The sequence below is a fragment of the Bradyrhizobium sp. AUGA SZCCT0169 genome, assembly GCF_018130085.1.
Lineage (GTDB): Bacteria > Pseudomonadota > Alphaproteobacteria > Rhizobiales > Xanthobacteraceae > Bradyrhizobium.
This window is the reverse complement of sequence record NZ_JAFCMC010000006.1, coordinates 221,484-310,135: the sequence shown is the minus strand read 5'-3', so window position 1 is coordinate 310,135 and position 88,652 is coordinate 221,484. Positions and strand designations below refer to the sequence as shown.

The window sequence follows — 88,652 nt, the reverse complement described above, 5'->3', positions numbered from 1 at the left end:
GGCGCAGCCGCCGGGGGCGGCGCGGGAGGAGGTGTCGGCCGCGGCGGCGGCGCGGCAGCGGGTGGTGCCGGCGGCGGTGCGGGACGCGGCGGAGGCGCCGCAGCAGGTGGGGGAGCCGGCGGAGGTGCCGGGCGCGGAGGCGGAGCCGCAGCTGGTGGCGGCGCGGGCGGAGTCGGTGGCTTCGCAGCTGGCGGCGGCGCGGCCTTTGGCGGCGCCTTGGGCTTTCCGTCGGGACCGAGTTCTTCCCTGGCCTGTGCGACGACCAGCGGCGCATTTTGCGCATGCGACGCGGATGTCGCGATCTGCGTCACCGTCAGAGCGGTCGTGGCAAGCAGCACGATGCGAAGGTTTGTCATGATGTTCTTGGTCCCTGGAAAGGTTCTGGCAGCAGAGGAATCGTTTGGCGGGTCGATCAACGGCTAATCGTTAGGCCGGATTGTGGCGGGCTGGAAAGCGCGAATGCCTTTTATTTCGAGGGCGCAACGGGTTGCATGCGCAATTGTTCATTGCGTATTCAGGCGGCGCTTTCAGATCAAAGTCAAATTCCTCCCTGTGGCCGATCTGTGGCCGGATTGGGCGTCGAGGGCCCGTTCGGCCCGCGCACAGGCAGTTCATCCGGCGTCTTGCCCGGCAACTCCTGCGGCGGCGGCGGCGCGCCGGGCTCGCGCATCGGTGGCGGCACCTCCGGACGGGGATTGCCCGGAGGATCTTCGCGCGGTGGCTCGGTTGGTTTTCCCGGCGTAGGCGGCGGGATTTCGGGAGGTTCGATCGGCATCCTCGATAACGGAACGGACGCCGTGAGGTTCCCGAAGGGAGCCTGACGGAACCGATCATCCCGGTGCGTCAGTCACCCCGGTGCGTCACACCCCGGTGCGTCAGTCACCCGCCGTGTGGCAGACCGCCTCGATGTTGTGGCCGTCGGGGTCGAGCACGAAGGCGCCGTAATAGTTCGGGTGATAATGCGCGCGAATTCCAGGCGCGCCGTTGTCGCGCCCGCCGGCAGCAATGGCGGCCGTGTAGAAAGCATCGACGGTGGCGCGGTCCTTGGCGAGGATCGCGACATGCAGCGGCTTGTTCAAGCCGCCTTCGCCGCCGATCCAGAAATCCGGCTTGCCGCCAACGCCGAAGCCGGCGGCGGGATCATGGCCGGTCTGCTCCTGTGTTACTTCCATGACCAGCACATAGTCGAGCGGCGCCAGCGCCTTCACATAGAACGCCTTGGCGCGCTCATAATCCGAAACCGGAAAACCGATATGGTCGATCATCGAACTCTCCCTTGGTTAGAAGATGGTCGGTTCAGCCGCGCACCAGCAGCGTATTGCTGCGGGTCTTGCCGGTTTCGGCATAGCCACGCGCGCGCATGTCGGCGATACAGTCATTCTGCCATTCATTCGATGACAAATGTTCGATCACCACCGCGCGCGGCCATAGCGATTGCGGCGCGTCCCTGAAGAAGCCGGTCAATACGCGGTCTTCAAAGCCTTCAACGTCGATCTTCAGCGCATCGGCATGCGAGACGCCGGCTTCATCGAGGATGCGTTGCAGCCGCAGCGACGGCACCTTGATCGCCTTGGCTGAGGCCTGCCCCGACACGATATGGCTGGCGCCGAGATTGTCGCCATCGGTCTCGATCATCAGGTCGCCATCGGCGGGACCGGCGGCGGCGGCGACCAGTCTGGTTTGGGTAAAACCCGAGGCGGCGTTGTTGAAGGCGAGCCTTGCATGCGTGACCGGATGCGGCTCGATCGCGACCACCTTGCCGCTGGCGCCGACATGGCGCGCCAGCGCAAGCGCATAGGTGCCGACATTGGCGCCAACATCGACGAACACGCCGCCAACAGGCGTATGCGCGCGCAAGAAATCCAGCTCCTCGATGTTGTAGTCCGGATTGAACAGCGCGCCGCGCTCGGTGGCGCTGGCCTGATGATAGAAACGAAACGATGCGCCCTGATAGCGCACGTCCACCGGCCCCGCGCGAAAAAGATTGGCCAGTCGCGACAGCATCGGCCGGAACGCGCCGCGCTTCAGCCGCGAGCGGTGCGCCAGCGCAATGATCGCGGCCTGCGCAGCATTCGGTGCGAACGCGCCGAACGGCGCGGGCGTGGGGTCGTTGTCGGGCTTCAAACGGATATCCTCGGTGGAAAGCGGCGCATGCATAGCCGGTTTTGCTGGCAAGGCCAACGACGCTTCTCTTCCCCTCTCCCCTTGTGGGAGAGGGTGGCTTCGCGCAGCGAAGACGGGTGAGGGGTTCTCTCCTCACGGTAAGATTTCGATGTGAGGATAGAGACCCCTCATCCGGCGCTACGCGCCACCTTCTCCCACAAGGGGAGAAGGGAAGAAATATCACGCCGCCTTTTTCGGCGGCTTGCGTTGGCGCAGGAAGCGGCCGAGCAGGCGGCGTTTGCCCTTGCGCGGGATCAGGTCGACGTCGCTGACGAGCTTGGCGCCGCCCTTGCGCCGCTCCAGCACGATCTTGCGGCTATGAAATGCTTCCAGCTCGGCGCGATGGGCGACGCTGACGATGGTTGCTTTCGGCAGCTCCTTGATGACGATCTCCATCATCTTGTCCTGGCTCTTTTCGTCCAGCGCCGAGGTCGCCTCGTCCAGCACCACGATGTCGGGGTTGTGCAGCAACAGCCGCGCGAACGCCAGCCGCTGCTTTTCACCGCCCGACAATGTCTGGTCCCACGGCGCCTCTTCCTCGATCTTCTCCTTCAGATGGTCGAGGCCGACCTTGTGCAGGGCTTCGCAGAACTGTTCGGATCTCCAGTCCTCGGCGGCGCCGGGATAGGCGATCGCGCGGCGCAGCGTGCCGGTGGGAATGTACGGCCTCTGCGGCAGCATGAAGAGCCGGCGGTCGGGATGGAAGTTGACGCTGCCGCCGCCCCATGGCCACAAGCCTGCAATCGCGCGTACCAGCGTGCTCTTGCCGGTGCCGGATTCGCCGGCCACCAGCAGGCGCTCGCCGGGCTCGATCACGACTTCGGTCTCGCCGACAACAGCGGTGCCGTCGTCTAACGTCACCGAGAAATCGTTGAGGCTGAGCATGGCCTCGCCCTCGGTCTCGCCGCGCTTGATGCGGCCGAATCCGTCGCCGCGTTCGGCCCGCTCCAGCCCGTCGAGCGACATCATCAGCGAGGCGATCCGGCGCGCGCAGGCGTTCCAGTCGGCAAGGCGCGGATAATTGTCGACCAGCCAGCCGAACGCGGTCTGCACGATGGTGAAGGCGGAGGCCGCCTGCATCACCTGTCCGAGCGTCATGCTGCCGTCGAGGTATTTCGGCGCGCACAGCAACAGCGGCACCACGGGCGCAATCAGTCCCGACCCCTGCGACACCAGGGTAGTGCGCATGTGCTGGCGGGCTAGCTGCGACCATTGCCGCAGCACGTTGGAGAAGTTCTTGTCGAGGCCGTCGCGCTCTTCCTCCTCGCCGCCGAGCAGCGCGATGCTCTCGCCGTTCTCGCGCACCCGGGTCAGCGTGTAGCGGAATTCGGCCTCGGCCTGGTTCTTGTCTTCGGACACCTGCACGAAGCGGCGGCCGATGGCCATGATCGAGCCGGAGGCGATCGCGGCGTAGACCACCGCCGCAATGACGAGAAAGCCGGGTATCGTCACCGTTGATCCACCGAGCGTCACCGTCAGCGCGCCGCCGATGGTCCAGAGCACCACGATGAAGGTCGCGGCGGATAAAAACGCCGAGGTGACGCCGGCGACGAAATCCACCGGCGAGTCGGTCGAGATCCGAAGATCCTCGGCGATGCGGTGTTCCGGATTCTTGTGGTCGCCGCCGACGAGGTTGAGCTGGTAATAGCGGCCGCTGGTCAGCCAGCGCGTCATGACAGAGCTGGTCAGCCAACCCCGCCAGCGCCGCTGGATACCCATCCGCGCGAACACCTGCGCGACGCCGAGCAGCACGCTGCCGATCGCAAGCGGGAAGAACACCGCGGAGAGATAGAAGACGGTGGCGGATTCGCGCTTCTCGATGGCGTCGAAGATCGCCCGGTTCCAGACATTGATGCCGTATTGGAATCCGACATTGACGACGATCAGGATCAAGAGCCCGATCGAAAAAAACCACGCCAGCCGGTCGCCGCTTTTGCCCCAATAGCCGCGCGCGCTGATCCAGAAGCGCGTCAGCAGATAATCTTTACGCGCCTGCTCGGCCTCCTCCGGCGACAATTCCGGGTCGGGCTCGACCACCTCCGGCGGCGGCGGGTCGACGCGATCGCCGTCCTCGGCGACGACATCGATAATTTCGGCCTTTTCGGCCGCTGACTCTTCGGCAGCGGCTTGTTTCGCGGCAGCGGATTTCTTCGAGGAATCGGATTTCTTCGAGGAAGGCTCGGACTTTACGGCGGGCTTCGCATCGGACTTACTATCAGTCTTGGCCATGGCCCGGTAACGCGAAGAAAATCAGAAGGTTCCCTGACGGTGCTTCCCCACGTCATGGCCGGGCTTAGCCGTCCTTCAGACGGCTATGCCCGGGGCATGACGAAGAGTGAAATCGCATTTCCTAAGGCACGGACCTTGCTCAGGACGCCCGCGTCGTGGTGGCGCGTTTCATCATGCGCCAGCGGGCGACCGCGTGCAGCACGCGCGAAAGCTGCTCGATCGAGTAGGGCTTTTGCAGCAGCTCCAGACCGTCGCTGCCGCTTTCGGACAGGCCGTGGCTGTAGCCGCTGGTCAGCACGACCGGCAGATCGGCATGGTAACGGCGAATTTCCTGCGCCAGCTCGATGCCGGTCATGCCCGGCATCACGACGTCGGTGAACACCACGTCGTAGCGGTCGGCGCCAGTAGCCAGTTCTTCCAGCGCGTGCGTGGCGTTGTCGACCAGGGTTGTGCCGTAGCCGAGTTCGGCCAGCGCGTCGGTGGCGAATTTCCCGACCTCGATATTGTCTTCGACCACGAGCACCGACATACCCCTGCCGTCGAGCGGCGGAGCATCTTCCACTGTCATCTGCTGCGGCTTGCCGTCACCGGTGGCGCGCGGCAGGTACAGCGTGAAAATGCTGCCCTTTCCCACTTCGCTGGCCACCACTACTTCGCCGCCGGATTGCCTGGCGAAACCGAACACCTGGGACAGGCCGAGCCCGGTGCCCTGGCCGACCTCCTTGGTGGTGAAGAACGGTTCGAAGATGCGACCGTACTGCTCCTGGGGAATGCCGACGCCGGTATCCTCGACGGAGACGGCGACATAGCCGGTGGGTTTTTGGTCGGCGCGGTTCTGGCCGATGGAATCCTGCTTGCGGGGATTTGGCGAACCTATGGCGGCGCTGGGCAATTCAGTTGCCGTGTGCACCGTGATGGTCAGCCTGCCGCGGCTGTCCATGGCGTCGCGGGCGTTGACCGCCATGTTGATCATCGCGGTTTCGAACTGCCCGGCATCGGCATTGACGACGCACGGTTCGGCCGGCCCATGGATCTCGATCTCGACCCGCGATCCGATCAGCGTCTTGATCATCTCGCTCAGCATCTGAACGTTCTGGCCGACGTCGAACAGTTCCGGTTTGAGTGTCTGACGGCGCGCGAACGCCAGAAGCTGGGTCGTCAGTCGTGCCGCGCGCGTGACCGTGTCCGAGATCGCGTCGATGTAGCGCAGCCGGCGTGGCTCCGGCAGGTCCGGCCGCCGCAACAGATCGACGGAGGCGCGGATCACGGTGAGCAGATTGTTGAAGTCATGCGCGACGCCGCCGGTGAGTTGCCCCAGCGCCTCGAGCCGCTGGCCATGCTTCAGCGCTTCCTCGGCCTCCTGCCGCTTGGCAGCCTCGGCATAAAGATGCCGCGTTCGACGCAGGGCGAAAGCGAGCAGGAAAAACAACAGGGCGGTGGCCGGCGCGCCGAAGATGAGGTGCTGGCTGATGGTGGAGAACCAGCGCGCCCGGATTGCCGACGTCTCAAGGCCGGCGCTGATATAGATCGGATATTCGGCGAGCCGCTGGTAGCCGAGGCGGCGCTCGATGCCGTCGGTCGGCGACGTCACGGTGATGAGGCCGGCCTTGGGGTTCGCCGCGATCTGCTGTCCGACCGGTCCTGAGAGGTCGAGCCGCGCTTCCTGATCGACGGTCGGAAAGCGCGCCAGCACCGCGCCGTTGGTCAGGGCGAGCGCAAAGAAGCTGCCGGGCTCACGGCCGATCCGGGCGTAGAATTTCTCGAAATATTCCGGCAGTACCGACGCCTGGATCACACCGGCAAAGCTGCCGTCCTCGGTTTGCCGCCGCCGGCTGAAGCCGAAAAACGGCGCGCCCTGATAGGGCGGCCGCGGCGTCAGCGCCTCGCCAATATAGGTTCCGATGTCGCCGGCGACATGCGCGTTGAAATAATCCCGGTCCGAGAAGTCGATCTCGGGCGGGGGCATCACGAGGCTGTTGACGAGCGCGCGGCCCCTGGCGTCGAAGATCCAGGTCGATTTCACCTGCGGCAGCGACCCGACAAGCTGCTTCAGCCGCTGATGCAGCGCTTCCTCGCGGGAAGTAATGCCGGCGTCCGGAATGCCGCGGATCACCTCGGCGATTTCAGAGATGCTGCGGTCGATGGTCTCGAACACTTTCAGCGCGTGCTCGTGCACGACATCGAGCGAGCGTTCGATTTCCCGGTCGGCCGTCTCGTTGATCGAGATCCAGGAAATCGCGGATGCAAAGATGAACAGCGCCAGCGGGAGGGCCAGCGAGGCCGCCATCATCCATTGCAGCAATCTCAGCGAATTGCGTTGTGCGGTCTGCACGGGCGCTCCTGCTCCGGAGCGAATGTTACGTCAAACCTGTAACGGAACAAAGCGGCGCAGAAGCTGAAACTTTGCCCGGTGCCGACCCGGCCGTTTACCGGGATACTCGGCACAAATTAGCTAAATTTGCCGCTCGACCAGCTTCAGCTTGAGCTCGGCGATGGCTTCCGACGGGTTGAGACCTTTCGGGCAGGCCTTGGCGCAGTTCATGATGGTGTGGCAGCGGTAGAGCCGGAACGGGTCTTCGAGATTGTCGAGCCGCTCGCCGGTGGCTTCATCGCGGGAATCGGTAACCCAGCGCGTCGCCTGCAGCAGCGCGGCGGGGCCCAGGAATCGGTCGCTGTTCCACCAGTAGCTCGGGCACGAGGTCGAGCAGCAGGCGCACAGGATGCATTCGTAGAGGCCGTCGAGCTTTTCGCGGTCCTCGTGGCTCTGCTTCCATTCCTTCTGCGGCGTCGGCGTGGTGGTCTTCAGCCACGGCTCGATCGAGGCATATTGCGCATAGAAATTGGTCAGGTCAGGCACCAGGTCCTTGACGACAGGCTGGTGCGGCAGCGGGTTGACCTTGACCGCGCCGTCTTTGACGTCGTGCATCGACTTGGTGCAGGCCAGCGTGTTCTGGCCGTCGATGTTCATGGCGCAGGAACCGCAGACGCCTTCGCGGCAGGAGCGGCGGAAGGTCAGCGTCGGATCGATGTGGTTCTTGATCCAGATCAGGCCGTCGAGCACCATCGGACCGCATTCGCTGGTGTCGATATGATAGGTGTCGACGCTCGGATTCTTGCCGTCGTCAGGATTCCAGCGATACACCCGAAACTCGCGCGTCTCGGTCGCGCCCGCCGGCTTCGGCCAGGTCTTGCCGCCGGTGATCTTGGAGTTCTTCGGAAGCGCGAATTCAACCATTCCTCTAACCTTTCGTCATTCCGGGGCGATGCGTCAGCATCGAACCCGGAATCTCGAGATTCCAGGTCTGGTCCTTCGGACCATCCCGGAATGACGGCTGCTTTTGTTCTGATCAATACACCCGCGCCTTCGGCGGGATGTACTGCACGTCGTTGGTCATCGTGTAGTCGTGCACCGGGCGGTAATCGATCGTGGTCTTGCCACGCCCGTCGATCCACGCCAGCGTGTGCTTCATCCAGTTCTTGTCGTCGCGTTCGGCGAAATCCTCGCGGGCGTGGGCGCCGCGGCTCTCGGTGCGGTTGGCCGCCGAGTCCATCGTCACCACCGCCTGCACGATCAGATTGTCGAATTCGAGGGTTTCGACCAGGTCGGAGTTCCAGACCAGCGAGCGGTCCGTGGTCGCGACGTCGCCGATGCCGCCATGCACCTTGTGGATCAGGTTCTGGCCTTCGCTCAGGACTTCGCCGGTCCGGAACACGGCGCAATTGCTCTGCATCACATGCTGCATGCTGTCGCGCAGTTTTGCGGTCGGCGTGCCGCCGGAGGCGTAGCGATAATGATCGAGCCGGCCGAGCGCCAGTTCGGCGGAGTCCGCCGGCAGCTCCGGCTGCTTGCCGTTCGCGGTCAGTTTCTCGGCGCAACGCAGCGCCGCGGAGCGGCCGAACACGACGAGGTCGATCAGCGAGTTGGAGCCGAGCCGGTTGGCGCCGTGCACGGAGACGCAGGCGGCTTCACCGAGCGCCATCAGGCCGGGCACGGTCGCGTTGTCGTCGCCGTCCCGCTTGGTCAGCACTTCGCCGTGATAATTGGTGGGGATGCCGCCCATATTGTAGTGCACGGTCGGCGTGATCGGGATCGGCTCGCGGGTGACGTCGACATTGGCGAAGATCTTCGCCGATTCGGAGATGCCCGGCAGTCTTTCCTGCAGCACCTTGGGATCGAGATGATCGAGGTGCAGATAGATGTGGTCCTTTTTCTTGCCGACGCCGCGGCCTTCGCGCATTTCGATGGTCATCGCGCGCGAGACCACGTCGCGCGAGGCGAGGTCCTTGGCTGATGGAGCATAGCGCTCCATGAAGCGCTCGCCCTCGGAATTGACGAGATAGCCGCCTTCACCGCGCGCACCTTCGGTAACGAGGCAGCCCGAACCATAGATGCCGGTCGGGTGGAACTGGATGAACTCCATGTCCTGCAGCGGCAGACCGGCGCGCAGCGCCATCGCGCCGCCGTCACCGGTGCAGGTATGCGCCGAGGTGCAGGAGGCGTAGGCGCGGCCGTAGCCGCCGGTGGCGAGGATCGTGGTCTGGGCGCGGAACCGATGCAGCGTGCCGTCATCGAGCTTGAGCGCGATCACGCCGCGGCAGACGCCCTGGTCGTCCATGATGAGGTCGATGGCGAAGAACTCGATGTAGAATTCGGCCGCGTGGCGCAGCGCCTGGCCGTACATCGTGTGCAGCATGGCGTGACCGGTGCGGTCGGCGGCGGCGCAGGTACGCTGGGCCTGGCCCTTGCCGAAATCCATCGTCATGCCGCCGAACGGGCGCTGGTAGATCTTGCCGTCTTCGGTGCGCGAGAACGGCACGCCCCAATGTTCGAGCTCGTAGACCGCCTCGGGCGCGTTGCGCACCATGTATTCGATGGCGTCCTGGTCGCCGAGCCAGTCCGACCCCTTGACGGTGTCGTACATGTGCCAGCGCCAATCGTCCTTGTGCATGTTGCCGAGCGCCGCCGAAATGCCGCCCTGCGCGGCGACCGTGTGCGAGCGGGTCGGGAATACTTTTGTGATGCAGGCGGTGCGCAGGCCCGCCTCGGAGCAGCCGACCACGGCGCGCAAGCCGGCGCCGCCGGCGCCGACCACCACCACATCATAGGTGTGGTCTTCGATCGGATAGGCTTTTCCGTTGGTCGCAGGACCACTGCCGTTGGTGGCCTTGCCGTTACCTTCAGAGGCCATGGGCTAAACTCCCGATGACATTTTGAGGATCGCGTAAATCGAGGCGAGCGCCACCGCGATACAGAAGAAATTATTGGCCATCACGCTGGCGAGCTTGATCTTCTCATTGTGCACATAGTCTTCGATCACGACCTGCATGCCGATCTTCATGTGCCAGGCACTGGCGAGGATGAAGAGCAGCATGATGATCGCGATGGGCACCGAGCTGAAGATTTGCTTGGCGCCTGCCTGGTTGCTGCCGAGCAGCATCAAGACCACCACGATGACGGGGACGATCAGCAGCGTCATCGCCACCGCAGTGAGGCGCTGACGCCAGAAATCGGAAGTGCCGGAATGCGAGGAGCCGAGGGCGCGGACGCGCGCGAGCGGCGTGCGCATGGAAGGCGATTTGGGCGCGTTCATCGTCCGCCTCCGATGGTCATGTAGGCGATGATCCAGACCAGGATGGTCAGCGAAATGCCGCCGATCAGCGCGCCCCAGGTCAGGGCCTCGCGCTCATTGGCCTTGAAGCCGTAGCCGAGGTCCCAGACCAGGTGCCGGAGCCCGGACAGCAAATGATGCATCAGCGCCCAAGTGTAACCGAACACGATCAGCTTGCCGATGAAGCTGCCGGTAAAAGCCTGCACATTGGCGTAGGCGCCGGGGCCCGAAGCGGCGGCGATCAGCCACCAGGCCAGCAGCAGGGTTCCAAAATACAGCGCCACGCCGGTGGCGCGGTGGACGATGGACAGCGCCATCGTCAGCGTCCAGCGGTAGGTCTGCAGATGGGGAGAAAGCGGTCGTTCGATCCTGGCGGTCATCGGCGGCTTTGAAGTTGGCGGGACGTGGTGCGGCCCATCGGAGATCGCGTTAAAGCAATTCTATTTACGTAGTCGAACCAGCGAGCGCAACGATCAAATGCCACGAAATCGAACGGTCGTTCATTACTAGATCAAGGATGAAACGAGGGCGATCAGCGGCTTGGTATACCACGCCTGCGCTCGCTCACAGAAAGAACGAATCATCGTTCGTTTGTTGTGGTGAGCTGTCGCTGCCTGCGCGTATAAAGGGGTCGGCGGTGGCGTGACCGGCGGCCCGAGGTCGTGGCGCGGACGGCGTCCCTTCGCGGCCGTTCCCGAGCGCGTTCAGGCTATTCCCGCAGAGCCGACCGGATATGCGAATCCAGCGCACGCCCTGGCCGCGCGTCCCGGTCCGACGCTGCATTTCAAGCCCTGCATTTGATCGCAAGAGCTGCCGCCAGCGCGGCAATGGTCGCGCCCCGATTCGTCGGGTAACGCTGCGGTGTTCCTCAACGTGCAGGCGGGATTGTGATGGCCGGACTTAATCTCGTCGAGCTTGTCGAACTGGCGCTGATGCTGGTTGCGGTTGGCGCGGTGTCGGGGTTTTTTGCCGGCATCTTCGGGATCGGCGGCGGGGCGATCCTGGTGCCGGTGTTCTATGAGTGCTTCCGCCTTGCCGGCGTGCCGCTTGATGTGCGGATGCCGCTCTGCATCGGCACTTCGCTCGCGATCATCATCCCGACCTCGATCCGTTCGTTTCGCGCCCATCACGCCCGCGGCGCGGTTGATCTCGGCGTGCTCAAATTGTGGTGGCTGCCGATCATCATCGGCGTCATCGCCGGCAGCATCACCGCGCGTTATGCGCCGGAGCGGCTGTTCAAGATCGTCTTCGTCGGCGTGGCATGGTCGGCCGCCGCGCGGCTGCTGCTGGCGCGCGACAACTGGAAATTCGGCGACGACATCCCCAAGGGACCGCTGATGCGGCTCTATGGTTTCTGCATCGGTCTGCTGTCGACGTTGATGGGGGTCGGCGGCGGCCTGTTCGCCAATCTTCTGATGACGTTCTATGGCCGTCCCATTCATCAGGCGGTCGCGACCTCCTCGGCGCTGGCGGTGCTGATCTCGATCCCCGGCGCACTCGGTTACATCTACGCCGGCTGGCCCGCGGCGGCGCGCTACCCGGACGTCACCGCGCTGCAGCTGCCGTTCGCGATCGGCTTCGTGTCGCTGATCGGCGCCCTGCTTGTGATGCCGACCAGCCTTCTCACCGCGCCGCTCGGCGTGCGCGCGGCGCATGCGATGTCAAAGCGCAACCTGGAGATCGCGTTCGGCTGCTACCTCTTCATTGTCGGCACCCGGTTTGTGATCAGCCTGCTGTAGGAAACATCATCGACATCGGCGCGCGTTCGCGCGCCCTCAGCGGTTCAAGGCGACTTCCCTGAACGCCTTGACGAGCGGGGCTTCCAGCTTGCCGTGCATGGAGCCCAGAATTTCATAGGCGCAGGCGCCGCCTCACCCGGACAGGCGACGGCTACTATTTTGCGTAAATCTTTGCGTAAGTATCCCGCAGAATATTCTTCTGCACCTTGCCCATCGCGTTGCGCGGCAGTTCGTCGACGACGAAGACGCGCTTCGGCATCTTGAATTTTGCAAGACGCCCGTCGAGCGCTTGCAGCACCGAGGCTTCGCTGATGTCGGCGCCCTTGTTGCAGACCACGACCGCGGTGACGCCTTCGCCGAAGTCCGCATGCGGCACGCCGATCACGGCGGATTCGATCACGCCCGGCATGGCGTCGATCTCACTCTCGATTTCCTTCGGGTAGACGTTGAAGCCGCCGGAGATCACCAGATCCTTGCCGCGGCCGAGAATGTGTACATAGCCCTTGTCGTCGATCTTGCCGAGATCGCCGGTGATGAAGAAGCCGTCGTCGCGGAACTCGGCCTTTGTCTTTTCCGGCATCCGCCAATAGCCCTTGAAGACGTTCGGGCCCTTGACCTCGATCATCCCAATAGTGTGGCGCGCAATCTCCTTGCCGGTTTCCGGGTCGGTGACACGCACGGAAACGCCGGGCAGGGGAAGGCCGACGGCGCCGGGCACGCGGTCGCCGTCATAGGGGTTGGAGGTGTTCATGTTGGTTTCGGTCATGCCGTAGCGCTCGAGGATGGCAAAACCTGTTCGCGCCGACCATTCGCGGTGGGTGTCGGCGAGCAGCGGCGCCGAGCCCGAAATGAACAGCCGCATGTGCTTCGTGGACTCTTTGGTCAGCGCCGGACTCTGCAGCAGCCGCGTGTAGAACGTCGGCACGCCCATCAGGACGGTTGCGCGCGCCATCAGCTTGATCATCAGTTCAGGGTCGAGCTTCGGCAGGAAGATCATCGAGGCGCGCGCGAACAGCGTCACGTTGCTCGCTACGAACAGGCCGTGGGTGTGATAGATCGGCAGCGCGTGGATCAGCACATCGTCCCTGGTGAAGCGCCAATAATCGACCAGCGAGAGCGAGTTCGAGGCGAGATTGTCGTGGGTCAGCATCGCGCCCTTGGAACGCCCCGTGGTGCCCGACGTGTAGAGGATCGCGGCGAGGTCGTCGCTGGCGCGGGCGACGGTTGCGAACGAAGCGTCCGCCCTGGCGGCGGCGTCCGTCAGCGTTCCCTTGCCGTTGGCATCGAGCGTTTCGACCCTGGCGTTGACCTTGGCCGCGATCACGCCGATGCCCTCAGCCTTGGAGGGGTCGCACACCACCAGCGACGGCTCCGCGTCGGTGATGAAATATTCCAGCTCGTTCAGCGTATAGGCGGTGTTGAGCGGCAGATACACCGCGCCTGATCGTACCGTGGCGAGATAGAGCACCAGCGCCGGCACGGATTTTTCGGTCTGCGCCGCCACGCGGTCGCCCGGCTTGACGCCCCTCGCGACCAGCACATTCGCCATCTGGCCGGCGCGGGCGATCAGATCGGCATAGCTGATGCGCGTGCCGTCGAACATCTCGATCGCGAGCCGGGCGGGATCGTCGAGCTTGTCGAACAGGCGGGAAAACAGGTTGGCGCTGGCGGTGGTGTTCATGCAACATTCCCTGAGGGGCAATGGCCGGAGTTTTCGCCGGCTGGATTAGCAAAAACGCCCCTCACAAAGCAACGGAGACAGTTTGCATGTCAAATAATGGGAAACGCGTGGCCTGGGTGACGGGCGGTGGCACGGGAATCGGTGAATCCGGCGCGGAGCATCTCGCGGCGGACGGCTGGACCGTCGTGGTTTCGGGACGCCGCCAGGCCGAGCTGGACCGGGTCGTGGCCAACATCACCAAAAAGGGCGGCGAGGCCGAGGCGATCGCGCTCGATGTCAGCAACAGGGCCGACGTCAACAAGGTCGCCGACCAGATCCTCGCCAAGCACGGCCGGATCGACCTCCTGGTCAACAGTGCCGGCGTCAACGTACCGAAGCGGAGCTGGGCGGATGTGGAACCGGAGGGCTGGGACAAGGTCGTCAATATCAACCTCAACGGCGTCATGTTCTGCATGCACGCCGTGCTGCCGGCGATGCGCAAGCAGCAGGATGGCTGCATCATCAACGTCGCGTCCTGGGCCGGTCGTCATGTCTCGAAGATGACGGGCCCGGCTTACACCACCACCAAGCATGCGGTGCTGGCGCTGACCCATTCCTTCAACATGGACGAATGCGTCAACGGGCTGCGCGCCTGCTGCCTGTCGCCCGGCGAGGTCGCAACCCCGATCCTGAAATCGCGCCCGGTGCCGCCGAACGAAACCGAGCTGGCGAAGATGCTGCAGCCCGAGGATTGCGGCCGCACCATCGCGTTCGTCGCCAGCCTGCCGCCGCGCGTCTGCGTCAACGAGATCCTGATCAGCCCGACACATAATCGCGGCTTCATCCAGACGCCGGCGAGCAATGATTAGCTCTTGGTAGGGTGGGCAGAGCGCAGCGTGCCCACCATCTTTTTATGACGCCAAACTGTGGTGGGCACGGCGCAAACGCGCCTTTGCCCACCCTACAAGTTTTCGGCTTACACTTGAGCCCCGACCGTTGCGCCCGTATACTCACACTCTCGCGCGACTGGCGATCGCAGATGGGGCACCATCGGGAAGCGCGAGGTATTCAGCCGCGCGCCTGGGCAATCGGAAAAAATCCGATCCACCTTCAGATGAAGGAGCGCCCATGCTGACGACCATCCAGATATCAGGATTGCAGACCTTCGGGTACCACGGCCTGTTCGAGGAAGAACGCCGCCTCGGCCAGAAATTCACCTTCGACATCGACGCGACGCTGAAGGCGGCGCCGACGCACCGGGACGACAGGCTGGATGCCTCGATCCGCTATGACGCTGTGGTGGATGCCGCCGTGAGTCTTGCCGGCGCGACGAAATACCAAACGCTGGAAGCGCTCGGGGAAGCCGTTGCGATCGGCCTGCTGCGGCGCTTCGCCTTGATCGACAGCATTACCGTTGGCGTCGCCAAATTCAGCCCGCCGATCCCGCATACGCTCGGCAAGGTCGGAATCACGGTGCGCCTGGCGCGCGCCGAGCTGGCGGATCGGCCGGTGGAGGAGGTGCTGGAAGAATCGGCCTAGATGTTTGTGTGAGCTGCTCTCTCGTTCTCTCCCCCCTTGCGGGGGAGGGAGCCGACCGTTCGCGCGGTTCGCCTCTGCACGTGAACGCAGAAGCTGCGACAAAGTAACACGACGGGCAAATCACTTCCGATTTACGGAAATCATGTCAAGTCCCAAATTTCTGTAAATCAAAAATATTTTGCTTTCCTTCGACCCAAATCACCGGCACATTCCCGTCACCCCGTCCCACTCAGAGGGCGTTGGCCGTCGTCACAACGAGGGGCGGGTCGCGGTGGACGCTGATGTTGCGATGGACGGTCGCGGCTGATGCGTACGGCGAAAGCGTGTGGTCCTGGCGCCCGTAACGGCGTCAAGTCTTTCGGGAGCTAGCGCTTCCGAGGGGCGACGGTGGCAATAGAGGCCGTCTCACCGGGGAGAGCGCGTCATAAGCCGTAAAGCCATTGCGCAGGGAATGTCGGATGTTCTCCGCTGCCCTGTATGCTCGTGTGCAGCTTCTTTAGCACAATCGCACACGAGACCGCGGGTGCAGCGCGCATCCGGCATTCCCTGCGCCCTCTGGATATTCTTAGAGGGCGGAACGAAATTGAAAACCTCGGGTGCAATGCGTCGCGAGATCGCGGCCGCATATTCAGTGTCATCGCCCGGCTTGACCGGGCGACCCAGTATTCCAGAGACGCCAATGATTGAATCGAGAAGCCGCGGCGTACTGGATCACCCGCCTTCGCGGGTGACGACAGTTGTGTGTGGAGTGGCAAGGCGGGATATTCGCTGCGCTCGCAATGACGGCTTCATGAGAATACCCCCACGGACAGCCCTCCCGAAAGTTTCAGCCATCACGATAAATTATCCGTCGAAACTGCCGGAAAAACCTCCCGTAGCTCGGCCAACGACGACGAAAACGGTCAACCGACCAACGTCGTTGTTCTCAGCACCGGCGGCCCCCGCCGGAGACCTCAATCATCGGGAGAAGATCCATGTCGAACCGAATCGCTTATCTGACCGCCGCCGCCTTCAGCGTGCTCGCGCTCACCGCCACCGTGTCAGCGCCGGCAAGCGCGGAAGAAAAGACCGTGATGGTCGGCGGCGCCGCGATGTTCCCCTCGAAGAACATCGTCCAGAACGCCGTCAACTCCAAGGACCACACCACGCTGGTCGCCGCCGTGAAGGCCGCCGGTCTGGTTGCCACGCTGGAAGGCAAGGGCCCGTTCACGGTGTTCGCACCGACCAACGCCGCCTTCGGCAAGCTGCCGGCCGGCACCGTCGACACGCTGGTGAAGCCTGAGAACAAGGCGACCCTGACCAAGATCCTGACCTACCATGTCGTGCCCGGCAAGCTCGCCGCAGCCGACCTCAAGGACGGCATGAAGCTCAAGACCGCCGAAGGCGAACAGCTGACGGTGAAGCTTGACGGCAGCAAGGTCTGGATCGTCGACGCCAAGGGCGGAACCTCGATGGTCACGATCTCGAACGTCAACCAGTCCAACGGCGTGATCCATGTGGTCGATACCGTGCTGATGCCGGCTTCGTGATCTCCGCGCACGCCTGATTAGTCCCAACAGGATGCGTGGTAGGCGAGCCGGGGCGACCCGGCTCGCTTTTTTGTGACCTCGATACGCCCCCTGCATCGATCTGATAGCATCTGCGCAGTAACGAAAACCCGGTTCCCGGCGTATAAACCGGTAACCCATTGCAACGACGGAACAGGCCATGTCGAGCATCACCGCCAGCGACCAAGCCAGCGCCAAAGCGACGCCCAAGGCAGCCACCAGGGCCAAAGTCATTCAGCCGGCCTGGGTGCGGGCCCTGCACTGGACCAACGCCTTTGCGATGGTCCTGATGATCATGTCGGGATGGAAGATCTACAACGCCTCTCCGCTGTTCGACTTCACCTTTTCGGACAGCATCACGCTGGGCGGCTGGCTCGGCGGCGCGCTGCTCTGGCACTTTGCCGCGATGTGGCTGTTGATGGTCAACGGCCTGATCTACCTCGCTTTGGGGCTCGCCACCGGCCGCTTCCGCAAGAAGCTGCTGCCGATCACACCGGAGGGTGTGCTTGCCGATACCAAGGCGGCGCTGACCGGCAAGCTGTCGCATGAGGATCTGACCAAATACAATTACGTCCAGAAGCTGCTCTATGCCGGCATCATCGTGGTTGGCATCCTGATCGTGCTGTCGGGGCTGGCGATCTGGAAGCCGGTGCAGCTGCAATATCTGACGGCCATGTTCGGCGGCTATGAGGCCGCCCGTTACGTCCACTTCTTCTGCATGGCCGCGATCGTCGCCTTCATGGTGGTTCACGTCGTGCTTGCACTGCTGGTGCCGAAGAGTCTTCGCGCGATGATTATCGGCCGCTGAGCATACTAGGAGGATATTATGGGCCGCTTGCGTAACCTTCTGATCCCCGGCGTCGACAAGACGCTGCTGCTCCGGGACGCCGTCAAGACGATGCCGGACCTGACGCGCCGGCGCTTCATCTCCGGCGGCGCCAGCCTCGGCGCGTTGACGCTGCTCACCGGCTGCGACGTGACGGACCAGTTTTCGGCCGAGGAAATGCTGAAGCAGGTTTCGAAATTCAACGACGGCGTGCAGGCCTGGATGTTCAATCCGGATGCGATGGCGCCGACCTTCCCGGAAAGCGCGATCACCAAGCCGTTCCCGTTCAACGCCTATTACAGCCTTGACGAGGCCCCGGAGATCGAGGCCAAGGACTGGAAGCTCGAGGTGCGCGGTCTCGTCGAGAACAAGAAGTCGTGGACGCTGGAGGAGCTCTACAAGCTGCCGCAGGTCAAGCAGGTCACGCGCCACATCTGCGTCGAGGGCTGGAGCGCGATCGGCAGCTGGACCGGCACGCCGCTACGCGATTTCCTGCAAATCGTCGGCGCCGACACGCGCGCCAAATATGTCTGGTTCCAGTGCGCCGACAAGGACGGCTACAATTCGCCGCTCGACATGCGCAGCGCGCTGCACGCGCAGACCCAGATGACGTTCAAATTCGGCGACGAAATCCTGCCGCGTGCCTATGGTTTCCCGATGAAGATTCGCGTGCCGACAAAGCTCGGCTTCAAGAATCCGAAATACGTGCTCTCGATGGAAGTCACCAACGACTACAAGGGCGGCTTCTGGGAAGACCAGGGATACAATTCGTTCAGCGGGAGTTGAAGGGGGCGAATGGGGGTAGCGAATGGCGAATAGGGAAAGTATTCGCGCTGACCACTTACCATTCGCCACTCGCTATTCGCTATTTCGCCAACTTCCTCTGAAACGCGCACAGCACCGCCCCCGTCGCCAGCATCGCCGCGGAAACGTTGAGCGCAAACGAAAGACTGCCCACCGCGTCGGTGATCGCGCCGACCACGATCGGCCCCAGCGTCTGGCCGATGCCGAACGAAATGGTCATCGCCGCGATCCCCATCGGCCAGGCGGACGGCGGATAGTTGAAGCGCACGAAGGCGGTGGTCGATCCCACCACCGCGAAGAACGCGACACCGAACACCAGCGCCGAGATCGCCAGCAACAGCGGCGAGTGCCCGAAGATCGGCAGCGCCGCGCCGATCGCGTTGACGCCCAGAATGATCGCGGTGGTGAGGCCGCCGCGATCCAGCGCCAGCACCCGCCGCCACACCCAGGGCGTCGCGAACGCGCTGATCCCGATCAGGCTCCAGAACAGGCTCTGCGCCGCCGCGCCGCCGCCGCCATCGCGGACATAGGCGATCATGAAGGTCATGTAGGCGATGTAGCCGGCGCCGAACAGGAAGTAGCCGAGCAGATAGGCCAGCACCGGTCCGACCGAGAATCTGGCGGGTGCCGCGCTGTCGATATCAGCGCCACCGCCGAGCGGCGCGAGCAGCAGCGGCGCGATCAACACGACAGAGAGCAGTGTCATCGCCCACCAGACGATCCACCACGATCCCGGTCCGAAACCCTGCAGCACGAACGGCGCGATCAGCCCCGACGCGAGGATGCCGAGCCCGGGCCCGGCGTAAAACAGGCTGAGCAGGAAATTGGCGCGATCGGGGCGCGTCTGCGCGATCGTGGCGGCCAGCGCCGCGCCGCCGACGAATCCGCCCGCGGCTCCGATGCCCGCCAGCAGCCGGGCAAAGCTCAGCACGAAAAAATTGCCGGAGACGGCACAGAGCGCCAGCGAGATGACGGCGGCCAGTGTTCCCCAGCGCACCGTTCGCGTCAGCCCAAACCGCCGGATCATGCGCGAGGCGAGCAGCGCGCCCGCAAGATAGCCGACGGCGTTGATCGTGTTCATGAAACCGGCCGCGGAATAGGACCAGCCCAGCGCGTCGCGCATGTCCGGCAGCACGAGGGCATAGGCGAAGCGGCCGATTCCAAGACCGATCGTCGGCGCCAGCGACAGAACGAGGATCAGCCACGCGGGATGCGTGGTGGACGGTGGTTGGACGGCGGCCTTCACAGGATACTCCGGCAAGGCGGCGATTGTGACAGGCGGCTGCCGGCTTGCACAGCCGCGCAGGGAGCAATGGTGTCGTGCCGTTTGCGCAACATCAGCCGATCAGCACCAGCGCGACGCCGGCAACCGTCAGCACCGCGCCGGCGACGATGCGGGGTGTGATCCGTACATGGTGCAGCACCATCGCGCTGAGCAGCAACGTGACGAGCGGATAGATCGCGGCGACAGGCGCGACCAGCGTGATCGGGCCGTTGCGCAGGGCGGCGAATAGCGACAGCAGGCTGAGGCCGTTGCAGATGCCGGTGATGGCGAACCAGAACCGGCCCGGCCATGGCGCTGCCACGACGAAGCTCCCCTTGCGGACGCGCTGCACGGTCAGCACCACAAAGGACGATACGACATAGCCGATCAGGCAGGCCCAGAGCGGGCTCGGCCAGATTTCGAGCCCAAGCTTGACGATCGGCGGCACCACGCCGCGCAGCAACGCGCTGGCGAGCGGTAATAGCAATGCCCAGCTTCGCCAGTCGCTGACGAGGTCGCGCGGCCGGGTGACGGTGATGATCACGGCGCCGGCGACCGCAATGACGAGGCCGGCGAATTGCAGCAAGTGGAGCGGCTCATGCAGGAGGACGACGGCGAGCGCGACCGCGAACAGCGGCGCCAGATTGCCGAGCGTCGAGGTGACGACCGGCCCCAGCGCGCTGTTGGAGGCAAAGGTCAGCAGGGTCAGCATCGCCGGAAATACCAGCCCGATCGCGGCGAAGATCGGCAGGGCCCGCCAGACCACGGGCTCGCCGGCCAGCAGCAGGGGCGAGACCAGAAGGAACAACAGCGTGAACGAGGGGACGCTGATCGCCGCTCCCGACAGCGGTTCGACTGTTCGCAGCCCGAATTGCGCCGTCACGACGCCCGCGCCCAGGAAGCCGGCCGAGGCAAAGGCAAACAGGATGGCTGCGGTCATGAGGGCGTGATGTCCGTCTTGGGGCGGGCTTGTCAGCCTTTGTGGCCTGTCCAAGCCGCCTTGCCAATCCGCTCGGGGCGTTTTAGCACTCCCGCGGAATTCCTCCGCTGTCATGCCCGGGCTCGACCCGGGCATCCATCGTCTTCAAAGAAGCTGGATTGCCGGGTCAAGCCCGGCAATGACAACCAAACAAGCTCCGAGGTAACTGATCATGGCGACCCATAAACTGCTGCTTCTCCCCGGCGACGGCATCGGCCCCGAAGTGATGGGGGAGGTGCAACGCCTGATCGACTGGCTCAACGCGCAAGGCATTGCCCGTTTCGAGACCGAGCAGGGGCTGGTCGGCGGTTCCGCCTATGACGCCAGCAAGCAGAGCATTACGGATGCGACCATGGCGCTGGCCACGGCGGCCGATGCCGTGATTTTCGGCGCGGTCGGCGGCCCGAAATGGGACGCCGTGCCCTATGACGTGCGGCCCGAAGCCGGCCTGCTGCGGCTGCGCAAGGACCTCGGCCTGTTCGCCAATCTGCGCCCGGCAGTGTGCTATCCGGCGCTGGCGGAGGCCTCCAGCCTGAAGCGCGAGATCGTCGAAGGCCTCGACATCATGATCGTGCGCGAGCTGACCGGCGGCGTCTATTTCGGCGAGCCGAAGACCATCACCGATCTCGGCAACGGCCAGAAGCGTGCCGTCGACACCCAGGTCTATGACACCTACGAGATCGAGCGCATCGCCCGGGTCGCCTTCGATCTCGCGCGGAAACGCCGCAACAAGCTGACCTCGATGGAAAAGCGCAACGTCATGAAGTCAGGCGTGCTCTGGAACGAGGTGGTGACGCAGGTGCACGCCCGCGAATACAAGGACGTGACGCTGGAGCATCAGCTCGCCGATTCCGGCGGCATGAACCTCGTCAAGGCGCCGAAGGCGTTCGACGTCATCGTGACCGACAATCTGTTCGGCGACATGCTGTCCGATATCGCGGCGATGCTGACGGGATCGCTCGGCATGCTGCCCTCGGCCTCGCTCGGCGAGATCGACGCCAAGACCAGGAAGCGCCGCTCGCTGTTCGAGCCGGTGCATGGCTCGGCGCCCGATATCGCCGGAAAAGGCCTCGCCAATCCGATCGCGATGATTTCCTCGTTCGGCATGGCGCTGCGCTATTCGTTCGACATGGGCGCGCTCGCCGACAAGGTCGATGCGGCGATCGCAGCCGTGCTCGCCAGCGGCCTGCGCACCGCGGATATCAAGTCCGAGGGCACCACGGCGGCCAGCACCACGCAGATGGGCGATGCGATTTTGAAGGAATTGCAGAAGCTGCACGCGTAAGCGAAGAAACTCTCCACTCCGTCGTCCCGGCCTTGAGCCGGGACCCATAACCACCGTCGGTTATGATGGCGAAGAAAGTCGTCGAGCACCTTTAGTAGATCGACGGGCCGCGGCGTATGGGTCCCGGGTCAAGCCCGGGACGACACCAGTTGGTTTAGTTCAATAGGCTCAATACAGCGGGAAGCGCTGCGGATAGCCGCCGAGGTCCGAGGGCGGGCTGAGCGGCTGACGGTCGATCGGGCGATTGAGATTCTCGCGCCCGAATGACGGGTAGCCGAGATCCGGCGGAAACGCATAATCCTGGAATTTGCGGTCACCCGGCAAGACTTCGGTGCCGGCGTCGAGCCAGGAGCGCGTCGTGACGTAAACGCGGGTATTCGGCCCTTGCTGATAGACCCGGTTGGGGCCGCTGCGTCCGTAGTACGGGCGGCCATCCTTGTCGTAGCGCTGGTTGGACTGGGCGCTGGCTTCCGTCACGCCGACCGCAACGAGGGCGGCTGCCGCAAGCAACACCACGAGCTTGCTCGCAGCAGGGAATTTAGGGGTCATCGCATCCTCGTCATTGCCGGCCCTTAGCAAGCCGGCGGATCGCCAAATCGGGTTGGTCTTCATTGTAGCTGTCGCGGGGTGGTCGTCACTAGGTCAATTGGGCCACACCGGACCATATAATGCCGACACTGGCGAAAAAGTTTCATGAAAACCAGTATCTTGGCAAGCCGTGGCAATTAGAAGGCGCCGCGCAATTGCGGGTTGTCTTCGCCGGTCAGCCAATCCGCCGACAGGCCGGCATGGCCGAGGTCGCCGCCCGGGCGATAGATCTCGAGTTCGGCGACCGGCTGTTTGTCTCCGCCGCGCCACAAGAAGACATCCCGGCGGCCGCCCTTGGGTGCCGGAAAATCTCATAAGCCTCTGTTTTGTCATGCGGATCAAACTGGCTGACGGCAAAAGCGCGCGACGAGCGGTCGAGCAGGCTCCAGGCACCCCTCAATGAGGCGTCGTTCAATGAGGCGTCCCTCGACGAGGGGTCCATCGCTGCGAGATCGGGCAATTGTTCCCACAGCGCCATGCCGCCCATGGCGAGCAGGGCCAGGGTCACTACATACGCAACCAGCCGTGCCAGCGTACCGCAGACCTCGTCCGCAAAGCTGGTCAGCGCCGGATGAATTCTCGTCGTATAATGGGACTTGCAATGGGACCTGGCCGGTTCGGCCGAAAAGGACTGCATCAAACGCCCAAACGCTACTGTCAAACGTCCTTGCAAACGTTGTCTTGAGGGTGTTTCTCGCATAGAAGCGCTGCCTTCTCCCTTTCCGCCGCGGGCGGGGGGGACGGCATTTTTCGTCGGAGAGTGAACGATGGGTTACAAAGTCGCGCTGGTCGGAGCGACCGGCAATGTCGGGCGGGAAATGCTCAACATTCTCGACGAGCGCAAATTCCCCGCGGACGAGGTGGTGGCGCTGGCGTCACGGCGCAGCGTTGGCGTGGAAGTTTCGTATGGCGACCGCACCCTGAAGTGCAAAGCCCTCGAGCACTACGATTTCTCCGATATCGACATCTGCCTGATGTCGGCAGGCGGCGCGGTGTCGAAGGAATGGTCGCCCAAGATCGGCGCCGCCGGCGCCGTCGTGATCGACAATTCGTCGGCATGGCGGATGGACCCGGACGTGCCGCTGATCGTGCCCGAAGTGAACGCCGACGCCGTGACCGGCTTCACCAAGAAGAACATCATCGCCAATCCGAACTGCTCGACCGCCCAGCTCGTGGTGGCGCTGAAGCCGCTGCACGACAAGGCCACCATCAAGCGCGTCGTGGTCGCGACCTATCAGTCGGTGTCGGGCGCCGGCAAGGATGCGATGGACGAATTGTTTTCGCAGACCAAGGCCGTCTACACCAACAGCGAACTGATCAACAAGAAATTCCCCAAGCGTATCGCCTTCAACGTCATCCCCGAGATCGACGTGTTCATGGAGGACGGCTACACCAAGGAAGAGTGGAAGATGATGATGGAGACCAAGAAGATTCTTGATCCCAAAATCAGGCTGACCGCGACTTGCGTGCGCGTGCCTGTCTTCGTCGGCCATTCGGAAGCCGTCAATATCGAATTCGAGAATCCGATCACCGCCGATGAAGCCCGCAACATCCTGCGCAACGCGCCGGGTTGCCTCGTGATCGACAAGCAGGAGCCCGGCGGCTACGTCACGCCGTATGAGGCGGCAGGCGAGGACGCCACCTATATCAGCCGCATCCGCGAGGACGCGACGATCGAGAACGGCCTGTCGCTGTGGTGCGTCTCTGACAATCTGCGCAAGGGTGCGGCGCTGAACGCGGTGCAGATCGCCGAATGCCTGATCAATCGCAAGCTGATCACCGCGAAGAAGAAAGCGGCGTAGAAGGCAGTAGCTAAAATTCGTAGGATGGGCAAAGGCGCCCTTGCGCCGTGCCCACCATTCTGCGCGACGTAAGGTGGTGGGCACGCTTCGCTTTGCCCACCCTTGCAGCTACGCCACTTCTCCAACACCGCGGAATTCCTTCGCGGTCGGATCGAGCACGAACAGCGAGCCCTCGGCGACGCCGAAATAGGCGCCGTGCAGTTCCATCTCGCCGCGCTCGACGCGCGAGCGCACGAACGGGAACGTCATCAGGTTTTCCAGGGAGCGGAAGATCGCGGCTTTCTCGATCCTGACGGTGAAATCCTGCATCGTTTCGCGCTCGCGCTGTTCGACGATTTCGCCCGGCTTGATGAACATAGCCATCCAGCGCCCGATGAAATCGCCCGGCGACAACGGATCGATCTTGTCGATGAAGGCCTTGATGCCGCCGCACTGGGCGTGGCCGAGCACCACGATATGCTTGATGCGGAGCACGTTAACCGCATATTCGAGCGCCGCGGATACGCCGTGGGCGCCGCCGTCAGGCTGATAGACCGGTACCAGATTGGCGACGTTGCGGACCACGAACAGTTCACCCGGGCCGGCGTCGAAAATGACCTCCGGGGAGACGCGGGAATCGCAGCAGCCGATCACCATGACAGCGGGTGACTGGCCGCGTTCGGACAGTTCCCGGTAGCGTGACTGTTCCGTAGGCAGTCGCTGCGAGGTGAAGGTCCGGTAGCCGTCGAGCAGATGTTGCGGAAATGCGGTCATGGCCCTTGCCTAACCATAGACCGATGACAGGAACAAGGCTTTCGGGCGGCCGTTTGAAATGATATCGCGTGGGGTTCAATAACACCTCAGGAAACCAGCCCATGATCCGTCCGCGCCGCAGCCTGTTGTTCATGCCCGGATCGAACGCGCGGGCGCTGGAAAAGGCGCGCAACCTTGCCGCCGACGGTATCATCCTCGACCTTGAGGATTCGGTGGCGCCGGACGCCAAGGCGCTGGCCCGTGACCAGATCGCCAAGGCGATCGCGGCCGGCGGGTTCGGCAAGCGCGAGGTGCTGATCCGGGTCAACAGCCTAGATACGCCGTGGTGGATCGACGACGTCACGATGGCCGGCAAGGCGCGGCCCGACGGCATCCTGGTTCCCAAGATTTCCAGCGTCGCCGATCTCGGCGCCATCGCCAATCGCCTCAGCGACATCAACGCGGATACCTCGATCCGGGTCTGGGCGATGATCGAGACTTCGCGCGCGGTATTGGATGCGGACAAGCTCGCCGCGGCGTCGAAGGATTCGGAGACGCGGCTCGCGGGCTTCGTGTTCGGGCCGAACGATATTTCGCGCGAAACACGCATCCGGATGCAGCCGGGCCGCGCCGCGATGATCCCGATGATCATCCACTGCATCCTGGCGGCACGCGCGCATGGGCTCGAAATCCTCGATGGCCCCTACAGCGATATCAGCAACGTCGACGGCTTTGCGGTTGAATGCGCGCAGGGGCGCGATCTCGGGTTTGACGGCAAGACGCTGATCCATCCGAGCCATATCGAGGCCTGCAACGCGATCTTCACGCCGCCGACCGAGGAAGTCGCGGAAGCCCGCAAGATCATCGCGGCGTTCCAGCAGCCCGAAAACGCCTCCCGCGGCGCCATCCAGCTCGACGGCCGCATGGTGGAACGGCTGCACGCCGACATGGCCAAGCGCACCATCGCCATTGCGGACGCGATCGCAGCGATGGGGCATTAAGACTAGTCGAGAGCGGCGGTCTCTTCCCTTCTCCCCTTGTGGGAGAAGGTGGCGCGAAGCGCCGGATGAGGGGTTCTCTCCTCACGGTAAGATTTGAATTTGAGGATAGGGACCCCTCATCCGGCGCGCTTCGCGCGCCACCTTCTCCCACAAGGGGAGAAGGAAGAAGATGCGGCGTGCCGGTTTAGGTCCCATACCTCTCCGTCGCCCAGGCGTAGAGACTGCCGGGAATCGGCTGCTGGCCGCCGCGGCCCTTCGGCGAGATATGTAGCCCGATAATCGCAGGATCGGCGAGCAGCGCCGAATAATCTGACGGCTCGAAAAACAATTTCGGTTCCGCATGCACCGCATAAAACGATTGCTTCGGCAATGCGTGCTGCAATTCGTCCGAGCGGCGCGCGAGTGCGGTGAGCGCGGCCGGACCGAAGATCGCGACGCGAATGTCCGAGAGGCGGTTCGATCCGCCGCGCAGTTGCTGCAGCTTGAAGGTCAGGCGATGGCGCAGCGCCAGCCAGTCCGGCGTCAGCTCGTCCTGCTTCATCAGATTTTCGAACGCCGTCACGATCGGATCGCTAGGGGGCAGATACAAAACCGAATTGCCGAGCTGGCGCGGCCGCTCCCAGGCGAAATAGGGTTTTGCAGGATCGATCTCGACCGGCTTCAGCAGCAGGACATCTGCGTCGAGCCACAGGCCGGCCTTCTCCGCCATCAGCCGCATGCGGAAGAAATCGCTGAATTGCAGAATGGTCCAATCGCGCCAGCTGCCGTCCGGTTGCGGCGGGCGAAGCCGCTCGGAAAAGGAATGCGGCAGGATCGCCTCGGCCTCGGCGTTGCCGACGCCGTTGGGCAGGCCGGCAAGCGGATCGAAACTGTAGACGGTGACCTTGTGGCCCGCTGCGACCTGCGATCGCAGGCAGGTCAGCCGCAGTGCATCGAGCGGGCCATGCCAGAAGGTGACGACGTCAGGCCGCATCGGCGTCGCCTCACTATTGTCGAGCGAGGCCGCGACCCGCGATCAGGCCCAGGCGCGCTCTTTTTTGGCCTTGGCCTCGTAGCTGTCGATGGAAGTCTTTTTCTCCATCGTGAGGCCAATGTCGTCCAGACCGTTGAGCAGGCAATGCTTGCGGAACGGGTCGATCTCGAACTTCACGGTGCCGCCGTCGGGGCCGCGGATTTCCTGGGCCGCGAGATCGATGGTCAGCGTCGCGTTGGCGCCGCGCTCGGCGTCGTCGAACAATTTGTCGAGGTCGTCCTGGGTGACGCGGATCGGCAGAATGCCGTTCTTGAAGCAGTTGTTGTAGAAGATGTCGCCGAACGAGGTCGAGATCACGCAGCGGATGCCGAAATCCAGCAGTGCCCACGGCGCGTGCTCGCGGCTCGAGCCGCAGCCGAAATTGTCACCGGCGACCAGCACCTTGGAATTGCGGTAGGCCGGCTTGTTGAGGATGAAATCCGGATTCTCGCTGCCGTCATCCTTGTAGCGCTGTTCGGAGAACAGGCCCTTGCCAAGGCCGGTACGCTTGATGGTCTTCAGATACTGCTTCGGAATGATCATGTCGGTGTCGACATTGATGATCTTCAGGGGCGCGGCGACGCCTTCCAGTGTGGTGAACTTGTCCATCGAACGTACTTCCCGGCTGAATGAGGGATAGGGACGCTGATTTATCGCGAAATCGCCCCCGGCAAAAGGCCAATTTGCGCAATCCTACCCCGCTCTTAGGCTCCTCCTTAAGTTTCCTGGGCCTCAATCGCCTCCATATCGGCGTCCGACAGGCCGAAATGGTGGCCGATTTCGTGGATCAGGACGTGGCGGACGATGTGGCCCAGCGTTTCCTCATGCTCCGCCCAATAGTCCAGGATCGGTCGCCGGTAGAGCCAGATCATGTTGGGCAGGCGGGCGACGTCGTTGTTGCTTTGCTGCGGCAGGCCGACGCCCTGGAACAGGCCGAGCAGGTCGAACTCGCTTTGCGCCTGCATCTCGTCGAGGATCTCGTCGGTCGGGAAATCGTCGACGCGGATGATGACGCCCTCGCACAGGGTTCGAAAGCCCTTTGGCAGGCGCTCGAAAACCTCATGCGCCATGGCTTCCATTTCGGCGAGCGACGGTGCTTTTGCTTCCTTCCACATCGCACCTGTTTAGCGCGTGTTGCTCCAGCGCGCCTACTCATTTTGCGTGCCTACTGATCTTGAATATCATCGCAAGGTTGACCTTGGCGCGGCAATCGGAGACCGTACGGCCCGATAACAGGCTTTGGGTGGGCGGAATGAAGCGGATTGCGACGGCGGCGGTAGCGGCGATTTTGACCGGATTCTTGTTGCCGGGTGGAGGCGCACAGGCTCAGACGGCACCGTCGGGGGTGCGCACCGCGCAGGCAGCGAAGCCGGCCGCCACCGATGCGTCCGCACAACGCCGGCGGCCGCTCCGCCGCGTGCCGATCTACCGGCAGGACCAGTGGGAACCCGATGTCTATCCGCGTTACAATCCGGGGCCGAATGCGGTGCGCAGCTGCACCGCGACCTATGTGCAGGAATACCGGCCGAGCGGCACCGTCATCACGCCGCGCATGAACTGCTACTGGCGGCCCGGCTAGCGCGCGGCGCGCTAGCGTCCAAATCGATCAGCGTTCCAAATATCTCTGCGCCGGCGGGCCATGAACGAGAATGGCCGTCGCCACGCGCGACCTCGAAGCGTTCATGTTTGAAATCATGACGGGCTCATGAGTGCGGAGTGTCTGCAGCGATGCAACGGCAGTCTGCGCCGGCTTGACGCGCCGCTGAAATCAATCGGAACCGATGTACACGCTCCTTGTTCATCTTCGCGGCGCAGTCATTCAGTTCGCATTCACGTCCTCAGCTTCAAGCTGTGAACTGCGTCGCGGCGTAGCCGCTGCTTGTCGAGCACCGCTCGCCACGAACGTGACATTCCGAGGACCAAGGAGACTACATATGCAGGTGATGAAAGTTCTGGGGCTTGCCGCCTTTGGCGTCATGCTCGTTATAGCCGCTCCGACTGAGCGCGCTAACGCGTTGTCGCTGAGCAACCCCGGTGCTGCCGCCGCCGTCCAGGAGGATGTCAAGCCCGAGACGACAGAGGCGGGATGGCGACATCGCCATCATCGCTGGCATCGTCATCATCATCATCGCTGGCACCGTCATCATCACCATCGTCGGCATCACCATCATCACCATTATCGCCGCTGGTGATCGCGAGTTTGCGGATTTGAAGTGAGCAGGTCCGTTCATCGCGGGCCTGTTTTCACTTCAAGTTTACTGCCATGAAACGGGCGCCATTGCTGCCTGTTATTTGATGATCCTGAATCAGAGGAGGTAGATCGTCATGAAGATGTTGATCGGAGCAGCTGCTGTCGCTGGCGCTCTGGTGTTTGCCGGCCCGGCGGTGGTCAATTCGGCGGCCGCGGCATCGCCGCAAATGAAGCAACAAACCGCCGGCACGTCAGGTGCGACCGACTTCAGCGCGCAACGCTATTATCGGCGCCACTATGGTTACGGCTATTATCGACCGTATTACCGCTCATACTATCGCCCGTATTACGGACCCCGCTACTACGCGCGGCCCTCTTACTACCGGCCATATCCCTATTACGCACCGGCGCCGTTCACATTCGGCTTCGGGTTCGGGCCGTATTGGTAACGGGCGCGGCCATCGCGCTCAGGAGACGAGCGCGATGGCGTTGATCCCGTTTTCGCGGAGCGAGAAGCGGATCAGGCGGCGCGAATGAGGTCGAGAAACGTGTTGACGTCGGCGCGCAGCTTCTCCGACTGATGGCTGAGGTCGTCGGCCGCCGTCAGCACTTCCGACGCCGCGGCGCCGGTCTCGTTGGCGGCGTCATTGACGCTGCCGACGTTCGAAGATACCTCGGTCGTCCCCTTCGAAACTTCCTGGATGTTCTGCGCAATGTCGCGGGTCGCAGCGCTCTGCTGCTCGACCGCGGCAGCGATCGCCGTGGCGATTTCGTTCATCTGGGCGATCGTCGTCCCGATCGTCTTGATGGCCGTCACGGCGTTGCCGGTCTCCTGCTGGATCGCGGCGATCTGGGCTGAAATATCCTCCGTCGCCTTGGCGGTCTGGGTGGCAAGCGCCTTCACCTCGGTGGCGACAACGGCAAAGCCCTTGCCGGACTCGCCAGCGCGCGCCGCTTCGATCGTGGCGTTGAGCGCCAGCAGGTTGGTCTGCGACGCGATGTTCTGGATCAGCGAGATGACTTCGCCGATCTTCAGTGCCGCTTCGGCCAGGCCCTCGACGGTCTTGTTGGTGCGGTCGGTCTCGGCGACCGCAAGGTTGGCGGTCTGGGACGCCTGCGCCACCTGGCGCGAGATTTCGCTGATCGAGGCATGCAGTTCCTCGGTCGCCACGGCAACCGTCTGCACGTTCGCGGAGGCGACGTCGGAGGCGTTGGCGACGGCGGTGGCCTGCCGGCTGGTTTCCTCCGCCGTTGCCGTCATGCTGCCGGCGGTGGCGTGCATCTCGGCCGACGCCGCGGTCAGCGTTTGCAGGGCTTCCGAGATCTGGACGTCGAAGGTCGCGATGTAACCTTCGATGGCGCGCTGACGGGCTTCCTTGCGGACCTGCTCCTCGCGCTGTTCGGCTTCGAGGCGTCGCGCCGTCATCGCATTTTCCTTGAAGACGGTGAGCGACTTGGCGAGACCGCCAACCTCGTCGGTGCGGCCGGCACCGACGATCGAAATATCGAGATCGCCCCCGGCAAGCTTGGTCATTTCAAGCGTCATGCGCCGCAATGGTTGGGCGATCTGGCCGAACGCGATCCAGCCGAGGATGGCAAAGGCCAGCAGCAGGCCGACAATCGCCCCGACCACCAGCAAGAGACGGGTGTAATCGGCGCTGGCGACGCTCGCGTCGCGCGCGGCGCGCATGGCGTCCGTATTGATGGTGATGAGTTGCCCCACTGCCGAGATCGCGGTCTGGCGATGCTTGGCCGCGACATTGCGCGAATAGGCGAAGGCTTCTTCCATCTTGCCCGCGGCCGCCAGTTCGAACACCTTGGCGCTGGCGACCCGGCGGTCCTTGACCGCGGTTCGCATTGTGTCGATCAGTTGGCGCTGCTCGGGAGCAGTGGTGACGGTCGCCAGACGATCGATTGCTGCCAGCGTGGCATCGGTGGCCTTGCCATAGGACTCGACGTTCTGGCTGATCGCCTTGGCGTCGGTGCCGGAGAGGATGACGTTCTTCTCGCTCACCGCGGCGCTGTTGAAATGGCTTTCGGCCTGCAGGCTGTATTGCACCCGCATCGCGTTGCCGTCGACCAGGCTCGCCGCCGTCGCGGACAGGTTGCTCAGCGCTATCGAGGCCTGGACGACGATCCCGACTGCCACAAGGGCGACGATCGCGGCAGGCACCGCGATCTTGGCAATAATGGGCAGGTTCTGAAATCTGGCGATCATTTTCTCGAGTCTCGCTTGAGGAAAATTTGCGCTGCCGAACCGTTGCGGCGGCCCCGGGGACCGCCCGTGGCACGGCGCCGCGTCGGATCAAGCCCTCAGCACGAGGGGATCCTAAAGGCAGCTATCGATTTTCTGATTGGTTAAGGAGGAGTTTACCAGCCGGCCCTTAGCAAAGTGTTGACGCTGTCAGTAACGGGCTCCTTGAACGCGGTCCTGGCAAAACCCGGCGACCCAGCCCTACCCCAAACCCTTGGCCAGCAAGACGATGCCGTCCGCACCGGCTTTGCGGTCCCTGGATATTTCCAGATACTCCGGCGAGTCTGCAAAGGCCCGGAACGCGGCCTCGTCGGGAAACGACATCAGTACCAGCTTGTCGCGATCCCACACGCCCTCCAGCACGGCCGGCCCTTCATCCGCCGACAACAGCCGGCCCTGGAATTTTTTGAACACGTCGAAGAAGCGCGCCTGATAGCGGTCATAGGCGGGGCGGTCGGTCATCTTCAATTGCACGATCACATAGACGGTCAAATCCAATCCCTCTCGCGAGCGAGTTCAACATTACCAATGCTGGCAAATCTAAGCTGAAACAAAACAGGCGCCCGCTGGGGCGCCTGTTTTTTGCATGCGGTGATGAGCGCGACGGGCTCAGTCCCAGTCCTTGCCCTTCCAGGGCTTGATCTTCCATGGCGTTAGCGCTTCCAGCCGCCATTCCCGCCAATGCTCGGGTGGCCAGTTACTGAGGCGCCTTGTATCCTTTGGCGTGGCGGGAACGAGATCGACGATACGCGAGACGTTGCGCCGGCTCTGGCGCGTCGCCTCGCTGATCATATCGACATATTCTGGTTTATCGGCCACGTCAGGCTCCTCGCGATGAGTTCATTCCCGCTGAGGAACCAGTCTGAGCCCTGCGCCTTAACGAGGCGTTGCCGGAACGCCTCGATGTTGAGGCAACCAGCGTTACCGCCAGTCCCTGATATCGACAAAATGCCCGGCGATCGCCGCCGCGGCCGCCATGGCCGGCGACACCAGATGCGTGCGGCCCTTGAAGCCCTGCCGGCCCTCGAAATTGCGGTTCGAGGTCGAGGCGCAGCGCTCTTCCGGCGACAGCTTGTCGGGGTTCATGGCGAGACACATCGAACAGCCCGGCTCGCGCCATTCGAAGCCGGCCTTGATGAAGATCTTGTCGAGGCCTTCGGCTTCCGCCTGCTCCTTCACGATGCCCGAGCCCGGCACGATCATCGCGCTGACGTGACCGTTGACGGTCTTGCCTTCGGCGACCTTCGCCGCCGCGCGCAAATCCTCGATGCGGCCGTTGGTGCAGGAGCCGATGAACACGCGGTCGAGCTTGATGTCGGTGATCTTGGTTCCCGCGGTCAGGCCCATGTATTTCAACGCGCGATGCTTTGAGAGCCGCTTGGCTTCATCGGCGATCTGGTCGGGGTCCGGCACCATGCCCGTGATCGACACCACGTCCTCAGGCGAGGTGCCCCAGGTCACGATCGGCGGCAATTTGGCCGCATCCAGCCGGATCTCGTGGTCGAAATGCGCGCCGTCGTCGGAGCGAAGGGTTTCCCAGTAACGCATCGCGGCGTCCCACGCCTCGCCCTTCGGCGACATCGGACGGCCCTTGAGGAATTCGAACGCCTTTTCATCCGGCGCGATCAGGCCGGCGCGGGCGCCGCCTTCGATCGACATGTTGCAGACCGTCATGCGGCCTTCCATCGTCAGCGCGCGGATTGCATCGCCGGCATATTCCAGCACGTAGCCGGTGCCGCCGGCGGTGCCGATCTCGCCGATGATGGCCAGGATGATGTCCTTGCCGGTGACGCCATCGGGCAATTTGCCGTCGACCACTGCGCGCATGTTTTTTGCTTTTTTCTGGATCAGCGTCTGGGTTGCCAGAACATGCTCGACTTCGGAGGTGCCGATGCCGTGCGCCAGCGCACCGAACGCGCCATGGGTGGAGGTGTGGCTGTCACCGCAGACGATGGTGGTGCCGGGCAGCGTAAAGCCCTGCTCGGGGCCGATCACGTGCACGATGCCCTGGCGCTTGTCGAATTCGTTGAAATACGTGATGCCGAATTCCTTGGCGTTATCGGCCATCACCCGCATCTGCTCGATGCTTTCAGGATCGGGATTCGGCTTCGAGCGATCGGTGGTCGGGATGTTGTGGTCGACCACGGCCAGCGTCTTCTCCGGCGCGCGAACCTTGCGGCCGGTCATGCGCAGGCCTTCGAACGCCTGCGGCGAAGTCACCTCGTGCACCAGATGGCGGTCGATATAGAGCAGGCAGGTGCCGTCATCGGCTTCGTGCACCAGATGGTCGTTCCAGATCTTGTCGTACAGCGTGGTGGGTTTTGACATGAGCGTAAGCTCCAAAATGATTCTGTGTGAGCGGTCAGCGCGGTTATCAGCGCAAGCAACGGACAGTCAGCGCGGCATCAAAGGCCGCAGCTAAGCTCAGACGTCGCCGAGGTCGCAAAGCGTCCGAAGAAGCGGCCGGGCAGACGCGAGCGGTCGTCGATCACGAATGGATCGACGCGCTGGCCTGCAAAGCTGGTCTGATCTGGAACCATTTTAAATTTCTAACACAGGGGCCGCGCCCGCGACAATCAATCGATTAGCCGGGTGCCATTACCTAAATATGCATGACCCAACAAAAAAGCGCGGGGCAAAACCCCGCGCTTTTGGTCACATCCCCCTGCAGAAGACGAATTACTCGCCGACGGCGGTCGCGCGCTCGGTCTTCTCGACGATGCGGGCCGACTTGCCGCGCAGTTGGCGCAGGTAATACAGCTTGGCGCGACGCACCTTGCCGCGGCGCACCACCTTGATCGAGTCGATCATCGGCGACATCACGGGGAAGACGCGTTCCACGCCTTCGCCGTAGGAAATCTTGCGAACGGTGAAGCTCTCATTGAGCCCGCCGCCGGAACGGCCGATGCAAACGCCTTCATAGGCCTGCACGCGGGTGCGCTCGCCTTCGACCACCTTGACGTTGACGATCACGGTGTCGCCGGGGCCGAACTCCGGGATCGACTTGGTCGCGGCCAATTTGTCGAATTGCTCTTTTTCGAGCTGTTGAATGATGTTCATTGAAATCTCCATCGGCGGCGCGCCCAGCCAGTCCAGCGCGGGCTGCGCGAACGTCCATCTATCCTGCTGTATGCTGCGGATTTGGCGCCCGTATAAGGCATCAAAGCGCGCTTGTCACCCGTCTGTCGTGCTTTTTGGGCGTTTTTGGCGCGCCTTAATCGCCCACAAATCCGGCCGCCGCGCCCTGGTCAAGGCTTCAGCCTCGGCCTGACGCCAGGCGGCGACCTTGGCGTGGTCGCCTGAAACGAGGATTTCCGGGATGGTCCGGCCCTCGAACTCCTGCGGGCGGGTATATTGAGGGTATTCCAGTAGTCCCTCGGAAAAACTCTCTTCGGTCCCCGAGGCGTGTTTTCCCATCACCCCCGGCAGGAGCCGGACACAGGCGTCGACCAGCACCATGGCGGCGACTTCGCCGCCGGACAGCACGTAATCGCCGATCGAGACCTCCTCGAGCTCCCGTGCCGCAATCACCCGCTCGTCGATGCCCTCGAACCGGCCGCAGACGATCAGCGGCCCGGGACCCGCCGCAAGCTCGGCGACCCGCGACTGGGTCAATGGCCGACCCCGCGGGCTCATCAGGAGCCTTGGTCGATCGTTTGGACCGGACTGGCCGGTATCGGCGGCGTCGATCGCCGCTGCCAGCACGTCGGCGCGCAGCACCATGCCGGGCCCGCCGCCGGCGGGCGTGTCGTCAACGCTGCGGTGGCGGTCGGTGGCCGATGCCCTGATGTCGCGGGCTTCCAGCGCCCACAGCCCGGAAGCCAGCGCCTTGCCCGCCAGACTGACGCCGAGCGGGCCCGGAAACATGTCCGGGAATAGCGTGAGGATGGTGGCGCGCCAGGGACTTTCAGAACAGGTCATTCAAAACCCATCACGTAAGCGTCGGAACGTCGTCGCCTTCAATTTCCTTGGGCAGTTCTATCACGACGCGGCCGCCCGCAAGGTCGACCGTCGGCACCACGGCATTGGTGAACGGCAGCAGCATCGTCGGGCCCTGCGGTGGTGCAATCTCGATGATGTCGCCGGCGCCGAAATTATGGATCGCGGTGACGCGGCCGAGCGGCTCGTTCGCGGCATTCACCGCGGCCAGCCCGATCAGATCGGCATGGTAATATTCGTCGTCGTCGGTCTCAGGCAGCTTGTCGCGCGCGATATAGAGCTCGATGCCGTTGAGGCGTTCGGCGTCCTCGCGGGTGGCGACGCCTTTGAACGTGGCGACCAGATGATCTTTCGCCTCGCGGGCATGCGTCAGCTCGAACTGGCGCGCGCCGTCCTTGGTCGTCAGCGGGCCGTAATCCCTGACGGCCAGCGGGTCTTCGGTAAAGGTCCACAGTTTCACCGCGCCGCGCACGCCATGCGCGGCGCCGATCCGGGCGACACAAATCGGTGTTGCCACCGCCCCGCGCCGCTAACGCTTACGCCTTCGCGGCGGCTTCGGCGTTGGCCTTGCGCTCCTTGCGCGGCACGGCCTTTTCCGGGTTGTTGCGCGCGGCACGCTTCACGACACCGGCGGCATCGAGGAAGCGGGTGACGCGGTCGGAAGGCTGCGCGCCCTTGGCGAGCCAGGACTTGACCTTGTCCATGTCGAGCTTGAGGCGGGCTTCGTTGTCCTTCGGCAGCAGCGGATTGAAATGGCCGAGACGCTCGATGAAGCGGCCGTCGCGGGGAAAGCGCGAGTCGGCGACGACGACGTGATAGACCGGGCGCTTCTTGGTGCCTGCGCGAGCGAGGCGGATAACGACTGACATTGTATTCTCCGTAAGTTTGGTTTGATGTGATGAGAGTGAATTGATCGCGATTATTTCTTCTTGCCGGGGAAGCCGCCGAGGCCCGGCAGCGTCGGCTTGCCGCTGAGGCCCGTAAGCCCCGGCAAATTCGGCAGGCCCTGACGCAAGCCCACCGGAATATCCTTCGGCAGCGCGGGCATACCGCCGGGGCCAGCGCCACCAGGCATTTTCTCCGCCAGCGCCTTCATCTGTTCGGCCGACGGCATGCCGCCGCCGCCAAATCCCATCGCCTGCGCGATGCCGGCCATCGGGCCGCGCTTGCCTGAACCCATCGCCTTCATCATGTCGGCCATGTTCCGGTGCATCTTCAGGAGCTTGTTGACTTCCTCGACCTTGACGCCGGCGCCGGCCGCGATGCGCTTCTTGCGGCTGGCTTTCAGGAGGTCGGGGCTCTTGCGCTCCTGCCGCGTCATCGAATCGATCACCGCGACCTGACGCTTGATGATCTTGTCGTCGATCCCGGCATTGGCGATCTGGTTCTTCATCTTGGCGATGCCGGGCATCATGCCCATCAACCCGCTGATGCCGCCCATATTCGCCATCTGCAGCAATTGCTCGCGCATGTCGGCCAGGTCGAACTGACCCTTGCGCATCTTCTCGGCGACGCGCGCAGCTTTCTCGGCGTCGATATTGGCCGCCGCTTTTTCGACCAGCGACACCACGTCGCCCATGCCGAGGATGCGGCCGGCGATACGGCTGGGATGGAAATCTTCCAGCGCATCGGTCTTTTCACCGGTGCCGATCAGCTTGATCGGTTTTCCCGTGACCGCACGCATCGACAGCGCGGCGCCGCCGCGGCCATCGCCATCCACCCTTGTCAGCACGATGCCGGTCAACCCAACGCGTTGGTCGAACGAGCGCGCAAGATTGACCGCGTCCTGGCCGGTCAGGGAATCCGCGACCAGCAGCACTTCATGCGGGCTGGCGACGGTTTTGATCTCCGCCGCTTCCGACATCATCTCTTCGTCGAGTGTCGTGCGGCCGGCGGTGTCGAGCAGCACGACGTCGTAGCCGCCGAGCTTGGCGGCTTCCAGTGCGCGTTTGGCAATTTGCGCCGGCTTCTGGCCGGCCACGATCGGCAGCGTCGGAATATCGAGATCGCGCCCGAGCACGGCGAGCTGCTCCATCGCCGCGGGGCGATAGATGTCGAGCGAGGCCATCAGCACCTTGCGCTTGTCGCGCTGGGTCATGCGGCGGGCGAGTTTTGCGGTGGTCGTGGTTTTGCCGGAGCCCTGCAGACCGACCATCATGATCGCGACCGGCGGCACCGCATTGAGGTCGATGGTCTGGCCGTCAGCCCCGAGCGTGGCGACCAGTTCGTCATGGACGATCTTGACCACCATCTGGCCGGGTGTGACCGACTTGACGACGGTGGCGCCGATCGCCTGCTCGCGGACGCGGTCGATGAAGCTTCTGACGACGTCGAGCGAGACGTCGGCCTCGAGCAGCGCGCGGCGCACCTCGCGCATCGCGGCATCGACGTCCTTTTCGGACAGCGCACCGCGCCCCGTCAGCCGATCGAGTATCCCACCAAGCTTTTCCGACAGATTGTCGAACAATGCCGTTATCCTCTGTCCTGCCTCAGGACGAATTTCCAAACACGATTACGCCCGAGGGCGCATCGCGCTGTCGGGCGTTGGCCTCCGGTCTCAAGGGCCGGGCGGCGGGTCGAAAAGAACGTCTTTCCGAGAAGTGCGGGGGTTAAACGCCCGGAAGCCATCAAAGTCAAGGGGAAACTAGCCCAAAACGGCCTCGAACGTCGATTTAAGTCATTGAAACAAAACAATTTTATGCCGATTTGCCAGCGCGAAGTTGCGCGTTCTCTCCGCCGCGGGTTCCAACTTGCTCCGCGCACGCCATATAACGCCCCGTGCCCTTCTCTCCCGCTCTATGTGATCGCGCCCGTGCCCATTACCCGCCGCCGTGTTTTTGCAGTCCTCGCCGGTCTCGGCCTGGCCGCCGGTGCGCCGTCTGTCTGGATGTCCCGCATGAAAACCTATGACGGCCCTGCTTCCGATCATTTCGACGGCCTGACCTTCTTCGATCCGGATGGTTCGCCGCCGAAATCATTGGCCGAGGTGCTGCGCTGGCAGTTCCTTGGCAGAGGGGAGCGCGCGAACTGGCCGGATTGGGTGCCGAGCCCGCATACCGACACACCGCCGCACCGCGTCGAAGGCAACAAGGTGCGGCTGTCGTTTGTGGGCCATGCGAGCTGGCTGATCCAGACCGGTGGCCTCAACATTCTCGTCGATCCGGTGTGGTCGATGCGGGCTTCGCCATTCAGCTGGGCTGGGCCGAAGCGGCACAACGATCCCGGCATCGCGTTCGACGCATTGCCGAAGATCGATGTCGTGCTGGTGTCGCACGGCCATTACGACCATCTCGATCTGGCGACGCTGTCGAGGCTCGCGAAAGTGTTTTCGCCGCGCGTGATCACGCCGCTCGGCAATGACGTCACCATGCGCGACGCGGATGACGCGATCAAAGTCGAAGCGTTCGACTGGAAGGATCGCATCGAACTCGGCAACGGCATCGCCGTGACGCTGGTGCCGACGCGGCATTGGTCGGCGCGCGGGCTGTTCGACCGCAACAAGGCGCTGTGGGCGAGCTTCGTGCTGGAGACGCCCGCCGGCAAACTCTACATCGTCTGCGATTCCGGCTACGGCGACGGCAAGCATTTTCGCCGGGTTGCCGAAGCTCATGGCCCGCTGCGGCTGGCGATCCTGCCCATCGGCGCCTATGAGCCGCGCTGGTTCATGCGCGACCAGCACATGAACCCGTCGGACGCCGTGAAGGCGCTGGCCGATTGCGGCGCGCAAACGGCACTGGCGCATCATCACGGCACGTTCCAGCTCACCGACGAGGCGATCGACGCGCCGGTGACGGCATTGGGCGAGGCGCTGGATGAAGCGAAAATTCCGCGCGAGCGGTTTGCGGCGCTGAAACCCGGGCAGGTATTCGAGGTTTAGTCGCCGCGCTAACTATCTCGTCGTCCCGGCCAAGCAAGCGTAGCGAGCGCTGAGCCGGGACCCATAACCACCGACCTGAGTATTGAAAAAGGCAGGAGCTCCAGCTTGCCCTAACCACAGAGCCCTGTGGTTATGGGTCCCGGCTCAAGGCCGGGACGACGATCAGTTATTCCTTCGGCTTGATCGCCCAGGACACGCTCACCGAAACCGATAGCGTCTCTTCGCCTGGCGCCACCGGCGCGGATGCAGCCATGCCGCCGGCGACTTTGCTGCGGAACATCGGGCTGGGCGCGCCCTCCTCGGAGATGCTGATCGGTTCGCCGAGCGTTACGCCGGCAGCCTTGGCGTAGATTTGCGCTTTGCGCCGCGCGTCGGCGATTGCCTGCTCGCGCGCTTCGTCGAGCAGTTTTGAAGCCTGCGTAACCACGAAATTGATGCCGCCGACTTCGTTGGCGCCGGCGCCGACCAATACGTCGATGATGCTGGCGACCTTGGTGACGTCGCGCAGCTTGATGGTAACGCGGTTGCTGGCGCGATAGCCGGAAATCATCGCAGGTCCAGTCCGGTTCGGGTTGGGCGGATATTGCGGCTGCAGCGACAGCCGCGAGGTCTGGTAATCCGTCTCCTCGATCCCGGCGCCTTTCAGCGCCAGCAGCACCTTGCCCATCGCCGCGTTATTCGCCTCCGACGCCTCGCGCGCGGTCTTTGCTTCGGTGGTCACGCCACCATCGATCCGCGCCTGATCCGGCGGCACCGAGACATTGGCTTCGCCGGTCACGGAGATGGCGGGCGGCGGCACCGTTTGCGCCAGCGCGGGCGTGGCCAGCAGCGCGACACCGGCGGCGGCGAGAGCGAGTACCTGTTTCATGTCTTTCACTTCAGCGGCACATAGACGTTGATCACCAGCTTGTCCTCCGCGGTCTTCAAGGGATCGGTGATGTATTCCTCGACGAAGGTGTCTTTTGCTTCAAGTTTCTTGTCGTCGAGGTGATTGGTGATCGCCTCATAGGTGTTGTCCATGTTGTCGTAGGAGCCGCGATGGACAAACTTCAGGGCTTTGCCCTCGGGCGATTTGCCGATGCTCATGTCCTTGGTCAGGTTCTTCGGCTCCTGGTCGACTGGAATTTCGGCAAGGAACGTAAAGCCGCTGTCGTCGGTCGAGGTGTAGACGATCATCGCATTGCCCGCGGCCTTGATGCCCTGCTTGTCGAGCAGCGCGTTCAGCGCCTTGAACGAATCGATCAGCGTGTCGAACGCCGAGTCCCAATTGGCGGTGCCCTTCATGACCACTACTTTCTTGGGCTCCAGCGTGAATTGCTCGCCGAAGGGATCGGCGGTCTGAACGGTCGCGGCAGGGGGCGTGGCCGGCGTCTGGGCGGCCGCGGGTGGCGGCGAGGGAGCAACCGATGGGCTCGCCACCGGTGCGGGGGAGGTTCCCGGTGCCGGGGGCGCGGATGCCGCGGGCGCTTCCGCCGGGGCAGGGGAAGCCGAAGCGGCGGGCACCGGTGCCGCGGAAGGGCTGGCGGACGGAGAGGCGGCAGGCGCCGGCGATTGCGCCAGCGCGGCGCCGCCCCACGCGATTGCCAGCGTCGCGACCAGCGCGGCCATGGCCGAGCGGAAAGGGCTGATACGGTTCATTTTAGGCATTCTCCATCCATCCCCAAGCGGTCGCGGTATGTCCCGTCACGCCCGCAAAGACGCCGCCATCCCTAACACGCAAGCTTCGCCTTCGTCCCATGACAGATGCGTCATGCGCCCCTGCGCACTAGGCAATCGGCCACCATTCGCCATATAAGCAGGCAGAAATTGGGAAATTCCATGAGCGCGCTGGCCAATCAGGCATTCGCCAAGATGAACGGTATCGGCAACGAAATCGTCGTGGTCGATCTGCGCGACAAGCCGGCCAAGGTGACGGCGGAGGAGGCGCGCGCCGTCGCCTCGCCCGCCGGCGTGCCCTATGACCAGTTGATGGTATTGCAGCCGCCGCGGCTGGAGGGTACCGAGGCCTTCATCCGCATCTACAACAATGACGGCTCGGAGGCCGGCGCCTGCGGCAACGGCATGCGCTGCGTGGTGCGGCGGCTGTTCGAGAAGACCGGCCAGACGGCCGTGACCTTCGAGACCCGCTCGGGCCTGCTGAATTGCTGGCAGGGGCCGCAGCCCGATCTCTACACGGTCGACATGGGCGCGCCAAAATTCGGCTGGCAGGAAATTCCGCTCGCCGAAGAGTTTCGCGACACGCGTTACATCGAACTGCAGGTCGGGCCGATCGACGCGCCGATCCTGCATTCGCCGTCGGTCGTCAGCATGGGCAATCCGCACGCGATCTTCTGGGTGGATGACATCAACGCCTACGACCTCGAGCGCTTCGGGCCGCTGTTGGAAAATCACCCCATTTTCCCCGATCGCGCCAACATCACGCTCGCCCATATCGTCGATCGCGATCACATCACGATGCGCACCTGGGAACGCGGCGCCGGGCTGACCCGGGCCTGCGGCTCGGCCGCCTGCGCCACCGCGGTCGCCGCGGCGCGGCTGAAGCGCACCAATCGTGTCGTTGAAATGACGCTGCCGGGCGGCAAGCTCTCGATCGAATGGCGTGAGCGCGACGATCATGTGCTGATGACCGGCACGGCCGATTTCGAATATGAAGGCCGCTTCGATCCGGCGCTGTTCGCCAGCGTCGCATGAGCGTCGACGTCCTTACGTTTGGCTGCCGCCTCAACGCCTTTGAATCCGAAGTGATCCGGCACGAGGCCGAGAATGCCGGCCTTTCCGATACCGTGGTCATCAACAGCTGCGCCGTCACCAACGAGGCAGTCGCGCAAGCGCGGCAATCGATCCGGCGGCTGAAGCGCGAGCGGCCCAATGCGCGCATCGTCGTCACCGGCTGTGCGGCGCAGACCCAGCCTGAAATGTTTGCCGGCATGATTGAAGTCGATCGCGTCGTCGGCAATGACGAGAAGATGCGGAGCGAGGCCTGGCGCAGCGCGCGTGCCGCGTTCGTTACCGGATTTGGCGTCGAGGCCAGCGAGAAGATCGCGGTCGCCGACATCATGGCGGTCACCGAGATGGCTCCGCATTTGCTGGAAGGTTTTCAGAGCGGCCTGCCGCGGGTGTTCGTGCAGGTGCAGAACGGCTGCGACCACCGCTGCACCTTCTGCATCATTCCCTACGGCCGCGGCAATTCGCGCTCGGTGCCGATGGGAGCTGTTGTCGAGCAGGTCCGCGCGCTGGTCGAACGCGGTCATGCCGAGATCGTGCTGACCGGCGTCGATCTCACCAGCTACGGCGCCGATTTGCCGGGCACGCCAAAACTCGGCCAACTGACAAAGCAGATTTTGCGGCATGTGCCGGAACTGAAGCGTTTGCGGATTTCATCGATCGACTCGATCGAAGCTGATCGCGATCTGCTCGGCGTCATTGCGGATGATGAGCGCCTGATGCCGCATCTGCATCTGTCGCTGCAGTCCGGCGACGATCTGATTCTGAAGCGGATGAAGCGACGGCATTCACGCAGCGATGCCATCGAATTCTGCGCGCAGGTGCGGCGGCTGCGGCCGGACATCGCGCTCGGCGCCGATATCATCACGGGCTTTCCGACCGAGACGGAAGAGATGTTCGCGCGTTCGCAGGATCTGGTCGAGGAATGCGGTCTCACCTTCCTGCACGTGTTTCCTTACTCAAAACGCCCGGGCACGCCGGCTTCGCGGATGCCGCAGGTCGCGGGCGAGGCGATCAAGGAACGGGCGAAGCGCTTGCGCGCGACGGGTGAGGCGGCGTTGCGAAAGAGGCTGGCGTCGGAGATCGGCGCGACGCGACAGGTGCTGATCGAGAGCGGCAGGCAGGGGCGGACGGAGCATTTCCTGCCGGTGGCGATTGCGGGGGAAATGCCGGGCGCGGTGCGGGCGCTGACGATGATAGGACATGATGGTGCTCGGATGACGGGACGCTAGGCAAACATGGCTTTTGCTGTGAGCCTGCATTTCAATTCTGAAATGGCGGACGCTATTTCGGCGCGCTGGGCGCGGCTTGCAAATGCGGGCGTATCAAGTTCGATGCCTGATCTCAGGTTCGCGCCGCATGTGACATTGGCCGTTTATGACGATCTGGTGGTAGAGGCGGCGGTCGCTTCGCTTGATCGGATCTTCGGCAATGCCGACCAGATCACCGTCACCTTGACTGATTTCTCGACGTTTGGTGCCGGCAGCGGCGTTTGTTACGCGGCCTTGGCTTCTTCGCTTGACCTGATGCGCTTACATGCGACGATCATTGGTGCCCTCGGCGAAACCTGCAGGCCACATTATCAAACGGGGCGCTGGACACCTCATTGTACCCTGGCGACGGGCATGACGGATGCAGGATTGGAGCGGGCGAAAGGTCTACTTCAATCGGATTGGCGTCCGCTTGCGGGCGTGTTCAAGGCGGCGACGCTGGTCGAGTTCGTGCCGGTTGTTGAACTCAAGCGCTGGACCTTGGCCGCTACTCCCCGTTCCACCCACACGCCCTGAGTCGCTCGCGCATATGCTCCGGCGCCGGCGCCACCACGCGAACCGGTTCCTTGCTCCTTGAAATCGGAATCACGATCTCGCGGGAATGCAGATGCAGGCGCGGCTCGCCGAAGCGGGGGCCGTTGCCGTAGATGTTGTCGCCGACGATCGGCCAGCCCGTGGCCGATGTGTGCACGCGCAATTGATGGGTGCGGCCGGTGACCGGTTCCAGCTCTAACCAGGCGAGGCCATTGCCGCGGCCGCGCACCTTCCAGTTTGTGACGGCTTTTTGACCGTCCGGATCCGGCTTCTGCCACCAGCCACGCTCGACGTTGAGCCGGCCGAGCGCCATGTCGATGGTGCCTTCATCTTCGGCAGGTCCGCCTTCCACGACGGCCCAGTAGGTCTTTCCGATCTTGCCGTGCTTGAACAGCAGCCCGAGCGAGGCCGTGGCCTTGCGATGGCGTCCCAGCACGAGACAGCCGGAGGTATCCTTGTCGAGGCGGTGCGCGAGCACCGGCGGCCGCGGCAGGCCGAATCGCAACCCGTCGAACGAGGTTTCCAGGTTGGCGCCGCCCTTGGGGCCGCGATGCACCGGCAGGCCGCAGGGCTTGTCGATGACCAGCATCAGCCCGTCGCGGTGGAGCACGCGAGCCTGGATTTCTTCCGCGGTCAGGTCGGGGACCTCAGGGGATGCCCCGCCAATATCAATGGATTGGTTGTGGCTTTCGTTCATGGCGCGAAACCGCTAACACACGTCCGACATGAGCGATACCACTCCTGGAACTCCAAAACTGAGCTGGTGGCGGCGGCTTTCGAGCGGCCTGAAGCGAACCTCGAGTTCGATCGGGTCAGCCGTTGCCGACCTCGTCATCAAACGCAAGCTCGACCGCGCCATGCTCGATGATATCGAGGATGTGCTGCTGCGCGCCGATCTCGGCACCGAGGTCGCGGTGCGGATCGCGGACGCCGTCGGCGCCGGCCGCTACGACAAGGCGATCTCGGCGGATGAGGTCAAGGCGGTGGTCGCGACCGAGGTCGAGAAGGTGCTGGCGCCGGTGGCCAAGCCGCTGGTGATCGACGCCGCTCAAAAACCGTTCGTCATTCTCGTGGTTGGCGTCAACGGTTCCGGCAAGACCACCACCATCGGCAAGCTGGCGGCGAAACTGAGCGCCGAGGGCCGCAAGATGATGCTGGCGGCCGGCGACACGTTCCGCGCCGCCGCGATCGAGCAATTGAAGGTCTGGGGCGAGCGGACCAAATCGCCTGTGATCGCGGGCGCGCAGGGGTCTGATTCAGCGGGCCTCGCCTTCAATGCGCTGACCGCAGCGAAAGAACAGAACGTCGACGTGCTGCTGGTCGATACTGCCGGGCGATTGCAGAACAAGGCCGAGCTGATGAAGGAGCTCGAAAAAGTCGTCCGCGTCATCAAGAAGGTCGATGCCTCGGCCCCGCATGCGGTGCTGCTGGTGCTCGACGCCACGGTGGGACAAAATGCGCTGTCGCAGGTCGAGGCTTTTCATCGTACCGCAGGGGTCACCGGCCTTGTGATGACCAAGCTCGACGGCACTGCGCGGGGCGGCATCCTGGTGGCGCTGTCGGAGAAATTCAAACTGCCGGTGCACTTCATCGGTGTCGGCGAAGGCGTCGACGATCTGGCGCCGTTTACCGCGCGGGATTTTGCGAACGCGATTGCAGGAATCGAAAGCTAAGATGGACAAGACCCAGCCGCATCCGCTGTTCAAGCTTGCGACCGAACTCGGTCCGCTGCTCGTGTTTTTTGCCGCCAACGCCAAGTTCGGCCTGTTCGTCGCCACCGGCGCCTTCATGGTGGCGATCATCGCCGCGATGATCGCGTCCTATGTGGTGACCAGGCATGTGCCCATGATGGCGATCGTCACCGCCGTAATCGTCATCGTGTTCGGCACGCTGACCCTGGTGCTGCATGATGAGACCTTCATCAAGATGAAGCCGACCATCATCTACGGCCTGTTCGCCGCGATCCTCGGCGGTGGCCTTCTGTTCGGCCGTTCCTTCATCGCCGTCATGTTCGATCAGGTGTTCAATCTGACGCCGCAGGGCTGGCGCATCCTCACCATGCGCTGGACGCTGTTCTTTTTCGCAATGGCGCTTCTGAACGAATTCATCTGGCGCACCCAGTCGACCGACTTCTGGGTCGGCTTCAAGGTGTTCGGCGTGATTCCGCTGACGATGATCTTTGCGATCGCCCAGATGCCGCTGACCAAGCGCTACCATCTGGAGCCGGCCTCGCTGGAAGCCAGCGAAGCGGACGCGGGAGATGTGAGGAAGGGGTGAGAGTTAGTGTCCTGGACGCGGTGCAGCGTTCTTTACGATGCACCGCAGAGCCGGGACCCATCTATCCGTTTGAGCCGATCTATCCGTTAGAGTGGGCCCCGGCTCTGCAGCGCACCGCAGGAGCGCTGCGCTGCGTCCGGGGCACGATAACAATCAGCTCTTCTGCTTGGCGATCACCTGGTCCTTGATCTTGTCGTAGGTCGCCTGCGGGACGATGTTCTTGTGCACCAGATCGTCCTTGCCCTTGTAGGGACGGCCGGCGACGATCTTGGCGGAATAGGCCTTGCCGATCCCCGGCAGCGCTTCGAGCTGGTCGACGGTCGCCGAATTGATGTCGAGCAGTTCGGCCTTCGGGGCCGGCGCCATCTTCGACTCCTGGGCCTTCGGCGCGGGAGCCATCTTGCTGTCGGATTTGGTCGCGGGCTGCGCGGTCTGGGCCATCAACGGGGTTGCCGTCATCAGGCCAACCGTGAGCGCAGTTGCGAGAAGAGAAGCGAGCGTGAAATGACGCATAGAAGTGTCCCTCCAAGGACGGTTTAAGTAACGCCATCAAGCTAGCTTCGAATTCGTGGCGGCGCCATGGCCGGCAAATGAACGGCAGATAAAAGCTGGAAATTATTTATCCCTTGTCATTTCCCGATGCGCAATTGCGCATCTGAGGGCGAGCGAAGCGAGAGCCCGGAATCCATCAGATCGCAAGTCGCGTCGACAAATGGATTCCGGGCTCGCGCCAAGGCGCGCCCCGGAATGACGGCCGGAGCTAACTCCCCGCTCGCAACGCCTTCTCGATCTCGGCCTTCAGCACGGTATCGACATTGGCTGGCGTGATCGGCCCGACCAGTTTGTAGACGATGGTGCCTTCGCGGCCGACCACGAAGGTTTCAGGCACGCCATAGACGCCCCATTCGATCGAGCCGCGGCCATTGCTGTCGGCGCCGACCATGCTGAACGGGTTGCCGTAGCGGCCGAGGAAGCGGCGGGCGTTGTCGGGCGAATCCTTGTAGTTGATGCCGACGATCTGCAGCCGCTTGTCCTTGGCCAGAGCGGTGAGCAACGGCATCTCGTCATGGCATGGTACGCACCAGGACGCCCAGACGTTGACGACGCTGACCTTGCCCTTGAAGGCCGCCGGGTCGAGCCCGGGAACGGCGATGCCGTTGTCGACCAGGCCTGCCAGCGCCGGCAGCGCGGTCTGCGGCGCCGGGCGGCCGATCAAAGCGGATGGAATTTTCGAAGGATCGCCGCCGTGCAGCCGCAGCAGGAACAGCCCGGCGACCGCCATGAAGCCGATCAGCGGCAGCGTCACCAGCCAGCGCCGGCTTTGCCGCGGTGCGTCAGATGCCGCCGGCCCGCTCATCTGATATCCGCCGCACTGCGGCCGGAGCGCCTGGTGATGCCGCTGGCCTCGAGCTCGCGCAGGCGCGCCTTCTGGCGGCGAAAATCGATGGCGATCCAGGCAATCAGGATCGCGACCACCGCGGCGACCAGCGCATAGGACGTCACGATGAAGGAGGCATAGGGACCGAGCGCCATCACGCGGCCTGTTGGCTGGCTTGCATGATCTGCAAGCTGCGCACGCGGCGGCGCAGGATCTCGTTGCGCATCGCCGCCAGATGCAGCGTGACGAACAGCAGCGAAAATCCAACCGCCATCACCAGCAACGGAATCAGGAAGGCGCGGTCGAGCGTGGAGCCTCCCATGCGAAGCACCGAGGCCGGCTGATGCAGCGTGTTCCACCAGTCGACCGAGAATTTGATGATCGGCAAATTGAGCGCGCCGACCAGTGTGAGGATCGCCGCCGCCCGCGCCGCCCGCGACGGATCGTCCACCGCGCGCCACAGCGCGATCAGGCCGAGATACATCAGGAACAGGATCAGCACCGAGGTGAGCCGCGCATCCCATTGCCAATAGGTGCCCCACATCGGCCGGCCCCATAGCGAGCCCGTGACCAGCGCGAGAAATGTGAAGGCGGCGCCGATCGGGGCGGCGGCTTTCGCAGCGACGTCGGCGAGCGGATGCCGCCACACCAGCGTGCCCAGCGCCGCAAGGCTCATGACGCCCCACACGAACATCGACAGCCAGGCGTTGGGCACGTGGATGAACATGATTTTGACGGTGGCGCCCTGCTGATAATCGTCGGGTGCCATTGCTGCCTGGTACAAGCCGATGAGCAGCAGGATCGCGGTCGCGCCCGCCAGCCACGGCAATATGCGCCCCGTCAGCGACAGGAATTTGGTGGGGTTGGCGAGGTCGATCAGCGTCATGGGCATCCTGATAATCGTCGGCGGCGGAGCAGGCAATGCGGCTTGTTCTGTTCCATCAAGTGTTGATCGGCATGCATCAGATTATCTAGTCCAGCCCGTGCCGCAGGCTGGCGGCTGCGGCAAACGGTCCGATCACGAAACTGACCAGCGAGATCGCGCAGAGGATCGAGAACGGTGTTCCAAACGGCAGCGGCCCCGATATCGCGGCCTGCGACGCCGCTACGCCAAAAATCAGCACCGGGATCGACAGCGGCAGCACCAGAACCGCGAGCAGCAACCCGCCGCGATGCAGCGTCACCGCCAGCGCGGCGCCGGTCATGCCGATGAAAGTCAGCGCCGGCGTTCCCACCAGCAGCGTCAGCGCCACGGCCGAGGTCGCGGTGGCGTCGAGATTGAGCATCAGCCCAAGCACGGGGGTCGCGATGATCAGCGGCAGCCCGGCGGCGAGCCAGTGCGCCAGCGCTTTGGCGGCACAGGCCAGTTCCAGCGGCGTCCGGCCCATCACGATCAGATCGAGCGAGCCGTCCTCGTGATCTGCCGTGAACAGACGGTCGAGCGTCAGCAGACTGGCCAGCAGCGCGCCGAGCCAGAGAATGGAGGGCCCGAGCCGCGTCAGCAGCGCCAGGTCGGGCCCGAGTGCAAACGGCATCAGCACGGTGACGGTCAGGAAGAACAGCACGCCGATCAGCGCGCCGCCGCCGACGCGCAGCGCGATCCTGATATCCCGTCGAATCAGCACGGCAAGGGCGGTCATTCCGGCGCTCGCAATGGCTGCATGCGGTGTGCAATCCGCTGTGACGGCGTACACCGGTAGCTCCCTCCCCCCTTGCGGGGGAGGGCGGGGGAGAGGGGTAGCTCCGGAAATGGTGTCTGAGGGGGGCTATTGTCGAAGGTCGAACGGAGAGAGCACGTCGTGGGATACCTCTCTCCCTGACCTCGAGAGCGAGCTTCGCTCGCCTCGGACCCCGCAAGGGGGGAGGGAACGGAGAGAGTTGTACCAAGAGGCGAGAAGCTCAGCGCACTCACTGCCCGCCCCCCATCCGCAATTCGTCCGCCTCGATCCCGAGCGGCGCATGGGTGGCCGCGACGATGATGCCGCCGCGCGCGAGGTGATCGCGCATCAGGCCCGCGAACAGATCCTGCCCGGCGGCGTCGAGCGCCGAGGTCGGCTCGTCCAATAGCCAGACCGGCCGCCGCACCGCGAGCAGCCGGGCGATCGACAACCGGCGCCGTTGGCCGGCCGACAGATACGCCGCCGGCAGATGCGTCGCGTGCGCGAGCCCCACCTTGGCGAGGCTTTCGTTGGGATCGCTGGCGTCCCCGCCCAGAAAATCCCGCCAGAACGACAGGTTCTCCAGCACGCTGAGCGCGGGCTTCAGTGCGTCGCGATGGCCGAGATAATGGGCCTGCTCGGGCAGCGTTAGTTCATCAGCGCCGCCTTCCAGCGCGACCGATCCGCCTGCCGGCACCAGCAAGCCCGCGATCAGCCGCAGCAGCGACGTCTTGCCGGACCCGTTGGGGCCGATGACGGCGAGCGCTTGGCTAGAAGCGGCCTCGAAATCGAGCCCGGAAAACACCGCGCGCCCGCTCCGCACACAATCGATCTGACGTCCTGTGAGCCGCATCTTGCCTCGTTACGGCCCTTCAGAAAACCTTGGGGTACCGCATCAGAATTTTTGGGTCGCGCAATGCTGCAGCACGATCGTGGTTGTGGCGGCGCATCTAGAAAGATTCTATAAGCCCGGAACTTGATGCAGCACACAACCGGCGGCCGCAAGCCGGTAAGCCGACCGCGCTGACGGTGTTTAAATACCCCTTGCCGGGTATAACTGAGAATTGGGATTTCCTGACATGACCTCGCTCGACAGCTTCAAATGCCGCAAGACCCTCAAGGTCGGTGGCAAGACCTACGTGTATTACAGCCTGCCCGCCGCCGAGAAGAACGGTCTGAAGGGAATTTCCAAGCTTCCCTATTCGATGAAGGTGCTGCTGGAAAACCTGCTGCGTTTTGAAGACGATCGCACGGTCAAGAAGGCCGACATCATCGCGGTGTCGAAATGGCTGAAGACCCGCAAGCTCGAGCATGAAATCTCGTTTCGCCCCGCCCGCGTGCTGATGCAGGATTTCACCGGCGTGCCGGCGGTGGTCGATCTCGCCGCGATGCGCAACGCAATGCAGGCGCTCGGCGGCGACGCCGCAAAGATCAATCCGCTGGTGCCGGTCGACCTCGTCATCGACCACAGCGTGATCGTCAACTTCTTCGGTGACAACAAGGCGTTCGGCAAGAACGTGGTCGAGGAATACAAGCAGAACCAGGAGCGCTACGAGTTCCTGAAGTGGGGCCAGAAGGCGTTCACGAATTTCTCGGTGGTGCCGCCCGGCACCGGCATCTGCCACCAGGTCAATCTCGAATACCTCGCCCAGACGGTGTGGACCCGCAAAGAGAAGATGACGGTCGGCAGGAAGACCGGCACGTTCGAAGTCGCCTATCCCGACACGCTGGTCGGCACCGATTCGCACACCACGATGGTCAACGGTCTGGCCGTGCTGGGCTGGGGCGTTGGCGGCATCGAGGCAGAAGCTGCGATGCTCGGCCAGCCGCAGTCGATGCTGCTGCCCGAAGTGATCGGCTTCAAGCTCAAGGGCCAGATGAAGGAAGGCGTAACCGCCACCGATTTGGTGCTGACCGTGACGCAGATGCTGCGCAAGCAGGGCGTGGTCGGAAAGTTCGTCGAATTCTACGGCCCCGGCCTTGATTATCTGTCGGTCGCGGACAAGGCGACGATCGGCAACATGGCGCCGGAATATGGCGCGACCTGCGGCTTCTTCCCGGTCGATGCCGCGACCATCGATTATCTGAAAACCTCTGGCCGCAAGGCCGATCGGGTCAAGCTGGTCGCGGCCTACGCCAAGGCGCAGGGCCTGTTCCGCACCGCCAAGTCGGCCGATCCCGTGTTCACGGAAACGCTGACGCTCGATCTTGCCGACGTGGTGCCCTCGATGGCCGGACCGAAGCGCCCCGAAGGCCGCGTCGCACTTCCGGCGGTCGCCTCGGGCTTCTCCGCAGCGATGACCACCGAATACAAGAAGGCGGCGGATGCCTCGCATCGCTTCGCCGTCGAGAGCCGCAAGTTCGATCTCGGCCATGGCGACGTCGTGATCGCGGCGATCACCTCCTGCACCAACACGTCAAACCCGAGCGTGCTGATCGGCGCGGGCCTGCTGGCGCGCAACGCCGCCGCCAAGGGCCTGAAGGCCAAGCCATGGGTCAAGACCTCGCTGGCGCCGGGCAGCCAGGTGGTCGCGGAATATCTGTCCAATTCCGGACTGCAACTCGATCTCGACAAGGTCGGCTTCAACCTGGTCGGCTTCGGCTGCACCACCTGCATCGGCAATTCCGGCCCGCTGCCGGAGGATATTTCGAAGTCGATCAACGACAATGGCATCGTCGCCGCCGCTGTGTTGTCGGGTAACCGAAATTTCGAAGGCCGCGTGTCGCCGGATGTGCAGGCGAATTATCTCGCCTCGCCGCCGCTGGTCGTCGCCTATGCGCTGGCCGGCACCGTGACCAAGGACCTTTCGGTCGAGCCGATCGGTGAAGGCAAGGACGGCAAGCCGGTGTTCCTGAAGGACATCTGGCCGACCACCAAGGAAATCAACGCCTATATGAAGAAGTTCGTCACCGCGACGATCTTCAAGAAGCGCTACGCCGACGTGTTCAAGGGCGATACCAACTGGCGCAAGATCAAGACGGTCGAGAGCGAGACCTACCGCTGGAACATGAGCTCGACCTATGTGCAGAACCCGCCCTACTTCGAAGGCATGAAGAAAGAACCGGAACCGATCGTCGACGTGGTCGATGCGCGGATTCTGGCGATGTTCGGCGACAAGATCACCACCGACCACATCTCGCCGGCCGGTTCGATCAAGCTGACCTCTCCGGCCGGAAAGTATCTGTCGGAGCATCAGGTGCGTCCGGCCGACTTCAACCAGTACGGCACGCGGCGCGGCAACCATGAGATCATGATGCGCGGCACTTTCGCAAATATCCGCATCAAGAACTTCATGCTCAAAGGCGCTGATGGAAATATTCCGGAAGGCGGATTGACAAAGCATTGGCCCGACGGCGAGCAGATGTCGATCTACGACGCGGCGATGAAGTACCAGGCCGAGCAGGTGCCGCTGGTGGTGTTCGCCGGCGCCGAATACGGCAACGGCTCGTCGCGCGACTGGGCGGCGAAGGGCACCAGGCTACTCGGCGTCCGCGCGGTGATCTGCCAGAGCTTTGAGCGCATCCATCGCTCCAACCTGGTCGGCATGGGCGTGCTGCCGCTGACCTTCGAGGACGGCCAGTCCTGGACATCGATCGGGCTGAAGGGCGACGAGAAGGTGACGATCCGCGGCCTGCAGGGCGATTTGAAGCCGCGCCAGAAGCTGACCGCGGAAATCGTGTCCGGCGACGGGTCGCTGCAGCGCGTTTCGCTGCTCTGCCGCATCGATACGCTCGACGAGCTCGACTACTACCGCAACGGCGGCATTCTGCACTATGTGCTGCGCAAGCTTGCGGCTTGAGTTGTGTTTTGAGGCGTTTTCTTCACGCGAACCTTTATCCACTTCGCTTGAAAACGCCTTGAAACGCGGATTTGTGATCGGTGCCTCACTGCTACGTGAGTAGCGACCGGGAAGAAGGCGGCCTATGAAAAGGCCGCTTTCTTGCGTCTGGGGTGCGCGCTTAGGGATAGAAAATCATGCCCCGTACAAATACGGATAGAAATCGCCGGGACCGGTTCGCAGTATGACAGCGATGATGGCCAATAGTTCGATTTCGCGATGGTCGAGTGCGCTTGGCGTCTGTGCCATCGTCGCGATTATCCGTCCCGCTCATGCCGACCCGCGCGCGGTCGTCGAGCTGTTCACCTCGCAAGGCTGCTCGTCGTGCCCGCCGGCCGACGAGATCATTGGCGAGCTCGCCAAGGACCCCAACGTGATCGCGCTGAGCATGCCGATCGAATATTGGGATTATCTGGGCTGGAAGGATACGCTGGCGGACTCGCGCTTCAGCGCGCGCCAGAAAGCCTATTCGCAAATGCGTGGCGATCGCGACGTCTACACGCCGCAGGTCATCGTCAACGGTTCGGCGAAGGTGGTCGGCAGCGATCGTGCAGGCATCGACAGCGCAATCCAGCACACCCAGAAAGCCGCCGGCGTGATGTCGGTACCGGTGACGATGACGTTGTCCGGCAAGCACATCAACGTGTCGGTGGCGGCGAGCAACGCGCCGACTTCATCGCAGGGCGAAGTCTGGATTTGCTCGGTCTCGAAGGCGGTGCCGATCTCGATCGGGCGCGGCGAAAACCGCGGCCGCCAGGTCACCTACTACAATGTGGTGCGCAACATCCTGAAGGTCGGGGACTGGAACGGCAATTCCGGAAGCTGGACCGTTCCGCTTGAAAACATCTCCCGCGATGGCGTCGATGCCGCGGTCGTCTATGTCCAGGACGGCAATCGCGAAAAGCCCGGCCCGATGCTGGGCGCGGCCTACACGCCGCTGCGCTGATTTCGGATTTCTCGCGCCACCCAAGCTGTTGTCGCCCGACATGGTAGTCTGCCTTGCGCAGACTACGTAAACTTGTCTGCGCTTCGGGCGATCCAGTAGTCCGAAAAACCAGCGATATATCTCGCCGCCGCGGCGTACTCGGCCCCCGCTTTCGCGGAGGACGACAGCAGAAATTGTGGGGCGCTTTGCGCGGATCCGGTGGAATGCTCCGCAATGACGAAGCACCCCCCAAAAGAAAAAGGACCAACTCTCGTTGGCCCAGTGCGGGAGAAAGCTCCCCTGCGAACAGACCCGATCCCGACGGCCCCGGGGGGCTGGGGGCTGAGGAATCCGGAACCGAAAGGACCGGGTCAACGCAGGATTCACTTGTCGCAAGCCAGCGGGGCGGGCGATGGGCGGAAGTGGGGCAGCAATATGATTCCTCTAACGTTCCCGTGACTCGGTATTTTCGGTGTTGCCGCACGGCCCGTCGCGGTTTTCCGCCGCAATTTCAAAGGGCCTTGCGGTGCCCGGCGGTTAGCGCGATCATGTCATTGTCATGATCCGAAAGTGGGGACCGGGCTTTAGTGGGGACCGGTTTTTTCGGAACAAGATCATGCCGGAGACGACAGGAGGCGCTCGATGAGTTCGATGTCGGAGGACACTGATCCAAGCGGGAGTCGCGCGGTGGCGCGTACCGCCACTGCAAGTCCGCTGCCGAATAGCGTTACGTTCAATCGCCTGGAGCTCAATCGCATCCTCAATCTGTACGGCCGCATGGTCGCCGATGGCGAGTGGCGCGACTATGCCATCGACTTCCTGAAGGACCGCGCGGTGTTCTCGGTGTTCCGCCGCGCCTCCGAAGTACCGATCTATCGCATCGAGAAGGATCCGCGGCTGGCGCGCAAGCAGGGCATGTACAGCGTGATCTCGGCGACCGGGCTGATCCTGCGCCGCGGCCATGAGCTTGAGCGCGTGCTACTAGTGATCGATCGGAAGCTGGCGGTGGTTTAATCGGCCGGCCCGTTACCCCATCTACGATTCTAGGCCTTCGAATCCGCGGGCACCGTCGTGGCGCCTTCGCCAAGCGCGCGCTGCATCATCACCGTGTCCAGCCAGCGTCCGAATTTGAGACCGACGCAGGGGTGCGTCCCGATCATCTGGAAGCCGGTCTTGGTGTGGACGCCGATCGAGCCGGCGTTGGCGGAATCGCCGATGACGGCGATCATTTGCCGGTAGCCCCGCGCTTCGCATTCGGCGATCAGCCGCTGCAGCAGCAACAGGCCGATGCCGCGGCGGTGGATCGCCGGCTGCAGATAGACCGAGTTCTCCACCGTGAAGCGATAGGCCGGCCGAGGGCGGTAGGGGCCGGCATAGGCATATCCGATCACCCGGCCTTCGACCGCGGCGACGAAATACGGAAATCCCCCGTCCATCAGCACACGGAACCGCCTTGTCATCTCGACGAGATCGGGCGGGATCAGCTCGAATGTCGCGGTGCCGTAGCGCACCGCGTGCTCGTAGATTTCGGTGACAAAGGGAAGGTCGGCCTCGGTGGCGGGCCTGATATCGGGCGTAGACATGGTGACAGATTATTTTTGCTGGCCGCAAAAGAAAAGCCCCGGCCGCGAGGCCGGGGCTTCAATTCTTTGGCTGGACTGGATCGCTAGTCGCGCTGGCCAAGCAGCTGCAGCAGCAGCGTGAACAGGTTGATGAAGTTCAGGTAGAGCGAAAGTGCGCCGGTAATCGCCGCCTTTTCCGCAATGTCACCGCCCTGCGAGGCATAGCCGTAGATGTAGTCGTTCTTCAGCCGCTGGGTGTCATAGGCGGTGAGGCCCGCGAACACCAGCACGCCCACCACCGAGATGATGAACTGCAGCATCGAGCTGCCGAGGAACATGTTGACCAGGCTCGCGATGATGACGCCGATCAGGCCCATGAACAGGAACGACGCCATGCCGCTCATGTCACGTTTGGTGGTGTAGCCGTAGAGGCTCAGCGCGCCGAACGTTGCCGCCGTGATGAAGAACACCCGCACGATCGAGGTGTGGGTGTACACCAGGAAGATCGACGACAGCGAGATGCCCATCAGCGCCGCGAACGCCCAGAACAGCAATTGCGCCGTCGCGGGCCTCAGCCGGTTGATGCCAAACGAAATCGCGAACACCATGACCAACGGCGCGAGGATAAACAGCCACTTCAGCGGGCTGACATACATCGCGTAGCCGAACGGCGTCAGGAACTCCCTGCCGAACTTGGCGACGCCGGCCGACTGATCCGGGGTCACCGCCATCATATAGACGCCGAGCGCCGCCAGACCGGTGATGGCCAGGCCGATCGACATGTAATTGTAGATGCGCAGCATGTATGCGCGCAGACCGGCATCGACGGCCGCGGCATCGACGCGTCCGGCGGCCCGGCCGAAAGGAGAAGCGTAGTTACGGTCTAGGTCCGACATGGTCGAATTCCCGTTGGTTGCCCGGCGGATCGCAAGGGGTTTGCGTCGCCGGTTAGAATATCTAGCCCAAAGGCCGCGATTTGCTGACATTAATTCGGTGTCATCAAACCGGCCTCTGTCCCAGGCTGGTATGTGGGAAACTAACACATCCGCTGCAAGCTTCCACGCGCGGCTGAATGTCGCTCTAGATAGCTATTTTCCAGCAAAAGCAGCGTTAACGCGGCCTTGCCGCCCGCTACAAATTGTCACAAATTTCGCAGCACGCTGGCCGGCTTCTGGTTCAGGGCCAGCAACGTGCCGGCGAGTCCGAGGCCTACCGTGACGATCAGGGCCGCGGCGACGACGCCGGCGGCGCTGCCGGCCTGCCATATGAAGCTCAGCGTCATCAGCCGCGTCACGATCAGCCAGGCCGCGACCGAGCCTGCGATCACGCCGAACACCGCCGTGGCCAGGCCGATCATCAGATATTCCAGCGCGTAGGCGCCGAGCAGCCGCACCCGCGTCGCGCCCAGGGTCTTCAGGATCACAGCGTCATAGACCCGATGGCGATGGCCGGCGGCGAGTGCGCCGCCCAGCACCAGGATGGCCGAAATCAGTGTCACGGCGCTGGCGCCGCGGATCGCGAGCGTGAGATTGGTGACGACGGTGCCGATCGTGTCCAGCGCCTCGCGGACCCGTACGCTGGTCACCATCGGGAACGCGTCGGCCACCTGCTTGATGATCCGGGCGTCGCCGGCCGGATCCGGGTGGGCCTCGGACAGGGTCGCGACATGGGTGTGCGGCGCGCCCTTGAAGGCGTTGGGCGAGAACACCAGCACGAAATTGATGCCGAGGCCCTGCCAGTCGACGTTGCGCAGATTGGCGATCTTCGCCGGGATGTCGCGGCCCAGCACATTGACGACGATCTCGTCGCCGATCTTGAGCCTCATTCCGTCGGCGATCTTTTTCTCCATCGAGACCAGTGGTGGCCCGCGATAGTCCGCGCTCCACCAATCGCCCTCGACGACTTTCGAGCCCCTGGGGATGTCGGCCGTATAGGTCAGGCCGCGGTCGCTCTGCAGCACCCATTCGGTATCCCGCGTTGGTTTGAGCTCGTCGGCCTTGACGCCGCGGGCTGCTACGATGCGTCCGCGCAGCATCGGCACATCCTCCACGGTCGATTGCGGCGCTGTCTGCTTGAGAAACGCGCCGAAGCGATCGGCTTCCGAGGTCGGGATGTCGATGAAGTAGAACGAGGGCGCGCGGTCCGGCAACGCCGCCAGGAACTGCCGTCGCAGATTGCCGTCGATCTGGGTGATGGTGACGAGGACGGCGAGGCCAAGGCCCAGCGACATCACGACCGACGGCGTCAGCGCGCCGGGCCGGTAGATGTTGGCAATCGCCAGCCGCAGCATGGTGATATCCGATCGCGGCAGCCGGCGCGCCAGCGCCATCAGGCCGGCGGCGACGCCGCGCAGCAGTGCGAACACCGCAACCGACGACGCGACGAACACCGCTGCGATCCGCTTGTCGTAGGCAAGGCCGATGGCGACTGCGATCAAAAGCGCAATCACGACGGCCATCAAGGCGAGGTATCGCCAGCGCGGACGGTGCCATTCGCGGGCGACTTCCTCGCGGAACAACGCCGCCACCGGCACGTCGTGCACCCGTCCGAGCGGCCACAGCCCGAACGCAAGCGCGGTCAGCAGGCCATAGATGAAGGACAATGCGAGTTCGTCGAGATGCAGCGCGGGGATCACCGGCAGCGGCAGCAGCTTGCCGAACAGGCCGACGATGACGAACGGCAGCGCGGCGCCTGCGACGAGCCCGATGATCGAGCCGATCCCGGCGAGCACGACGACCTGGGTCAGATAGATCGTGAAGACGTCGCGGCCGGTGGCGCCGAGCGCCTTGAACGCGGCGATGACGTCGCGGCGGCGGTCGATATGGCTCTTGACGGCGTTGGCGACGCCGACGCCGCCGACCAGGAGGGCGGCAAGGCCGACCAGGGTGAGGAACTGGGTGAAACGGCTGATGGTGCGCTCGAGCTGCGGCGAGGCGTTGGCGCGGCTGCGGATCCACCAGCCGGCCTCCGGCAACGCGGCCCGCACGCTATCGATCAGCTGGGTCGCGGCGCGCTCGTCGGCCGCATTGTCGGGCAGTTTCAGCCGATAGATCCAGCGCACCAGGCTGCCGGGCTGCAGCAATCCGGTCGCGCGCAGACTGGTTTCGCTGACCAGGACGCGCGGCCCGAGCCCGACATTGCCGGCGAGCTTGTCCGGTTCCGCGCCGACCACGCTGCGGATCTGGTAGTTGGCGTTGCCGATGCTGATGCGGTCGCCGAGCTTGAGATCGAGCCGCGCCAGCAGCACGGAATCCACCGCCGCGCCGAATACGCCGTCGCGCTCGGCCAGCAAGTCCGCAACCGGCATCTTGGGCTCAAGCGTCAACTCCCCGAGCATCGGGTATTTTCCATCCACCGCCTTGAGTTCGACCAGCGCCAGCCTGCCGTCGCCGCTGCGGGCCATGACGCGCAAGGCGGCTGCGACCGAAACCTCGCCGCGGGCGCGCAGGAAGGCGATTTCCTCTGGCGTGGCTTCGCGCTGGATCAGCGAGAATGCGACGTCGCCGCCGAGCAAGGTGCGGCCCTCCCGGCTCAGGCCGTCGCTGAGGCTGGCCGCGACCGAGCCGACCCCGGCGATCGCCATCACGCCGAGCGCGATGCAGGCGATGAAGACGTAAAAGCCGCGCAGGCCGCCGCGCAGTTCGCGAAACGCGTAACGCAGCGCCAGTGATGATGATGCGCGGCTGCCGCCAGCGGCTTCCGACGCCATGGTCATGAAGTGGACTGTCCGTCGATGCGGCCCGAGCGCAGCCGCACCACGCGGTCGCAGCGTTGCGCCAGCGAGGTGTCGTGCGTCACCAGCACCAGCGTCATGCCGCGCTCGGAATGCTTGGTGAAGAGCAGGTCGACGATCTGCTTGCCGGTCGCCTCGTCGAGATTGCCGGTCGGTTCGTCCGCGACGAGGATCGCAGGATCCGGCGCCAGCGCGCGGGCCAGCGCGACGCGCTGCTGCTCGCCGCCGGAGAGCTGCGTCGGATAGTGATGCAGCCGATCGCCGAGACCGACCGAGGTCAGCTCCTGCTCGGCTCGTTTGGCCGCATCGGGATTGCCGGCGAGCTCCAGCGGCACCGCGACGTTTTCCAGCGCCGTCATGGTCGGGATCAGATGGAACGACTGGAACACGATGCCGACCTGGCGGCCGCGGAAGCGGGCGAGGGCGTCCTCGTCGAGGGCATTGAACGGCGTGCCGTTCACCACCACCTCTCCGCTGTCAGGCCGCTCCAACCCCGCCATCACCATCAGCAAGGTGGATTTCCCCGAACCTGACGGTCCGATCAGGCCGATCGCTTCGCCCGGTGCCACACGAAGGCTGATATCCTTCAGAATATGAACGCGTGCCGCGCCCGTACCGAGCGAGAGATTGACGTTGGAAATGGAAATGGTGTCCGGCTCCAGGCCGGTTAGTGAAGAGGGTTCGATGAGACTGTCCATGGATCGGTCATATGGCAATTCCGCCGCCGGGGTCGAGGGCCGGATAGGCATGTTCGTGCACATACTCGTGTTGATTATGGCCTTGATGACGACACAGACGGTTTTTGCGCAGACCCCGGCCACACCTCCGGTCAAGCCGATCAAGATGGTCGTGCTCGGCGACTCCTTAAGTGCCGGCTATGGCCTGGCGGCGACCGGGGCGTTCCCCGCCCGCCTGCAAAAGGCGTTGGAAGCCAAGGGGATAAAGGTAGATATGATCAATGCCGGGGTGTCCGGCGACACCACCTCAGGCGGCCGCGACCGGCTCGACTGGTCGGTCCCGGAGGGAACCGAGGCCGTGATCCTCGAGCTCGGCGCCAATGACGCCTTGCGCGGCACCGATCCTGCCGTCACCCGCGCCGCGCTCACCGATATCCTGACCCGGCTTAAGGCCCGCAAGATCGCCGTCCTGCTGTGCGGGATGCTGGCGCCGCCGAATTATGGCAGCGAGTATGCGGCCCGCTTCAACGCGATCTACCCGGAGCTTTCGAAATCCTTCGGCGTGCTGCTCTATCCGTTTTTTCTGGAAGGCGTCGCCGCCGAGGCCAAGCTCAACCAGCCGGACGGATTGCATCCGACCGCTGAGGGGGTCGACATGATTGTGAAAAACATTCTGCCCAGTGTCGAGGCATTTCTCGGCGCGTTATCTGCGCAACGCAGCTGAAAATACAGCAGTGAATAACCCTGCCGATAGTTTTCCCCGTAGCTTTCCGGTCCAGTGGCGCCGGCTGCTTCGCAGGGTCATATAACTCAGGTAGAAATTGGTGATCGGTGATTCGTCATCGGGTTTCAGCATCGGGAGTCGAGCGATGCCGCGTTTGTTTGCTGGACTGGAAATTCCGGCCGAGATTGGCCAGACCCTTTCCAATTTGCGTGGCGGCCTTCCGGGCGCACGCTGGATCGATCCCGAAAATTATCACGTCACCTTGCGTTTCATCGGCGACATCGACGGCATGTCGGCGAATGAAATCGCCTCGATGTTGTTTCGGGTCAACCGCAAGCCGTTCGAGGTCAAGGTGCAGGGCCTGCAAAGTTTTGGCGGCCGCAAGCCGCGGGCGGTGGTGGCGTCCGTCGAACCGAGCCGGCCGCTGATCGAATTGCAGGCCGAACTCGAGCGGATGATGCAACGCATGGGGCTAGATCCCGAGGGACGCAAATTCACCCCTCATGTGACGCTGGCGCGGCTGCACGACGCCTCGAGCCAGGATGTCGCCGACTATCTGTCGGTGCGCGGCTATTTTCCTAGCCGCACCTTCATGGCCTCGCGCTTCGTGCTGTTCTCGTCGCGCGCTTCGACCGGCGGCGGCCCCTATGTGGTCGAGGATTCCTACGCGCTGAGTGCGTGAGGGCGCTTCTTACCTCGCCCCGCTTGCGCCGTAAGAACGGGGCGAGGGAGAAGAAAGCGCATACCCCCACCACCAATTCACGGCTTGCAATTCTCGCACGCTTGGGGCCGTAAGGTGGGCCATGCTGTCGACGACCTCACCCACCTCGTTCCGCGCCCATTATCAGGGGCTGGTCACCTCCGGCGCGATCGAGGCCGACCCGGCGCAGGCCCGCGCCGCCGACGCATTTGCGGCGCTGGAAGACCGGCTGTCCAGCTACAAGCCGCGGCGCAAGCAAAGCCTGCTCGGCCGGCTGTTCGCCGACAAGGACGAGCCGCCGCCGCGCGGGCTTTACGTCCATGGGGAGGTCGGTCGCGGCAAGACCATGCTGATGGACCTGTTCTTCCAGCAGAGCGCCATCGAGCACAAGCGCCGCGCGCATTTCCACGAATTCATGGCCGAGGTGCACGAGCGGATTTACGGCTACCGGCAGGAGATCGCGCGCGGCGAGATCGCCGACGGCGATGTGATCGCGCTGACCGCGAACGCGATCTTCGAGGAGGCATGGCTGCTGTGCTTCGACGAATTCCACGTCACCGACATCGCCGACGCCATGATTTTGGGGCGGCTGTTCTCAAAGCTGTTTGAACTCGGCACCGTCGTGGTGGCGACCTCGAACGTCGCGCCCGAAGATCTCTACAAGGGTGGCCTCAACCGCGCGCTGTTCCTGCCATTCATTTCGCAGATTGCCGATCGCATGGACGTGCTGCGGCTCGACGCGCGCACCGACTTCCGGCTGGAAAAACTCGCCGGCGTGAAGATGTGGCTGGTGCCGGCGGATGACGCCGCCGGTGACGCGCTCGACAAGGCCTGGCGCAAGATGACCGGCAACGCGCCCTGCAAGGCGCGCGATATCGCGATCAAGGGCCGCATCCTGCGCGTGCCCTGTTCGTCGCATGGCGTCGCCCGCTTTTCGTTTGCCGAACTCTGCGAGCAGCCGCTGGCCGCCTCTGATTATCTGCGGCTGGCGCACGATTATCACACCATCCTCGTCGATCGCATTCCTGTGATGGACTATGCCGAACGCAACGCGGCCAAGCGCTTCATCTCGCTGATCGACACGCTCTATGACAATGCCGTGAAGCTGATGGCCTCGGCGGACGCCGATCCGGTGTCGCTGTATCTGGCAACCGACGGCATTGAGGCGAACGAGTTCAAGCGGACCTCGTCGCGCCTGATCGAAATGAGTTCCGAATCCTATCTGGCGCTCCCGCACGGGCGGAAGGATTCAGCGGCGAGCGGGTCGAGCACGGGGTTGGTGGAAACGTAGTCTTTCAGCCGTCATTGCGAGCCAACGGGTCGCGCGAATGCGCGCCCGATGACAGGCTCCGCGAAGCAATCCACCCCTCCGCACGGAGATAGATGGATTGCTTCTCGCAATGACGGTTGGGAACGCCGGTGGCATACCTGATCGAAATGAAGGCAAGGCCTACAATTGGGCACGCCGCGACTTGAACGTATCATTCGAAAGGGATAACCAGCCTCCCAGTTCACTCTCCATCCTCCTCTACGTCTCAGAAGGACAAATTTCCCATGGCGCGCGACAAGATTGCTTTGATTGGCTCCGGTCAGATCGGCGGAACGCTGGCTCACCTCATTGGCCTGAAGGAGCTCGGCGACGTCGTCATGTTCGACATCGCCGAGGGCGTGCCGCAGGGCAAGGCGCTCGACATTGCGCAGTCGTCGCCGGTCGACGGTTTCGACGCGCATCTGACCGGCGCCAATTCCTATGAGGCGCTCGACAATGCCAAGGTCTGCATCGTGACCGCCGGCGTGCCGCGCAAGCCCGGCATGAGCCGCGATGATCTGCTCAGCATCAACCTCAAGGTCATGGAGCAGGTCGGCGCCGGCATCAAGAAATACGCCCCCGACGCCTTCGTCATCTGCATCACCAACCCGCTGGACGCGATGGTATGGGCGCTGCAGAAGGCTTCCGGCATGCCGCACAAGAAGGTGGTCGGCATGGCCGGCGTGCTGGATTCCGCGCGCTTCCGTTATTTCCTCGCCGACGAATTCAACGTCTCGGTCGAGGACGTCACTGCCTTCGTGCTCGGCGGCCATGGCGACACCATGGTGCCGCTGACGCGTTACTCCACCATTGCCGGCATTCCGCTGCCCGACCTCGTCAAGATGGGCTGGACCTCGCAGGCGCGGATCGACGAGATCGTCGATCGCACCCGCAATGGCGGCGCCGAGATCGTCAATCTCCTGAAGACCGGTTCGGCCTTCTACGCCCCGGCGGCTTCCGCGATTGCGATGGCCGAGAGCTATCTGAAGGACAAGAAGCGCGTGCTGCCCTGCGCCGCCTATCTCAACGGCGAATACGGCGTGAAGGACATGTATGTCGGCGTGCCCGTCGTCATCGGCTCGAAGGGTGTCGAGCGCATTGTCGAGATCGAGCTGGCCGGCAAGGACCGCGAAGCCTTCGACAAGTCGGTCGGCGCCGTGCAGGGCCTGGTCGATGCCTGCAAGAAAATCGCTCCCGATCTGCTCGGCCGTTGATTTTATTTAGCTTTCGCCCTGGAAACGGGGCGAAAGCGTTTCTGGCTTGCAGTTCTATTGGTATATGGTATGCCAACTACCAATACCGGTGGGCCGTAGAACTTGCCGTATGAAGGTTTGGGGAGCGTCCAGATGAATATCCATGAATACCAGGCCAAGGCGTTGCTCAGTGAATTCGGGGTGCCGATTTCGCGCGGCGTGCCGGTCTTGAAGGCCTCGGATTCGGAAGCCGCCGCCAAGGCGCTTCCCGGCCCGATCTGGGTGGTGAAAAGCCAGATCCACGCCGGCGGCCGCGGCAAGGGCAAGTTCAAGGAAGCTTCCGCGGGCGACAAGGGCGGTGTGCGCATCGCCAAGTCGGTCGCCGAGGTCAACGAGTTCGCCAAGCAGATGCTGGGCGCGACCCTCGTCACGATCCAGACCGGCGCCCACGGCAAGCAGGTCAACCGCCTCTACATCGAGGAAGGCTCCGACATCGACAAGGAGTTCTATCTCTCGATCCTGGTCGATCGCGAAACCTCGGAAGTCTCGTTCGTGGTCTCGACCGAAGGTGGCGTCAACATCGAGGACGTCGCGCACAACACCCCTGAGAAGATCATCACCTTCTCGGTCGATCCGGCCACCGGCATCATGGCCCATCACGGCCGCACGGTCGCGAAGGCGCTGAAGCTCTCCGGCGATCTGGCCAAGCAGGCCGAGAAGCTGGTTGCGCAGCTCTACAAAGCCTTCACCGCCAAGGACATGGCGATGCTGGAAATCAATCCGCTGGTCGTCACCAAGCAGGGCGATTTGCGCGTGCTCGACGCCAAGGTCGCGTTCGACGACAACGCGATGTATCGCCATCCGGAAGTCGCCGCCCTGCGCGACGAGACCGAAGAGGACGCCAAGGAAATCGAGGCGTCGAAATACGATCTCAACTACGTCACGCTCGACGGCACCATCGGCTGCATGGTCAACGGCGCCGGCCTTGCGATGGCGACGATGGACATCATCAAGCTCTACGGCATGGAGCCCGCGAACTTCCTCGACGTCGGCGGCGGCGCGAGCAAGGAAAAGGTTGCGGCCGCCTTCAAGATCATCACCGCCGACCCGAACGTAAAGGGCATCCTCGTCAACATCTTCGGCGGCATCATGAAATGCGACATCATCGCCGAGGGCGTGGTCGCGGCCGTCAAGGAAGTCGGCCTGAAGGTGCCGCTGGTGGTTCGGCTCGAGGGCACCAATGTCGACGCCGGCAAGAAAATCATCCGCGAATCCGGCCTCAACGTGCTGCCCGCCGATGATCTCGACGATGCCGCTCAGAAAATCGTGAATGCCGTCAAGGGAGGCTAGCGATGGCTGACCGTCTCGCCGCACCGACTGCCCTGGAGGAACACCGCAAGCTCGCCGTGTTTGCCGGCGAGTGGAGCGGCGAAGAGATGGTCTATCCCTCGCGCTGGAACGCGGGCGGCTCCGCGACCGCCCACGTCAAGGCGCGCATGGATCTCAACGGTTTCTATCTGATCCAGGACGCCGTCCAGATGCGCGACGGCAAGGAGAGCTTCGCCACGCACGGCGTGTTCACCTACGACCGCGAGGACCGGCACTACAAATTGTTCTGGCACGATTCGCTCGGCTACTACTCGCCGGCGCCGGCCTCCGGCGGCTGGACCGGCAAGACGCTGATCCTCGTGCGCGGCTCGCTGCGCGGCAATGCGCGCCACGTCTATGAAGTCGTCGACGACAACAACTACACCATGAAAATTCAGTTCTCGCCTGATGCGGAAGGATGGGCCGACGTGCTCACCGGCACGTATCGGCGAATCCACTGATCCCGTTTCCGATCACACAGGGAAGTAACATCCATCATGTCCGTTCTGATCGATAAAAACACCAAAGTCATCTGCCAGGGGTTTACCGGCAAGAACGGCACGTTCCATTCCGAAGCGGCGATCGCGTACGGCACCAAGATGGTCGGCGGCACCTCGCCTGGCAAAGGCGGTGCGACGCATCTGGGTCTGCCGGTGTTCGACACCGTCGCCGAAGCGCGTGAGAAAACCGGTGCGGACGCGAGCGTCATCTATGTGCCGCCGCCGGGGGCTGCGGATGCGATCTGCGAGGCGATCGACGCGGAGATCCCGCTGATCGTCTGCATCACCGAGGGCATTCCGGTGCTCGACATGGTCCGCGTCAAGCGTTCGCTGTCAGGGTCGAAGTCCCGCCTGATCGGACCGAATTGCCCGGGTGTCATGACCGCGGGTGAATGCAAGATCGGCATCATGCCGGCCAATATCTTCAAGCCCGGCAGCGTCGGCATCGTCTCCCGTTCGGGCACGCTGACCTATGAAGCCGTGTTCCAGACCACCCAGGAAGGCCTCGGCCAGACCACCGCCGTGGGCATCGGCGGCGACCCGGTCAAGGGCACCGAATTTATCGACGTGCTGGAAATGTTCCTTGCCGACCCCAAGACCACCTCGATCATCATGATCGGTGAAATCGGCGGTTCCGCCGAGGAAGACGCCGCCCAGTTCATCAAGGACGAGGCCAAGCGGGGCCGCATGAAGCCGATGGTCGGCTTCATCGCCGGCGTCACCGCCCCTCCCGGCCGCCGCATGGGCCATGCCGGCGCGATCATCTCCGGCGGCAAGGGTGACGCCGGTTCCAAGACCGCAGCGATGGAATCGGCCGGAATCACGGTCTCTCCGTCGCCGGCGCGGCTTGGACACACCCTTGCCGAAAAATTGAAGTCCTAATTCAATTCTTGGTTCTTTTGGGCGGGAAGTTTCGCGCTAAATAGGGTAAAGGTGCTTTACCTCGCTGGTCCGGGCCTCCGGACCGGCCAAAGCGCCGTTTTCCACGCGCGAAGCCAAAAAATTACCAGGACGCCATCATGTCTCGCCAGGACGCGAATGCTGCATTTGCCCTCTCTTCCTTTTTGCAGGGCACCAACGCCACCTACATCGACGACCTCTACGCCCGCTACGAACAGGACTCCGCCTCGGTCGATCCCGATTGGCAGGAATTCTTCAAGAGCCTGAAAGACACCCCGGCCGACGTCCGGAAGAACGCCGGCGGCGCTTCCTGGGGCCGCGACAACTGGCCATTGACGCCGCGTGACGAACTGACATCGGCGCTGGACGGCAACTGGGCGCAGGTCGAAAAGGCGGTTGGTGCCAAGCTGGCGGCCAAGGCGCAGGCCAAGGGCGCCGAAGTGGCGTCGGCCGACATCAACCAGGCGACGCGCGATTCGGTTCGCGCCCTGATGCTGATCCGCGCCTACCGGATGCGCGGTCATTTCCACGCCAAGCTCGATCCGCTCGGCATCGAGGCCCAGCGCGACCGCGAGGAGCTTGATCCGCGCACCTACGGTTTTGCCGAGGCCGATTTCGACCGCAAGATTTTTCTCGATCACGTGCTCAGTCTGGAATACGGCACGCTTCGCGAAATCGTCGCGATCTGCGAGCGCACCTACTGCCAGACGCTCGGCGTCGAGTTCATGCACATCAGCAACGCGGCGCAGAAGGCCTGGATCCAGGAACGCATCGAAGGTCCGGACAAGGAAATCAGCTTCACGCCGGAAGGCCGGCGCGCGATTCTGAACAAGCTGATCGAAGCCGAAGGCTTTGAGAAATTCTGCGACATCAAATTTACCGGCACCAAGCGCTTCGGCCTCGACGGTGCCGAATCGCTGATCCCGGCGCTGGAGCAGATCATCAAGCGCGGCGGCAATCTCGGCGTAAAAGAGATCGTGCTCGGCATGCCGCATCGCGGCCGCCTCAACGTGCTGACCCAGGTGATGGGCAAGCCGCACCGCGCGCTGTTCCATGAATTCAAGGGCGGCTCCGCCAATCCCGACGCGGTCGAAGGCTCCGGCGACGTCAAATATCACCTCGGCGCCTCGTCCGACCGCGAGTTCGACAACAACAAGATCCATCTGTCGCTGACTGCCAACCCGTCGCATTTGGAAATCGTCGATCCGGTCGTGCTCGGCAAGGTGCGCGCCAAGCAGGACCAGCATGGCGATCCGCCGGACATGCGGATTTCGGTGCTGCCGGTGCTGATGCATGGCGACGCCGCCTTCGCCGGCCAGGGCGTGGTCGCCGAATGCTTCGGCCTGTCCGACCTGAAGGGCTACCGCACCGGCGGTTCGCTGCACTTCATCGTCAACAACCAGATCGGCTTCACCACCTATCCGCGCTACTCGCGCTCGTCGCCCTATCCGTCCGACGTGGCGAAGATGATCGATGCGCCGATCTTCCATGTGAACGGCGATGATCCGGAAGCCGTGGTGTTCGCGGCCAAGGTCGCGATCGAATTCCGGCAGAAATTCCACAAGCCCGTCGTGATCGACATGTTCTGCTACCGCAGGCATGGCCACAACGAAGGCGACGAGCCGATGTTCACCCAGCCGGTGATGTACAAGAAGATCGCAACGCATCCCGGCACGGTCGAGCTTTATTCCAAGCGGCTGATCGCTGACGGCGTCTTGACCGAGGGCGAGGTCGAAAAGGCCAAGGCCGACTGGCGTGCGCGGCTCGATGCCGAACTCGAGGCCGGCTCGGGCTACAAGCCCAACAAGGCCGATTGGCTCGACGGCAAATGGGCCGGCTTCAAGTCCGCCGATCAGGAAGAGGATGCGCGCCGCGGCGTTACCGGCGTCGATACGGCTATCCTGAAGGATATCGGCCGCAAGATCACCAAGGTGCCCGACGGCTTCCGCGTTCACCGCACCATTCAGCGCTTCCTGGAAAATCGAGCCAAGGCGATCGACAATGGCGTCGGCATCGACTGGGCCACCGGCGAGGCGCTGGCGTTCTGCACGCTGATGCAGGAAGGCCGGCACGTCCGCCTGTCGGGGCAGGACTCCGAGCGCGGCACCTTCTCGCAGCGCCATTCGGTGCTGATCGACCAGGAGGACGAGAGCCGGTACACGCCGTTCAATCACCTTGGCCCCGATCAGGGCCACTACGAGGTGATCAACTCGCTGCTTTCGGAAGAGGCGGTGCTCGGCTTCGAGTACGGCTATTCGCTGGCCGAGCCGAATGCGCTGGCGATGTGGGAAGCCCAATTCGGCGACTTCGCCAACGGGGCGCAGGTGCTGTTCGACCAGTTCATCTCCTCGGGCGAACGCAAATGGCTGCGCATGTCGGGTCTCGTCTGCCTGCTGCCGCATGGCTATGAAGGGCAGGGACCGGAGCACTCCTCGGCGCGGCTCGAACGCTTCCTGCAGATGTGCGCCGAAGACAACATGCAGGTGGTCTATCCCACCACGCCGGCGAATTACTTCCACGTGCTGCGGCGTCAGCTGCATCGCGAAATCCGCAAACCCCTGATCCTGATGACGCCGAAATCGCTGCTGCGCCACAAGCGGGCGGTGTCGCGGCTCGACGAACTCGGCAAGGACGCCACGTTCCACCGCATCCTCTACGATGACGCCCAGATGCTGCCGGACGAGAAGATCAAGCTGGTGGACGACGACAAGATCCGCCGCATCGTGCTGTGCTCGGGCAAGGTCTATTACGATCTCTACGAGGAGCGCGAGAAGCGCGGCATCGATGACATCTACCTGATGCGCGTCGAGCAGCTCTATCCGGTGCCGCTGAAGGCGCTGGTGCACGAACTCGCCCGCTTCAAGAATGCGGAAGTCGTCTGGTGCCAGGAAGAACCGCGCAACATGGGTGCGTGGCACTTCATCGAGCCCTATCTCGAATGGGTGCTGAACCAGATCCACGCGCCGAACAGGCGTCCGCGTTACGCCGGCCGCGCGGCGGCGGCGGCCACGGCCACCGGTTTGATGTCGAAGCATCTGGCGCAGCTCAAGGCGCTGCTGGATGACGCGCTGAACTGATCCGTCATGCCCCGCGAAGGCGGGGCATCCAGTACTCCGCGCCGTTCGTTTTAATCGCAATCGTCACGGAGTACTGGATCGTCCGCCCCTGAGCGCAATTGCGCACAAGGCGGGCGATGACAGTTTGAAATAGATGACTGCTTAAGGGTATTGAGGAAAAACAGACCATGACTGACATTCGCGTTCCGACGCTCGGCGAGTCCGTGACGGAGGCCACCATTGGCCGCTGGTTCAAGAAGGCCGGCGATGCCGTGGCGGTGGACGAGCCTTTGGTGGAGCTCGAGACCGACAAGGTCACCATCGAAGTCCCGGCGCCTTCAGCAGGCGTGCTGGGCGAGATCGCCGCCAAGGACGGCGAAACCGTCGCCGTCGGCGCGCTGCTCGGACAGATCAATGACGGCGCGGCAGGCGCCAAGCCCGCGGCCGCTCCCGCAAAGGCAGCCGCGCCGGCCGCTCCGCCGCCCGCCGCTGCCACAGCACCTGCTGCGGCGCCAAAGGCCGCACCTGCGGACGCGCCGCTGGCGCCGTCGGTGCGCAAACTCTCCGTCGAGAGCGGCGTCGATGCCGCGACCGTGCCCGGCTCCGGCAAGGATGGCCGCGTCACCAAGGGCGACATGCTGGCTGCGATCGAGAAGGCGGCTTCCGCGCCGACCCCGGTCAATCAGCCCGCCGCGGCCGTGCAGGTGCGTGCACCGTCGCCCGCTGACGATGCCGCGCGCGAAGAGCGCGTGAAGATGACGCGGCTGCGCCAGACCATCGCGCGCCGCCTGAAGGACGTGCAGAACACCGCGGCGATGCTCACGACCTTCAACGAGGTCGACATGAGCCACATCATGGCGATGCGGACGCAGTACAAGGACGTATTCGAGAAGAAGCACGGCACCAAGCTCGGCTTCATGGGCTTCTTCACCAAGGCCTGCGTGCAGGCCCTGAAGGATATTCCCGCCGTCAATGCCGAGATCGACGGCTCCGATCTGATCTACAAGAACTACTATCATGTCGGCGTCGCCGTCGGCACCGACAAGGGCCTGGTCGTCCCCGTGGTGCGCGACTGCGACCACAAGTCGATCTCCGACATCGAAAAGAGCATCGCCGATTTCGGCCGCCGCGCCCGCGACGGCCAGCTCAAGATCGACGAGATGCAGGGCGGCACCTTCACCATCACCAACGGCGGCATCTACGGTTCGCTGATGTCGACGCCGATCCTGAACGCGCCGCAGTCCGCCATTCTCGGCATGCACAAGATCCAGGAGCGGCCGATGGCGATCGGCGGCAAGATCGAAGTCCGCCCGATGATGTATCTGGCGCTGTCCTACGATCACCGCGTCATCGACGGCAAGGAAGCGGTCACGTTCCTGGTCCGCGTCAAGGAGAGCCTGGAAGATCCGGCGCGGCTGGTGCTGGATCTCTGAGGCACGGCGCGTTTCGAATGCCCGCTCCTCGGCGGGTATTTTGAGCGGCGTAGTGAACGCGTGGATCAATGGGGGCGAATGTGACGGATCGTGTTGTTGTCATCACCGGCGGTAGCCGCGGCATCGGCCGTGCCACCGCGATTGCCGCGGCGGCCCGCGGCTTTCGGGTCGTCGTCGGTTACGCCAGTAACGAGGCGGCGGCGAACGAAGTCGTTGCCGAAATCGGGCGCAGGAACGGCAAGGCCGTCGCGGTGAAATGCGACGTTGCCGAGGAAAGCGACATCCTCGCGCTGTTCAAGGCGGCCGATCAGTTCGGTACGTTAGGGGCGCTCGTCAACAACGGCGGTATTGTCGGTCAGAGCGGCGTGCGCGTCGACGAGATGTCGGCCGAGCGCATCCAGCGCGTGATGGCGGTCAACGTTACCGGATCCATCCTGTGCGCGCGCGAGGCCGTGAAGCGCATGTCGACCAAGCATGGCGGCCAAGGCGGCGTTATCGTCAATCTTTCCTCGGTCGCGGCGAGACTCGGTGCGCCGAATACGTATGTCGATTACGCGGCCTCCAAGGGCGCGGTCGATTCGTTCACGGTCGGGCTCGGCCATGAAGTCGCCGGCGAGGGGATACGCGTCGCTGCAATCCGGCCCGGGCTGATCGATACCGAAATTCATGCGGCCGGCGGCGAGCCCGATCGTGCTCATCGTCTTGCGCACATGGTGCCGATGAAGCGCGTCGGCACCGCGGAAGAAATCGCCAATGCCATCGTCTGGCTGATGTCGGACGACGCTTCGTACGTCACCAGCGCCATCCTCGATGTATCGGGCGGCCGGTAATACCCTGTCATAAAATTCAGTTACGGGACTTCAATCATGGCTTCTTACGATCTCGTCGTCATCGGCACCGGTCCGGGTGGATATGTCTGCGCGGTGCGCGCCGCGCAACTCGGCATGAAGGTCGCGGTGGTCGAGAAGAATGCGACGCTCGGGGGCACCTGCCTCAACGTCGGCTGCATGCCGTCGAAGGCGCTGCTGCATGCGTCCGAGATGTTCGAGGAAGCCGGGCACTCCTTTGCAAAAATGGGCGTCAGCATTTCCGCACCGAAGCTTGATCTGCCTTCGATGATGAATTTCAAGCAGCAGGGCATCGACGGCAACGTCAAGGGCGTCGAGTTCCTGATGAAGAAGAACAAGATCGACGTCATCAGCGGCACGGGCAAGGTTCTCGGTGCCGGCAAGGTCGAAGTGTCAGGCGGTGACGGCAAGGCGCAGGCGATCGAGACCAAAAACATCGTGATCGCCACCGGCTCCGACATCGCGCGGCTGAAGGGCATCGAGATCGACGAGAAGCGGATCGTGTCGTCGACCGGCGCGCTGTCGCTCGACAAGGTGCCCTCACACCTGCTGATCGTCGGCGCCGGCGTGATCGGGCTCGAACTCGGTTCGGTGTGGCACCGGTTAGGTGCGAAAGTCACCGTGGTGGAATTCCTCGACCGCATCCTGCCCGGCATGGACGGCGAAGTCGCAAAACAATTTCAGCGCATTCTCGAAAAGCAGGGCTTTGCGTTCAAGCTCGGCGCCAAGGTTACGGGTGTCGACACGTCGGGCAAGACGCTGTCGGCCAAAGTCGAGCCGGCGGCGGGCGGTGCAGCGGAGAGCATCGAAGCCGATGTGGTGCTGGTCTGCATCGGCCGCGTGCCTTACACCGACGGCCTTGGGCTGAAGGAGGCCGGTATTGCGCTCGACAATCGCGGCTGCGTCGAGATCGACGCGCATTTCTCGACCAACGTGAAGGGCGTCTATGCGATCGGCGACGTGGTGGCGGGTCCGATGCTTGCGCACAAAGCCGAGGACGAAGGCGTGGCGTGTGCCGAGATCATCGCAGGGCAAGCCGGGCATGTGAATTACGACGTCATCCCGGGCGTTGTGTATACCACGCCGGAGGTGTCGTCGGTCGGCAAGACCGAGGAGGAACTGAAGCAGGCGGGCGTCGCTTACACGTCGGGCAAATTCCCCTTCACTGCCAACGGCCGCTCCAAGGTCAACCAGACCACGGACGGCTTTGTAAAGATTCTCGCCGATGCGAAGACCGATCGCGTGCTCGGCGTGCACATCATCGGCCGTGAAGCCGGCGAGATGATCCATGAAGCCGCCGTTCTGATGGAGTTTGGCGGTTCGGCCGAGGATTTGGCACGGACCTGCCACGCGCATCCGACCCGTTCGGAGGCCATCAAGGAAGCCGCGCTTGCGGTCGGCAAACGGGCCATCCATATGTGATCGATGCCCGGCACACGCCGGGTCGAGTTTTTCAGATGATGCGCCGTCTATTGAAGCCGTTATGGATTCTGCTTGCGGTCATCTTCCTGATCGAAGCATGGCTGTGGGATCATCTCGAGCCGATCGTCGAGCGCATCGTCGCGTGGATTCCGTTCCGCGCGTTCAAGCGATGGCTGTCCGAGCGTGTCGATACGCTGTCGCCGGCGATGACGTTGATCGTATTTGCGGTGCCGGTGATCCCGCTGTTTCCGCTCAAACTGGTCGGGCTGTGGCTGCTGGCGAATGAATATTGGATCAGCGCGATCGTCGTCATCGTTCTCGGAAAATTCATCGGCGTCGGCGTCACCGCCTTTATCTTCGAAGTGACGCGGCCGAAGCTGCTGCAGATGCAATGGTTCAAGACGGTCTATGAGTTCATCATGGCGTTGCGCGCCAGGGCGGCCGCACTGGTCGAGCCGGTCAAGCGCCGGATCGCGGAAATGCTGCGCGGCGACGGCAGCGGCTGGTCAGCCCGGACGCTGAGGCTGATCCAGCGTTTTCGCAAGCGCGTGCACGAGGCGCGGTAAAGCCGGTGACCGAACTCACACCTCTCCCGATGGGAGGAGTGAAACAAGCTACATCAAATGCACGGCATGCGGCGCGAACAGGCCGATCAAGGTGAAGCCAATTCCGATCACCGCGAGCAGGGCGGAACCCCAGGCCAGCACGATCATGCCGGTGATGATGGTCGCCGATGCCAGCACGATGCCGATCTGGAACGCGGCCGAGGCGACTTCGTAGTGATGGTACTTGGCCATCGCCTCGTCGCGCAAATGTTCGGCATGCTTGGCGCGCTTCATGAGTTCTTCCGAGCCCTCGCCGGTTTCCGGCTCCGAGCGATAGCGCGCCGCAGTCTTGGTCCAGTCATCGATCTGCTTCTGCAGCGCCGCTTTCGCGGCCGGATCAGACGTGACCCCGAGGCTCAGCTTGGCGTGTTCGGCGGTGGCCTGAACCGTGGTACGGCGGATGCTCTTGGCCTGGAAGAACGCCCAGAGGTTCGACGCCTCGACATTCTTGCTGATCGATTCGGTCTGCGCGCCCTTGCCGAGGGTCTCCGACAGCGCAAGAAACAGCGCAATGACGGCGATCAGCAATGCGATTCTCTTGTTGGAGCTGGAAGCGTGCTCGGCGTGCTCCGCATGCTCCATGCTTTCATGTGCGCCCATGTTTCTCTCCTGCCAATGGTGAGCAGACGATTGCCGAACAAATAAGGCGGGCGCAAGGGGGCAGGAGCGGGCAGTCCACGATGTGACGATAGTATGTCGGAGCGCGGCCGGCGTTCAGCCGCGCGGATGCGCCGTCTTGTAAACTTCCAGCAGCCGCTCGCTGTCGATGCCGGTATAGATCTGCGTGGTCGAGAGCGAGGCGTGGCCGAGCAATTCCTGGATCGCGCGCAGATCGCCGCCGCGCGACAGCAGGTGGGTAGCAAAGGAATGCCGCAGCGCATGCGGCGTCGCGCTGTCGGGTAGGCCGAGCGCGCCGCGCAGCCGCTCCATGGTCAGCTGGATGATTCGCGGGCTGAGCGGCCCGCCGCGTGCGCCGACGAAAATCGGTCCCTCCGGGTTAAGCTGATGCGGGCAGACGGCGGTGTAATCGGCGATCAGCGCCAGCACGTTTTGCAGCACGGGCACCATGCGGGTCTTGTTGCCCTTGCCGGTCACGATGATAACGTCACCTTCGCCGGGCCGCGGCACGTCGCGCTTTTTTAAGCCCAGCGCCTCGGAGATGCGCAGGCCCGAACCGTACAGCAGCGCCATCACGGCGGCATCGCGCGCCCAGATCCAGGGATCGCGATCCTCGCCGGCGCGTTCGTCGGCATCGGCAAAACGTTTGGCGGCCGCCATCTGGATCGGCTTCGGCAGGCTCTTGCCGATTTTCGGCGCACGGATCGCCGAGAGCGCGCCGACCTTGCCCTTGCCTTCGCGCTCCAGAAAACGTCCGAACGAGCGCAGCCCTGCCAGCGCCCGCATCAGCGAGCGGCCCCCGATGTCGTCGGCGCGGCGCATCGCCATGAAGGCCCTGATGTCGCTGGCTTCCAGCGCTGCAAACCCCTTGAGCGTAACTTTTCGGCCCCAGTGCTGGCTGAGAAAAATCAGGCATTGCCGGAGGTCGCGGGCGTAGGCCTCCAGCGTTTTGGGTGACAGCCGACGTTCGGCGCGGAGATGCGACAGCCACCGCGTCATCTCCAACGCCAGCGTCGCGTCGGCGCAATCGAGTTCGATCGGTTGGGGTGACGGAACAGGCTTGGTCATGGACTATGGGCGCCCTGATTCTCCTGATTATATCGCACCTCTTTCGTTTACCGTTCGCTAACTTGCCCCACCAGCGCAGGTGCCACTGGCCCTCGCGGCCGCGCGCCCTTAACTTGAGCCCTTCCGCCCCTTAAGCCTGATTCCCATGGACCATTCGACGCGCAGCAGCAGTTCCTCCGCCACATCGACGCGCGTCGTCGATGTGCTGGTGCCGGTTGCGCTCAATCAGGCCTATTCTTATCGCGTCCCGCGCGGCATGGAGCTGAAGCCCGGCGACGTCGTCTGCGTGCCGCTGGGGCCGCGCGAGGTGGTGGCCGTGGTGTGGGCGGAAAACGCCAATCCCGATCCGCGCCTGCATAACCGCTTAAAGGATGTCGGCGAAAAGCTCGACGTGCCGCCGCTGAAGCAGGAACTGCGCTCGCTCGTCGACTGGGTCGCCAATTACACGCTCTCCGCCCGCGGCATGGTGCTGCGCATGAGCCTGCGGATGGGCGAAAATCTCGGCCCCGAGCGGATGCGGCTCGGCGTGCGGCTGGTCGGTGAGCCGCTGCGGCGCCTGACGCCTGCGCGGCGGCGGGCGATTGACGTGCTGTCGGATGGCCTCCTGCACGGCAAGTCCGAAGCCGCCCGTGAGGCTGGCGTCAGCTCAGGCGTGATCGACGGGCTGGTCGATGAGGGCACGCTTCAAGTCGAGGCGATGCCGCCGCCGCTGGCGCCGCCGGCGCCCGATCCGTCGTTTGCCCAGCCTGAATTCTCCCGGCAGCAGCGCACCGCCGTCGATGCAATGCGGGCGCTGGCGGCGAGTGGCAGCTTTCACGTTGCGCTGCTTGATGGCGTCACCGGTTCGGGCAAGACCGAAGTCTATTTCGAGGCGATCGCCGAAATTATCCGCCGCGGCAAGCAGACGCTGATCCTGATGCCGGAGATCGCGCTGACCGGACAATTCCTCGACCGCTTCGCGCAGCGTTTTGGGGTGCGTCCTCTGGAATGGCATTCCGAACTGACGCCGCGCACCCGCGCCCGCAACTGGGCGGCGATCGCAGCCGGCGAAGCGCCGGTCGTGGTCGGCGCGCGCTCGGCATTGTTCCTGCCCTATGCCGATTTGGGCTTGATCATCGTGGATGAGGAGCACGACCAGGCCTACAAGCAGGATGATGGCGCGCATTATCACGCCCGCGACATGGCGGTGGTGCGCGCGCATATCGCGAAAATTCCGATCATCCTGGCTTCGGCGACGCCGTCGATCGAGACCGAAGTCAACGCGCGCAAGGGCCGCTATCAGCGCATAGCATTGCCGTCGCGCTTCGGCGGCCAGCACATGCCGCATATCGAGGCGATCGATTTGCGCCGCGAACCGCCGCCGCGCGGCCGCTTCGTGTCGCCGCGGCTTGCCGATTACATCGGGCAGGCGATCGAGAAGCGCGAGCAGGCGCTGTTGTTCCTCAATCGCCGCGGCTACGCGCCGCTGACGCTGTGCCGCGCCTGCGGGCATCGCTTCTCCTGCACGATCTGCGATGCCTGGCTGGTGGATCATCGCTTTCGCCAGCGGCTGGTCTGTCACCATTGCGGCTTCTCGATGCCGCGCCCGAATATCTGTCCGCATTGCGCGGCCGAGGAATCGCTGGCTGCCATCGGGCCCGGTGTCGAACGCCTGCAGGAGGAGGCCGCGCAACTGTTCCCGAACGCGCGCACCATGGTGCTGTCGAGCGACCTGATCACCTCGATCGAAACCATGCGCAGCGAGCTGAACGAAATCGCCGAGGGCCGCGTTGATATCATCATCGGCACGCAGCTGGTGGCGAAGGGACATAATTTCCCGCGGCTCAATCTGGTCGGTGTCGTCGATGCGGATCTGGGCCTGAGCAATGGCGATCCGCGCGCCGCCGAGCGGACGTTTCAATTGCTCAACCAGGTGATCGGCCGTGCCGGGCGCGACCAGGGCCACGGCATCGGTTACCTGCAGACCCATCAGCCCGATCATCCCGTGATGAAGGCGCTGGTCGCAAGCGATCGCGAGGCGTTCTATGCCACTGAAATCGATCAGCGTGAACGATCGGGCTATCCGCCGTTCGGCCGGCTCGCCAGCCTGATCATTTCCGCCGGCGACCGGCCGACCGCCGAAGGTTTTGCGCGCAAGTTAGCCGCCATCGCGCCGATCGACGAGCGCATCCAGGTGCTGGGGCCTGCGGAAGCGCCGCTGGCAGTTATCAAGGGCCGCTATCGCTTCCGGCTATTGGTAAAGTCGCTGCGCAATGTCGATCTGTCGGACTATTTGCGCGAATGGCTTGCGGCGGGTCCGAAGACAAAAGGCAATCTCAAGCTCGAGGTCGACGTCGATCCGCAGAGCTTTTTGTAAAGGCCATCATTGGCCGGCGACAATCCGCATCAACCGTTCGACCACAGATTGGTCGTGTATCCCTGCTCGACAAAGGCATCGATTTTCGCCGCCTGATCCTCGGCGGCGCCGGCCCTCGCCGCGAAGACTTTTCCGAACGAGATGCGCTTGGGTTCCGGCCAATGCTCGGGTTGCCAGAGCTTTGACCGGAGCACCGCGCGGGCGCAGTGGAAATAGGAGCGTTCGATGTGGATCCGGATCGCCAGCAGCGCCGGACGGCCTTCCTTGCCAAGTGTCGCCAGCAGTTCGGCATCGTCAAAGATCTCGGCCCGCCCCGAGAGTCGCAGCGTCTCGCCGGTCCGGGGTCGCAGGAAAATCATCCCGATCCGGCCGGTCTCGATGATGTTCTGCAGGCCGAACGCAAGGTTGTTGCCCGCCCGTTCCGGGAGCAGAACCGTTGTTTCATTTTCGACGCGGACAAACCCGGGCTCGTCGCCCTTCGGGGATACTTCGATCGGCCCGTCGCGGCCGGCCGTGGCCATCAGCCCAAACGGGCACGTTTGCAAGAAGTCGATCGCCTGTTCGTCGAGACAGGGCGCTATTTTGGCCTTGGTGGTCGCCCGTGGTTCGGGAAGAACACTTCGCAGTTGTTCCACGGTTTTGATCTGGCTCATGATCGATCTCGTCAGTGCTGGTTCAAGGACTGCGGAACGCGCCCTGTTGCCCGCAGAACCTAGCACGATCCTCCTGCCACCGTGGTGGCCAGAGCCGCTCAGCGCCGTTCGGGCGGGGCGGCAAGTCGAGCGTGGTCAAATAAAAAGCCTGCCGTCATTTGCGACGGCAGGCCCTTATCGGTGCGCGAAAGTACTGCGCCCGTTACGCAACGCAACGCTTACCAGATTTGTTGAACCGGAAACGGCGTATGATCGGCGCTATTTAAGAGACGACCTCGGCGGTGATGCGACCGACGCCCTTGGCGCGGGTCAGTCCGACCGCGCTGGCAGCGCCGGTCGAAAGGTCGAGCACGCGCCCTTTAATGAACGGGCCGCGGTCGTTGATGGTGACGATGACGCTGCGGCCGCCATGGGTCACGCGGAGCTTGGTGCCGAACGGCAGGCTGCGATGGGCCGCGGTCATGGCGTTCTGGTTGAAGCGCTGGCCGGACGCGGTCTTGCTGCCGGATTCATTGCCGTAAAAGGAAGCCATGCCCGAGAAGCTGCGCCCGGAGCTTGAGCCGATCGACGCGTTGGCGTCCTGCCAGTTGCTCTTGGCCTTCTGGGCGTGGTGGGAATGATGGTGGTGATGGCGGTGGTGCCGGGATTTGGCCGAAGCTTCGGTAATGCTGCTACCGACCAGGAGAGTTGCGGCGATCAAAGCAAACGCCGTACGCGACCGGGTGACAGTTCCCGGCAGCAGGTTCTTGGAATTCAACATCAATATAATCCCTCAGACAGTATTGCCACATATGTGACAAGTGGAACCCCCGTTCCCATGTACGAGACTGCCGTTTGAGTAGGCATTGAGGCATGAATTGGGCAGTAATCTGTGTTTTTCTCCGGCTGACATATCTTGTTACCTAGATCAACTAAACAACGGGTATTTCTCAATACGCTGCTTTAACGATATTTTAACCATAACTATACTTACTATTACTGATGAATTAAGTGTTCGTTAGCGTTCACGAAGTTGCGACAAGTAAACGGCGGGGAACCGGATTCGGTCTGTGCAGACGGCTCATGGCGCCCATGCAAATACGGGCGGAACAATTTGGCGTAGTGCTGACGCACTCCGGCGCGGAGCGAAGGGTGGCAAGATCGTGACGGCTGATTTGCCGCGATCTGCGCGTGACACCCGCGGTTCGAAAGTCGGCTTGAAGGTCGGTTTGGAAAATTGAATTAGAGGCCAACTAAAATAGTCGTACGACAAGGCATCGCCCGCGCGCGCCGTCATGTTGCACCTGCGCGCTTGCTATGTTAGCAAAGCCGCGATTTTAACGATCCCGGCACCTCTCGTGTCGGTCGAAAATCGAAGTCCCGCTTGAATTCCAAGGGCTTGGATCGCTAGGCGCCGCTTTCGTGGCGACGGTTTTTCCCTTGCGAGTTTGACAGCAAAAAAGAGCGTCTCTGTGGCTGCTGAAGATCCGTCCGTTTCGGGAGTGTCAGGCCGTTATGCAACGGCCTTGTTCGAGTTGGCGCGCGACGAGAAATCGATCGACGCAGTAAAAGCCGATCTCGATAGATTCGAGGCTATGCTGGCCGACAGCGCTGATTTGAAGCGCCTGGTCCGCAGTCCGGTTTTCTCGGCAGATGCGCAGTCGAAGGCGCTCACCGCGATTCTCGACAAGGCCGGGATTTCGGGCACTTCTGCCAAATTCCTCAAGGTCCTGACCGCCAATCGCCGGCTGTTCGCCGTCGGTGACGTAATCCGCGCCTTCCGCGCGCTGGTGGCGAAGTTCAAGGGCGAAGCTACGGCAGACGTCACCGTCGCCGAATCGCTCAGCGACAAGAATCTCGACGCTCTCAAGACCGCACTGAAGTCAGTGACGGGCAAGGACGTCGCGCTCAACGTGAAAGTCGATCCCTCCATTATCGGCGGCCTGGTGGTCAAGCTCGGCAGCCGCATGGTGGATAGTTCGCTTCGCACCAAACTCAATTCGATCAAGCACGCGATGAAAGAGGCAGGCTGATGGACATCCGCGCCGCGGAAATTTCCGCGATCCTCAAGGACCAGATCAAGAATTTCGGCCAGGAGGCTGAAGTTACCGAAGTCGGACAGGTGTTGTCCGTCGGCGACGGCATTGCCCGCGTCTACGGCCTCGACAACGTCCAGGCCGGCGAGATGGTCGAATTCGAGAACGGCACCCGCGGCATGGCGCTGAACCTCGAAACCGACAACGTCGGTATCGTGATCTTCGGCGCCGACCGCGAGATCAAGGAAGGCCAGACCGTCAAGCGCACCCGCGCCATCGTCGACACGCCCGTCGGCAAGGGCCTGCTCGGCCGCGTCGTTGACGCACTCGGCAACCCGATCGACGGCAAGGGTCCGATCCAGTCCACCGAGCGCAAGCGCGTCGACGTCAAGGCGCCCGGCATCATTCCGCGCAAGTCGGTGAACGAGCCGATGGCGACCGGCCTCAAGGCGATCGACGCCCTGATCCCGGTCGGCCGTGGCCAGCGCGAGCTGATCATCGGCGACCGCCAGACCGGCAAGACCGCGATCGCGCTCGACACCATCCTGAACCAGAAGCCGCTCAACGCGCAGCCGGACGAGAACATCAAGCTGTATTGCGTCTATGTCGCGATCGGCCAGAAGCGCTCCACCGTCGCCCAGTTCGTGAAGGTGCTCGAAGAACAGGGCGCGCTGGAATATTCGATCGTGGTCGCCGCTACCGCGTCCGACCCGGCGCCGATGCAGTACATCGCGCCGTTCACCGGCTGCACCATGGGCGAATATTTCCGCGACAATGGCATGCACGCCGTCATCATCTATGACGACTTGTCCAAGCAGGCCGTCGCCTATCGCCAGATGTCGCTGCTGCTGCGCCGCCCGCCGGGCCGCGAAGCCTATCCCGGCGACGTGTTCTATCTGCATTCCCGCCTGCTCGAGCGCGCCGCCAAGCTGAACAAGGACCAGGGCTCGGGTTCGCTGACCGCGCTGCCGGTCATTGAGACCCAGGCCAACGACGTGTCGGCCTACATTCCGACCAACGTGATTTCGATTACCGACGGTCAGATCTTCCTGGAAACCGACCTGTTCTTCCAGGGCATCCGTCCGGCGGTCAACGTCGGTCTGTCGGTGTCGCGCGTCGGATCGTCGGCGCAGACCAAGGCGATGAAAAAGGTCGCCGGCAAGATCAAGGGTGAGCTGGCGCAGTACCGCGAAATGGCGGCGTTCGCGCAGTTCGGTTCCGACCTCGACGCCTCGACCCAGCGCCTCTTGAACCGCGGTTCGCGCCTGACCGAGCTCCTGAAGCAGCCGCAGTTCTCGCCGCTGAAGATGGAAGAGCAGGTTTGCGTGATCTGGGCCGGCACCAACGGCTATCTCGATGCGCTTCCGCTCAACAAGGTGCGTCCTTTCGAAGACGGCCTGCTGTCGCTGTTGCGCGGCAAGAACGTCGAAATCCTCAACAGCATCCGCGAAAGCCGCGATCTCAGCGACGAAACTGCGGGCAAGCTGAAGGCGGTTGTCGAAGGTTTCTCCAAGACGCTTGCTTGATGGGCCGTCATGGCCCGGCGCTAGCCGGGCCTGATGAAAAGAGGCTTGCGGTCGGATCCTAGAGGTCTGATCGCCGGGGTGAACTAAGAATGGCTTCACTGAAAGACATGCGGGTCCGCATCGCCTCGACCAAGGCGACGCAGAAGATCACCAAGGCCATGCAGATGGTCGCAGCCTCCAAGCTGCGCCGCGCGCAGACCGCCGCCGAAGCGGCGCGGCCCTACGCGGAAAAAATGGACGCGGTGATCTCGAACATCGCCACCGCAGCCGCGGGTTCGCCCGGCGCGCCGGCGCTGCTTGCCGGTACCGGTAACGATCAGGTTCACCTGCTGCTGGTTTGCACCGGCGAGCGCGGTCTGTCGGGCGCGTTCAATTCCTCGATCGTACGGCTGGCGCGCGAACGCGCGCTGTCGCTGATCGCCCAGGGCAAAGAGGTCAAGTTCTTCTGCGTCGGCCGCAAGGGCTACGAGCAGCTCCGCCGCCAGTTCGACAGGCAGATCGTCGAACATCTCGACCTGAAATCGGTGCGTCAGCTCGGCTTCATCAATGCCGAAGATATCGCCAGGAAGGTTCTGGCGCGTTTCGATGCCGGCGAATTCGACGTCTGCACGCTGTTCTATTCGCGCTTCAAATCCGTGATCTCCCAGATCCCGACCGCGCAGCAGATCATCCCGCTGGTGGTGGAAGCGCCGGCCGCAAATGCCGGCCCGTCGACGTCCTACGAATATGAGCCGGAAGAAGACGAGATCCTGACGCGCCTGTTGCCGCGCAATCTCGCGGTGCAGATTTTCCGCGCGCTGCTGGAAAACAACGCTTCGTTCTACGGCGCGCAGATGAGCGCGATGGACAACGCCACCCGCAACGCCGGCGACATGATCCGCAAGCAGACCCTTATCTACAACCGAACCCGTCAGGCCCAGATCACCAAGGAGCTGATCGAAATCATCTCCGGCGCCGAGGCACTCTAGCCATTCGCGCGACACCCTGACGGACTTCCTTAAGACAGAATTCGAAGGAGAGAGTTTTATGGCCGCAGCACCAGCAAACCAGACCGGACACATCACCCAGGTCATCGGCGCCGTCGTCGACGTGCAGTTCGAAGGGCATCTGCCCGCCATTCTGAACGCCATCGAAACCAAGAACGCCGGCAACCGCCTGGTGCTCGAGGTGGCGCAGCATCTCGGTGAATCCACGGTGCGTACCATCGCGATGGACACCACCGAGGGTCTGGTCCGCGGCCAGGAAGTCACCGACACCGGCGCGCCGATCCGCGTTCCTGTCGGCGCCGGCACACTGGGCCGCATCATGAACGTGATCGGAGAGCCGATCGATGAAGCCGGTCCGATGGTGTCCGAAGGCCTGCGCCCGATCCATGCGGAAGCGCCGAGCTATACCGACCAGTCCACCGAAGCTGAAATTCTCGTCACCGGCATCAAGGTCGTCGACCTCTTGGCGCCTTACGCCAAGGGCGGCAAGATCGGCCTGTTCGGCGGCGCCGGCGTCGGCAAGACCGTGCTGATTCAGGAACTGATCAACAACGTCGCGAAGGCGCACGGCGGTTACTCGGTGTTCGCCGGCGTCGGCGAGCGCACCCGCGAAGGCAACGACCTCTATCACGAGTTCATCGAATCCAAGGTCAACGCCGACCCGCACAATCCCGATCCGAACGTGAAGTCGAAATGCGCGCTGGTGTTCGGCCAGATGAACGAACCCCCGGGTGCCCGTGCCCGCGTCGGCCTCACCGGTCTGACGGTCGCCGAGCACTTCCGTGACCAGGGTCAGGACGTGCTGTTCTTCGTCGACAACATCTTCCGCTTCACCCAGGCAGGCTCCGAAGTGTCGGCGCTCTTGGGTCGTATTCCTTCGGCGGTGGGTTATCAGCCGACGCTCGCCACCGACATGGGCGCGCTGCAGGAGCGCATCACCACCACGCACAAGGGCTCGATCACCTCGGTGCAGGCGATCTACGTGCCGGCCGACGACTTGACCGACCCGGCGCCCGCGACCTCGTTCGCCCATTTGGACGCGACCACGGTGTTGAACCGCGCGATTTCGGAAAAGGGCATCTATCCCGCGGTGGATCCGCTCGACTCGACCTCGCGCATGCTGTCCCCGCTGGTCGTCGGTCAGGAGCACTACGAGACCGCGCGTATGGTTCAGCAGGTGTTGCAGCGCTACAAGTCGCTGCAGGACATCATCGCCATTCTCGGCATGGACGAACTCTCCGAAGAGGACAAGATCGCGGTTGCCCGCGCCCGCAAGATCGAGCGCTTCCTGTCGCAGCCGTTCCATGTCGCCGAAGTGTTCACCGGTTCGCCCGGCAAGTTCGTCGACCTCGCCGACACCATCAAGGGCTTCCGCGGCCTGTGCGAAGGCAAGTACGACCATCTGCCGGAAGCGGCGTTCTACATGGTCGGCAACATCGAAGAAGCCGTCGAGAAGGGCAAGAAGCTGGCGGCTGAAGCGGCTTAAGTTACTTCGTCATTGCCGGGCTTGACCCGGCAATCCATCGCCAAGAAAAATTCTCTTGATGGACCCGCGGGTCAAGCCCGCGGGTGACAGCGGAAAGAACGGAAAGATCCATGGCCACCTTCCACTTCGATCTGGTTTCCCCCGAAAAACTCTCCTTCTCCGGCGAGGTCGATCAGGTTGACGTCCCCGGCGTGGAAGGCGATTTCGGCGTTCTGGCCGGCCATGCGCCGGTTGTGGCCGCGGTCCGTCCCGGCATCCTGACCATCACCTCCGGCGGCACGCATCAGAAGATGATCGTGCTCGGCGGTCTCGCCGAAATGTCGGAGAAGGGCCTCACCGTGCTCGCCGACGTTGCCACCTCGATTCAGGACATCGATCGGGCCCAGTTCGCCGAGACGATCGCCGAGATGGAAGCCAAGCTTGCCGAGAAGGAAGGCACCGAACTCGACCACGCCATCGAGCGGCTCGATCACTTCAAGAGCATCGAGCATCAGCTCAGCTCCACGGCGATGCATTAAGCCCCGGGGTCCTGCTCCGGGGCGCAATGAAGGCCCCTGATAACACCAGCGCTCGTCACACCGTGACGGGCGCTGAACTTTTAGCGGCAGTATTTCTTTCGCAAGTCGCCCCGGCTGTGCCCGGAACCGCTACAGTTGCGCCCGGGAACTGGTTCGGGGCTGTTTTTTATGAAGCGCAAGATCGCGGCGATTTTTGCAGCCGATATTGCCGGCTACAGCCGCCTGGTTGCCGAGGACGAAGAGGAAACGCTGCGGCGGCTCGCTATCGTGAAGTGACCGACGATTTCATAGCCAAAGGCGGCGGCCGCATTTTCAATACCGCGGGAGACGCGGTGCTTGCCGAATTCCCGAGCGCAGTGGAAGCCGTACGCTGCGCCGTCGATATCCAGGAAAGCCTGCGCACCCGCAACATGGCGTATCCGCCGAGCCGGCAGATGTCGTTTCGCATCGGCATCACCATCGGCGATGTGGTCGAGCGCGACGGCGACCTGCTGGGCGAGGGCGTCAACATTGCCGCACGCCTCGAGGGCCTCGCCGAAGTCGGTGGCATCTGCGTCTCGTGCGCGGTGCACGAACAGGTCGCCAACAAATTGTCGGTGCAGTTCGCCGATATCGGCGCGCAGGACGTGAAGAACATCCCGACCCCGGTGCATGCCTTCATGGTGGCGATGCGCCGCGAAGACGGCTCCTACTCGACGCCGCAGGTCAAGAAGCCGATCAAGGCTTCGGATCACGGTGCGCCAAACTGGATGTGGCCGGTCGCGGTCACCCTGGTTAGTTTGGCTGCGATCGGCGTCGGCGGCTTTCTGTACTTCACCAAGCTGGAGAACATGGCGGCGAAGCAGGCGCCGCAAGTGGCGAGCAGCCATGTGAACTCGGCGCCGGCGCCAGCGTCCGTGCCGCCGGTGGCTACGCCATCATCTCCATCGCCGCTTTCGCCGTCTAGTGAGATCCTCGCAATCGCTGCCGTGCCATTTGTCGGTGAGCGGATTCGCGCGACGCTCGAAAAGGAGTACGTGCCGGGCACCGACTTCAAGGCGGTCGCGCTCAACTTCGGCGGATTCAACGCCTTCGTCACCGGGCAGGCGAGTGAAGAAGTGGCAAAAAGCATGGCGGTCGAGCAATGCCAGAAGCGCGCGGACAGCGCTTCGTCACCGCGAAAATGCGAACTCTATGCTGTCGGCAACAAAGTCGTTTATGCGCACGGCAAGCCGCCCCTGCCACCGCCGCCCTGGATCAAACACGACCAGACAACCGAACGGCCATTTTCCTCAAAGGAAATGCCGTTAACGCGTGATCCCGGCAAGGCGCGGATTGAAAATATCTATGTGCCGGCCCGTAAGACCAAGATACTGGCAGTCGGCCCCGGCGTCGGTCAATACTACATGGTCGTCGGTGTGGATACGGTAGAGGAGGCGGCGCGACGGAGTCTGGAATCGTGTGGCGCCATCGCCGGCGTTCCCTGCATGATTGTAGCGCTGAACGACACGTTCATCGTCCCAGTTCCGACAACGATGAGGGTGACCGGCTTCTTCAAGGCGGCCGATCCTTCGCTGGTCGCACCTGAAGCGCGCGATGATGCCGCGCGCAAACTTGCCGATGCTGCAGGTGGATGGAGCGCGATCGCCGTGGGCGCCGCAAGACGGCCCGGTCTGGGATTGAAGCAAGCCAGTGAGCAGGCCGCAGTCAACGAAGCCCTCAGCGACTGTGCCAAGCGCGACAGCGATTGCCGCGTCGTCGCGGTCGGGCCGTTTACGGTCGGGCCCAACTAGCGGCGTCTATCAGCTCTGGCGCTTCATCTCGCGCAGCAAGGCCGGCAATCCGGCCAGATCTTTCAGTATGAAATCGGCGAGCGCGGCATCGGGCCAGCGAACATGGTTGCGGCCCCAAGGGCCGCGTTCAAGTAAGGCGGTCTTCATGCCAAAATTCCGCGCCGGAATGACGTCGTTATCGAGACGGTCACCGACATAGAGCACTTCGGCTGGATCGAGGTCGGTCATCGCGAGCGTCTTGCTATAGAAATCAAGCGAAGGCTTGTCGACGCCGAGCTCCGCCGAGGTCGTGATCAATCTGGCCTCCAGGCCGAACGAATCGAGCGCCGCCTTGGCGGTGGGCGGTTGATTGCCGGCGATACCGACAAACCAGCCGTCATGCGTCAGTTCGGACAGGCACGGCCTGGCATCGGCGTAGAGATCGCCTGCTTCGATCCTGAAATCCGTTCCGCTTCGCTTGCGCTCGGCGACAGCGGCACGGACGTCAAAACCCGGCCGCAGTCGCTCGAAGACCAGGCGGTAATTCTCGCCTTTGGCAATGATATCGTCGAGCACGGCCAGAAACTCGGCCCTGTCGACGCCCATGGTGTCGGCCCAGCCCTGCAGCAGGCGCGTTTCGTCGATCAGCGTCTCGCCAACGTCGAAAAATATGGCGCGGATCGGCATCGGCACTTTCTTAAGTAGTCGTAGTTGCAAATCGTGCGAACGCCGTGGCGACGGTCATGTACACCTCGCGCCGGAACGGCACCACGAGACCGGCAACACGGTCGAGCCGTTCCCAGCGCCATTGGTCGAATTCGGCCGGCTGCCCGTTGCGCGGCGTCAACGGGTCGATCTCGTCGTCACGCCCGGTGTAGCGCAGCGCGAACCATTTTTGCCGCTGGCCGCGGAATTTGGCGAGGCGATGCGAGGGGGGACCGTCATAGGGCGGAAACTCGTAAGTCATCCAGTCGGTTTCACCGAGATGCTCGGCGCTGACCGCGCCGGTCTCCTCCCAGAGTTCGCGCATCACCGCATCACGCGGATTCTCGTTAGCGTCGATGCCACCCTGCGGCATCTGCCATTCGAGGCCGGGGAGGATGATCTCGGGTCCATCGTCGCGGAAGCGCCGGCCGATCAGCACCTGACCGGCAGCGTTGAACAGAGCGATCCCGACATTGGGGCGGTACGGTTTTGTATCTGTCATTGATGCTTGATGTGTTAGGCGTCATTCCGGGTTCGCTCGCGCTCCGGAATGACGGGTACATTACTTGCCCGCGAGGCTGGAAAATTCCTGCACCACGCGTTCATAGACCGGCCGCTTGAACGGCACGATCAGGCTCGGAAGATTCTTCATCGGCTCCCAGCGCCAGCTGATGAATTCGGCCTTGTGGCCGCCGCCGGGGCTCGCAACATTGATCTCGCTATCCTTGCCGGTGAAGCGGACCGCAAACCATTTCTGGCGCTGCCCGCGGTAGCGGCCCTTCCAAGTACGGCCGGCCACGGTGCGCGGAATGTCGTAGATCAGCCAGTCGGCGACCTCGCCGAGTTTCTCCACCGAGCGAACGCTGGTTTCCTCATAGAGCTCGCGCTTTGCCGCCGCCCAGGTATCCTCACCGGGATCGACGCCGCCTTGCGGCATCTGCCAGACGTGCGTTTCGTCGACATGCTCGATGCCTCCGGCGCGGCGACCGATGAAGACCAGCCCCGCCGCATTGATCAGCATCATGCCGACGCATGTCCGGTAAGGCAGGTCTTCGTAGCGCGCCATTCCGTCGATTTTCCTTGCAGGTTTCCTACACACACACAATTCGAACGATCAGGCGGGCGGAATCCGGCAATGCCGGATTGGCGCCATCAGGTTGATCCCTATCCTGATTTTGATTTCAGCATCGCCGTTGTCAATGGCACAAGCAGGATGCCACGGGTCTCGAGCGTCTTGATCCAGGCGGCGAGCCGCTCGATCGAAATCGGCAGGGCCGAGGCGACGCCGACGGCC

Annotated in this window: 88 protein-coding genes, 2 pseudogenes and 1 riboswitch (1 of these 91 only partly in view); of the genes and pseudogenes, 41 read left to right on the top strand and 49 right to left on the bottom strand. The window is 63.3% G+C overall.

The annotated features are described in order from the left end of the window. The 10 genes and pseudogenes from JQ609_RS10800 to sdhC form a co-directional block, all read right to left on the bottom strand. Positions 1–356 (bottom strand): annotated as a pseudogene (locus tag JQ609_RS10800) (OmpA family protein); the annotation flags it as partial. Positions 357–538: 182 nt separating this feature from the next. After that, positions 539–775, bottom strand: a complete 237-nt coding sequence (locus JQ609_RS34995; RefSeq protein WP_212294863.1) for a hypothetical protein — start codon at positions 773–775, stop codon at positions 539–541. A gap of 100 nt (positions 776–875) precedes the next feature. Beyond that, complete coding sequence (locus tag JQ609_RS10795) at positions 876–1,265, bottom strand: VOC family protein (protein WP_212273385.1); 390 nt, start codon at positions 1,263–1,265, stop codon at positions 876–878. A gap of 31 nt (positions 1,266–1,296) precedes the next feature. Next, positions 1,297–2,124, bottom strand: coding sequence for an FkbM family methyltransferase (locus tag JQ609_RS10790; RefSeq protein WP_212273403.1), 828 nt, complete (start codon positions 2,122–2,124; stop codon positions 1,297–1,299). Between the two features lie 219 nt (positions 2,125–2,343). Continuing rightward, positions 2,344–4,392, bottom strand: coding sequence for an ABC transporter ATP-binding protein/permease (locus JQ609_RS10785; protein ID WP_212204050.1), 2,049 nt, complete (start codon positions 4,390–4,392; stop codon positions 2,344–2,346). A gap of 139 nt (positions 4,393–4,531) precedes the next feature. Next, positions 4,532–6,724 (bottom strand): hybrid sensor histidine kinase/response regulator, encoded by a 2,193-nt coding sequence (locus tag JQ609_RS10780; RefSeq protein ID WP_212273384.1) that lies wholly within the window; start codon positions 6,722–6,724, stop codon positions 4,532–4,534. A gap of 120 nt (positions 6,725–6,844) precedes the next feature. After that, positions 6,845–7,627, bottom strand: a complete 783-nt coding sequence (locus JQ609_RS10775) for a succinate dehydrogenase iron-sulfur subunit (protein ID WP_192739357.1) — start codon at positions 7,625–7,627, stop codon at positions 6,845–6,847. A gap of 112 nt (positions 7,628–7,739) precedes the next feature. Then, the gene (sdhA, locus tag JQ609_RS10770; RefSeq protein WP_212204054.1) at positions 7,740–9,581 is read right to left on the bottom strand and encodes a succinate dehydrogenase flavoprotein subunit; all 1,842 of its coding nucleotides are present in this window, start codon (positions 9,579–9,581) and stop codon (positions 7,740–7,742) included. A 3-nt stretch (positions 9,582–9,584) separates the two neighbouring features. Further along, complete coding sequence (gene sdhD, locus JQ609_RS10765) at positions 9,585–9,959, bottom strand: succinate dehydrogenase, hydrophobic membrane anchor protein (protein ID WP_211994682.1); 375 nt, start codon at positions 9,957–9,959, stop codon at positions 9,585–9,587. 20 nt (positions 9,960–9,979) lie between these two features. Then, entirely contained in the window at positions 9,980–10,381 is a 402-nt protein-coding gene (sdhC, locus tag JQ609_RS10760) for a succinate dehydrogenase, cytochrome b556 subunit (protein ID WP_212204059.1), read from the bottom strand. A 507-nt stretch (positions 10,382–10,888) separates the two neighbouring features. On the opposite strand from sdhC, the gene JQ609_RS10755 reads away from it, so the two are divergent. After that, complete coding sequence (locus JQ609_RS10755) at positions 10,889–11,740, top strand: sulfite exporter TauE/SafE family protein (protein ID WP_212273383.1); 852 nt, start codon at positions 10,889–10,891, stop codon at positions 11,738–11,740. Positions 11,741–11,894: 154 nt separating this feature from the next. Here the strand turns inward: JQ609_RS10755 and JQ609_RS10750 are convergent, their stop codons facing one another. Next, the gene (locus JQ609_RS10750) at positions 11,895–13,421 is read right to left on the bottom strand and encodes a malonyl-CoA synthase (protein WP_212273382.1); all 1,527 of its coding nucleotides are present in this window, start codon (positions 13,419–13,421) and stop codon (positions 11,895–11,897) included. Between the two features lie 86 nt (positions 13,422–13,507). Between JQ609_RS10750 and JQ609_RS10745 the strand changes: the two genes are divergently transcribed. The 5 genes from JQ609_RS10745 (at position 13,508) to JQ609_RS10725 (ending at position 18,098) form a co-directional block, all read left to right on the top strand. Continuing rightward, a complete protein-coding gene (locus tag JQ609_RS10745; RefSeq protein ID WP_212204063.1) occupies positions 13,508–14,269 on the top strand; it encodes an SDR family oxidoreductase in 762 nt (253 codons plus the stop codon). 143 nt (positions 14,270–14,412) lie between these two features. Continuing rightward, positions 14,413–14,493, top strand: a riboswitch (ZMP/ZTP riboswitch). A gap of 35 nt (positions 14,494–14,528) precedes the next feature. Then, complete coding sequence (gene folB, locus JQ609_RS10740; RefSeq protein ID WP_212273381.1) at positions 14,529–14,939, top strand: dihydroneopterin aldolase; 411 nt, start codon at positions 14,529–14,531, stop codon at positions 14,937–14,939. Positions 14,940–15,913: 974 nt separating this feature from the next. Next, positions 15,914–16,468 carry a fasciclin domain-containing protein gene (locus JQ609_RS10735; protein WP_212273380.1) on the top strand — a complete coding sequence of 185 codons (555 nt, stop codon included), beginning with the start codon at positions 15,914–15,916 and terminating at the stop codon, positions 16,466–16,468. A 178-nt stretch (positions 16,469–16,646) separates the two neighbouring features. Continuing rightward, positions 16,647–17,294, top strand: coding sequence for a cytochrome b/b6 domain-containing protein (locus JQ609_RS10730; protein ID WP_212273379.1), 648 nt, complete (start codon positions 16,647–16,649; stop codon positions 17,292–17,294). Positions 17,295–17,312: 18 nt separating this feature from the next. Further along, on the top strand, positions 17,313–18,098 hold the full coding sequence (locus JQ609_RS10725; protein WP_212273378.1) for a molybdopterin-dependent oxidoreductase: 786 nt from the start codon (positions 17,313–17,315) through the stop codon (positions 18,096–18,098). 79 nt (positions 18,099–18,177) lie between these two features. Here JQ609_RS10725 and JQ609_RS10720 read toward each other — a convergent pair whose 3' ends face one another. Together JQ609_RS10720 and JQ609_RS10715 are read right to left on the bottom strand one after the other, a co-directional pair. After that, positions 18,178–19,362, bottom strand: coding sequence for a YbfB/YjiJ family MFS transporter (locus JQ609_RS10720; protein ID WP_212273377.1), 1,185 nt, complete (start codon positions 19,360–19,362; stop codon positions 18,178–18,180). Positions 19,363–19,453: 91 nt separating this feature from the next. Then, positions 19,454–20,320: a DMT family transporter gene (locus JQ609_RS10715; RefSeq protein ID WP_212204077.1), complete on the bottom strand. Its 867-nt coding sequence runs from the start codon at positions 20,318–20,320 to the stop codon at positions 19,454–19,456. Between the two features lie 211 nt (positions 20,321–20,531). Between JQ609_RS10715 and leuB the strand changes: the two genes are divergently transcribed. Further along, the gene (leuB, locus tag JQ609_RS10710; protein WP_212204078.1) at positions 20,532–21,644 is read left to right on the top strand and encodes a 3-isopropylmalate dehydrogenase; all 1,113 of its coding nucleotides are present in this window, start codon (positions 20,532–20,534) and stop codon (positions 21,642–21,644) included. A gap of 168 nt (positions 21,645–21,812) precedes the next feature. Here leuB and JQ609_RS10705 read toward each other — a convergent pair whose 3' ends face one another. Beyond that, complete coding sequence (locus JQ609_RS10705) at positions 21,813–22,193, bottom strand: hypothetical protein (RefSeq protein ID WP_212204079.1); 381 nt, start codon at positions 22,191–22,193, stop codon at positions 21,813–21,815. Positions 22,194–22,312: 119 nt separating this feature from the next. Here JQ609_RS10705 and JQ609_RS10700 point away from each other — a divergent pair, with 119 nt between their 5' ends. Then, complete coding sequence (locus JQ609_RS10700) at positions 22,313–22,549, top strand: hypothetical protein (RefSeq protein WP_212273376.1); 237 nt, start codon at positions 22,313–22,315, stop codon at positions 22,547–22,549. 450 nt (positions 22,550–22,999) lie between these two features. Continuing rightward, entirely contained in the window at positions 23,000–24,034 is a 1,035-nt protein-coding gene (locus JQ609_RS10695; RefSeq protein ID WP_212204083.1) for an aspartate-semialdehyde dehydrogenase, read from the top strand. Between the two features lie 108 nt (positions 24,035–24,142). Here the strand turns inward: JQ609_RS10695 and JQ609_RS10690 are convergent, their stop codons facing one another. Next, positions 24,143–24,787, bottom strand: a complete 645-nt coding sequence (locus tag JQ609_RS10690) for a carbonic anhydrase (protein ID WP_212273375.1) — start codon at positions 24,785–24,787, stop codon at positions 24,143–24,145. A 101-nt stretch (positions 24,788–24,888) separates the two neighbouring features. Between JQ609_RS10690 and JQ609_RS10685 the strand changes: the two genes are divergently transcribed. Further along, positions 24,889–25,767 carry a CoA ester lyase gene (locus JQ609_RS10685; protein ID WP_212273374.1) on the top strand — a complete coding sequence of 293 codons (879 nt, stop codon included), beginning with the start codon at positions 24,889–24,891 and terminating at the stop codon, positions 25,765–25,767. Between the two features lie 184 nt (positions 25,768–25,951). On the opposite strand, the gene JQ609_RS10680 is transcribed toward JQ609_RS10685, so the two are convergent. The 3 genes from JQ609_RS10680 to JQ609_RS10670 all read right to left on the bottom strand — a co-directional run bounded on the left by JQ609_RS10680 (position 25,952) and on the right by JQ609_RS10670 (position 27,894). Continuing rightward, complete coding sequence (locus JQ609_RS10680; protein WP_212273373.1) at positions 25,952–26,740, bottom strand: hypothetical protein; 789 nt, start codon at positions 26,738–26,740, stop codon at positions 25,952–25,954. Between the two features lie 42 nt (positions 26,741–26,782). Beyond that, positions 26,783–27,388 (bottom strand): 3-isopropylmalate dehydratase small subunit, encoded by a 606-nt coding sequence (leuD, locus tag JQ609_RS10675; RefSeq protein ID WP_212204088.1) that lies wholly within the window; start codon positions 27,386–27,388, stop codon positions 26,783–26,785. A 107-nt stretch (positions 27,389–27,495) separates the two neighbouring features. Beyond that, a complete protein-coding gene (locus JQ609_RS10670; RefSeq protein ID WP_212204090.1) occupies positions 27,496–27,894 on the bottom strand; it encodes a metallopeptidase family protein in 399 nt (132 codons plus the stop codon). 137 nt (positions 27,895–28,031) lie between these two features. Between JQ609_RS10670 and JQ609_RS10665 the strand changes: the two genes are divergently transcribed. From JQ609_RS10665 to JQ609_RS10655, 3 genes are all read left to right on the top strand, one after another. After that, positions 28,032–28,358, top strand: coding sequence for a hypothetical protein (locus JQ609_RS10665; protein ID WP_212273372.1), 327 nt, complete (start codon positions 28,032–28,034; stop codon positions 28,356–28,358). A 479-nt stretch (positions 28,359–28,837) separates the two neighbouring features. Next, the gene (locus JQ609_RS35745) at positions 28,838–28,996 is read left to right on the top strand and encodes a hypothetical protein (protein WP_212273371.1); all 159 of its coding nucleotides are present in this window, start codon (positions 28,838–28,840) and stop codon (positions 28,994–28,996) included. A gap of 108 nt (positions 28,997–29,104) precedes the next feature. After that, positions 29,105–29,419: a hypothetical protein gene (locus JQ609_RS10655; protein ID WP_212273370.1), complete on the top strand. Its 315-nt coding sequence runs from the start codon at positions 29,105–29,107 to the stop codon at positions 29,417–29,419. 71 nt (positions 29,420–29,490) lie between these two features. Here JQ609_RS10655 and JQ609_RS10650 read toward each other — a convergent pair whose 3' ends face one another. From JQ609_RS10650 to ffh, 10 genes are all read right to left on the bottom strand, one after another. Beyond that, positions 29,491–31,188: a methyl-accepting chemotaxis protein gene (locus JQ609_RS10650; RefSeq protein ID WP_212273369.1), complete on the bottom strand. Its 1,698-nt coding sequence runs from the start codon at positions 31,186–31,188 to the stop codon at positions 29,491–29,493. A gap of 237 nt (positions 31,189–31,425) precedes the next feature. Beyond that, the gene (locus JQ609_RS10645) at positions 31,426–31,716 is read right to left on the bottom strand and encodes a DUF1330 domain-containing protein (protein WP_212273402.1); all 291 of its coding nucleotides are present in this window, start codon (positions 31,714–31,716) and stop codon (positions 31,426–31,428) included. Between the two features lie 117 nt (positions 31,717–31,833). Continuing rightward, positions 31,834–32,043 carry a hypothetical protein gene (locus tag JQ609_RS10640; protein WP_192739332.1) on the bottom strand — a complete coding sequence of 70 codons (210 nt, stop codon included), beginning with the start codon at positions 32,041–32,043 and terminating at the stop codon, positions 31,834–31,836. Between the two features lie 102 nt (positions 32,044–32,145). Then, the gene (gene leuC / locus JQ609_RS10635; protein WP_212204098.1) at positions 32,146–33,552 is read right to left on the bottom strand and encodes a 3-isopropylmalate dehydratase large subunit; all 1,407 of its coding nucleotides are present in this window, start codon (positions 33,550–33,552) and stop codon (positions 32,146–32,148) included. A gap of 77 nt (positions 33,553–33,629) precedes the next feature. Next, positions 33,630–33,764 carry a hypothetical protein gene (locus JQ609_RS35515; RefSeq protein ID WP_283813707.1) on the bottom strand — a complete coding sequence of 45 codons (135 nt, stop codon included), beginning with the start codon at positions 33,762–33,764 and terminating at the stop codon, positions 33,630–33,632. Between the two features lie 139 nt (positions 33,765–33,903). After that, on the bottom strand, positions 33,904–34,284 hold the full coding sequence (gene rplS, locus JQ609_RS10630) for a 50S ribosomal protein L19 (RefSeq protein WP_192739330.1): 381 nt from the start codon (positions 34,282–34,284) through the stop codon (positions 33,904–33,906). A gap of 114 nt (positions 34,285–34,398) precedes the next feature. Beyond that, positions 34,399–35,145, bottom strand: a complete 747-nt coding sequence (gene trmD / locus JQ609_RS10625) for a tRNA (guanosine(37)-N1)-methyltransferase TrmD (RefSeq protein WP_212273368.1) — start codon at positions 35,143–35,145, stop codon at positions 34,399–34,401. A 10-nt stretch (positions 35,146–35,155) separates the two neighbouring features. Continuing rightward, a complete protein-coding gene (gene rimM / locus JQ609_RS10620) occupies positions 35,156–35,680 on the bottom strand; it encodes a ribosome maturation factor RimM (protein WP_212204104.1) in 525 nt (174 codons plus the stop codon). Positions 35,681–35,699: 19 nt separating this feature from the next. Beyond that, a complete protein-coding gene (rpsP, locus tag JQ609_RS10615; RefSeq protein ID WP_212204106.1) occupies positions 35,700–36,032 on the bottom strand; it encodes a 30S ribosomal protein S16 in 333 nt (110 codons plus the stop codon). Positions 36,033–36,082: 50 nt separating this feature from the next. Further along, positions 36,083–37,630: a signal recognition particle protein gene (gene ffh / locus JQ609_RS10610; protein WP_192739326.1), complete on the bottom strand. Its 1,548-nt coding sequence runs from the start codon at positions 37,628–37,630 to the stop codon at positions 36,083–36,085. A gap of 345 nt (positions 37,631–37,975) precedes the next feature. Here ffh and JQ609_RS10605 point away from each other — a divergent pair, with 345 nt between their 5' ends. After that, on the top strand, positions 37,976–39,040 hold the full coding sequence (locus JQ609_RS10605; protein WP_212273367.1) for an MBL fold metallo-hydrolase: 1,065 nt from the start codon (positions 37,976–37,978) through the stop codon (positions 39,038–39,040). A 166-nt stretch (positions 39,041–39,206) separates the two neighbouring features. Here the strand turns inward: JQ609_RS10605 and JQ609_RS10600 are convergent, their stop codons facing one another. Then, complete coding sequence (locus JQ609_RS10600) at positions 39,207–39,908, bottom strand: SIMPL domain-containing protein (RefSeq protein WP_212273366.1); 702 nt, start codon at positions 39,906–39,908, stop codon at positions 39,207–39,209. A gap of 5 nt (positions 39,909–39,913) precedes the next feature. Then, positions 39,914–40,678, bottom strand: coding sequence for a GyrI-like domain-containing protein (locus JQ609_RS10595; protein WP_212273365.1), 765 nt, complete (start codon positions 40,676–40,678; stop codon positions 39,914–39,916). Positions 40,679–40,858: 180 nt separating this feature from the next. On the opposite strand from JQ609_RS10595, the gene dapF reads away from it, so the two are divergent. From dapF to JQ609_RS10580, 3 genes are read left to right on the top strand one after another with little or no spacing between them, the layout of a single operon-like run. Next, positions 40,859–41,731, top strand: coding sequence for a diaminopimelate epimerase (dapF, locus tag JQ609_RS10590; RefSeq protein WP_212204114.1), 873 nt, complete (start codon positions 40,859–40,861; stop codon positions 41,729–41,731). Continuing rightward, on the top strand, positions 41,728–42,996 hold the full coding sequence (gene mtaB / locus JQ609_RS10585) for a tRNA (N(6)-L-threonylcarbamoyladenosine(37)-C(2))-methylthiotransferase MtaB (RefSeq protein WP_212273364.1): 1,269 nt from the start codon (positions 41,728–41,730) through the stop codon (positions 42,994–42,996). Before dapF ends, mtaB begins: the two co-directional genes overlap by 4 nt. Before the next feature lie 6 nt (positions 42,997–43,002). After that, positions 43,003–43,551: a 2'-5' RNA ligase family protein gene (locus JQ609_RS10580; RefSeq protein WP_212273363.1), complete on the top strand. Its 549-nt coding sequence runs from the start codon at positions 43,003–43,005 to the stop codon at positions 43,549–43,551. Here JQ609_RS10580 and JQ609_RS10575 read toward each other — a convergent pair. Beyond that, complete coding sequence (locus JQ609_RS10575; RefSeq protein ID WP_212273362.1) at positions 43,523–44,266, bottom strand: RluA family pseudouridine synthase; 744 nt, start codon at positions 44,264–44,266, stop codon at positions 43,523–43,525. The genes JQ609_RS10580 and JQ609_RS10575 overlap by 29 nt on opposite strands. A gap of 28 nt (positions 44,267–44,294) precedes the next feature. On the opposite strand from JQ609_RS10575, the gene ftsY reads away from it, so the two are divergent. Beyond that, the gene (gene ftsY / locus JQ609_RS10570; RefSeq protein ID WP_212273361.1) at positions 44,295–45,242 is read left to right on the top strand and encodes a signal recognition particle-docking protein FtsY; all 948 of its coding nucleotides are present in this window, start codon (positions 44,295–44,297) and stop codon (positions 45,240–45,242) included. A gap of 1 nt (position 45,243) precedes the next feature. Next, positions 45,244–45,846, top strand: a complete 603-nt coding sequence (locus JQ609_RS10565) for a septation protein A (protein ID WP_212204125.1) — start codon at positions 45,244–45,246, stop codon at positions 45,844–45,846. Positions 45,847–45,999: 153 nt separating this feature from the next. Here the strand turns inward: JQ609_RS10565 and JQ609_RS10560 are convergent, their stop codons facing one another. The 6 genes from JQ609_RS10560 to ccmA form a co-directional block, all read right to left on the bottom strand. Further along, on the bottom strand, positions 46,000–46,359 hold the full coding sequence (locus tag JQ609_RS10560; RefSeq protein ID WP_212273360.1) for a helix-hairpin-helix domain-containing protein: 360 nt from the start codon (positions 46,357–46,359) through the stop codon (positions 46,000–46,002). 247 nt (positions 46,360–46,606) lie between these two features. Then, a complete protein-coding gene (locus tag JQ609_RS10555; RefSeq protein WP_212204128.1) occupies positions 46,607–47,203 on the bottom strand; it encodes a DsbE family thiol:disulfide interchange protein in 597 nt (198 codons plus the stop codon). Beyond that, positions 47,200–47,379 (bottom strand): heme exporter protein CcmD, encoded by a 180-nt coding sequence (gene ccmD, locus JQ609_RS10550; protein ID WP_192739315.1) that lies wholly within the window; start codon positions 47,377–47,379, stop codon positions 47,200–47,202. The genes JQ609_RS10555 and ccmD overlap by 4 nt, the downstream gene beginning before the upstream one ends. Then, positions 47,379–48,110, bottom strand: coding sequence for a heme ABC transporter permease (locus JQ609_RS10545; protein ID WP_283813708.1), 732 nt, complete (start codon positions 48,108–48,110; stop codon positions 47,379–47,381). Before JQ609_RS10545 ends, ccmD begins: the two co-directional genes overlap by 1 nt. 85 nt (positions 48,111–48,195) lie before the next feature. Then, positions 48,196–48,864, bottom strand: a complete 669-nt coding sequence (gene ccmB / locus JQ609_RS10540) for a heme exporter protein CcmB (protein ID WP_212273359.1) — start codon at positions 48,862–48,864, stop codon at positions 48,196–48,198. A 268-nt stretch (positions 48,865–49,132) separates the two neighbouring features. Further along, positions 49,133–49,735, bottom strand: a complete 603-nt coding sequence (gene ccmA / locus JQ609_RS10535) for a heme ABC exporter ATP-binding protein CcmA (RefSeq protein ID WP_212273358.1) — start codon at positions 49,733–49,735, stop codon at positions 49,133–49,135. Between the two features lie 226 nt (positions 49,736–49,961). Here ccmA and acnA point away from each other — a divergent pair, with 226 nt between their 5' ends. The 3 genes from acnA to JQ609_RS10520 all read left to right on the top strand — a co-directional run bounded on the left by acnA (position 49,962) and on the right by JQ609_RS10520 (position 54,660). Beyond that, positions 49,962–52,682 carry an aconitate hydratase AcnA gene (gene acnA / locus JQ609_RS10530; RefSeq protein WP_212204131.1) on the top strand — a complete coding sequence of 907 codons (2,721 nt, stop codon included), beginning with the start codon at positions 49,962–49,964 and terminating at the stop codon, positions 52,680–52,682. A gap of 223 nt (positions 52,683–52,905) precedes the next feature. Then, the gene (locus JQ609_RS10525) at positions 52,906–53,667 is read left to right on the top strand and encodes a DUF1223 domain-containing protein (protein WP_192739310.1); all 762 of its coding nucleotides are present in this window, start codon (positions 52,906–52,908) and stop codon (positions 53,665–53,667) included. A 621-nt stretch (positions 53,668–54,288) separates the two neighbouring features. Further along, complete coding sequence (locus tag JQ609_RS10520; protein WP_211999183.1) at positions 54,289–54,660, top strand: DUF2794 domain-containing protein; 372 nt, start codon at positions 54,289–54,291, stop codon at positions 54,658–54,660. 29 nt (positions 54,661–54,689) lie between these two features. Here the strand turns inward: JQ609_RS10520 and JQ609_RS10515 are convergent, their stop codons facing one another. From JQ609_RS10515 to JQ609_RS10500, 4 genes are all read right to left on the bottom strand, one after another. Beyond that, the gene (locus JQ609_RS10515; protein WP_212273357.1) at positions 54,690–55,229 is read right to left on the bottom strand and encodes a GNAT family N-acetyltransferase; all 540 of its coding nucleotides are present in this window, start codon (positions 55,227–55,229) and stop codon (positions 54,690–54,692) included. An 83-nt stretch (positions 55,230–55,312) separates the two neighbouring features. Next, on the bottom strand, positions 55,313–56,104 hold the full coding sequence (locus JQ609_RS10510) for a Bax inhibitor-1/YccA family protein (protein ID WP_212204133.1): 792 nt from the start codon (positions 56,102–56,104) through the stop codon (positions 55,313–55,315). Between the two features lie 245 nt (positions 56,105–56,349). Further along, entirely contained in the window at positions 56,350–58,923 is a 2,574-nt protein-coding gene (locus JQ609_RS10505) for an ABC transporter permease (RefSeq protein WP_212273356.1), read from the bottom strand. Continuing rightward, the gene (locus JQ609_RS10500; protein WP_212273355.1) at positions 58,920–59,639 is read right to left on the bottom strand and encodes an ABC transporter ATP-binding protein; all 720 of its coding nucleotides are present in this window, start codon (positions 59,637–59,639) and stop codon (positions 58,920–58,922) included. The genes JQ609_RS10505 and JQ609_RS10500 overlap by 4 nt, the downstream gene beginning before the upstream one ends. Before the next feature lie 55 nt (positions 59,640–59,694). Here JQ609_RS10500 and JQ609_RS10495 point away from each other — a divergent pair, with 55 nt between their 5' ends. From JQ609_RS10495 to JQ609_RS10440, 12 genes are all read left to right on the top strand, one after another. Then, the gene (locus tag JQ609_RS10495; RefSeq protein WP_312014834.1) at positions 59,695–60,342 is read left to right on the top strand and encodes an arylesterase; all 648 of its coding nucleotides are present in this window, start codon (positions 59,695–59,697) and stop codon (positions 60,340–60,342) included. Between the two features lie 145 nt (positions 60,343–60,487). Next, the gene (gene thpR / locus JQ609_RS10490) at positions 60,488–61,024 is read left to right on the top strand and encodes an RNA 2',3'-cyclic phosphodiesterase (RefSeq protein WP_192739017.1); all 537 of its coding nucleotides are present in this window, start codon (positions 60,488–60,490) and stop codon (positions 61,022–61,024) included. Between the two features lie 121 nt (positions 61,025–61,145). Further along, the gene (gene zapE / locus JQ609_RS10485) at positions 61,146–62,333 is read left to right on the top strand and encodes a cell division protein ZapE (RefSeq protein ID WP_212204136.1); all 1,188 of its coding nucleotides are present in this window, start codon (positions 61,146–61,148) and stop codon (positions 62,331–62,333) included. Between the two features lie 263 nt (positions 62,334–62,596). Beyond that, positions 62,597–63,565 carry a malate dehydrogenase gene (gene mdh / locus JQ609_RS10480; RefSeq protein ID WP_212204137.1) on the top strand — a complete coding sequence of 323 codons (969 nt, stop codon included), beginning with the start codon at positions 62,597–62,599 and terminating at the stop codon, positions 63,563–63,565. A 132-nt stretch (positions 63,566–63,697) separates the two neighbouring features. Further along, positions 63,698–64,894, top strand: a complete 1,197-nt coding sequence (sucC, locus tag JQ609_RS10475; protein ID WP_212204145.1) for an ADP-forming succinate--CoA ligase subunit beta — start codon at positions 63,698–63,700, stop codon at positions 64,892–64,894. Positions 64,895–64,896: 2 nt separating this feature from the next. Continuing rightward, a complete protein-coding gene (locus JQ609_RS10470; protein ID WP_212273353.1) occupies positions 64,897–65,373 on the top strand; it encodes a DUF1579 family protein in 477 nt (158 codons plus the stop codon). A gap of 36 nt (positions 65,374–65,409) precedes the next feature. Continuing rightward, positions 65,410–66,294, top strand: a complete 885-nt coding sequence (sucD, locus tag JQ609_RS10465; RefSeq protein ID WP_192739022.1) for a succinate--CoA ligase subunit alpha — start codon at positions 65,410–65,412, stop codon at positions 66,292–66,294. A 137-nt stretch (positions 66,295–66,431) separates the two neighbouring features. Continuing rightward, positions 66,432–69,389 (top strand): 2-oxoglutarate dehydrogenase E1 component, encoded by a 2,958-nt coding sequence (locus JQ609_RS10460; protein ID WP_212204151.1) that lies wholly within the window; start codon positions 66,432–66,434, stop codon positions 69,387–69,389. 167 nt (positions 69,390–69,556) lie between these two features. After that, complete coding sequence (gene odhB / locus JQ609_RS10455; RefSeq protein ID WP_212273352.1) at positions 69,557–70,801, top strand: 2-oxoglutarate dehydrogenase complex dihydrolipoyllysine-residue succinyltransferase; 1,245 nt, start codon at positions 69,557–69,559, stop codon at positions 70,799–70,801. 80 nt (positions 70,802–70,881) lie between these two features. Then, positions 70,882–71,631, top strand: a complete 750-nt coding sequence (locus JQ609_RS10450) for an SDR family oxidoreductase (RefSeq protein ID WP_212273351.1) — start codon at positions 70,882–70,884, stop codon at positions 71,629–71,631. Positions 71,632–71,667: 36 nt separating this feature from the next. Next, positions 71,668–73,071, top strand: a complete 1,404-nt coding sequence (lpdA, locus tag JQ609_RS10445) for a dihydrolipoyl dehydrogenase (protein WP_212204157.1) — start codon at positions 71,668–71,670, stop codon at positions 73,069–73,071. Positions 73,072–73,106: 35 nt separating this feature from the next. Continuing rightward, the gene (locus tag JQ609_RS10440) at positions 73,107–73,637 is read left to right on the top strand and encodes a hypothetical protein (protein ID WP_212204159.1); all 531 of its coding nucleotides are present in this window, start codon (positions 73,107–73,109) and stop codon (positions 73,635–73,637) included. A gap of 48 nt (positions 73,638–73,685) precedes the next feature. Here JQ609_RS10440 and JQ609_RS10435 read toward each other — a convergent pair whose 3' ends face one another. Together JQ609_RS10435 and JQ609_RS10430 are read right to left on the bottom strand one after the other, a co-directional pair. Next, on the bottom strand, positions 73,686–74,276 hold the full coding sequence (locus JQ609_RS10435) for a DUF4337 domain-containing protein (protein WP_212204161.1): 591 nt from the start codon (positions 74,274–74,276) through the stop codon (positions 73,686–73,688). A gap of 114 nt (positions 74,277–74,390) precedes the next feature. Next, complete coding sequence (locus tag JQ609_RS10430; RefSeq protein WP_212273350.1) at positions 74,391–75,362, bottom strand: tyrosine recombinase XerC; 972 nt, start codon at positions 75,360–75,362, stop codon at positions 74,391–74,393. Between the two features lie 145 nt (positions 75,363–75,507). Here JQ609_RS10430 and JQ609_RS10425 point away from each other — a divergent pair, with 145 nt between their 5' ends. Next, positions 75,508–77,718, top strand: a complete 2,211-nt coding sequence (locus tag JQ609_RS10425; RefSeq protein WP_212273349.1) for a primosomal protein N' — start codon at positions 75,508–75,510, stop codon at positions 77,716–77,718. 29 nt (positions 77,719–77,747) lie between these two features. On the opposite strand, the gene JQ609_RS10420 is transcribed toward JQ609_RS10425, so the two are convergent. Both JQ609_RS10420 and JQ609_RS10415 read right to left on the bottom strand, forming a co-directional pair. Continuing rightward, the gene (locus JQ609_RS10420) at positions 77,748–78,371 is read right to left on the bottom strand and encodes an MSMEG_1061 family FMN-dependent PPOX-type flavoprotein (protein WP_212273348.1); all 624 of its coding nucleotides are present in this window, start codon (positions 78,369–78,371) and stop codon (positions 77,748–77,750) included. A 262-nt stretch (positions 78,372–78,633) separates the two neighbouring features. Continuing rightward, positions 78,634–79,131: a septal ring lytic transglycosylase RlpA family protein gene (locus tag JQ609_RS10415; protein WP_212273347.1), complete on the bottom strand. Its 498-nt coding sequence runs from the start codon at positions 79,129–79,131 to the stop codon at positions 78,634–78,636. A gap of 691 nt (positions 79,132–79,822) precedes the next feature. Between JQ609_RS10415 and JQ609_RS10410 the strand changes: the two genes are divergently transcribed. The 6 genes and pseudogenes from JQ609_RS10410 to JQ609_RS10385 all read left to right on the top strand — a co-directional run bounded on the left by JQ609_RS10410 (position 79,823) and on the right by JQ609_RS10385 (position 86,674). Then, positions 79,823–80,383 (top strand): F0F1 ATP synthase subunit delta, encoded by a 561-nt coding sequence (locus tag JQ609_RS10410; protein ID WP_212204173.1) that lies wholly within the window; start codon positions 79,823–79,825, stop codon positions 80,381–80,383. Next, the gene (gene atpA / locus JQ609_RS10405; protein WP_212204174.1) at positions 80,383–81,912 is read left to right on the top strand and encodes a F0F1 ATP synthase subunit alpha; all 1,530 of its coding nucleotides are present in this window, start codon (positions 80,383–80,385) and stop codon (positions 81,910–81,912) included. The genes JQ609_RS10410 and atpA overlap by 1 nt, the downstream gene beginning before the upstream one ends. A gap of 89 nt (positions 81,913–82,001) precedes the next feature. Continuing rightward, the gene (locus JQ609_RS10400; protein WP_212204176.1) at positions 82,002–82,880 is read left to right on the top strand and encodes a F0F1 ATP synthase subunit gamma; all 879 of its coding nucleotides are present in this window, start codon (positions 82,002–82,004) and stop codon (positions 82,878–82,880) included. 58 nt (positions 82,881–82,938) lie between these two features. After that, positions 82,939–84,384 carry a F0F1 ATP synthase subunit beta gene (gene atpD / locus JQ609_RS10395; protein WP_212204177.1) on the top strand — a complete coding sequence of 482 codons (1,446 nt, stop codon included), beginning with the start codon at positions 82,939–82,941 and terminating at the stop codon, positions 84,382–84,384. Between the two features lie 110 nt (positions 84,385–84,494). Continuing rightward, entirely contained in the window at positions 84,495–84,902 is a 408-nt protein-coding gene (locus tag JQ609_RS10390) for a F0F1 ATP synthase subunit epsilon (RefSeq protein ID WP_212204178.1), read from the top strand. A gap of 168 nt (positions 84,903–85,070) precedes the next feature. Next, positions 85,071–86,674: pseudogene (locus JQ609_RS10385) on the top strand (adenylate/guanylate cyclase domain-containing protein). A 9-nt stretch (positions 86,675–86,683) separates the two neighbouring features. On the opposite strand, the gene JQ609_RS10380 reads toward JQ609_RS10385, so the two are convergent. The 4 genes from JQ609_RS10380 to JQ609_RS10365 form a co-directional block, all read right to left on the bottom strand. Then, positions 86,684–87,340: an HAD family hydrolase gene (locus JQ609_RS10380; protein ID WP_212273346.1), complete on the bottom strand. Its 657-nt coding sequence runs from the start codon at positions 87,338–87,340 to the stop codon at positions 86,684–86,686. A 10-nt stretch (positions 87,341–87,350) separates the two neighbouring features. Beyond that, the gene (locus JQ609_RS10375) at positions 87,351–87,860 is read right to left on the bottom strand and encodes an RNA pyrophosphohydrolase (RefSeq protein WP_212273345.1); all 510 of its coding nucleotides are present in this window, start codon (positions 87,858–87,860) and stop codon (positions 87,351–87,353) included. Between the two features lie 60 nt (positions 87,861–87,920). Continuing rightward, positions 87,921–88,424 (bottom strand): RNA pyrophosphohydrolase, encoded by a 504-nt coding sequence (locus JQ609_RS10370; protein ID WP_212204181.1) that lies wholly within the window; start codon positions 88,422–88,424, stop codon positions 87,921–87,923. A gap of 98 nt (positions 88,425–88,522) precedes the next feature. Next, positions 88,523–88,652: the 3' end of a divergent polysaccharide deacetylase family protein gene (locus JQ609_RS10365; protein ID WP_212273344.1), read on the bottom strand. It continues 1,076 nt past the right edge of the window; only the last 130 of its 1,206 coding nucleotides appear in the window; its start codon lies beyond the right edge, outside the window; its stop codon occupies positions 88,523–88,525.

What these genes read in the sequence shown, in the direction of transcription:
- JQ609_RS34995 (WP_212294863.1), bottom strand. Translation starts at nt 775, where the DNA reads ATGCCGATCGAACCTCCCGAAATCCCGCCGCCTACGCCGGGAAAACCA.
- JQ609_RS10795 (WP_212273385.1), bottom strand. Translation starts at nt 1,265, where the DNA reads ATGATCGACCATATCGGTTTTCCGGTTTCGGATTATGAGCGCGCCAAG.
- JQ609_RS10785 (WP_212204050.1), bottom strand. Translation starts at nt 4,392, where the DNA reads ATGGCCAAGACTGATAGTAAGTCCGATGCGAAGCCCGCCGTAAAGTCC.
- JQ609_RS10775 (WP_192739357.1), bottom strand. Translation starts at nt 7,627, where the DNA reads ATGGTTGAATTCGCGCTTCCGAAGAACTCCAAGATCACCGGCGGCAAG.
- sdhA (WP_212204054.1), bottom strand. Translation starts at nt 9,581, where the DNA reads ATGGCCTCTGAAGGTAACGGCAAGGCCACCAACGGCAGTGGTCCTGCG.
- sdhD (WP_211994682.1), bottom strand. Translation starts at nt 9,959, where the DNA reads ATGCGCACGCCGCTCGCGCGCGTCCGCGCCCTCGGCTCCTCGCATTCC.
- sdhC (WP_212204059.1), bottom strand. Translation starts at nt 10,381, where the DNA reads ATGACCGCCAGGATCGAACGACCGCTTTCTCCCCATCTGCAGACCTAC.
- JQ609_RS10750 (WP_212273382.1), bottom strand. Translation starts at nt 13,421, where the DNA reads ATGAACACCACCGCCAGCGCCAACCTGTTTTCCCGCCTGTTCGACAAG.
- JQ609_RS10745 (WP_212204063.1), top strand. Translation starts at nt 13,508, where the DNA reads ATGTCAAATAATGGGAAACGCGTGGCCTGGGTGACGGGCGGTGGCACG.
- folB (WP_212273381.1), top strand. Translation starts at nt 14,529, where the DNA reads ATGCTGACGACCATCCAGATATCAGGATTGCAGACCTTCGGGTACCAC.
- JQ609_RS10735 (WP_212273380.1), top strand. Translation starts at nt 15,914, where the DNA reads ATGTCGAACCGAATCGCTTATCTGACCGCCGCCGCCTTCAGCGTGCTC.
- JQ609_RS10730 (WP_212273379.1), top strand. Translation starts at nt 16,647, where the DNA reads ATGTCGAGCATCACCGCCAGCGACCAAGCCAGCGCCAAAGCGACGCCC.
- JQ609_RS10725 (WP_212273378.1), top strand. Translation starts at nt 17,313, where the DNA reads ATGGGCCGCTTGCGTAACCTTCTGATCCCCGGCGTCGACAAGACGCTG.
- JQ609_RS10715 (WP_212204077.1), bottom strand. Translation starts at nt 20,320, where the DNA reads ATGACCGCAGCCATCCTGTTTGCCTTTGCCTCGGCCGGCTTCCTGGGC.
- leuB (WP_212204078.1), top strand. Translation starts at nt 20,532, where the DNA reads ATGGCGACCCATAAACTGCTGCTTCTCCCCGGCGACGGCATCGGCCCC.
- JQ609_RS10705 (WP_212204079.1), bottom strand. Translation starts at nt 22,193, where the DNA reads ATGACCCCTAAATTCCCTGCTGCGAGCAAGCTCGTGGTGTTGCTTGCG.
- JQ609_RS10700 (WP_212273376.1), top strand. Translation starts at nt 22,313, where the DNA reads ATGCCGACACTGGCGAAAAAGTTTCATGAAAACCAGTATCTTGGCAAG.
- JQ609_RS10695 (WP_212204083.1), top strand. Translation starts at nt 23,000, where the DNA reads ATGGGTTACAAAGTCGCGCTGGTCGGAGCGACCGGCAATGTCGGGCGG.
- JQ609_RS10690 (WP_212273375.1), bottom strand. Translation starts at nt 24,787, where the DNA reads ATGACCGCATTTCCGCAACATCTGCTCGACGGCTACCGGACCTTCACC.
- JQ609_RS10685 (WP_212273374.1), top strand. Translation starts at nt 24,889, where the DNA reads ATGATCCGTCCGCGCCGCAGCCTGTTGTTCATGCCCGGATCGAACGCG.
- JQ609_RS10680 (WP_212273373.1), bottom strand. Translation starts at nt 26,740, where the DNA reads ATGCGGCCTGACGTCGTCACCTTCTGGCATGGCCCGCTCGATGCACTG.
- leuD (WP_212204088.1), bottom strand. Translation starts at nt 27,388, where the DNA reads ATGGACAAGTTCACCACACTGGAAGGCGTCGCCGCGCCCCTGAAGATC.
- JQ609_RS10670 (WP_212204090.1), bottom strand. Translation starts at nt 27,894, where the DNA reads ATGTGGAAGGAAGCAAAAGCACCGTCGCTCGCCGAAATGGAAGCCATG.
- JQ609_RS10665 (WP_212273372.1), top strand. Translation starts at nt 28,032, where the DNA reads ATGAAGCGGATTGCGACGGCGGCGGTAGCGGCGATTTTGACCGGATTC.
- JQ609_RS35745 (WP_212273371.1), top strand. Translation starts at nt 28,838, where the DNA reads ATGTCAAGCCCGAGACGACAGAGGCGGGATGGCGACATCGCCATCATC.
- JQ609_RS10655 (WP_212273370.1), top strand. Translation starts at nt 29,105, where the DNA reads ATGAAGATGTTGATCGGAGCAGCTGCTGTCGCTGGCGCTCTGGTGTTT.
- JQ609_RS10650 (WP_212273369.1), bottom strand. Translation starts at nt 31,188, where the DNA reads ATGATCGCCAGATTTCAGAACCTGCCCATTATTGCCAAGATCGCGGTG.
- leuC (WP_212204098.1), bottom strand. Translation starts at nt 33,552, where the DNA reads ATGTCAAAACCCACCACGCTGTACGACAAGATCTGGAACGACCATCTG.
- JQ609_RS35515 (WP_283813707.1), bottom strand. Translation starts at nt 33,764, where the DNA reads ATGGTTCCAGATCAGACCAGCTTTGCAGGCCAGCGCGTCGATCCATTC.
- rplS (WP_192739330.1), bottom strand. Translation starts at nt 34,284, where the DNA reads ATGAACATCATTCAACAGCTCGAAAAAGAGCAATTCGACAAATTGGCC.
- trmD (WP_212273368.1), bottom strand. Translation starts at nt 35,145, where the DNA reads ATGACCTGTTCTGAAAGTCCCTGGCGCGCCACCATCCTCACGCTATTC.
- rpsP (WP_212204106.1), bottom strand. Translation starts at nt 36,032, where the DNA reads ATGTCAGTCGTTATCCGCCTCGCTCGCGCAGGCACCAAGAAGCGCCCG.
- JQ609_RS10600 (WP_212273366.1), bottom strand. Translation starts at nt 39,908, where the DNA reads ATGAAACAGGTACTCGCTCTCGCCGCCGCCGGTGTCGCGCTGCTGGCC.
- JQ609_RS10595 (WP_212273365.1), bottom strand. Translation starts at nt 40,678, where the DNA reads ATGAACCGTATCAGCCCTTTCCGCTCGGCCATGGCCGCGCTGGTCGCG.
- dapF (WP_212204114.1), top strand. Translation starts at nt 40,859, where the DNA reads ATGAGCGCGCTGGCCAATCAGGCATTCGCCAAGATGAACGGTATCGGC.
- mtaB (WP_212273364.1), top strand. Translation starts at nt 41,728, where the DNA reads ATGAGCGTCGACGTCCTTACGTTTGGCTGCCGCCTCAACGCCTTTGAA.
- JQ609_RS10580 (WP_212273363.1), top strand. Translation starts at nt 43,003, where the DNA reads ATGGCTTTTGCTGTGAGCCTGCATTTCAATTCTGAAATGGCGGACGCT.
- JQ609_RS10575 (WP_212273362.1), bottom strand. Translation starts at nt 44,266, where the DNA reads ATGAACGAAAGCCACAACCAATCCATTGATATTGGCGGGGCATCCCCT.
- ftsY (WP_212273361.1), top strand. Translation starts at nt 44,295, where the DNA reads ATGAGCGATACCACTCCTGGAACTCCAAAACTGAGCTGGTGGCGGCGG.
- JQ609_RS10565 (WP_212204125.1), top strand. Translation starts at nt 45,244, where the DNA reads ATGGACAAGACCCAGCCGCATCCGCTGTTCAAGCTTGCGACCGAACTC.
- JQ609_RS10560 (WP_212273360.1), bottom strand. Translation starts at nt 46,359, where the DNA reads ATGCGTCATTTCACGCTCGCTTCTCTTCTCGCAACTGCGCTCACGGTT.
- JQ609_RS10555 (WP_212204128.1), bottom strand. Translation starts at nt 47,203, where the DNA reads ATGAGCGGGCCGGCGGCATCTGACGCACCGCGGCAAAGCCGGCGCTGG.
- ccmD (WP_192739315.1), bottom strand. Translation starts at nt 47,379, where the DNA reads ATGGCGCTCGGTCCCTATGCCTCCTTCATCGTGACGTCCTATGCGCTG.
- JQ609_RS10545 (WP_283813708.1), bottom strand. Translation starts at nt 48,110, where the DNA reads ATGACGCTGATCGACCTCGCCAACCCCACCAAATTCCTGTCGCTGACG.
- ccmB (WP_212273359.1), bottom strand. Translation starts at nt 48,864, where the DNA reads ATGACCGCCCTTGCCGTGCTGATTCGACGGGATATCAGGATCGCGCTG.
- ccmA (WP_212273358.1), bottom strand. Translation starts at nt 49,735, where the DNA reads ATGCGGCTCACAGGACGTCAGATCGATTGTGTGCGGAGCGGGCGCGCG.
- acnA (WP_212204131.1), top strand. Translation starts at nt 49,962, where the DNA reads ATGACCTCGCTCGACAGCTTCAAATGCCGCAAGACCCTCAAGGTCGGT.
- JQ609_RS10525 (WP_192739310.1), top strand. Translation starts at nt 52,906, where the DNA reads ATGACAGCGATGATGGCCAATAGTTCGATTTCGCGATGGTCGAGTGCG.
- JQ609_RS10520 (WP_211999183.1), top strand. Translation starts at nt 54,289, where the DNA reads ATGAGTTCGATGTCGGAGGACACTGATCCAAGCGGGAGTCGCGCGGTG.
- JQ609_RS10515 (WP_212273357.1), bottom strand. Translation starts at nt 55,229, where the DNA reads ATGTCTACGCCCGATATCAGGCCCGCCACCGAGGCCGACCTTCCCTTT.
- JQ609_RS10510 (WP_212204133.1), bottom strand. Translation starts at nt 56,104, where the DNA reads ATGTCGGACCTAGACCGTAACTACGCTTCTCCTTTCGGCCGGGCCGCC.
- JQ609_RS10505 (WP_212273356.1), bottom strand. Translation starts at nt 58,923, where the DNA reads ATGACCATGGCGTCGGAAGCCGCTGGCGGCAGCCGCGCATCATCATCA.
- JQ609_RS10500 (WP_212273355.1), bottom strand. Translation starts at nt 59,639, where the DNA reads ATGGACAGTCTCATCGAACCCTCTTCACTAACCGGCCTGGAGCCGGAC.
- thpR (WP_192739017.1), top strand. Translation starts at nt 60,488, where the DNA reads ATGCCGCGTTTGTTTGCTGGACTGGAAATTCCGGCCGAGATTGGCCAG.
- zapE (WP_212204136.1), top strand. Translation starts at nt 61,146, where the DNA reads ATGCTGTCGACGACCTCACCCACCTCGTTCCGCGCCCATTATCAGGGG.
- mdh (WP_212204137.1), top strand. Translation starts at nt 62,597, where the DNA reads ATGGCGCGCGACAAGATTGCTTTGATTGGCTCCGGTCAGATCGGCGGA.
- sucC (WP_212204145.1), top strand. Translation starts at nt 63,698, where the DNA reads ATGAATATCCATGAATACCAGGCCAAGGCGTTGCTCAGTGAATTCGGG.
- JQ609_RS10470 (WP_212273353.1), top strand. Translation starts at nt 64,897, where the DNA reads ATGGCTGACCGTCTCGCCGCACCGACTGCCCTGGAGGAACACCGCAAG.
- sucD (WP_192739022.1), top strand. Translation starts at nt 65,410, where the DNA reads ATGTCCGTTCTGATCGATAAAAACACCAAAGTCATCTGCCAGGGGTTT.
- JQ609_RS10460 (WP_212204151.1), top strand. Translation starts at nt 66,432, where the DNA reads ATGTCTCGCCAGGACGCGAATGCTGCATTTGCCCTCTCTTCCTTTTTG.
- odhB (WP_212273352.1), top strand. Translation starts at nt 69,557, where the DNA reads ATGACTGACATTCGCGTTCCGACGCTCGGCGAGTCCGTGACGGAGGCC.
- lpdA (WP_212204157.1), top strand. Translation starts at nt 71,668, where the DNA reads ATGGCTTCTTACGATCTCGTCGTCATCGGCACCGGTCCGGGTGGATAT.
- JQ609_RS10440 (WP_212204159.1), top strand. Translation starts at nt 73,107, where the DNA reads ATGATGCGCCGTCTATTGAAGCCGTTATGGATTCTGCTTGCGGTCATC.
- JQ609_RS10435 (WP_212204161.1), bottom strand. Translation starts at nt 74,276, where the DNA reads ATGGGCGCACATGAAAGCATGGAGCATGCGGAGCACGCCGAGCACGCT.
- JQ609_RS10430 (WP_212273350.1), bottom strand. Translation starts at nt 75,362, where the DNA reads ATGACCAAGCCTGTTCCGTCACCCCAACCGATCGAACTCGATTGCGCC.
- JQ609_RS10425 (WP_212273349.1), top strand. Translation starts at nt 75,508, where the DNA reads ATGGACCATTCGACGCGCAGCAGCAGTTCCTCCGCCACATCGACGCGC.
- JQ609_RS10420 (WP_212273348.1), bottom strand. Translation starts at nt 78,371, where the DNA reads ATGAGCCAGATCAAAACCGTGGAACAACTGCGAAGTGTTCTTCCCGAA.
- JQ609_RS10415 (WP_212273347.1), bottom strand. Translation starts at nt 79,131, where the DNA reads ATGTTGAATTCCAAGAACCTGCTGCCGGGAACTGTCACCCGGTCGCGT.
- atpA (WP_212204174.1), top strand. Translation starts at nt 80,383, where the DNA reads ATGGACATCCGCGCCGCGGAAATTTCCGCGATCCTCAAGGACCAGATC.
- JQ609_RS10400 (WP_212204176.1), top strand. Translation starts at nt 82,002, where the DNA reads ATGGCTTCACTGAAAGACATGCGGGTCCGCATCGCCTCGACCAAGGCG.
- atpD (WP_212204177.1), top strand. Translation starts at nt 82,939, where the DNA reads ATGGCCGCAGCACCAGCAAACCAGACCGGACACATCACCCAGGTCATC.
- JQ609_RS10390 (WP_212204178.1), top strand. Translation starts at nt 84,495, where the DNA reads ATGGCCACCTTCCACTTCGATCTGGTTTCCCCCGAAAAACTCTCCTTC.
- JQ609_RS10380 (WP_212273346.1), bottom strand. Translation starts at nt 87,340, where the DNA reads ATGCCGATCCGCGCCATATTTTTCGACGTTGGCGAGACGCTGATCGAC.
- JQ609_RS10375 (WP_212273345.1), bottom strand. Translation starts at nt 87,860, where the DNA reads ATGACAGATACAAAACCGTACCGCCCCAATGTCGGGATCGCTCTGTTC.
- JQ609_RS10370 (WP_212204181.1), bottom strand. Translation starts at nt 88,424, where the DNA reads ATGGCGCGCTACGAAGACCTGCCTTACCGGACATGCGTCGGCATGATG.